Origin of the sequence: Ferruginibacter sp. HRS2-29 (genome assembly GCF_024343615.1) — a bacterium.
Lineage (GTDB): Bacteria > Bacteroidota > Bacteroidia > Chitinophagales > Chitinophagaceae > Ferruginibacter.
The window spans coordinates 115343-230685 of record NZ_RJUB01000162.1; the positions used below are offsets into that span (position 1 = coordinate 115343).

Annotated in this window: 71 protein-coding genes (2 of these 71 running past the window's edge); 24 read left to right on the forward strand and 47 right to left on the reverse strand. The window is 45.3% G+C overall.

Going from position 1 to position 115343, the window contains the following annotated elements:
- Positions 1-51 carry the 3' end of a LytR/AlgR family response regulator transcription factor gene (locus EGI32_RS21455; RefSeq protein WP_369681694.1) on the forward strand. 216 nt of this gene lie to the left of the window's left edge, so the window shows 51 of its 267 coding nt (coding positions 217-267); its start codon lies off the left edge, out of view; it ends in the stop codon at positions 49-51.
- A gap of 143 nt (positions 52-194) precedes the next feature.
- On the opposite strand, the gene EGI32_RS20620 is transcribed toward EGI32_RS21455, so the two are convergent.
- The 7 genes from EGI32_RS20620 to EGI32_RS20650 form a co-directional block, all read right to left on the reverse strand.
- Entirely contained in the window at positions 195-1505 is a 1311-nt protein-coding gene (locus EGI32_RS20620) for a gluconate:H+ symporter (RefSeq protein WP_255157557.1), read from the reverse strand.
- A 1-nt stretch (position 1506) separates the two neighbouring features.
- Entirely contained in the window at positions 1507-2682 is a 1176-nt protein-coding gene (locus EGI32_RS20625) for an endo-1,4-beta-xylanase (RefSeq protein WP_255157558.1), read from the reverse strand.
- Positions 2683-2694: 12 nt separating this feature from the next.
- The gene (locus EGI32_RS20630) at positions 2695-3522 is read right to left on the reverse strand and encodes a fumarylacetoacetate hydrolase family protein (protein WP_255157559.1); all 828 of its coding nucleotides are present in this window, start codon (positions 3520-3522) and stop codon (positions 2695-2697) included.
- Between the two features lie 60 nt (positions 3523-3582).
- On the reverse strand, positions 3583-5301 hold the full coding sequence (locus EGI32_RS20635; protein ID WP_255157560.1) for an IlvD/Edd family dehydratase: 1719 nt from the start codon (positions 5299-5301) through the stop codon (positions 3583-3585).
- Positions 5302-5344: 43 nt separating this feature from the next.
- Positions 5345-6931 carry an aldehyde dehydrogenase (NADP(+)) gene (locus tag EGI32_RS20640; protein ID WP_255157561.1) on the reverse strand — a complete coding sequence of 529 codons (1587 nt, stop codon included), beginning with the start codon at positions 6929-6931 and terminating at the stop codon, positions 5345-5347.
- Positions 6932-7032: 101 nt separating this feature from the next.
- Positions 7033-8628 (reverse strand): SusD/RagB family nutrient-binding outer membrane lipoprotein, encoded by a 1596-nt coding sequence (locus tag EGI32_RS20645; protein ID WP_255157562.1) that lies wholly within the window; start codon positions 8626-8628, stop codon positions 7033-7035.
- A gap of 4 nt (positions 8629-8632) precedes the next feature.
- On the reverse strand, positions 8633-11809 hold the full coding sequence (locus tag EGI32_RS20650; RefSeq protein WP_255157563.1) for a SusC/RagA family TonB-linked outer membrane protein: 3177 nt from the start codon (positions 11807-11809) through the stop codon (positions 8633-8635).
- Between the two features lie 169 nt (positions 11810-11978).
- Here EGI32_RS20650 and EGI32_RS20655 point away from each other — a divergent pair, with 169 nt between their 5' ends.
- The 3 genes from EGI32_RS20655 to EGI32_RS20665 all read left to right on the forward strand — a co-directional run bounded on the left by EGI32_RS20655 (position 11979) and on the right by EGI32_RS20665 (position 15592).
- Complete coding sequence (locus EGI32_RS20655; RefSeq protein WP_255157564.1) at positions 11979-12875, forward strand: AraC family transcriptional regulator; 897 nt, start codon at positions 11979-11981, stop codon at positions 12873-12875.
- Positions 12862-14409 (forward strand): gluconokinase, encoded by a 1548-nt coding sequence (locus EGI32_RS20660; RefSeq protein WP_255157565.1) that lies wholly within the window; start codon positions 12862-12864, stop codon positions 14407-14409. The genes EGI32_RS20655 and EGI32_RS20660 overlap by 14 nt, the downstream gene beginning before the upstream one ends.
- A 61-nt stretch (positions 14410-14470) precedes the next feature.
- A complete protein-coding gene (locus EGI32_RS20665; RefSeq protein WP_255157566.1) occupies positions 14471-15592 on the forward strand; it encodes a Gfo/Idh/MocA family protein in 1122 nt (373 codons plus the stop codon).
- Positions 15593-15634: 42 nt separating this feature from the next.
- On the opposite strand, the gene araA is transcribed toward EGI32_RS20665, so the two are convergent.
- From araA to EGI32_RS20710, 9 genes are all read right to left on the reverse strand, one after another.
- Positions 15635-17128 carry an L-arabinose isomerase gene (gene araA, locus EGI32_RS20670; RefSeq protein WP_255157567.1) on the reverse strand — a complete coding sequence of 498 codons (1494 nt, stop codon included), beginning with the start codon at positions 17126-17128 and terminating at the stop codon, positions 15635-15637.
- A gap of 30 nt (positions 17129-17158) precedes the next feature.
- The gene (locus EGI32_RS20675; RefSeq protein WP_255157568.1) at positions 17159-18277 is read right to left on the reverse strand and encodes an aldose epimerase family protein; all 1119 of its coding nucleotides are present in this window, start codon (positions 18275-18277) and stop codon (positions 17159-17161) included.
- 10 nt (positions 18278-18287) lie between these two features.
- On the reverse strand, positions 18288-18989 hold the full coding sequence (locus tag EGI32_RS20680) for an L-ribulose-5-phosphate 4-epimerase (protein WP_255157569.1): 702 nt from the start codon (positions 18987-18989) through the stop codon (positions 18288-18290).
- A complete protein-coding gene (locus EGI32_RS20685) occupies positions 18986-20626 on the reverse strand; it encodes a ribulokinase (protein ID WP_255157570.1) in 1641 nt (546 codons plus the stop codon). The genes EGI32_RS20680 and EGI32_RS20685 overlap by 4 nt, the downstream gene beginning before the upstream one ends.
- A complete protein-coding gene (locus tag EGI32_RS20690; RefSeq protein WP_255157571.1) occupies positions 20623-21279 on the reverse strand; it encodes an HAD family phosphatase in 657 nt (218 codons plus the stop codon). Before EGI32_RS20690 ends, EGI32_RS20685 begins: the two co-directional genes overlap by 4 nt.
- Before the next feature lie 40 nt (positions 21280-21319).
- Positions 21320-23950 (reverse strand): glycoside hydrolase family 3 C-terminal domain-containing protein, encoded by a 2631-nt coding sequence (locus EGI32_RS20695; protein ID WP_255157572.1) that lies wholly within the window; start codon positions 23948-23950, stop codon positions 21320-21322.
- 30 nt (positions 23951-23980) lie between these two features.
- Entirely contained in the window at positions 23981-26518 is a 2538-nt protein-coding gene (locus EGI32_RS20700; protein ID WP_255157573.1) for a glycosyl hydrolase 115 family protein, read from the reverse strand.
- Positions 26519-26573: 55 nt separating this feature from the next.
- Positions 26574-27344, reverse strand: a complete 771-nt coding sequence (locus EGI32_RS20705) for an SDR family NAD(P)-dependent oxidoreductase (protein WP_255157574.1) — start codon at positions 27342-27344, stop codon at positions 26574-26576.
- Between the two features lie 137 nt (positions 27345-27481).
- Entirely contained in the window at positions 27482-28525 is a 1044-nt protein-coding gene (locus EGI32_RS20710; protein WP_255157575.1) for a LacI family DNA-binding transcriptional regulator, read from the reverse strand.
- A 621-nt stretch (positions 28526-29146) separates the two neighbouring features.
- Here EGI32_RS20710 and EGI32_RS20715 point away from each other — a divergent pair.
- The 6 genes from EGI32_RS20715 (at position 29147) to uxuA (ending at position 37528) form a co-directional block, all read left to right on the forward strand.
- On the forward strand, positions 29147-30652 hold the full coding sequence (locus EGI32_RS20715) for a xylulokinase (RefSeq protein WP_255157576.1): 1506 nt from the start codon (positions 29147-29149) through the stop codon (positions 30650-30652).
- Positions 30653-30677: 25 nt separating this feature from the next.
- On the forward strand, positions 30678-32006 hold the full coding sequence (gene xylA, locus EGI32_RS20720; RefSeq protein ID WP_255157577.1) for a xylose isomerase: 1329 nt from the start codon (positions 30678-30680) through the stop codon (positions 32004-32006).
- 39 nt (positions 32007-32045) lie between these two features.
- Positions 32046-33719 carry a sodium/sugar symporter gene (locus tag EGI32_RS20725; RefSeq protein ID WP_255157578.1) on the forward strand — a complete coding sequence of 558 codons (1674 nt, stop codon included), beginning with the start codon at positions 32046-32048 and terminating at the stop codon, positions 33717-33719.
- Between the two features lie 125 nt (positions 33720-33844).
- Positions 33845-35266: an MFS transporter gene (locus EGI32_RS20730; RefSeq protein ID WP_255157579.1), complete on the forward strand. Its 1422-nt coding sequence runs from the start codon at positions 33845-33847 to the stop codon at positions 35264-35266.
- A gap of 18 nt (positions 35267-35284) precedes the next feature.
- Positions 35285-36325, forward strand: coding sequence for a glycoside hydrolase family 43 protein (locus EGI32_RS20735; protein ID WP_255157580.1), 1041 nt, complete (start codon positions 35285-35287; stop codon positions 36323-36325).
- Positions 36326-36364: 39 nt separating this feature from the next.
- The gene (gene uxuA / locus EGI32_RS20740; protein WP_255157581.1) at positions 36365-37528 is read left to right on the forward strand and encodes a mannonate dehydratase; all 1164 of its coding nucleotides are present in this window, start codon (positions 36365-36367) and stop codon (positions 37526-37528) included.
- 36 nt (positions 37529-37564) lie between these two features.
- Here uxuA and EGI32_RS20745 read toward each other — a convergent pair whose 3' ends face one another.
- The 27 genes from EGI32_RS20745 to EGI32_RS20875 all read right to left on the reverse strand — a co-directional run bounded on the left by EGI32_RS20745 (position 37565) and on the right by EGI32_RS20875 (position 86337).
- Complete coding sequence (locus EGI32_RS20745) at positions 37565-38554, reverse strand: Gfo/Idh/MocA family protein (protein WP_255157582.1); 990 nt, start codon at positions 38552-38554, stop codon at positions 37565-37567.
- Between the two features lie 36 nt (positions 38555-38590).
- Positions 38591-39700 carry an endo-1,4-beta-xylanase gene (locus EGI32_RS20750; RefSeq protein WP_255157583.1) on the reverse strand — a complete coding sequence of 370 codons (1110 nt, stop codon included), beginning with the start codon at positions 39698-39700 and terminating at the stop codon, positions 38591-38593.
- 67 nt (positions 39701-39767) lie between these two features.
- Positions 39768-41117 carry a family 43 glycosylhydrolase gene (locus EGI32_RS20755; protein WP_255157584.1) on the reverse strand — a complete coding sequence of 450 codons (1350 nt, stop codon included), beginning with the start codon at positions 41115-41117 and terminating at the stop codon, positions 39768-39770.
- 38 nt (positions 41118-41155) lie between these two features.
- Positions 41156-43279: an alpha-L-arabinofuranosidase C-terminal domain-containing protein gene (locus EGI32_RS20760; RefSeq protein ID WP_255157585.1), complete on the reverse strand. Its 2124-nt coding sequence runs from the start codon at positions 43277-43279 to the stop codon at positions 41156-41158.
- Between the two features lie 36 nt (positions 43280-43315).
- Positions 43316-45256, reverse strand: a complete 1941-nt coding sequence (locus EGI32_RS20765; RefSeq protein ID WP_255157586.1) for a glycoside hydrolase family 97 protein — start codon at positions 45254-45256, stop codon at positions 43316-43318.
- 17 nt (positions 45257-45273) lie between these two features.
- Positions 45274-46839, reverse strand: a complete 1566-nt coding sequence (locus EGI32_RS20770; RefSeq protein ID WP_255157587.1) for a glycoside hydrolase 43 family protein — start codon at positions 46837-46839, stop codon at positions 45274-45276.
- 33 nt (positions 46840-46872) lie between these two features.
- Positions 46873-48555 carry a glycoside hydrolase family 43 protein gene (locus EGI32_RS20775; protein WP_255157588.1) on the reverse strand — a complete coding sequence of 561 codons (1683 nt, stop codon included), beginning with the start codon at positions 48553-48555 and terminating at the stop codon, positions 46873-46875.
- Positions 48556-48920: 365 nt separating this feature from the next.
- Positions 48921-51314: a glycoside hydrolase family 127 protein gene (locus EGI32_RS20780; RefSeq protein WP_255157589.1), complete on the reverse strand. Its 2394-nt coding sequence runs from the start codon at positions 51312-51314 to the stop codon at positions 48921-48923.
- 34 nt (positions 51315-51348) lie between these two features.
- Positions 51349-53955, reverse strand: a complete 2607-nt coding sequence (locus EGI32_RS20785; protein ID WP_255157590.1) for a TIM-barrel domain-containing protein — start codon at positions 53953-53955, stop codon at positions 51349-51351.
- Between the two features lie 16 nt (positions 53956-53971).
- Positions 53972-55906 (reverse strand): glycoside hydrolase family 97 protein, encoded by a 1935-nt coding sequence (locus EGI32_RS20790; protein WP_255157591.1) that lies wholly within the window; start codon positions 55904-55906, stop codon positions 53972-53974.
- 22 nt (positions 55907-55928) lie between these two features.
- Positions 55929-58337 (reverse strand): TIM-barrel domain-containing protein, encoded by a 2409-nt coding sequence (locus tag EGI32_RS20795; protein ID WP_255157592.1) that lies wholly within the window; start codon positions 58335-58337, stop codon positions 55929-55931.
- A 41-nt stretch (positions 58338-58378) separates the two neighbouring features.
- Positions 58379-59722: a glycoside hydrolase family 43 protein gene (locus EGI32_RS20800; protein ID WP_255157593.1), complete on the reverse strand. Its 1344-nt coding sequence runs from the start codon at positions 59720-59722 to the stop codon at positions 58379-58381.
- Positions 59723-59803: 81 nt separating this feature from the next.
- Positions 59804-61840 carry an NPCBM/NEW2 domain-containing protein gene (locus EGI32_RS20805; protein WP_255157594.1) on the reverse strand — a complete coding sequence of 679 codons (2037 nt, stop codon included), beginning with the start codon at positions 61838-61840 and terminating at the stop codon, positions 59804-59806.
- Positions 61841-61879: 39 nt separating this feature from the next.
- Complete coding sequence (locus tag EGI32_RS20810) at positions 61880-63217, reverse strand: glycoside hydrolase family 43 protein (RefSeq protein ID WP_255157595.1); 1338 nt, start codon at positions 63215-63217, stop codon at positions 61880-61882.
- Between the two features lie 33 nt (positions 63218-63250).
- Complete coding sequence (locus tag EGI32_RS20815) at positions 63251-64105, reverse strand: sialate O-acetylesterase (protein WP_255157596.1); 855 nt, start codon at positions 64103-64105, stop codon at positions 63251-63253.
- A 47-nt stretch (positions 64106-64152) separates the two neighbouring features.
- Positions 64153-65307 (reverse strand): glycoside hydrolase family 43 protein, encoded by a 1155-nt coding sequence (locus EGI32_RS20820; RefSeq protein WP_255157597.1) that lies wholly within the window; start codon positions 65305-65307, stop codon positions 64153-64155.
- The gene (locus EGI32_RS20825) at positions 65307-67457 is read right to left on the reverse strand and encodes an alpha-glucuronidase (protein WP_255157598.1); all 2151 of its coding nucleotides are present in this window, start codon (positions 67455-67457) and stop codon (positions 65307-65309) included. Before EGI32_RS20825 ends, EGI32_RS20820 begins: the two co-directional genes overlap by 1 nt.
- 19 nt (positions 67458-67476) lie before the next feature.
- Entirely contained in the window at positions 67477-70083 is a 2607-nt protein-coding gene (xyl3A, locus tag EGI32_RS20830) for a xylan 1,4-beta-xylosidase (RefSeq protein WP_255157599.1), read from the reverse strand.
- A gap of 34 nt (positions 70084-70117) precedes the next feature.
- The gene (locus EGI32_RS20835) at positions 70118-73237 is read right to left on the reverse strand and encodes a glycoside hydrolase family 2 TIM barrel-domain containing protein (protein WP_255157600.1); all 3120 of its coding nucleotides are present in this window, start codon (positions 73235-73237) and stop codon (positions 70118-70120) included.
- A 15-nt stretch (positions 73238-73252) separates the two neighbouring features.
- Positions 73253-75184 (reverse strand): alpha/beta hydrolase-fold protein, encoded by a 1932-nt coding sequence (locus EGI32_RS20840; protein WP_255157601.1) that lies wholly within the window; start codon positions 75182-75184, stop codon positions 73253-73255.
- Between the two features lie 65 nt (positions 75185-75249).
- Entirely contained in the window at positions 75250-76524 is a 1275-nt protein-coding gene (locus tag EGI32_RS20845; RefSeq protein ID WP_255157602.1) for a glycosyl hydrolase family 8, read from the reverse strand.
- A 32-nt stretch (positions 76525-76556) separates the two neighbouring features.
- The gene (locus EGI32_RS20850; RefSeq protein WP_255157603.1) at positions 76557-77687 is read right to left on the reverse strand and encodes an alpha/beta hydrolase-fold protein; all 1131 of its coding nucleotides are present in this window, start codon (positions 77685-77687) and stop codon (positions 76557-76559) included.
- Positions 77688-77768: 81 nt separating this feature from the next.
- Entirely contained in the window at positions 77769-78884 is a 1116-nt protein-coding gene (locus EGI32_RS20855) for an alpha/beta hydrolase-fold protein (RefSeq protein WP_255157604.1), read from the reverse strand.
- A gap of 264 nt (positions 78885-79148) precedes the next feature.
- Positions 79149-81614, reverse strand: a complete 2466-nt coding sequence (locus tag EGI32_RS20860) for a glycoside hydrolase N-terminal domain-containing protein (protein ID WP_255157605.1) — start codon at positions 81612-81614, stop codon at positions 79149-79151.
- 27 nt (positions 81615-81641) lie between these two features.
- Positions 81642-83189 (reverse strand): alpha-N-arabinofuranosidase, encoded by a 1548-nt coding sequence (locus EGI32_RS20865; protein ID WP_255157606.1) that lies wholly within the window; start codon positions 83187-83189, stop codon positions 81642-81644.
- Between the two features lie 62 nt (positions 83190-83251).
- A complete protein-coding gene (locus tag EGI32_RS20870; protein WP_255157607.1) occupies positions 83252-85189 on the reverse strand; it encodes a sialate O-acetylesterase in 1938 nt (645 codons plus the stop codon).
- A 116-nt stretch (positions 85190-85305) separates the two neighbouring features.
- Entirely contained in the window at positions 85306-86337 is a 1032-nt protein-coding gene (locus EGI32_RS20875) for a LacI family DNA-binding transcriptional regulator (protein WP_255157608.1), read from the reverse strand.
- Positions 86338-86933: 596 nt separating this feature from the next.
- Between EGI32_RS20875 and EGI32_RS20880 the strand changes: the two genes are divergently transcribed.
- Together EGI32_RS20880 and EGI32_RS20885 are read left to right on the forward strand one after the other, a co-directional pair.
- Positions 86934-90038: a TonB-dependent receptor gene (locus EGI32_RS20880; RefSeq protein ID WP_255157609.1), complete on the forward strand. Its 3105-nt coding sequence runs from the start codon at positions 86934-86936 to the stop codon at positions 90036-90038.
- A gap of 18 nt (positions 90039-90056) precedes the next feature.
- Positions 90057-91838, forward strand: coding sequence for a RagB/SusD family nutrient uptake outer membrane protein (locus EGI32_RS20885; RefSeq protein WP_255157610.1), 1782 nt, complete (start codon positions 90057-90059; stop codon positions 91836-91838).
- Positions 91839-92156: 318 nt separating this feature from the next.
- Here the strand turns inward: EGI32_RS20885 and EGI32_RS20890 are convergent, their stop codons facing one another.
- Positions 92157-93116, reverse strand: a complete 960-nt coding sequence (locus EGI32_RS20890; protein ID WP_255157611.1) for an alpha/beta hydrolase — start codon at positions 93114-93116, stop codon at positions 92157-92159.
- A gap of 340 nt (positions 93117-93456) precedes the next feature.
- Between EGI32_RS20890 and EGI32_RS20895 the strand changes: the two genes are divergently transcribed.
- Positions 93457-93867 carry a hypothetical protein gene (locus tag EGI32_RS20895; protein WP_255157612.1) on the forward strand — a complete coding sequence of 137 codons (411 nt, stop codon included), beginning with the start codon at positions 93457-93459 and terminating at the stop codon, positions 93865-93867.
- Positions 93868-94252: 385 nt separating this feature from the next.
- On the opposite strand, the gene EGI32_RS20900 is transcribed toward EGI32_RS20895, so the two are convergent.
- Positions 94253-94906, reverse strand: a complete 654-nt coding sequence (locus EGI32_RS20900; protein WP_255157613.1) for a YceI family protein — start codon at positions 94904-94906, stop codon at positions 94253-94255.
- Positions 94907-95419: 513 nt separating this feature from the next.
- Positions 95420-96010, reverse strand: a complete 591-nt coding sequence (locus EGI32_RS20905) for a hypothetical protein (protein WP_255157614.1) — start codon at positions 96008-96010, stop codon at positions 95420-95422.
- Positions 96011-96319: 309 nt separating this feature from the next.
- On the opposite strand from EGI32_RS20905, the gene EGI32_RS20910 reads away from it, so the two are divergent.
- The 11 genes from EGI32_RS20910 to nhaD all read left to right on the forward strand — a co-directional run bounded on the left by EGI32_RS20910 (position 96320) and on the right by nhaD (position 113619).
- Positions 96320-97048 carry a GntR family transcriptional regulator gene (locus EGI32_RS20910; protein ID WP_255157615.1) on the forward strand — a complete coding sequence of 243 codons (729 nt, stop codon included), beginning with the start codon at positions 96320-96322 and terminating at the stop codon, positions 97046-97048.
- A gap of 106 nt (positions 97049-97154) precedes the next feature.
- On the forward strand, positions 97155-100274 hold the full coding sequence (locus EGI32_RS20915) for a TonB-dependent receptor (protein ID WP_255157616.1): 3120 nt from the start codon (positions 97155-97157) through the stop codon (positions 100272-100274).
- Between the two features lie 23 nt (positions 100275-100297).
- Positions 100298-101782 (forward strand): RagB/SusD family nutrient uptake outer membrane protein, encoded by a 1485-nt coding sequence (locus EGI32_RS20920; RefSeq protein WP_255157617.1) that lies wholly within the window; start codon positions 100298-100300, stop codon positions 101780-101782.
- A gap of 42 nt (positions 101783-101824) precedes the next feature.
- Positions 101825-103603 (forward strand): class I mannose-6-phosphate isomerase, encoded by a 1779-nt coding sequence (locus EGI32_RS20925; protein ID WP_255157618.1) that lies wholly within the window; start codon positions 101825-101827, stop codon positions 103601-103603.
- A gap of 4 nt (positions 103604-103607) precedes the next feature.
- A complete protein-coding gene (locus EGI32_RS20930; RefSeq protein ID WP_255157619.1) occupies positions 103608-104948 on the forward strand; it encodes a sugar porter family MFS transporter in 1341 nt (446 codons plus the stop codon).
- A 47-nt stretch (positions 104949-104995) separates the two neighbouring features.
- On the forward strand, positions 104996-105793 hold the full coding sequence (locus EGI32_RS20935; protein WP_255157620.1) for a hypothetical protein: 798 nt from the start codon (positions 104996-104998) through the stop codon (positions 105791-105793).
- A gap of 10 nt (positions 105794-105803) precedes the next feature.
- On the forward strand, positions 105804-107030 hold the full coding sequence (locus EGI32_RS20940; RefSeq protein ID WP_255157621.1) for a DUF4185 domain-containing protein: 1227 nt from the start codon (positions 105804-105806) through the stop codon (positions 107028-107030).
- A gap of 56 nt (positions 107031-107086) precedes the next feature.
- A complete protein-coding gene (locus EGI32_RS20945) occupies positions 107087-109801 on the forward strand; it encodes a GH92 family glycosyl hydrolase (RefSeq protein WP_255157622.1) in 2715 nt (904 codons plus the stop codon).
- A gap of 9 nt (positions 109802-109810) precedes the next feature.
- Positions 109811-110692, forward strand: a complete 882-nt coding sequence (locus tag EGI32_RS20950) for an ROK family protein (RefSeq protein ID WP_255157623.1) — start codon at positions 109811-109813, stop codon at positions 110690-110692.
- Positions 110693-111011: 319 nt separating this feature from the next.
- Entirely contained in the window at positions 111012-112316 is a 1305-nt protein-coding gene (locus EGI32_RS20955) for a TIGR00341 family protein (protein WP_255157624.1), read from the forward strand.
- 28 nt (positions 112317-112344) lie between these two features.
- The gene (nhaD, locus tag EGI32_RS20960; RefSeq protein ID WP_255157625.1) at positions 112345-113619 is read left to right on the forward strand and encodes a sodium:proton antiporter NhaD; all 1275 of its coding nucleotides are present in this window, start codon (positions 112345-112347) and stop codon (positions 113617-113619) included.
- A gap of 13 nt (positions 113620-113632) precedes the next feature.
- Here the strand turns inward: nhaD and EGI32_RS20965 are convergent, their stop codons facing one another.
- Positions 113633-115343: the 3' portion of an HAD-IIB family hydrolase gene (locus tag EGI32_RS20965; protein WP_255157626.1), read on the reverse strand. 479 nt of this gene lie beyond the right edge of the window; the window shows 1711 of its 2190 coding nt (coding positions 480-2190); its start codon lies beyond the right edge, outside the window — the gene reads right to left on this strand; the stop codon is at positions 113633-113635.

The window sequence follows — 115343 nt, forward strand, 5'->3', positions numbered from 1 at the left end:
ATCCGGAATCTTTATGAAACTGAATTTTTTAAAGCTTTTAAGATTAAGTAGTTATCAGGAACCAGGCAAAATTGTAATTACCATTTAAGGTAATTGTGGGTGGAAGAGGAAATATACTTTTCTCGGGGGATCAGGCTTTTAACAATAGTTGAAAATAACTCAGATGGTTCTTTTTTCTATACAGGCTTGTGTTTCTAAATAAATATATCGAGGACGAGGATGCCCAGCAATCCAAGAATGGAGATGATAGTTTCCATAATGGTCCAGGACAAAAAAGTTTGTTTCAGGGAAAGTTTAAAAAACTCTTTGAACATCCAAAACCCGGAGTCATTTATATGGGAACCAAATACACTTCCAGCTCCCACTGCCAATACCATCAGTTCGGGTGAAACAGCACTGGTGACTACCAGCGGAGTTACCACGGCTGCTGCTGTAATGCCGGCCACGGTGGCGGATCCAATGGCAACACGCAACAATGCGGCAATAGCCCAGGCAAAAATGAGTGGCGGCATTTGCCACTTACCGCTAAACGATGCGATGTATTTATCCGTACCGCTATCCTGCAACACCTGTTTGAAAATACCGCCTGCAGTAATGATCAGCAGAATAACGGCAATTCCTGAAATGGCTTGGTTGAGCCAACCCGTGGTGGTACTTACGGAGTGGCCGGCCCTGAGCCCGAAATACCACATCGCGACTATTACAGATATGAGGAGGGCTATAGTAGAGTCACCGATGAAGAGGATCACTTTTTTTAAAACCTGGTCGGGCAAAAAAATGTCAGCCACTACAGATAATGTTATCAAAATAACGGGTAACAAACCTATTAAAAAACTAGGCAATGCTGCCGGCAGTTTTTTCCCGGTATCGGTGTCATCAGACGTAAATAAAGATATTGGTGCTGTCTCCATACGTTTCAGCATTCTGCCCAAAACAGGCCCTGCCACTATTACTGCGGGTATGGTAATGATTAATCCGTATAAAAGTGTTTTTCCCATATTGGCGTTGAATGCGTTTACCAGAAATGCGGGACTGGGATGGGGTGGAAGAAAACAATGTGTAGTGGATAAGGATGCTGCCATTGGAATGGCCACATAGAGTAAAGGAAGTTTTGCTTTGCCGGCGATCGAAAAAACGAGCGGAACCAGTATCACAAAACCCGCATTATAATACAGCGGGATACCGATGAGGAAACCTGTAAGTAACACGGCCCACTGGATATTTTTCGGGCCGAAGCCATTGATCAGGGTAGTGGATATTTTTTCCGCCGCACCACCAACTTCGAGTATCCTGCCCAACACCGCACCGAGGCAAATGATCATGACAAGTCCGCCCAAAGTACTGCCCACGCCATTTTTAATAGATTCGAGGATGGCGGCGGGTGTCATGCCTAAAAAAAAACCGGTAATGATGGCAACGATCAGGAGGGATAAAAAAGGGCTTACCTTTTTATAGGTTAAAAAGATCTGCAGCACAATCGCTAAAACAATGATGACTAACTGCATATCACTTGATTTTTAAGGGGACTGATAATACTGCATTCAATGCAGGTTTAGGCGTCAGATCCCTGTTCCACAACAAAGGATAATCTGTACGGCCGGGTATGGGATAATCGTTTTTCCAGCTCATGCCGTCTTCTACGCCCCAAAGGGTTACCCTGCTGATCTTATCCCGCCTTTTGTAAAAAATAGTAAAAAGTTCCTGATAGCGGTTGGTCAATAAAGTCTGTACACTATCAGGCAACCCGTTGATATAAGGATCAAAAAATTTCTTAAATTCTTCCAGTTGAAATTGTTTGTCACTCATGGCCTGGCCGATGACCTGGCCTTCTTTGGTCAATGGCAACACATCAACATCCAGTTCCGTGATCATTACTTTAACACCGCAGGCTGCATATGCGTCAATAGCGGCTTCAATGTATTTTGTTTCAGGAAAATTGAGTCCCCAATGGCCTTGTATACCTACGCCATCGATCCTTATCCCTTCTTTTTGCAGTATTTTCACCATACGCACGATACCATCTCTTTTGGTGGGCCGCCAGGCATTGAAATCGTTGTAGTATAATTCTGTGTCGGGTGCAAATTCCTGTGCAAATTTAAAGGCATATTTTACCAGTGTATCACCGTTGCCTATGGCATTTACCCATGTAGTATGCCTGTAATTACCATCCTCGTCTATCACTTCATTCACCACATCCCATGCGTTTACGCTGCCTGCATAGCGGCCGGCAACGGTTTTGATATGTGTACGGAGCCGCTCGATCTGTTCTTCTTTTGTATTAGGTTTTCCGCTTGCATTGGTAAAGAACCATGCGGGCACCTGGTTGTGCCACACGAGCGTATGGCCGATGATGAACATCTTGTTTTTTTTACCAAACTCAACAAAAGCGTCTGCTGGCCCAAAGTTGAACACGCCGGGCTGAGGATTTATGAGCGCAGCCTTCATTACATTTTCCGGCGTAATGGTATTGAACTGCGCCAGTACAATATCCTGCAATGGTTTGTTACTGCCGGATACAATGCCGGCGTTTACGGCAGTACCTAACAAAAAAGCATCCTTGTAAGCTTCTTTTAACGTGGCAGGAAGGGGAGTGAGGGAAGCTGTTTTTTTTGTCTGCGCAAAACTTTGAAAACACAAAAGCATACAAAATCCTGCCAGCAATTTTACTGTTGTTTGTTTCACCTGTTGTGTTTTTTATGCTACATGATTTACCAGTTGGCCAATTCCTTCGATGGATATTTTTATCTCGTCTGCCTGTTGAAGTGTAAAATCATTTCCCGGAACGATGCCTGTTCCTGTCATGATCAAACAACCATGCGGAAAACTACATTCCCGGTATACATAGGAGGCAAGTTCTTTAACAGTTCTTTTCATCTGATGGATAGCAACATTTCCTTCGAAAACTTTTTCGTTATTTCTGTTGATCACCAGGCTGATCATAGTCTCCGGCGGTAAAGGTTCTTCTGTCAGATAAATGCAAGGGCCCAACGCTGCGCAGGCATCATAGGTTTTTGCCTGTGGCAGGTACAAAGGGTTTTCTCCTTCGATGCTGCGGCTGCTCATGTCGTTGCCGATGGTATAGCCGATAATTTTCCCGGAAGATGTTACCACTAACGTAAGTTCCGGTTCCGGTACATCCCAGGTAGAATCCTTGCGGATATTTACTTTTTCACCCGGGCCCACGATCCGGTGCGCCGTGGCTTTGAAGAATACTTCCGGTCTTTCGGCGTCATATACTTTTGCGTAAAAGTCAGCACCGCCTGATAGCTTTGATTCTTCCTGCCGGCCTACTTTGCTTCTCATATAAGTAACGCCGCACGCCCAGAGTTCCTGGTTGCCTACCGGGGCCATCACATCTTGTATTAATTCGCTGCCACCCGCGGTTAGCGAAGCAATAAGCGAAGAGGCCGTTTGCAAAATAGTATCGTCATTGATAAAGCTGTCCCAGTTTTGATCTTTTATCAAATAAAATTTTTCCTCTTTTTCAATTACTATACCGGCGGTGGTTTTAAAAATTTTCATCTTCTGTTGTTTAAGTGATAAGGTATTGCGGGGATGTGTATTTCCAGGCTTCCACTCACATCAGTGAGAATCCCTGGTAACCTCTGAGCCTGAACTTCCCTGCAGAAAGTCAAGATCTGCTCCCATGTCTGCGCCCATCACGTGTTTGATATACATGCTTACATAACCACGGGTAGCGGCAGGTTTGGGTACCTGCCACGCGGCCCTTCTTTTCTCCAGTTCTTCATTGGAAACGTGTAAATGTAATTTCCGCTGAGCCACATCCAGTTCGATCATATCGCCATTTTGCACCAATGCCAGGTTTCCGCCGATGGCAGATTCCGGAGATACATGCAGTACAGCCGTTCCGTAGGCGGTGCCGCTCATTCTTCCATCAGAAATACGGATCATATCTTTGATGCCTTTTTCCAATACTTTTTTCGGCAGCGCCATGTTACCTACTTCCGGCATCCCCGGATAACCAACAGGGCCAACATATTTTAAAACCATTACGCAGTTTTCGTCGATATCCAGGTCGGGCAGATCAATCCTTGCGTGATAATCTTCAATGCTTTCAAATACCACTGCCCGGCCTTTGTGTTTCATTAAAGCCGGAGTGGCTGCAGAGGGTTTGATCACCGCACCATTTTCGGCCAGGTTGCCTTTTACCACCACACAACCTGCTTCGGGTATCAATGGATCCTGATAAGTAGCAATTACATCGTTGTTATAACATTCGGTATGGCCGCTTATATTTTCATGGTGATTTTTACCGGTAACAGTGATGATATTTTTATGGAGTTTATCTTTTAATTCATTCAGGATAACCGGTAGCCCGCCTGCATAATAAAAATCTTCCATCAGGTATTTACCGGATGGCATCAGGTTAAGCAATAGCGGGATCTTACTTCCGAGGTTGTCAAAATCGTCGAGGTTCACTTTCACACCAATCCTTCCTGCAATAGCGGTAAGGTGAATGATGAAGTTGGAAGAGCCACCCACGGCGGCATTCACCATGATGGCATTTTCAAATGCTTCCCTGGTAAGTATTTTATCGATGGTAAGGTTTTCTCTCACCATTTCCACAATCCTCCTTCCGCTGAGCTGCGCCATTTGTTTTTTTCTGGAATCTGCCGCAGGGATAGCGGAGGCGCCTGACAGCGTAAGCCCCAGCGATTCCACCATGCAGGCCATGGTACTTGCTGTGCCCATGGTCATGCAATGGCCGATACTGCGGCTCATGCAACTTTCGGCCAGTTCACATTCCTCACCGGTCATTTTACCGGTTTTCATGTCTTCATCAAATTTCCACACATGCGTGCCGCTTCCAATGGTTTGTCCTTTATATCTTCCGTTGAGCATTGGCCCTCCGGGAACTACGATTGTTGGTAAGCCTACGCTTGCAGCCCCCATCACGGTAGATGGGGTGGTTTTATCGCAGCCGGTGAGCAGCACCACGCCATCGATAGGGTTGCCGCGGATGGATTCTTCCGCATCCATACTCGCCAGGTTCCTGAACAGCATGGCAGTAGGTTTAAGCAGTGTTTCGCCCAGGCTCATGATGGGGAATTCCAGCGGAAAACCACCGGCTTCCAGCACACCACGTTTCACCATTTCGGCATGTTCTCTGAAATGTGCATTGCACGGGGTAAGTTCGCTGAATGTATTACAGATACCGATCACCGGCCTGCCATCAAACATGTCGGTAGGCATGCCCTGGTTTTTCATCCAGCTGCGGTAAATAATTCCGTCTTTATCTTTTCTGCCAAACCAGTCGTGACTTCTTAAGCTTTTGCCCATCGTATACTATTTTATTAATTCTGTACTATCTTTTTCTTAGGGACTAATTTATGTCTTTATTCGTGTTCTCGCCATTTATAAGCCTGTAAATATGCAGGGTGTTTTTATCCTGTAATTCTACAGGCAGCATTTGCTGCGGCATGTTCTGGTAACAGACGGGCCGGGTAAACCTGTAAATGGCTGCGGTACCCACGGACGTTGTTTTACTGTCGGTGGTGGAAGGAAACGGCCCTCCGTGTACCATCGCACTGCACACTTCTACGCCGGTAGGGAAACCGTTGATGATTACCCTGCCCACTTTTTGCTCCAGGATATCCAGCAGATCCTTGTATTCATGCAATTCATCGGCAGTGCCATGAACGGTAGCCGTGAGGTGGCCCGAAAGATTGTTGGCAATATCGAGCATTGCTTCTTTCGAATCAACAGGAACCACCATCGCCGTTGGCCCAAAGACCTCTTCGCTCAGTGAAGGGTTGTTGCTGAATATGCTTTGATCAGTTTTGAGCAATACGGGGGTGGCCCAATTATCCGGTGAAGCATTTCCAGAAGGGGAGAGCGCAAATTTTTCCACTCCATCAATGGCAAGATGATGGGCAACCCCGCTGTTATAGGCATTTAAAATGCCGGGTGTAAGCATTACCCCGCCGGGCGTTTTTTCAAATTCGTTTTTGAGTAACTGCGGGAAATCATCTCCTGTATTTTGATGGATCAACATGCCGGGGTTTGTGCAAAATTGACCGACGCCCAATGTTACCGCTGCGGAATAACCTGCGGCTATTTGTGCGCCGCGTTCTTTCATCGCCTGCGGCAAAATAAATACAGGATTGGTGCTGCCCATTTCTGCATATACAGGAATAGGTACTGGCCTGCTTACCGCGGCATCGAACAAAGCCTTGCCCGCTTTATAAGAACCTGTGAAACCCACGGCTTTTATAAACGGATGTTTTACGAGTTGTATTCCGGAATCAATACCATTATCGAAGAGTAAAGAGAACACACCATCCGGCATGCCTGTTTTTTCAGCGGCGCTTTTTATGGCCTTTCCTACCAATGCCGACGTGGCGGGATGTGCAGGATGGGCTTTTACAACTACCGGGCATCCGGCGGCAAGGGCCGATGCTGTATCACCTCCGGCCACTGAAAAGGCGAGGGGAAAATTACTTGCGCCAAAAACTGCTACCGGGCCGATTGCGATATGCATAAACCGGATATCCGGTCTTGGTAAAGGCGCTCTTTCGGGCAGGGCCGTGTCGATCCGGGCATCCACCCACGAGCCTTCCTTCAATAACTCCGCAAACATTTTTAACTGGTTGACCGTTCTCATCCGTTCGCCTTCGATCCTGGCTTTTGGCAGGCCGGATTCTTCACAACAAACGGTGATCAGTTCATCTCCTGCGTTTAAGAGTTCTTCTGCAACAGCATATAAAAAATCCGCTTTTTCGGCCCCGCTTTTTTTTCTGTAAAACTGAAAAGCAGTGGCTGCTTTTTCTACAGCAGCATTCACTTCTTCAGGCGTCACTTTAAAAAAAACATATCCGTTGTTCTGTTGCGTTGTGGGATTATACGAATGAAAGGTCTCCGTTCCTGAAGCAGAATTTTCAAATCCGATAATATGCTGTCCTGTTGTCATTAAAAATGGGCTTATTGGTTATAGAGATAATGGATGTTGAATAAATACCTGATGTAGACACAAAAGGTCTTAACTATGAGAACGCTGATACTATTTATTTTTTAGGGCTTGTCCCAGAATACTCTTGTCGTTAAGTTGTCGGTGCCTCCGATAGCCTGAACGGCAGCAGTATAATTGGCCCTGTTGTTGGAAGACTCGTAATCCGGATAAGACAATCTTCTTATAAAGCCACCGCTGAGGTTATTATTGTACAGGTTTGGGCTGAGAACCGGGAAACCCGACCTTCTGAAGTTAGCCCATGCTTCTGTTCCATTGGCGATATTTACTATCCAGTATTGCGTGTTGATCAATCTCAGCGCATCAGCGGGATTGTATAAAACTGCCGGATCGGCAAGGTAGGCGGCTTTTGCCACGCCTGAAATTGTTCCACCATTTGGATATAATGCATAAGTATCCATATTGGCCGTTATGCCGGCTTCGTAGTAAGTTTTAGCTGCAGCATCACCTCCGGGGATCCAGCCCATTTTTGCCGCCTCTGCCAGGAGCAGTGATGTTTGTCCGTAAGTTACCCAAAACGTAGGGGCAGTCTGGGATGCTACCGTTTTTACATTTAGCTGCGAATAATTATATCCGCCGCCCCGTGTACCCCTGTAAGGGGGATTAGAAAGTGCATCGCTTATAACACCTACCGGAACCCCAAACTGGCTTGCTATAGTGAGATCCGGATTTGGATCGGCCAGGGGATTGGAAGGGTCTGCAAATTTTGCAACGATAAACGGGCTACGGGGGTCGTTGGTATTTTTAAGCTGGTTTACAAACGGCTCGGCCGCGTAGTAAAAACGTGGATTATTATTTACCAGGTTAACATTGGGGACATTGGTGGCGATCGTACCATCATACTTCACAAAAACATTGTCGGCATTAGACGTCATTACACCGCCTGCAAATGCTTCGGCCGCTAATGCCTGTGCCTTTGCCGGGTTGATCTTTGAGTAACGCATCCCTAATCTCAACAATATAGAGTAGCCTAATTTTTTCCATTTTGCCACCTGGTCGGTCGCGTTGGTGATAGGTATAACAGCATGCGACCCAAAGAACAGATCTGCAGATACATAATCACCTGCAGGACTCAAGGCAGCGGTAGCTTCTTTTAATTCCTTTTCAAGATCTGCATAGATGGCCGCATCATCGTCGTATTTAGGATAAGGGATATTTTCCGTATAAGCTTTTCCTGCATCGAAATACGGTACATCGCCATAAGTATCCGTCAACTCCATGAACCCGTATGCTTTCCAGATGCGGATCATACTTTTTAAATTGGTGAGCTTTGGATTATCACCAATAACATACAGCGCCTGGATCAGGCTTTTTACGCCGCCCGTGGTGGGGTTATTGAGCGGAGCGGTACCAACATAGGTATTCTCCCATCTTGCATTGTTGAAGTTGTCGATATCCGCATTAAAATTCGGGCCCTTCGTAGCTCCTGCGTCGAACGGGTTAACAAACTGCTGAACGATCGTGTTTTCTGTTTCCCAGCCAGCCCCAACGAATGAACGTTGCGCACCGGCAAAAAGCAATTGCGGCTCTACGCTGGTGATGGCGTAGGGATTGGTATTTACCTCTACAAAATCCTTATCGCATCCCGCAAAAAGGAAGATTGAGCTGATAAGGAAAATCTGATTGATTATTTTTTTCATACAATTAGAATTTTACGTTTAAACTTAAATTATAACTGCGTGTTGTAGGCAACGCAGCATTTTCATAACCTGCCCTTGTATCCCCTGAGGAAGGGAGTGCTTCGGGGTCAAGGCCCGGAAGATCTTTATACAAGATGGCCAGGTTGCGCACAGAGGCTGATAATGTAAGCCCTTTGAAGAATCTCAGGTAAGACACTTTATTTACAAGGCTGGTCAGGTTATAAGATAAAGAGACATTCCTCAACTTGATAAAATCTGATTTGAAAACGAATGGGTCACCGATCTGAAGATTCCTGTAATCTGCATAAAACCCTTGCAGGTCGGTAACAGCGACAGTATTTGGCTGCCCGGTGGCTTCATCGATACCGGGAAATACGATCCCGTTTTCACCATCGCGGCGCCCGGCCAGTGATGCTTTGGATAACCCCTGCCGCAACATATTCAATGCAGTAGCAGACATGATCTTGCCGCCGAATTTATAATCTACAAATATGGTGAGGTTAAGGTTTCTGTGGGTAAAACTGTTCGACCAGCCACCGGTGAATTTGGGAATGGAACTGCCCATCGGCACATAATTGGTTGTTGCCTGTAAACGGCCATTTTTAACGAGTATGTTGCCTGCGGCATCCCTCTTATAAGTCCTGGTGTACAATTGGTTGATGGCCATACCTTCGGTGTAATGCACCTGCCCGAGGAATTCATTGCCGGTGCCGTTGAAATAGATCAACAGAAAATCTTTTACACCCGGGGCAATGGATAGTACTTTAGTATCGAGGTAGGCATTGTTCCACGAACTCGTCCAGGTAAGATTGCGGTGTTTGATCGGTGTATACTCGATCAATGTTTCGATACCACTATTTCTCAAAGATGCAAGATTATCTTTCGAAGTAAGGTAACCTGACGCATTGGAAAGTGTTACGGGCAATACCTGGTCGGTAGTCACTTTTTTAAATGCAGAAATGTCGACCAGCAACTTGTTCTGGAACATCCTCATTTCCAGTCCCAGTTCCTGTTCTTTTACACTGTAGGGAACCAGTAAGGCATTGGGCGCAATACTTCCATCGACGGTTGCGGTTGGTTGGTTATTGAAATTATTCGGACTGATGGCGTAGTTCAGGATCCCTTCATAAGGGCTCACTCCATTGGCGCTGCCCGTTCTTGAAAAGGCCAGTCTCAGTTTACCAAAATTCAGCCACGTTTGTTTCTTCATCAATTCGGAGAAAACAAAACTGGTGGAAACGGAAGGGTAGAAGACATGGTTGTTCTTTGGGTTATAAACCGAGAACCAATCTTCCCGCCCGGTGAAATTAACGTAGATCAGCCTGTTGTAACCAAACTCTGCCAATCCATACAACGAATTGACGCGGCTTCGGCCATAAGTGTAGCTTTGTGTCTTAACATTACCGTTGGCAATTGAATAAAGATCCTTCACTAAAAAATTGGTCGTGGTCTGTAAAAGATTGTCTCCTTCAGAACGGTAAGTATTTCCGCCGAAACTTGCTTCCACAGAGAACTTCCCAAACTGGTGATCGCCACCCACAAGGAAGTCAGCATTTATTTCTGTTCCCTTGCCCTGTGATACGCTATAGTTTCCTTTATACGTTCCGTCAGCATTTGTAGGAATGCTCGTTCCGATGCCGTAGGGCGTGTGATTTTCATTTTTTGCGATCGTATAATTGTAATTATATCTTCCCTGGATGTATAACCAGTCTTTGATATCATATCTTAAAGTAGCCGTTCCCAGTATCCTGTCTCTTTTGGTTTCCCAATTTTGTCCGGCCTGGTTGGCATAATACGGATTGAGCACCGTACCCTGGAACCCGGAGGTTTGTGCTTCGGTGCCGGTGGTGGGGTTCACCGCACTGTTTTTGTATGCAGAAGAAGGAGTAGAAATAGCCAGCCTGGTGAAAAAATTCACTGATCCTGCTCCCTGTACACCCACCTGTGGCGGGTTGCTTTGTATTTCATTCGCCCAGTTGATGTTGACAAGTAATTTGAGCTTTTTAGTCACATTCTGGGTAAGGCCGATATTGAAAATTTTCTTTTTGTATTCGTCTCTCGGTTCAATACCTTTTGCATCAGATTTTGAAAAAGATGCCCGGTAACTTCCGTTGGCTCCACCCCCGGATAATGCCAGTGTATTGGTGAAGTTCATACCGTTTTGCAGGTAATCGAAAAGCCTGTCTTCATAGGCAGAGTAAGGTTGTAAAGAGCCATCGAAAATGGGGGTGGGAACACCATCTAACCTGGCTCCCCAGCCAAACTGGGCATTGCCTGCAGCAGCAGCGCCGGAAGCCGGCCTGAGGCCGCCCGTTCCTTGTCCGTATACCGTCTGGAACTGGTCCATATAATTCAAGGCAGTTTGAGTGGTAATGCTTGAGGTATATTCAATGCCCATCCCGGCATTTTTTGCACCCGATTTTGTGGTGATGATAATGGCACCTGCGGCCGCTCTCGAACCGTACAGGGCGGAAGCTGTAGAACCCTTCAGCACGGTCATGCTTTCGATGTCATCTGGGTTTACTACCTGGAGGTTGTCGCCCTGGTCGCGTAGGTTACCACCGCCTTCGGCGTTTCTTACACCCTGGTCCAAAGGAAGTCCGTTGATAACGATCAATGGAGAATTGGTGGATCCTGCAAACCCTACCTGGCCACGCAACCTGATCTGCGTACTGGCGCCGGCTCCGGCAGAAGGAGCAGAGATGTTGAGGCCTGCCACACGCCCTTCGAGCGATTCACCTACGTTGTTGGTTCGGTTGGTGACCAGGTCATCCGTTTTTACAGAAGTAGCTGCGTAGCCCAATTTCCGCTCCTGGCGTTTGATACCCAATGCGGTTACGATAACCGTTTCCATTTGTTTATCCGTAAGGGTCAACACAGCATCTACAGTGGTGCGGTTGGATATAGGTACTTCTATCACGGCATAACCGACAGAACTGAATACCAATGTGGCATTCGGTGAGGCATTGATGGTATACTGCCCCCTCACATCAGTGGACGTGCCGGCTTCCGAACCTTTTATTTTTACGGAAACATTGCCCAGCACCCTTCCCTGGGGATCTGTCACTCTTCCGCTTACGGCCTGTGCGAAAATTTTACCGGAAGCGAATGAAAAAAACAGGAAAAAGAAAAGCAATTTAGCATAGCCGGGCGAAAACGCCGGGTGTAGTTTTTTCTTCATGACAGCAATCGTTTTAATGAATAATTAAGTATGGCTGATAAACTGTAATTTATCAGTTTACAAAATAGGAGTAATAAAAATGGAAAAACTTCCAATAAAGCACGGCGTTGAATTTTACACAAATAATTTGCGCATAAGCCGTATTTTGGGGAATCATTAATGCTGCTACATGAAAGAGTTTTTACTTCAAAAAGGATATGACGAAGAACTGCAGCAGTTTGCGCATATCACCGAATTTGCTGTAAAAAAAAATAGCTCCGTTCAATTGAACTCCCTCAATGAAGATTGCACCAACAACATCCGGATATATTATATCATAGATGGAAAGTACGAATGGAACATACGGGATAAAGAGTACATCCTGTATCCCGGCGACTTGATCATCATTCAGCCCGGACATAAATTCGGAGGGCAAAAAGGCGTGATGGATCGCGGAACGCTTTGCTGGATATACGTTGAACTTGAAAAGGCCTCCATTCCGGAAAATATACTTTTTGGAAACTGGAGCTGCCTTCCAAAAAAGGAATTGTCGGCCATCGGCAAGATCCTTAAACTTTCATCGTCACCGGTCATTTCAAAAGTGAAGGAAGTGGAAAGAATATTGTTTGCTATCCGGCATGAATTATTTCACCAGCAGATCGCCTACATAACGAGGGTCAATCAATTGATCGATGAGATGTTCATCCTCATTGCCCGCAAACTTTCCCTGCAAAATAATACGCAAAGGGATTTTCCAAAATCTTTCCTTACCCTGGAAGAAGAACTCCGGAAAAACTTGTCCAACCAATGGACAGTGGAAGATATGGCAGCGCTCGTAGGGCTTGGTACTACTGCGTTTACCGAAAAAGTAAAGAACTATTCCGGGTTCAGTCCTTTGAATTACCTCATCACGATCAGGATCTCGGAAGCGATGAGGTTATTGCGCCGAAATGATCTGAACATAACAGACATTGCGCTGGACACCGGGTTTTATTCTTCACAGCATTTTTCAACCACCTTTAAAAAATTGACCGGTTACACACCGAGTAATTTCAGGAAAAAAAATATCTCCAATGAGAAAGACTAACCATAAAGGCAAAGATTGTATCATAACGATCGAGCTGGGAACAAATGCTGTGCGGATCTTTGCATTTGATCTGAAGGGAGCACTGATCGGGTTCAGCAAAGGAACGTACCCGACCTTTCATCCCCAGCCAGACTACAGTGAGCAGGATCCGGAGCAACTGTTCATCACGATGCTGTACGTGCTGAAAAATTTTTTAACGGAAAAAATACATTCGGAAAATTATACCGTTGTCACCATTTGTTTCAGTGCTTCCATGCACAGCGTGTTGCCCATAGATATAAATGGTGTGCCGTTTGGCAACGCCATCACCTGGGCCGATAACAGGGGGAAGAATGAAGCCAATGCGTTAAAGAATACGGCGTTGGGCAAGAAGATCTATAATGCAACGGGCACACCCATTCACCCGATGTCGCCGCTGATTAAAATTACCTGGCTGAAAAATAATGATAAGGTCAACTTCAAAAAAACGTTTAAGTTTCTTTCGATCAAAAGTTATATCATCCAGCAACTGACGGGCAAATATGTGATCGACCACAGCATTGCTTCTGCCACGGGCCTTTTTAATATTCACAATATGGACTGGGATCCGGATGCGCTTGCCTATGCAGGTATTACGGCAGACAAACTTCCGGATCTTGTTACGGTGTTTCACTCACCTGGTAAATTGAGAAAAGAATACCAGACCTCATTGGGCTTATCGGCACAGGTAAAGATACTGACCGGCTCGAGCGATGGTTGCCTGGCTGCGCTGGGAGCGGGGGTGTGGAGTGAAGGCAAGGCCACCATCACCATCGAAGACAGTGGGGCCATGCGGGTGGTGGGCAAAAAAGTGATGCAGGATGAAAAAGAACGTTTTTTTAATTATGTATTGACGGCAGACTATTTTGTTTCGGGCGGCCCCACCAATAACGGTGGCGTTATTTTTGAATGGCTTGCAAGGCAGTTCGGCGATTTTAAGAATGCTTATGATATCGAGACCTGCATGGAAGAACTCATCAACGATGCTACAAAAGTGGCTGCCGGTGCCGACGGTTTGTTGTTCCTGCCCTATCTTTTGGGCGAAAGGGCCCCTATATGGAACGCCAATGCAAGAGGATGTTTTTTCGGGATAAATATAAAACATGAACAAAAACATTTTGTGAGAGCTGCGATCGAAGGCATCCTTTATGAAATTTACAGCATTGGTAAAACCATTGAAGAGCACCGCCACATAAAAACACTTTCTGTAAACGGAAGTTTTGCTACGATACCTTTCTGCTCGCAATTAATAGCGGATATTTTCAACAAACCGGTGGGGGTAAGTAAGAATATCAACAGCGTGAGTTTGGGGGCGTTTTTGTTGAGTGCAACGGAAATGGGCATTTATAAAAACCTGGATGCCGCCGCAAAAAGCGTAGTGCTGGAAGAAACATTTACGCCCAATAAACTCAATCATGCTCTCTACAAAAAATATTTTGAAATATTCGAAAGGCTCAGCAGCAAATTTGCAGAAGAGTTTGAAGCCATTGCAAACCTGCAGCAGGAGAACCGATAAACGAGTTGTCAACTGCTATGAGTTGTCAACTCGTGGAAAAAATCATCCATAAAAAAACAGTATGAGATCACGCCGGGATTTTTTGCAAAAACTGACTGCCTCCTTCATTGCGATGCCAATTTTATCCAGGCAGAGCTACGCCGAGACAGAAAGAAAACTAACTGATATTTTCTATGACGGCCCCGTGTTGCGTGTAGCCATCATGGGGCTTGGAAGTTACGGTACCCGTGTGGCGGAAGCGATGCAGGCCTGCACCAAAGCGAAGCTGGTAGGGGTTATCAGCGGCACGCCTGCTAAAATAGCAGCGTGGCAGGCTAAATATAATATTCCCGAAAAAAATTGTTACAATTACGAAAATTTCGATGAGATTAAAAACAATCCCGACATTGATGCCGTGTATATCATCACACCTAATGCCTTACATAAACCACAGGCTATCCGCTTAGCCAAAGCAGGCAAGCATGTTATCTGTGAAAAACCGATGGCATTGAATGCAGCCGAAGGTAAGGAAATGATCACTGCCTGTAAAAGCGCCGGGGTGCATTTGCTGGTGGGTTACCGCATGCATTTTGAAGCAAAAACGCTGGAGGTTATCCGTATGCGGCAGGCCGGCGAATTTGGTAAAATATTATTCTTCCAGGGGCTCAGCGGCTTTCGTATTGGCGATCCTGCACAATGGAGAATAAACAAGGGCCTTTCGGGCGGCGGCTCTTTGATGGATATCGGCATCTATTCGTTAAACGCAGCCCGGTACATGATCGGCGAAGAACCGGTGTGGGTAACGGCGCAGGAAACAAAAAACGATCCCGTAAAATTCAAAGAAGGCGTGGACGAAACGATACAGTTCCAGTTGGGTTTCCCCGGGGGCGCTGTGGCTTCGTGCCTTTCTACGTATGCCATGAACAACCTCGACAGGTTTTTCTTGAATGGTGAAAAAGGTTTTGCGGAAATGCAGCCCGGGCATGGTTACGGGCCTATCAAAGCAAAAACAAATAAGGGGGATATCGAGTTGCCACACATCACCCACCAGACAGTTCAGATGAATGAAATGGCGGCGATCATCCTGGAAGGTAAACAACCTGTGTTACCGGTAGATGGAGAAGAAGGCCTTCGCGACCTGAAAATAATCGATGCTATTTATGCCGCCGTGAAGTCTGGTAAAAAAATACAACTGACGAGTTAGTTTCAAAGTTCAAAGTTCAACGTTGAACCTTGAACTTTGAACTTATTTATAGGAAATATCGTTCCACCTGAGTTCATTCTTGAGTTGGGAAATGGTTGTTTGCCCGTTGATCAACACACATTCTATCCCGGCCATTTCAGCAAAGTCCTGGAGTGTTTCTGCGCTTAAATTCTGACTGTAACAGGTGTGATGTGCACCGCCAGCCAATATCCAGCCGGAGCAACCGGTTTGCATATCGGGTAGGGGTTTCCATAATACTCTTGCTACGGGCAGTTTGGGCAATTTATTTTTCGGTTTCACGGCCACCACTTCGTTTACCAATAAACGGAACCGGTTGCCCATATCTACTATGGAAGCATTGAGCGCACTTCCGCCGGCAACATTAAACACCAGTCTCACCGGATCAGCTTTTCCGCCAATACCTAACGGATGTATTTCGCAGGAAGGTTTTCCTTCTGCTATACTTCCGCAGATCTCCAGCATGTGGGCGCCAAGTACCATTTCGTTCCCGGGTTCGAAATGGTAAGTATAATCTTCCATGAAAGAATTGCCGCCGGGAAGGCCCGTTGCCATTGCTTTCATGGCCCTTACCAAAGCGGCTGTTTTCCAGTCGCCCTCACCCGCAAAGCCATAACCTTCAGCCATCAGCCTTTGCACGGGCAGGCCGGGCAATTGCGACATGCCATGCAGGTCTTCAAAGGTATCTGTAAAGCCATTGTAATTTCCTTCCTTTAAAAATCTCTTCAACCCCAGTTCGATCTTCGCAGCTTCTCTTAACGATTGATGCTGCGCATTTCCTTTTTTTAATGAAGCTGCCAGTTGATATTGCGCCGTATATTCATCGCAGAGTTTACTGATGGAGGCTTCCTTTACATCGTTGATCACTTTTACGAGGTCGCCGATACCATGTGTATTTACACTGTAACCAAATTTAAATTCAGCCTCTACTTTGTCGCCATCTGTAACCGCTACATAGCGCATGTTGTCGCCAAAACGGACAAATTTTGCTCCCTGCCAATCTTTCCATCCAATGGCGGCACGGATCCATGCGGCTATCTGATCCACCACATTTTTATTTTGCCAATGTCCCGTTACCACTTTCCTCGTGAGGCGCATACGGCTCATGATAAAACCAAACTCCCGGTCGCCATGAGCGCTTTGGTTCAGGTTCATGAAATCCATATCGATCGTGTCCCAGGGAATATCGCGGTTGAATTGTGTATGCAGATGGAGTAGTGGTTTCTGAAGGATCTTTAAACCATTGATCCACATTTTCGCTGGCGAAAAGGTATGCATCCAGGTGATGATGCCGATGCAATTTTCTGCATGGTTCACTTCCTGGCATAGGTTGTATACTTCTTCTGTGGATTTTAAAACGGGCTTGAAAACTATTTTTACCGGGATTTCCGGCGCATCATGTAATGATTTGCTGACGATGATGGAATGTTTAGCCACCTGCCTGAGGGTTTCTTCACCATACAAATGCTGGCTGCCGGTGATGAACCAAACTTCTAATGATTTTAAATTAGTGAACATCTTTTTATTTTTATGAATGAAAGGTGGTTGCTATTTTACTGAAAATTTATAGAGACTTGTCTGATGATATTTTTCGCCCGGCTTTAAAATGGTGTTAGGAAACGATGGCTGGTTGGGCCCATCCGGGAAGTGTTGTGTTTCCAGGCACAAACCTGCGTGAACTACATATTTCTGACCGTTCTTCGTGTATTTCAAACTGCCATCCAGGAAGTTGCCGCTGTAGAACTGTATGCCGGGTTCTGTAGTGAATACTTCCATCAAACGGCCGCTGGCAGGGTGATAAAGTGATGCCACCTTCTCCAGTGTTGTTCCGTTTTTATTGATCACCCAGTTGTGGTCATAACCTCCTTTTACCGAATCTATATCTTTCCCGATACGTTTGGAGGAAGTAAAATCCATCGGCGTATTTTTTACATCGGGAAGTTTGCCGGTAGGGATCAGCACATCATTTACTTCAGTGAATTTACTGGCATTCAGTTCCAGCTCATGATCGAGAATGGTAGAATCGGCGCCGGCGGATAAATTGAAATAACAATGGTTGGTCAGGTTTACAGGCGTTGCCTTATCTGTGGTGGCGTCGTATTCTATTTTTAAAGCATTGTCTGTAGTTACCGTGTACACCACTTTTACCGAAAGGTTCCCTGGGTAACCTTCTTCTCCATCTTTGCTGGCGTAGGTCAATTCCAGGCTGGAATCTCCGGGAAGTTTTTTGGCATCCCACACCACTTTGTCGTATCCTTTATTGCCGCCGTGCAGCGACTGGCCGTTGTTGTTGGTGGCAAGTGAATACTCTTTGCCATCGAGGGTGAATTTTCCATTAGCGATCCTGTTGCCATAGCGGCCTATAAGGCTGCCCAGGTAAGGGTTCCCGGTTTGTAAATATCCGGACAATGTATCGTAACCGAGTACCACATCCCCCTTTTTGCCATTTTTATCCGGCGTGATGATCTTTGTTACGGTGCCGCCATAATTGATGATGCTTACTTCCATTCCGGCTGCATTGGAAATGGTATATTGTTTTATTTCTTTTCCGTCGAATGTTCCATAATTTGTTTCGCTGCTCATATTTTTATTCGTTTGTTCTTTGCTGTTGCTGTTGTTGCAAGAAACTACTGCAATAGCTAAAAAAATAATAAGGATTTGTTTCATGTTTAGTTTTTTATGATTGTCCGTAATAAGAATCTGGGCCGTGTTTTCTTTCGAAATGTTTTTTAATGAGTGCATCTTTTAACCTCGGCGCACCGGAATTTATTTGTTCAGTCAGGATGGCCATCCTGGCAACATATTCGAGTACTGCGCTGTTGTGTACAGCTTTTGCCGCCGTTTTGCCCCAGGTGAACGGCGCATGATTGCCGACCAATATCATTTCTACTTCTTCATAATTCATTTGCCTGGATGAAAAACAATTGATGATCTGGTGGCCGGTCTCGGACTCGTAATTGCCTTTGATCATTTCGTCGCTCATAGGCGGTGCGCAGGGAATATCGGCGGTGGTGTAATCGGCATGTGTGGTGCCAAATACAGGGATGTCCCTTTGCGCCTGGGCCCAGGCTGTGGCATACGTGCTGTGTGTATGCACGATACCCCCGATCTTATCCCAGTGTTTGAATAATACGGCATGCGTTAAAGTATCGGAAGAAGGGCGAAGGTTTCCTTCCACCGTTTTTCCCTCAAAGTCAACGATCACCATTTTATCGGGCGATAAATTCTCGTAGGCAACGCCGCTGGGTTTGATGGCAAAAACGCCCAGGCTCCTGTCTGCTGCACTGGCATTTCCGAAAGTAAATAACACCAGGTCTAGTTTTGGCAATTGCATATTGGCTTGGTATGCTTCCTCACGGATGTGTTGGTACTTGCTCATATTGTTTGTTCAATAAAATTTCCTAATGATTGATATTTCAAATAACGCTGCCGGTAAAAATCGAACGTGGACGGATCGGGCATCACCGTTTTTTCAAAACCCTGGCCCATTGCCAGCATAGCATCTTCCACGGTTGCATATATTCCGGCGGCAGTAGCGGCAAACATGGCAGCGCCTAATGCGCATGTTTGTTCCGATTTATGAATACCTATCGGTTGTTCTAAAATATTTGCCATCACCTGCATGATATAAGCAGATTTTTTTGCCACGCCGCCCAGGGCAATAATTCCTTTTACGGGAATACCTTCTTTTATAAAACGTTCAACGATTGCTTTGCTGCCGAAGCAGGTAGCTTCAACCAAAGCTTTGTATAACTGTGGGGCGTTGCTGCCGAGGTCCAGGTTACTGAAGGCACCTTTCAATTCCTGGCTGGCATCAGGTGTCCTTCTGCCGTTCAGCCAGTCTACGGCAATTACATCATCCATGTTTAATGGCAATGCTGCCGCCGCTTCATTTAATGAACCGAGTATTGAGCCGGAAATTTGCTCGCGGAGTAATTCATCTTTGATATTGTTCAGCGGCCATGATAAAAGGTTTTTAAACCAGGCATAAGCATCGCCGAAAGCGCTCTGGCCGGCTTCCATGCCGGTCATACCCGGAATAACGGAACCATCCACCTGTCCGCAAATTCCTTTGATGAGTTTTCCTTTCATTTCCGCCGTGGGCGCCACCATAATGTCGCAGGTGCTGGTGCCCACGATGCGGCTTAGGTAATACGGTTCGATCTGTCCGCCCACTGCCCCCATGTGGCAATCGAAAGCGCCTACACCGATGACCACATTTTGGGGCAACGAAAGTTTGTCAGCCCATTCCCTGGAAATCGTTCCGGCCGCTTTGTCAGAGGTAAAGGTTTCGGTGAATAATCTGTCTGTAAATCCGTCCAGCAGCGGATCAAGCGTTGCAAAAAAATTGTTGGGCGGAAGTCCGCCAAATTCGGCAGCCCATAAAGTTTTATGTCCTGCGCTGCATACGCCGCGACGGATCTTCATCGCTCTGTTACCGCCGGTCAGTACAAACGGTATCCAGTCGCAATGTTCAACAAATGAAAATGTTTTTTTTGCAACATCCTTATCCGTTCTGAGGATATGAAGCAGTTTTGCCCAAAACCATTCGCTGCTGTAGATACCGCCTACATATTTCAGGTAACCCTCCGGATATTTTTCTGCGTGTTTATTAATTTCTTCGGCTTCTGCGGTAGAAGTATGATCCTTCCACAAAACGAACATGGCATTGGGGTTGTCGGCAAATTCGGGCAACAAGGCGAGGGGAGTGCCCTGTTCATCTATCGCCACCGGCGACGATCCGGTAGTATCTACCGAAATGCCCACGATGTTTGCAGCTATATCTTGTCCCGCCTGTGTGATACAATCTTTGATGGTTGCTTCCAGGCCCTCCAGGTAATCAAGTGGATGCTGACGGAACTGGTTGCCGGCGGCATTGCAATACAGTCCTTCCTTCCAGCGGGGATAATAAAATACAGAGGAACATATATCTTCACCATTCGCTGCATTTACCAACACTGCACGTACGGAGTCTGTTCCGTAATCTACTCCTATCACATATTTGTCAGGCATCATTTATCATTTATTTGTTGTAACAATTCCGGTGTGTAAAAATCTATGAACCGGATAATATTGGCGTCGTTGAATTCTTCCCTGGTATGCATGGTAGTGATGGCAATGCATTTCATTCCTGCACGCAGGGCGGCTTCCGTGCCTTTAGGAGAATCTTCAAATACCAGGCAGTCGGCAGGACCAACGTTTAACTTCGCGGCGCATTTAATAAATGTTTCAGGATCGGGTTTGCTGTTCACCACATCTTCGGCGCCCACTACAGCATCTAAATAATGCCGGATGTTCAATCCGTCCAATACAAAATCGACGTTGTAGAGAATGGCCGCGGAACCGATCGCCATTTTGATCCCGGCCTCTTTACTCTCTTTTAAAAATTCTTCCAGTCCTTCTATCAGTTTTAAGTGCGGGCGGTAATTTTCCTGGTAGGCTGTTTCTTTTTCCAGGCTCATCCGGTTTTTATCTTCCTCATTATAATGACCAGGAAAAATACGTTCGAGCAGTTCGTTGTTTTTTCCGTAACACTGCATTTTTGTTTCGTGTTCTGTAATAGGAAATCCCAGGTCATTTAATATCCTGTGCCATGCCATGATGTGATACTGCATATCGTCGATCATGGTTCCATTGAGATCGAATAAAAAAGCTTTAAACTTGTTCATAGTTGATTTGAATATGGTCGTTGTTTTTTGGTTGATTATTTCACAGTGTTTGAAGCATTTTAGTTACTACATTACTGGTGGTACTATTTTTCACGCCGGGCTGCCCGCCGCCCACGCTGATGGCGATCTTTCCTTTCAATGGCTTCAGCAATCCGTTTACATCTACTACAGACAAGTCATCTGCCGTCAAACTGAAATCTACTTTTTTGCTTTCACCTGCTTTCAATGAAATCCTTTGGAATCCTTTCAGTGATCTGAGAGGAGAGCGGATGCCGGTATTTTGGTTGGCTACATATAGTTCTACCACTTCTTCACCATCTTTTTTGCCGGTGTTGGTAACCTGTACACTTACGGAAACGCTTTTGCCCGCTTTGATCGTTGCAGGAACCAGCAGGTTGTCATATTGGAAAGTGGTATAACTTAATCCATAACCAAAAGGATACAACGCATCGCCTTTAAAATAACGGTACGTGCGGTTGGCCATTGAATAATTGCTGAAGCCTGCGAGATCGTTATCCGATCTGTAAAAAGTTACCGGCAGTCGGCCGGCAGGGTTATAATCCCCGAACAATACATCGGCGAGAGCAGTACCTGCAGACTGTCCGCCGTACCATGCGTTTACGATGGCAGGTATGTTTTCTGCTTCCCATGGAGTGGCGATGGCGCTGCCTGTCATCATTACAAATACAACGGGTTTACCAGTTGTATTCAGCTTTTTCATCAGTTCCGTCTGAACGGCGGGTAACATGATCGATGTCCGGTCGCCACCGTTAAACCCCGGGAAATTGACCTGCATTTCTTCGCCTTCCAATTGCGGCGAAATGCCACCGATGAAGAGGTAGGCATCGGCATCATTGGTGCGTTCGAGCAATTTTTTGTAATCCGTTTGCTCAAAGTTCCCGGTACTCAACCGTACGTTCGATTTTCCTTCACCCTGGAAATATTCCAGCACAATTTTATACACGGCATCTTTTGCGGTGGGCATTTTATACGTTTTGGCGCCCCAGCGGTTGCGTTGCCAGGCATTCACTACTTCTTTATCATCTATCAACAAACGGTAGCCATCATCGGCTTCTATTTCAAAGGTCATGTCACCATCTTTTGCAGCGGTGAAATTGGTGGTATACCTCGCCGAAAAATTGGCGGCTTTGATGTCAGCAATTACGTTTTGCCCTTCCTGCCAGAAATGATCCACTTTGTTTTCTGTTCTTACTGCAGCCGGTTCGCCTTTCAGGTCTTTGTTGCTGAAATATTCGGCTTTAAAACCTGGTTTGCCGTCGTAGGAACACTGGTTGCCTATATCCGTGTAAGTAAGCAGAATATCGTTGGTATAGTTGACCGCCTGTTCGTACACCACTTCTGTATTGTTACCCAGTTTCTTTTTAATGCCTGCCAGTGCAGTCACAATTTCCGAAGGTGTTCCGTTATAATTTCCCAACACCGCAATAGCGTTATCTGCATTAGGGCCGAGTACAACGATTTTTTTAATGGTCTTGCTAAGGGGCAATGTGTTCTTATCATTTTTCAACAAGACAATCGACTGCTGTGCCATCTTCAACGAATGCGCTTTGTGTTCGGCGCTTTCTAAAACGGAAGCAGGCGTTTGCGCATATTTAACCATGGCTGACGGATCGAACATACCGAGCCGGTAGCGGATCATGAAGAGCCGCCTCAATGAAATATCGAGTTGCTGTTCTGTGATCAGTTTGTTTTTCACGGCGTTTACCAATGTGGTGTATACCGCTTGTCCGCATTCCACATCGGTTCCGTGCATTACGGCATCCACTGCCGACATGGTGGCATCGGGATGTGTTTTGTGATATCTGTAAAAATCATCGATCGCCCAGCAGTCGGATGTTACATAACCGGTAAATTTCCATTGTTTGCGAAGGATGTCGTTCATCAGCAGATCGTTGCCGCAACAAGGTTGTGTGTTGAGGGCATTGTAAGCGCACATTACCCCTGCAACTTTTGCATTTACAATTAATTCTTTGAATGCCGGCAGGTAAGTATCCCAGAGGTCGTAAGTGGATGGATCGAAATTATCTACGTGCCTGGATGGTTCCGGCCCGCTGTGCACGGCAAAATGTTTTGCGCAGGCAGCAGCTTTTAAATATTTAGGATCGTCTCCCTGCAAGCCGTGTACAAACGAACGCCCGAGCATGGCGGTAAGAAAAGGATCTTCACCGTACGTTTCCTGTCCCCGGCCCCAACGCGGATCACGAAAAATATTGATGTTAGGTGTCCAATAGGTCAGGCCGAGATAACGTTCATTCGTCCTGCCGGATTCTACCGCTTTGTTGTAAATAGCCCTGCCTTCCATTGCCGAATAATCGGCCATACGTGTCAGGGAATTGGTATCCCAGGTGGCAGCCATGCCAATAGCCTGAGGATAAACGGTCACTTTGTAAGGAGTTCTTGCAACACCGTGTAGTACTTCATTCCACCAGTCGTACGCCAGTATGCCAAGCCGTGGAATGGCTGGCGCGGAATTGAGCATCTGGACCACTTTTTCTTCCAGGGTAAGGCGGCTCACCAGGTCGTTCACCCGTTGTTCAAAAGAAAGTCTGGTGTTCCACATCGGGAATGTCCGGTAATCTGTCTGGGCATAATTATTTTTAGCAAACAATAAGGCAACAGCCAACAGGCATCCTTTAAAAATTTTATTCATGATCAATTATTTTATAATCAGTCAAAAAAATCATTTCACTATTGTTTCCGGCGGGCCGAGATAACTTTGTTTTACATCACCAAAATCGATCACCAGTTTTTGCAACACCACACCGGCATCCACCATCCAGTATTTTACCACGTGCCTGCCAGGTTGCAAAATTTTATGTGCGGTTGTTTTTATAATGATATTTTCTCCCACCCATTTGTTCCAGATACCGGCACCGGAGTTTTTACCTTCTTTGTTGATCCCCATTATTTGCGGAAGTTCATCATCTATCGAAACTGCATACTGTAAACCGGTTTCGCTGTTGTGAAAATTAAGGGTAGGGGAGAACCAGGCATGCAATTTCAGGCTGTCTTTGCTGTAACAATAAAATACATATTCCACGTTTGGCCCATTCGCGCCTGGTTTTTGGCTGGTGGCCGTTACCGGGAAAGTAGTTATTGCCGAACCTGTTCTGCCAAGGTCGGGCAACACGGCCCATGTAATCCCATTAGTATTATTTGCTTTGGAAAAATGGGATGCGTCTATTGAAACACCGTGATTTTCCCTTTCATAAAAAACATTTCCATTTACACCTGCGGGTACAACAGCCGATCTTTCATCGGGTGATACTTCGGGGGGCATGTTGACGATGGAATCCTGGGGTACATATTTCACTTCCGGCATTTTTTGCCTGTTGGGTTGTTGCCAGTAAGTGTACCCGATATGTGTCTGGTCCATCATGTGGTTCCATTTGCCATTGTTCAACTGGTTGTATTGCAGAGATATCAAAGAATCATTTTCATACAACTGTTTCACTTTATCCGCATAAGCATTGGCAACAGCATACTTGTTTTTGTAGGCTTTTTTATTAAGGGCAACATTATAATACAATTCATTCAGGTTGGCACATGCTTTTACAGGATGTAACACCAGCTGAAAAAAAGCATCCCGGTACTCAGCCGGCAACAGGGCGTTTATATTTTCTGCTTTCGACAATAGTTCGTTGTATTCTTTTACCACCGAGGCTGCTTCATTATAATTGTCAAGGCTGTAGGTATTGGCATCGAGCATCTCGGGTTTTCTTCTGCCGTTTATTTTGGAATAGGCCGAAATGATGGAGGCAATTTCTTTGGCATGTACGTTACCAAACTGTTTGGCAGCCCACTGTTCGGCATATTTTTTTATATCTGCTGCTGATATTTTATCGGGGTTCCAGGCATAATCCAGGAAGAAGGAGATCGGGAATTCCATAGGTTTTATATCACCCACATTTACGATCCAGATGTTTCGTACATTATGCTCATAAGCGAGGTGCATCTGTTCCCATACTCTCGGAATGGGGTTTGTATTGAGCCATTTGTAATTTCTGGGTCCGCCTACATAATCGAAATGGTAATAAATACCGTAGCCACCTTTGCGTACCTTTTCACCAGGCCGTGGAAGTTTGCGGATATTTCCCCAGTTGTCATCACATAACAGCAACGTTACATCATCCGGCACCCGCATACCTTTGTCGTAATAATCCTGCACTTCTTTGTATAATGCCCACAGCTGCGGTGTTTCAGCGGCAGGGCGCTGCGTTACCTCTTCCAGGATGCGGCGTTGGTCCTTCACGATCCTTTCGAGCAATGTTGTGGCGGTGCCTTCGGTCATCGGTTTATCTCCATCACCTCTCATACCAATGGTGATGATGCTTTCGTGATGGCCCATATTTTCTATTCCCTTTTTCCAGAATGATCTGAGTACAACTTCATTGCTGTCGTAATCCCATTTTCCCGTGCCATATCTTTTCCATTCCTGTTGTGAGCGCAACATGGGCTCATGGTGCGAAGTGCCCATTACAATTCCCCATTCATCGGCTTTTACAGGATTGAGTGTATCGTCATCGTTAAAAGCATTACCCCACATGGCGGGCCACAGGTAATTCCCTTTAAGCCTCAGTATGAGTTCAAAAACTTTTTCATATACCTGGTGGTTTACGCCACCGAATTTTTCTTTTGTCCAGCCCGAAAATGCGGGGGCCTCATCATTGATAAAAATGCCGCGGTACTTGACTTTTGGCGCATCGCTGATGATCGCTTTTGTATTGATATAAAGTGACGATTGTTTTTTTACAGGAACATCGGCCCACCAATACCACGGAGAAACGCCTATCTGCCTTGATAATTCAAATACACCGTAGGCCGTTCCGCGGCGGTCGCTGCCGGCGATGATGAGATTGTTTTCAACAGTCCTGATCTCGTAGGCTTCCCACTTGTTTTTTAATGATGTTCCAACCGGCTTATTCCTGGCTGCAAGCTTTTGCAGGATGCCGGAATTGTTGATGGAACCGATGATAATATTATTTTTCGTTGATGGGGACAGGGAATAAAGGATCTGGATTTTTTTTCCGGTTACGGCCTGAATGTCCTGCTGTAATAATTCAGCTGATTTTTTAACCAGGGGAAGATCATTTTTATCAATGACGATAGAGGCAGTGGACAGATCAAAATTTGTTTTACCCACCGATATCAGTTGCGCTACACTTTTGGTAGTATTCAGCGCAAGCAGCAACGCAAGAACAATCAGATTTTTTATCATAATAAAATAAAGGCATTTCAAAAAAGTAAGTGGTTAAACCTGCTTTTGTTGGTGATCAGAAGCCGATGCTATTTCCTCCGTCTACCGGCATTACAACGCCTGTAATATAAGCAGCCGCGTCACTTGCCAGGAAGAAGGCGGCGTTGCCGATATCTTCCGGCTGACCCATTATTCCCATTGGTGTCCTGCCAAACACTTTTGCTTTTCTTTCCGGGTCACTGTTCAATGCTTTTTCCGTCATGGCAGAATATATGAAGCCGGGCGCTATGGCATTCACTCTTATACCGTTGGGCGAAAGCTCAACAGCCATCGCACGGGTCATACCGTCGATAGCTGTCTTACTTGCACTGTAGGCGATAACTTTAGGCAGACCGTATTGCGCCGCCATGGAACTGATGTTGATGATGCTGCCGGATCTTGTTTTGAGCATGTGTTTCACTACCTCGCGGCTCATGCTGAAAACTGCAGTCACATTGGTGGTAATTATATTTTGAAATTCTTCGTCGGACACTTCGGTAAATTCTTTTTTCAAATTGATACCGGCATTGTTCACCAGTATATCGATCTTCCCGAATGTTGTGATCACATTTTCTACAAAAGCCGGGATACTTTTCAGGTCGCTCACATCTAAGTGCATGGCAACACATAGATCGCCTAACTGCTCCTTGGCGGCATTCAGTTTTTCAATATTTCTACCGGCGATGATGGTGGTGATGTTATTGCTGACAAATTTTTGGGCAATGGCAAAACCCAACCCTGACCCGCCGCCCGTAACGATGGCTACTTTGTAAGATTGCCGGGGGGAGGAACTGTCTGTAGATTCCATAAGCTTTTGATGATTTTTTTTTATAAATTAAGAGGGGTTAGCGGCTCGTTTAGAAGGTTAGTTAACTTCGGTTGGTTCAATTGGCGGATTTTTTCCAAGCATCATTTTCTTTACCTAAACCTCTAAACTCCTAAACTCTACTCCCTAATCTCTACTCCCTTCTTCAGCGACGATTTTCTCACAATAAGTTCCGACCGCACAACAATCGTATTGGTCTGTTTGATATCGGATACACCTTTTAAATGATTGATCAGGCTTCGGGCAGCTATTTCTCCCATATCCTTGCCCGGGTAGCGGATGGTGGTAAGCTGCGGATCTATTAATTTGCAAATAGAGTCGTTGTTGAAACCTACGATGGCTATATCCTGCGGGATCCTTACGCCATGCTCCTTCAGCTCCTGCATACATACCGCTGCAGAAAAATCGTTGGTGATGAAAGCCCCGTCGGGTAACGGTTTCATTTTAAGGATCTCATGCGCCGCTTCGATACTCGACTGTTCACTCAGATCTTTTACGATCACCAATTTATCATCCAGCTTGATATTGTGTTCACGCAATGCATCCATATACCCTTTGTAACGTTGGGCATACACATTCCTTTTCAGACTGGCCGTCATGATCACGATACGTTTGCAGCCCTGTTCTATTAAGTGTTTCGTGGCAAGGTAGCCGCATTTGTGGTTATCGATGATCACTTTGGTGCTTTCTATATTTTCTTCCACGCGATCAAAAAAGATCACAGGAATGCCTTTTTCTTCAAAATGCCGGAAGTGATCCAGGTTGGCGGTATCAAACGCAAGAGAGGCCAGCAGGCCATCTACTCTTTTATGAAAAAGGTTGACGGAGTTGGCCGCTTCTTTTTCAAAACTTTCAGAGGAGTGAGCAATCAGGAGGTCGTAGCCGTTTTCCGCCGTTATCTTTTCAATACCGGATAATACGGATGTGATGAAGTTACTGTTCAACTCGTGCAGGATCACACCAATGGTATTTGTTTGCTGCTTGCGTAAACTGCTGGCAAAATTATTATGCCGGTACCCCAGTTCTTTTGCCGTATCATGTATTTTTTTGCGGGTATTTTTATTGATGGCGGCATTGTTGTTCAACGCACGGCTTACGGTAGTGGAGGAGAGTTCCAGCTTTTGCGCAATGTCGTATATGGTAACATCTTTTTTAGGCTTCATGTGCAATCGGTTGCGTAAAAATCAAAAGATAAAGATCCGGTTTACCTTGTAAATTATAAAATTAGTTTAATTATTTGATATAATTTATTCTCTGCTGTTCCTGGCTGTATTATTATTTCCTTTAAAATGTATTGAAATTGTCGCGCCAGGATGCCTGGTAATGCTTCGTTGGCTGATTTCGGGTACACCGACAATATTTTTTTTCAAAATAATTACAATCGGTTGTATTTTCAAAAAAAAGTACCTACATTCGTTTTTATAAAAACAAATTAAGCTTGTAATCACGTATTTGCTAATTGCTGTATGAAAGTAATCCGGTTTGTCCCCAGGCCGTTTTTACAGGTAGAAAGATCATCTGTTCCTTGGGTCTTCTATTTTTTACAGGCATATTTTCAAATATCAATCTTAGCTCTTTAAGTATAAGTACATCAGTCTTTATGACTTTATAACGTCGTATCGCATGTACATATAATCTTAAAGAGGAGTTTTGAGTGAAATTCCACAGGTTCAACATTGAATTACTTTTTTTCATATGGCAATCGTTAATGTCGGGGAGGATGATTGGTGCATCCTCCCTTTTTTTATTTCAACACCAAATTATTAATCTACCGCTAACAAATCATGTTATTATTAGGAATTGATCTGGGAACTTCTTCTGTAAAAGTTACTGTATTGGATGCAGCTACACAGAAATGCATCGCATCCGTTCATTATCCTGAATCCGAAGTGGACATCATCTCGCTTCAACCGGGCTGGGCCGAACAAAGTCCCGACCTATGGTGGGAAAATGTGAAACAGGCTATTCTGAAATGTAATGCCACCAATATATATGATCCAAAAGATATAGCCGCCATCGGCATTGCCTACCAGATGCACGGCCTGGTGCTGGTGGATAAGGATCAGCATATTTTAAAAAACTCGATCATCTGGTGCGACAGCCGTGCCGTTGAGATAGGCGATAACGCTTTCAATAATATCGGGAATGAAAAATGTCTGCACCGGTTATTAAATTCTCCCGGAAATTTTACCGCATCCAAACTGGCATGGGTAAAGGAAAATGAACCTGCCGTTTATGAAAAGATCGATAAAGTGATGCTGCCAGGAGATTTTATTTCGATGAAATTTACCGGTGACATCACCACTACTATTTCTGCCTTGTCGGAAGGCATATTCTGGGACTACCGTAGCAATACGATCTCTTCCGATATCACTGAATATTTTGGATTTGACCATTCGTTGTTTCCGCAGGTGCAGACCTTATTTGCGCCACACGGATTTTTAAAAGAATCGGTAGCCACAAGGCTTTCTTTAAAAACCGGTATCCCGGTTTCCTATAAATCCGGCGACCAGCCCAATAATGCGCTTTCGCTGAATGTGCTGCAACCGGGCGAGGTAGCTGCCACTGCTGGTACCAGCGGCGTAATTTATGGAGTAAGCAACCAACTGGAATACGACCAGCAATCCCGTATCAATAGTTTTGCACACGTCAATCACAGCGAACAGGAGAACAGGATCGGCATATTATTATGTATCAACGGATCGGGAATATTCAACCGATGGGTTAAAAACCTGGTGGGTGCCAATAGGACCTATGCCGAATTAAACCAGGCTGCAGCGGAGATAAAGCCGGGTGCCAACGGATTACTGGCGCTGCCATTCGGCAACGGGGCCGAACGTATGCTCAACAATCAGCAGGTAGGTGCACATTTTCAACAGCTGGATTTTAATATTCATACCTACGCACACATGGTAAGGGCCGCCCAGGAAGGTGTGGCATTTGCGTTCCGGTATGGTTTGGATATCATGCGGGAAAACGGCATGCATCCGACTATTATCCGTGCGGGCAAAGCCAATCTTTTTTTAAGCGAAGTGTTTACCCGATCATTTGTAAACGCCACCAATGTGGCCGTAGAGTTTTACGATGGCGATGGAAGTTATGGTGCAGCATTGGGCGCAGGTATTGGTGCGGGCATTTACAGCAATGCGTCAGATGCTTTTGGAAACAGGAAACCAAGCGGCTGCATCGAACCGGAAGCAAAAAATAACAGTGAGGAATTATATCAGCAATGGAAATATTTCTTACAGGAAAAATCAGCGAACGTAAATGAGGAAATACAACACATATAATAATCTAACATAAAATTTAATACTGATGAAAATTGTAACTGGAGAAAATGAATTTTTCAAAAACATTCCGCAAATAAAATTTGAAGGAACAGGAACAGATAATCCATTGGCATACCGCTGGTATGATGAAAATAAAATAGTGGCGGGAAAATCCATGAAAGAATACCTGCGCTTTGCGGTTGCTTACTGGCATTCTTTTGTAGGAAGCGGCGCCGACCCTTTTGGCGAAGCCACGCATATTTTTCCATGGGATAAAAAAAGTGATGCAGTAGAAAGGGCAAAAGACAAAGCAGATGCGGCTTTTGAATTTATCACAAAGATGGGATTGCCTTATTATTGTTTTCACGATGTGGATGTGGTGGATTATACCAATGATATCGCAGATAATGAAAAGCGCCTGGCAGCAATAACCGCTTACCTCAAACAAAAGCAGGATGCCAGCGGCGTAAAATTATTATGGGGAACTGCCAACCTGTTTTCTCACAAACGTTACATGAACGGCGCTTCTACCAATCCTGATTTTCATGTGCTGGCGCATGGCGGGGCACAGGTGAAAGCTGCACTGGACGCCACCATTGCACTGGGTGGAGAAAATTATGTTTTTTGGGGTGGGAGAGAAGGTTATATGAGCCTGCTGAACACCAACATGAAAAGGGAAAAAGAACACCTGGCTAAATTTCTACACACTGCAAAAGATTATGCAAGGAAAAACGGGTTCAAAGGCCAGTTCTTCATCGAGCCAAAACCATGTGAACCTTCCAAGCATCAATACGATTACGACAGCGAAACCGTGATCGGTTTTCTTCGCCAGTACGATCTGCTGGAGGATTTCAGTCTGAATATTGAAGTCAATCATGCCACACTCGCGGGCCATACCATGCAACACGAATTGCAGGTAGCAGCGGACGCAGGCCTGCTGGGCAGTATGGATGCCAACCGCGGCGATTATCAAAACGGATGGGATACGGACCAATTTCCAAATAACCTGAATGAATTGACGGAAATGATGCTGGTGCTATTAGAAACCGGTGGCTTCAAAGGTGGAGGAATAAACTTTGATGCAAAGATCCGCCGTAATTCTACAGATGCCGCAGACCTGTTTCATGCACACATCGGTGGAATCGATACATTCGCCAGGGCGCTCATTACTGCCGACAACATTTTACAAAAATCCGACTACAAAAAAATAAGGACAGATCGTTATGCTTCTTTCGATTCCGGGAAAGGAAAAGAATTTGAAGAAGGAAAACTGTCACTGGAAGACCTGAGAGATTATGCCGTGCAAAATGGTGAACCTGCTGTAACCAGCGGCAAACAGGAGTACATGGAGAATATTATTAATCGTTATATTTAAAATAATACCTTCGATTGCTAACTAACAAATAACTGCTATATGAACGGCTTGCACATTTATGATTACCTGGTATTTCTGTTCTATTTTATTGTCGTAGCAGGCTACGGCTTTTATGTATATCGAAAAAAGAAAAGTGCTGCGACTTCTGCTTCGCATGATTATTTCCTGGCAGAGGGGTCGCTCACCTGGTGGGCCATCGGTACATCGCTGATCGCCTCTAATATTTCTGCGGAACAATTCATCGGTATGAGTGGCAACGGCTTTAAAATGGGCCTTGCTATTTCCACTTACGAATGGATGGCTGCGCTGACGTTGATCATTGTAGCAGTATTTTTTATACCCGTGTATCTTAAAAATAAGATATACACCATGCCGCAGTTCCTCAGCCAACGCTACAACGGAACCGTGGCGATGATCATGGCCGTATTCTGGTTGCTGTTGTATGTAGTGGTAAACCTGACGTCCATCCTCTATCTCGGTGCGCTGGCTATCAGCAGCCTGTCGGGACTTGATCTTACCTTATGTATGTATTGCCTGGCGCTCTTTGCCATCATCATCGCGTTGGGCGGCATGAAGGTGATCGGGTATACCGATGTCATCCAGGTGTTGTTTTTGATACTGGGTGGCCTCGTAACTACCTATCTTGCGTTAAACAAAGTAGCGGAGCTCAACGGGCAAACCGGTATGCTGCATGGATTTAACTATATGATGAATGGTGCCGACGATCATTTTCATATGATACTCAAAAAAGACAACGCCAACTATCCGAGTTTACCCGGCCTCACGGTACTGGTCGGCGGTATGTGGATCGTTAACCTGAATTACTGGGGCTGCAATCAATACATTACACAAAGGGCGCTGGGCGCAGATCTTAAAACTGCCCGCAACGGTATCTTATTCGCAGCATTCTTAAAATTGCTGATGCCGGTAATTGTGGTGCTGCCGGGTATTGCTGCATACGTGTTGCATCAGAAAGGAATGTTGCAACAGGAAATGCTGCAGGGCGGAGAAACCAATCCCGACAGGGCTTACCCGGTGCTGCTCAACCTGCTTCCCTCCGGTTTGAAAGGCTTGTCGATAGCGGCACTAACTGCTGCCATCGTAGCATCGCTGGCCGGGAAAGTAAACAGTATCGCTACTATTTTTACCCTGGATATTTATAAAAAACATCTCAACAAACTGGCCAGTGAAGCCAAACTGGTGTCCACGGGAAAGATAGTAGTAGTGGTGGCCATGTTGATCGGTGTCTTCATTGCACCGCTTTTAGGGATCGATAAAAAAGGCGGCTTTGAATTCATCCAGGAATATACCGGCTTCTTTTCGCCGGGTATTTTTGCCATGTTCATCCTAGGGTTCTTCTGGAAAAAAACGACCTCCAATGCAGCTTTGTTTGCAACAGTGGGCGGGTTCGGACTTTCCATACTTCTTAAATTCTTACCGAGGATGATGAACCTTGAGTTCCTGGCAGCTTCCGGGTTTTCGTCGAAGAACAGCGATGGCATTTACGAGATCCCGTTTTTAGACAGGATGGGTTTTGTATTCATCATCTGCATCCTGGTGATGTTTTTGATCAGCCTGCTTGAAATGGGAAATAAACCCAATCCTAAAGGACTCGAAGTGGATAGCAGCATGTTTAAAGTCAGCAAACCATTTGCCGTTGGCTCATTGATCGTTTGCGGAATACTGATAGCATTGTATACATTTTTCTGGTAAGATTAATGGATAATTGAATAATGGATAATGGATAATGTTCAGGCAGAACAGATCGATATCCATTATTCAATTATCCATTAATCTATTATATTATCCATTATACCATTATCAATTATCCATTATATATGAACGGGATCTCACAAAAATTATCGGTAGGGGAAAAGATCGGCTACAGCCTCGGGGATCTCGCTGCCAACCTGGTTTTTCAAACCCTGGTCACCTACCTGGCGTATTTTTATACCGATATTTACGGCCTTGATACAAAACATGCATCCGCGGTTATTCTGAGTGTGGGCCTTGTGGCTGCATTCGGATTTAACCCGCTCATAGGCGCGCTTGCCGATCGTACAAGATCGAAGTGGGGAAAATTCAGGCCATGGATATTGTGGACCGCTGTACCGCTGGGTGTTGTGGCCATCCTGGCATTTACTACACCGGGCGGTTCCGACCAATGGAAACTTATTTATGCCATCATTACTTATTCGCTCCTCCTGCTTTTATACGCTGCCAATAATTTACCTTATTCTGCATTGAGCGGTGTTATCACCGGCGATATGAAAGAGCGGAACAGCATGTCTTCGTACAGGTTTGTGGCGGTGATGTTCTCCCAGTTTTTTGTGCAGGTTTTCATGTACAATTTTATAATCAAGGCTGGTGGCGGCGACAAGGCCGTGGGTATGTCAAAAGTGATGACGGTGCTAGCCATCATCGGGACCATCATGCTGCTGATCTGTTTTTTTACCACCAAAGAAAGGGTAGTTCCAAAGGCAGAACAAAAATCAACTTTAAAAGAAGACCTGTCTGACCTGGTAAAAAATAAACCCTGGATCATCATGCTGGTTACCACCACGCTGGTGTTTATCACGCTCGCCATGAAAGGAGGTTCTTATGTTTATTATTTTGAGAACTACGTAGATAAAGCCGAACTTACCGCGTTCCTCGATCCGTTCAAAAAATTCCTTCCCACATTTGAGAATGATACTTCACTGAGTTTGGGTGTCTTTAACGGCGGAGGAATCCTGGCAGGTTTAGTTGGTATCATGATCTCTCAAAAATTTGCCAACAAATTCGGTAAGCGCAATGCTTTTATGGCATCGCTCTTTATTTCAACCTTGTTCATCATTTGCTTTTATTTTCTTTCAGCCCAATCCATAGGGTTGATATTTGTGATACAGATCTTACACGGTTTTTTCTACGGCATCAGCACGCCGATATTATGGACGATGATCGCCGATGTAGCGGATTTCAGCGAATGGAAAACCAACCGCAGGGCCACTGCCATTATTTTTTCTGCCATGATGGTGGGGTTGAAAGCCGGGCTGAGTATCGGAAGCGCTTTGGTATCGTGGATATTGGGCAGTTATGGTTATGTACCTAAAAGCAGCATCGGGCAAACGGAAAGTGCCATCAATGGTACTAAAATGCTGGTGAGTGTTTATCCTGCCATACCTTTTCTGTTGGCTGTTGCGCTACTTTTTTTATATGAAATAAATAAATCAAAAGAACTGCAGATTGAAAGCGACCTTAAAGCCCGTCGCATTTCATAACAACCAGAATTTTTACCTATGCCTGAAGATAGCATCGAACACATAGATTTTAACGACCTGAATAACCGGGCGATTTCGCAACCGCTCGTTAAGCATCTTTATACCGCAGATCCTTCTGCACATGTATTTAACGGAAAAATTTATATCTATCCGTCGCACGATATAGATGCAGGGGATGCTTTCGACGACCTGGGAAGCCATTTTGCTATGGAAGATTATCATGTGCTCTCGATGGATGAACCCGGGGCGATGGCAACGGTACACGGACTGGCTTTACATGTAAAGGATGTTCCGTGGGCAGCACAGCAGATGTGGGCGCCCGATGCCAACGAAAAAGACGGGATATATTACCTGTTCTTTCCAGCAAAAGACCACGAGGGAATTTTTCGGATCGGGGTAGCAACCAGTGATTCACCCACGGGCCCTTTTACGCCACAACCCGAAGCGATCAAAAACAGTTTCTCGATCGATCCGGCGGTTTTTAAAGATGAGGATAACAGTTACTACATGTATTTCGGTGGAATATGGGGCGGACAGCTACAACGGTGGACCGGCGGTAGTTTCAATGCCGCAGAAGCCAATAGCCCGGTGGCACATCTTCCTGCAGCCGATCAACCTGCACTCTGCGGAAAAGTGGCAAAACTTACGGATGATCTGTTACAGTTTGCTGAAGAACCACACGATGTTGTCATCCTGGATGAAAAGGGCAATGTATTGTTGCAGGGCGATAACGACAGAAGGTTTTTTGAAGCATCCTGGATGCATAAATACAATGGGAAATATTATTTCTCTTATTCAACAGGCGATACCCATTACATCTGTTATGCCATTGGCGATTCGCCTTACGGCCCCTTCACTTACGCAGGACGTATCCTGGAACCGGTAGTGGGCTGGACATCCCACCATTCCATTTGTGAATTCAACAACAAGTGGTATTTGTTTTATCATGATTCCAGTTTGAGCAAAGGAGTAACGCATCTGCGTTCCGTTAAAGTAACCGAATTGACATACGATGCGGATGGCAAAATAAATACCATCCATCCTTACAGGTCAAAATAAGATCGCCCCAATAATTTACATTCAAAAAAATCACATAATATGTTGCTGGAGCAAACCATGAGATGGTACGGACCAAATGATATTGTTAGTCTGGCGTACATACGCCAGGCGGGTTGCACGGGTGTGGTAACAGCTTTGCACCAGGTGGCTGTCGGGGAAATATGGACGGTTGAGGAGATCAATACCAGGAAACAACTGGTAGAAAATGCCGGCCTTACGTGGACGGTGGTGGAGAGTTTACCCGTGCACGAGGACATTAAAAAACAAACCGGCGATTATCTGTTATACATTGAAAATTACAAGGTCAGTTTACAGAACCTTTCCGCTTGCGGTATAAAAGTGATCACTTATAATTTCATGCCCATACTCGATTGGCTGCGCACAGACATTGCGTACACCATGCCAGATGGAAGCAAAGCGTTGTATTTTGAACGGGCAGCGTTCATCGCGTTCGATCTCTTTTTGTTGAAAAGGCCCGGTGCCGAAAAAGATTATTCACAGGAAGAAATTCAAAAAGCAACCGCCAGGTTTGAAGCGATGACCGAAACAGAGACGTCGACGATCTTTCATAATATGATGCTGGGATTGCCGGGCAGTGATGATGCGTTCACCCCGGAACAGGTGCTTCGTGCGCTTAAAAATTACGAGGGTATTGATGCAAAAAAATTGCAACAGCATTTATTTTACTTTTTACAACAGGTAGTGCCTGTAGCAGAAAAGAACGGGCTGAAAATGGCGATCCATCCGGATGACCCTCCTTACCCGGTTCTCGGGCTGCCGCGGGTGGTGAGCACCGAACAGGATGCTCTGGACATCATCAATGCTGTGCCGTTGGAAGCGAACGGCCTTTGTTTTTGCACCGGCTCATTCGGCGCCCGGGCCGATAATGACCTGGTAACTATGATCAGGCGTTTTCAAAACCGTATACATTTTCTGCATCTGCGAAATACAAAAAGGGACGATGAAGGCAATTTTTATGAAGCCGATCACCTGGCAGGGGATACCGACATGTACGCGGTGATGAAAGAAGTGGTATTGATGATGAGGCGAAGGAACGTGTCGATACCGATGCGGCCCGATCATGGGCACCAGATGCTGGACGATCTCAATAAAGTGACCTATCCGGGATACAGCGCCATCGGGCGCCTTCGTGGACTGGCAGAGTTACGCGGATTGGAAATGGGCGTAAACAGATCGATATAAAATGCCTTTAATTTTCATTACATAAGAACTCATACTTCACAGGTTTTGCCACGCACCGTTTTCAGCGCTGAGAAAAATTGCTTCGATCACTTTCATGTTGTTGACTGCATCGGTTAGCGGGGTAGGCACGGGCAGGTTGTTTAAAATAGAAAGCGAAAACTGGTCACCCTGTAATGTATATTGATCTGCGCCATCCACACTCATGCGCTCGTTCCCATCTTTGGTATTCAGGATTATAATTGCCGGGCTATCTGGCGGTGGCGTAAAAGGCAGTTCCAATGTGATGGTTCCTTCAGTACCCAGAATAGTGGCGTATTGAAATGGCATGGCCTGCGTGGAACAGGTGAACATGGAAGTGGCGGATGAAAAATCCATGATGCCAGTTGCCAGTTTATCTGTTTTAAATACTGTATCCATTTCCAGGCTTCCAAACACTCTCACCGGTTCCTTCTCAAAAATAAAGCGGGCAATTGAAATGGAATAACAGCCGATGTCCATCAATCCTCCACCGCCAATATCTTTTTGGTTGCGCACATTTGCCGGGTCCGTATTAAAATAGGAGAAAGCAGACTGGATGCTTTTGATCTCGCCGATCCTGCCTTGCTGTAACAATTTTTTTACTGCATGCCACTGCGGATGAAAGCGGTACATAAATGCTTCCATTACTTTCAACTGCGGATGTTTTAACGACTCGTTCAATAATTCTGTTGCTTCCGCAGCTGAAAGCGCAATGGGCTTTTCGCACAAAACATGTTTGCCTGCCTGTAATGCTTTGATGGCCCAGGGCACGTGCAGGTGGTTGGGCAGGGGAATATACACCGCATCGATTTCCGGATCTGCCAACAAGGCTTCATAAGAATCATACACAGTGGCAATATTATTTTTAGCAGCTATGTCCTGCGCAACTGTTGTGTTCGAAGAAGCAATGGCTGTAACCTGCGTATGTATTCCTGATTGCATGGCCGGAATTACTTTATTCCTGGCAATTTTTGCCGTACTTAAAACGCCCCAGCGGATCTTTGACATAAAATAGGTTGTTTTTATTCCTAAAAGAAGGATCATTTATTTCTTCAAACTCATCACTGCATAAAAAGCAGGTTTGGGTTGAAAGTTGCGGTCAAACAGCAACGGGTAGTTTGTTCTTCCCGGCACGGGCCATCCGTTCAGCCAGCTCTGGCCATCGTTCACACCCCAGAAGGTAACACGTGTAATGTCTTTTTTGTACTTTAAAAAAAGTTTGAAGAGGTCTTTGTAATCACTCGCCAGTTGTTGCTGTAGACTGTCCGGCAACCCATTTTTATAAGGATTGGTAGTAGAGTCGGCACGCATGCGCTGGCCTACATCAGCGCCCTGGAAATCCCGTTTCAATACTTCAATGTCAAGTTCGGTAAACATCACTTTTAAACCGAGTGCCGAATATTGAATGATGCTTTCTTCAATATCTTTCAAAGGGATCTTTCCGAGATGCCAGTGTCCCTGTATGCCCACACCATCGATGCGGACTCCGGCAGCCTGTATTTTTTTTATGAGTGCAATGCAACCGGCCCGTTTGGCAGGTTGTTCATTATTATAATCATTGTAGTACAAAAGTGTATTGGGTGCAGCGGCCTGTGCTATACTGAAAGCCTCGGTAACAAAATCATCGCCCAGCCTTTGCAGAAAAACAGACTTACGCATGCTGCCATCTTCATTGAGCGCTTCGTTGACCACATCCCAGGAATATACTTTTCCGTCGTAGCGGCCGGCCACTGTTTTGATGTGGTTGGTAAAAAATGTTTTGAATGAATCCACATTTTGTATCCTTCTTGCAAAGACTGGCAACTGGCTGTGCCAGATAAGCGTATGTGCATTCACTTTTATATTATTTTTTTTGCAGTAGGCCACCATTTTATCTGCCATGTCAAAATTATATTGATCCCATTGCGGATGTATGATCTCGGCTTTCATGATATTTTCCGGTGTGGCCACATTAAATTGTTGCGGAATAAGTACTGCGGCAAGTGGATCCCGTTCCTCTATCTGGGCGTTGTTGAGCGCAGTACCGATGGCGAAATCATTTTTAAAAGCATCTTTTAAAGAAGGGATGGATGTGGCTGAACTATTTTTTTTGCTGGGTGAGCAACCGGCAATAATCAGGCTGGCCGAGCAGGCGAGGATAAATATTTTTTTCATTGTTTATATTTTAATGGTCATTGGTTGTTGTGGCGTTGAGTTTGTCGTTTGAAAATTATAAGGTTGTTTATTCAAAACGTATCCAATCCACCGCTACGGGTTTATCATTTTTTAATACTACAAAAAGATTCTGAATGCCTTTTGGCCATTTGGCCAAAAGGGCTTTTATAGGTTTAAATTCATTGCTTGCAGGAATGTTCACTTCTGCCACTACCGGCCCATCAGCGCTGCCGGTGCGTATCTGCAATGTAGCGCCGCTTTCGGCTGCCGCATTTACCACAACTGTTTTCAAATTTTTCCTTCCAAAATCAACGGTGTTATATTGTATCCATGCTGCAGGTTTATCCAGCATGGATTTCCAGCCGAGGAACCTGTTGGTTGTATCTATAAAATCAACCTTGGCGCCTTCGGTGCTGAGGGCGCTGAAACGATCGATCTGTATTTCTTTTGTGGCAGGTGATACACCGATCCCTCTCAATGTTGGGATCACTTTTTTGATACTACCATCGGCATTGAAGGATAAGCTGTCCGCCCTTATTGCACGGGCTTTATCAAAACGCGGAGAATAATCTTTATCGTGGTAAAAAAGATACCATTGGTTTTTAAATTGTATAACCGAATGATGGTTTGTCCAGCAACCGGATGCGGATTCATCCATGATAACACCGCTCACTTTAAACGGGCCGAGGGGATTATCGCCAATGGCATACTCCAGCCGCTCCGTTTTATTTTCTACGTGGGGATAGGTGAGGTAATAAATGCCGTTGCGTTCAAACATGTACGGGCCTTCTTTTAATCCTTTTGCCGGGAGATCGCCAAGCGTTTTTACTTCCGAATCCAGCTCGAGCATGTTGGGTTTTAATTTTGCCGCATAAATATTTCCCGCCGACCAATACAGATAAGCCTGCCCGTCTTTATCGATAAATACATTCGGGTCGATGCCATGCACACCTTTGATAGGCGTGGCTTCTGCACTATAAGGCCCTCCGGGTTTATCTGCGGTAGCAACACCTATGGCAAAGCCTTTTCCATACAGGGTTGTGTCTTTTGGTGAGGTAGGATAATAAAAATAATATTTGCCGTTGCGCCCGATACAATCCGGCGCCCACATACTATAACTATCGGGGCGCACCCAGGGGATCTTATTCTGTGTTACCACCACACCATGATCTGTCCAGTCTGTAAGGTTGGTGGAAGAAAAAACATGGTAATCTTCCATGCTGAACCAGCCCACGCGGCCTTTTCCTTCGGTTGCAATTATATCATGCGAAGGAAACAGGTATACTTTATCGCCGAACACCCGTGCTGACGGGTCGGCAGAATACATGTTCCGCACCAGCGGATTCTGGCCATACGAACCTGCTGCTGTTAACAGCAATACGCCTATACCGGCAATTTTTTTAAGGATTGATTTCATGCCCTGGTCTTTAATATGTTGAAGATCTTATTCATTTATTATTTTGTCTGCAACTGAAGTACACTCACAGAGTACGGCGCCAGCTTCGTTTCAAATTTTTTCTTTATTCCTTTAATAACGCCACTTCCGGGAACGATCTTCACCGGATCGGTAATGCTGTTGGTATCGGTTGGTTTATCGCCTTTGATCACAGTCATGGTGGCCGTGGGAGCTACGTTATTTATTCCGGTTAAATTTATTTTTACCGGCTGCGTTTTACCGGTAGTATTTACCAGTTTTACATACACAGCTCCCGTATTGTCATCTTTTGTGGCCGAATAAAAAACGGTAGGTACCGGCTTGGGTGTTATTTTTTGTGCACTGTCCCTTCTTGTCATGGGCCTGTTCTGCATAGGAATATTTTCGGCAGTTACCGGCACGATCGTGTTTCCGAGATATTCACTGAAGATCTTTTGAACGTAGTAGGCAGGTGAGCCGTAACTGTTCAACGCATCGTAACCGATGAGGTCGGAATCCCATTGCCATGCTTTTGGCGCAGTAGCTGTGGCTGTGTTCACGTTCACAAACAGGGGCGCATAGCAGGACATGATTACATGGTCAGAATTGCGTTCCATGCCGGTCATCCACGCTGCGTCACCCAGTGCAGCATTTAAGTTGGTGGTGGGAATTCCTTCTCTTGTGGCCCATTCACCAACAAATATTTTCGGGCCGTTGCGGTCGTAACTGTCATACTGGGATACGTTGGCCCACATTTCCCACGAATCGCGATAGTAATGCTCATCCAGCACAGCAGGGCTTTTGCCGGTGACTTTCAGGTTTGGGTATTGAGCATCAGCAATGGTGGAAATGCAGATCAGTTGCGGATACTTTTTTTCAATGGCTTCCCTGAATTGGCGGAACCTTCCATCGTAACTGCCGGACCTGTCGAACCAATCTTCGTTGCCGATCTCTACGTATTTCAGTTTAAAAGGAGCAGGGTGGCCATTTGCTGCACGTTTTGAACCCCAATAAGTATTTACATCACCTATCACGTATTCTATTTCGTCGAGGGCATCATCCACATAAGGTTTCAGCAATGGTCCTGCATCTACATGATCGCCGTTGAGTGAATAGCCTGCATATACGCCCAGCAAGGGCTCTGCACCGGTGTCTTCGCACCACAATAAAAATTCAAGCAGCCCCATACCGTCTGTCGGGCGATAGCCCCATGAACCATTGTGCCCCGGCCTTTGCTCCAGCGGCCCCAGTGTTTCTTTCCAGGGAAAGGCATCGGTAATGGCCGGGCCTTCCAAAAAATTCCCCCCGGGGAAACGTAAAAATTTCGGTTTCATATCCACCATCATTTTCATAAGATCAGGGCGGTTTCCATTGGGGCGATCGTTGAACGTTGGCGGAAACAACGAAACAAGATTGAAATAATACACGCCAACACGATCTGTTGAAATAACAAAACGGGCATCTTTTGTTGGCTTCACATTGGCGGCAGTGGTTAAAGTCAGTTCATATTTTTTCCAGAATGCACTTTTAATAAGATTGATACTGCCGGTGGCGTATATTGTTTTACCATCGTTGCTTTCAATGGAAACGGTGATCGCACCGGGTGTATTATTTTCAATTACAGGAAGCGGGGGAGTAGTTGGTTTTGGTTCCCATGGCCAGCGTGGGGGCTCACTTCGGTCTGTTCCTTTTATATAAAAAGAGGCATTGTAAGTGGTGGCAGGTTTAACCGGAATGCCCCAGTAACCTTCATTGGCGATCCCAACTTTTCCATCGGCTTTTTCTACGGTCAGTCTCAGGCAGGCAGAAAGCGCCCCGTTGATCGCATTCCGGCGCTCATCATTGGGCACATGTTCCCCGGCGCCTATCAACCTGATGGCGGCTTCCGAGGATGGATTAGTTTTTACAAGGCTCCATCCTTCGGGAGAAGTTTTGTTGTCCTTAAAGATGCGGTTGCGGATCAGTTCCGCATACAGACCACCATCGTAAGAATGATTGATCTCTTCCGTCATCATCCCGTACAACATAGGACTGACGGGAGTTTTAGCGTTTGCAAAATCCAGGGTGAGTGAGGGCGTTTGTGCCTGCACGCTGAAGGTCAGGAAGGTAGCAGCAAGTAAACCGGCGGCCGACGCGGCTACATTTTTTGTAATATTTTTTATCATATCATATCGGTTTTGAGTGTGATAATATTTTTTGACTTATTGAAAGACGGCAACTAACCCATCGTTGCCTTTTACAGTGATGCTGATTTTTCCATTGGCAGGCACCGCTATTTTATTTGTTTTAAACGATACTTCATTTTTTTCTCCGCTACCGGTGGTGATGAACGTTGCCTGTTTGTTTTTCAAAAAAGATAGATCGAGTGAAAGTTGCTTTTCAACATCTTCGCCATTTAATGCGGCTACATACCATCTGCTGCCGGTTCTTCTTGCCACTATGTACAACTTGCCGGGAACCGCTTCTATCAACTTTGTATCATCCCAATTGTCGGGAAGGGTTTTTAAAAAATCTTTCACATACCCGGGAACTTTCAGCATTCCTTCCGGTGTTTCGGCAAAATGCTGGATGCCTGAAATAAATGCCACGGAGGTAGCCAGCTCAAATGCGGAAGTGGTGGTTTTTTTTATCCGCGGAATTTTATACAAACACATCGGCGTAAAATCCATCGGGTCGAATGCATTGCGTACCATTGCCACCATGATGGCGTGCTGGGGATAAAGATCTGCATCACGCTGATTGAAGGTGATCATCTCGTATCCCTGCACCGCTTCCACCGTCATCAGGTTTGGGTAGGTTCTCTGCAGTCCCCTGGGCAAAGTGGCCCCGTGAAAATTGACGAGCAGTTTATAAGTGGCGGCATCTTCCAGGATATCCTGGTAATAACTGATCATCGATTGGCCGTCACCTGCAAAAAAATCGACCTTGATGCCTTTGATGCCCATCTGTTGCAATTTTGAAAATTCCGATACACGGCTTTCATGGGTAAGCAATTTATCCTTCGGAGTCATTTTTACGGTGTTCCAGCTGCCGGCCGAATTATACCATAGGAGGATACCAACATTTTTTTTCTTGGCATGATCCGCTAACAGTTTGATAGAATCGTAGCCTATCCGTTTGTCCCATTCCGCATCGATGAGGCAGTATTTCCATTTCATATCTGCAGCGTAATCGATAAATTTCTTTTGAGCGCTGTAAACAGTGGAATCGTCTTTTTGCAAAACCCAGCTCCAGGAAGCTTTCCCGGGTTGTATGAAAGATGCATCCATTTTTTTTGCCGGGAACGCAAGGTCAGTGCCGAGGGTAGATTCCATGATGGTTTTCATACTGCCGATAGCGATGATCCTCCATGGGGTTGTCCACGGCAATGCCGATTCGGGATTTAAGACCGGGTTGCCATTGGTGAATACTTCCGGTGCCTGCGGAAAATTGATCTTGTATTCATTATCCGGGGAGTTTTGCCGGAGCGACGTGCCGCAATACGTTCTTCCCAAAGCAGCTTCTGTGATCAATATCCACGCATCGTTGTATTTAAAAAGGGCAGGGTAGACCCATCCATTTGGTCCCGGCGATGGAGTGCCGGTGGGAATATCAATTTTGTAATGCGCTTCGTAAGAAGGATTGGTGTGTTCAAAACCAGTCTGCGCCTCCGTTTTCGGCTGCAGCCACGCCCTCGTACCTTCGTTGAAATGAAAGCTGGTGGCTTCTGCAGTGATCTTTTTTATGTCCGTTGATCTTTCCGGGAATTGGTATTGAAACGCGACGCCGTCATCAGAAACGCGAAACACAATATTCATTTTTTTTCCGGAGGGTGTGCTTGTTTCAAATATCCGCTGGGTGGCTATATAACGGATGTTTTTCTTTTTTGCATTCAGCATCGTGTAACTATCTTTCACAATAACCGGCGCAGAAACTTTTACTAATTTTAAGTTTGCCGAAAAGTCTTCATCTGCTCTTATCACACCCAGTTTTGATTCCTGTAAAACAGGTACGCCTTTATAAGAGACTGCGTAGACCGCTTTTGCAACATCGCAGGTAACTATAATAGTCTTGTCTGGACTGCTGATGATATTGACGGGCAGCTGCGCAAAAGATATCCTGGCGAAGCAGCACATTATAAACAGGAATTGTAATCGTTTCATAATCTTAAAATTTATTATTACCTGTCGATCGTGTCGGAGATATGGAAATAATCGAAATCCGCATATCCACCGGTTTCTTTGGTGGCGTAGTTGAACAGGCCAAAACGGTAACCCATAAAATGTGGTAATGTATAGGCCATTTTTAACTGTGTGCCAATGGGTAGCCAGTTTTTGCCATCGATGCTGTAATAGAAACCGGCCACATCTTTCCTGTCGGTAAAGTCACATATAGCTTTAAAATAAACGGTTTCCTGGGTGAGCGGAACAGTAGCTGCTTCTACAGCTGTGCCACCGGAAGCGTTGATCATCACGATCGTTTTATTATTGCCCGTCATTCGTACGCCAACCAGTCCATAATTTTTTTGTAACAAACAGAGACCCGCAAAATCACCATCTTTTAATCCAGATACATCGAGTGAAGTGATGCCGGTGCATACCGGGCCGATGGTGCGCTGCGTGAGCATATTTCTTGCGGATAGGATCGAGGTGTCGATCCTGCCGGTTTTGAGGCGCAAAAATCCTTTCCGTTCGCTCAGCGACCATAAGGTGTTTTCAGGGTTGTGGTTCCATTGCCAAACGAGTGGTAACGACAGGTCTTTTTTCCTGCGGGTAAATTCATCGGAGTGTACGATGCCGGGGATGAGGCTTTTGTTGGCGGGCAAATTTAATGTCATCGGCACTTTACCTTCCACACCTAATACCGGCCAGCCGTTTTCCCATTTCACCGGCACGAGGTACGGCACACGCCCGACAGCGCCGTTGTCCCTGAATAAATACGAATACCAGGTGCCGTCGGGCATATCGATCAACCCGCCTTGTGCAACGCCCAGGTCCTGTAAGGCAACTTTGCCTTCCCATGGCCCATTGATGTTGTCTGCCCGGTGGATGAGTACGGTACGCATTCCGCCGCGTGGCCACACAATGTTGAACAGGTAATATTTTCCTTTTACTTTAAAGAGCTGCGAGCCCTCCGCTTTGAGCATGATATTTTCACCGGCAGGTGTATTGGCATTTTCAATCAGCACCCGTTCGGTTCCCGGTTTTATCCCCGATAGATCGTCTTTTAATTCGAATATTGTTAATTTACCGGCACCGGTGATCAGGTACGTCTTTCCATCATCAAAAAAGATGGTATGGTCGTGGTAAGACGGAGAAAATGTAATCCTTTTCCATGGGCCTTTTTCAATATTTTTTGTTGCGTAGATAAATGTCTTGTTGGGCGTTTGCGAAAAGGTTGAAACATAGAACATCCCGTTGTGGTAGCGAAGGCAACTGGCCCAGGAACCTCGGCCATACACGTTCTTACCGTTGTTGAGATTTAGTTCATCGATGTTGGCAAGCGTATCATATGCATAATTAACGAGCTTCCAGTTTACCAGGTCTTCCGATCTCATGATGGGTACGCCAGGACTCATGTGCATGGTGGTGCTACTCATGTAATAAGTTTTACCTATGCGGATGATGGACATATCCGGTACATCCGCAAATATGACCGGGTTGGTGGCCTGTTGTACTTGCGCTGTAATGTTGTTGCCGGCAAGGCAGAGCAATAACAATGTGAGGGCTACATATTTTCTTTTCATATTTTTTGCATTCGGCTTTAATAAATGATCGGGTTACCGGTACACAGGGTCGTTGCCGGTGTAGGTTAAAAATTTAAAAGAAGCAATATTCGAAGATGGCAGGCCTGATGATGTAGCATACATGCCATAGATACATCCTACAAAACCACCGGCGGTTTTGGTGCTTACAAATTTTGCATCCACTTTATCTTTCAACAGGATCCAGTCTTTTCCATTCGGGGAGTAATAAAAACTATAGGTGCTTCCTTCGGCATTTATTTTTAAATAAAGTTTTGAAGATGTTGTTGCCAACGGAATTTCGGTGATCCTCTCCATTTCTTTTTGTTTGGGCTTGCCTTTAAAGAGTTGCATTACTTCTTTACCATTTGAAACTGATCTCGCCATAAAATAAAAATGGGACTCACTTTGGAAAACAGCCAGTCCTGCTTTTTCATTTTCGGCCGTTGGTTTGAAAGTGATCTTTGTTTCGATGCTGTTGTATAAATGCTGCTGACGCTTGCCTACAAAAGAAGGGCTACCCATATCCATCACTGTTTCCGGCTTTAATTTTAAAGTAAGCCCGGCTTTTTTCGACAGGCTGAATGCAGTGCTGTCGGGCTTGCGCATAAAGATCAAAGACGGGTCAAGTTCTTTTTTAAAGGTTAATTTGTAAGAGAAATTGCCCGATTGAGGAAGTGTGCTTTTTTGTTTTACTTCTTTAATATTTACGGGGTAGCTATATTGTACCTCTTTGCTGTTGGGATTGATCACCGGCCATTCGTCTTTCCATTCTACCGGTGCTATAAATGTTTCCCTGCCGGTATTGTAATAATCGCCTTCATACGGCCTTACGGCCAAAAATATGGCGTAGGTTTTTCCGTCCGGCCCATCTACAAATTGTGCATGGCCGGTAGAAGTAATGGGATTCTTTCTGTCTTCCGGGAGATCTCTTTGTGTGAGTATAGGATTTTTTTCATAGGGAATATATGGCCCCATTACAGACCTGCTGCGGAACACCACTTCGGAGTGATTGACAGAAGTTCCACCTTCCGCAGCATATAAATAATACCAACTGTTTCTTTTCATGATGTGTGGGCCTTCGATCCATACGGGTTGTTTGGAGATGTCCACGCCACCATTTACCAGTTGTTTTTCTTCACCGGTCACTTTTAACGATACCGGGTCAAATTCATACGACCTGATCGTGCGGTGCCCGGAATACAAAGGTTTGTTATCCGGAGCATCGCTGTTGTAAACGATGTATGCTTTGCCATTGTCATCAAAAAACAAAGAAGGGTCGATGCCCCTTACCTGCGGAATGCGAACGGGATCGCTCCAAGGGCCGGCAGGCTCTTTTGCTGTTACCACAAAATTTCCTTCATGATCGATATCGGTGCAGGTAACATAATAGGTTCCGTTGTAATAACTGATCGCGGGCGCAAACAAACCTCTGGTCATGCGTTCGCCCATGAAATCCAGCTGCGAAGTGCGGTCTATCACATTGCCGATCTGCTTCCAGTTCTTCAGATCTTTACTGTGGAAAACCGGTATGCCCGGGAAGTAGGAGAAAGTGGAATTGACCAGGTAATAATCCTTTTCCACCTGTACAATACTAGGGTCGGGATAAAAACCCATGAGGATCGGGTTTACAAGGGTAGTGGTTTGCGCAAAGGGCTTTATTGCCGAAAGGAGCAAACAAAATAATATGGAAGTGGTAAGTTTTGCTGATATATTCATGTGGCTTAATTTTTTATTTTTTAATGGATCCTTCCTTTATCATCAGCCATTACATGCTTCAGCATGCTGTTGTAACTGAGGATGTATCGAAAGAACGGATAAATCAAATTGCAATCGGTTGCAATAAAAAGGCAAAAAAAAATGTTCTTTAATGAAAGCGATTATCGGGTGCCGCGGCCTATGACGTCGTTCAGGCGTACCGATAAGTTTGCAATAGACTGTGTTTCTTCTTTATGAAAATAGTATCATGAAAAACAGGTCGCAGGCAATCACTTTTGAACGCAATAAATATATGTATTTTCTCCGGTTTAACTCCCGGGTTTGTCCGTTTTTTTCACAAGCTGACAAACCCGCGATTGTCCTTTTTATTTTATCAGCCTGATATAATAGACAGCACCGGCCGTGTTACCTGCCACTGCCTGAAATTTCACCCTTACTTTTTCTTTTCCTTTGATCATTGAATCCGGGATCGCATACGTCACATTCTGAAATTTCGACTGGTTCCATTTATTGCTGTTGTCTTCTGTAACCAGTTTCTGGTCATCTATGTAAATATCAAATTTTCGTCCGCCCCATTCCGCTCCCCAATAACGAACAAAAAGCGATAAGCCGGTTTCGTTATTTGTAGAAAGCTGGTAGCTGAAGTAACCGTCTTCACCGTGTGCATCCCGCCAGAATTCGTCATTTTGATTGCCTTTGTTGGAACGTTGCTGCTGCATGAAATGGTCGGCTTCGGGCTGTTGCTCGCCGGGCGCCACAAAATCAATGGTCCGTTTCTCGAGCTCCAGTTTTTGTTTTTCGATGATGGCGATCGAATCCAGGTAAGATCGGTAACCTGTATTGCTCAGGGCCATCCAATACATCATATATCTTGCATCATGTATCTTGTAAAAAGGTTCAAATACCACTTTGATGGGGTTGATGAGCTGTACTGTCGGGGCGGTAAAATGGAGGGGTTGCCCGGCAACCGGTTCTAATTTTGCAGTAAGCGAAGTGATGTTGTCTTCGATGATGATCGGCGCTTTGTCTACGGGCAATTTTTTTCCACCGGCGATGTGCGACCATCTGCCATCATCGGCCACCAGTCCTTTCAGGTCTTCCGTACCCGTTTTTGCAGCCAATAATACCGGGCCGTGCATTACGGCTACATAGTTGGGCACATTGGGCATGTGTTCGATCGTGTTGTGCATAGGTAGCGAAACGATGACCACATCGCCTTTTTTCCACCGGCGTTTCAGCGGCACGTAAGAAGACGGGTGATTGGAGATATTCACCGCTTTGCCATTTATGCTGATCTTTAATGCAGCATCGCTCACCCATGACGGATAGCGGATCATCATGGTGAAATCTGCAGCGCCGTCCGTAATGGTTATTTTCGACTGTTCTTCATTGGGAAAAACCGTTTGCTGCCTGATCTTTATTTTTTTATTTTTCCAGTTTAATTCGGAAGCCATAAATAGATTTACATACAGGTCATTCTTTTGATGCGTATAAATAAACTGGCCATACTTACCGTGATTTTCCATGCCGCTTCCAACGCAGCACCACATGCCTTCATTGGGCGATGAATATACCCTGTAATGACGTGGCCTGGCGGGCGTGAAATATACATAGCTACCGGTTTCCGGGTGCTGGGTAGATAAAATATGATTGTACAATGTTCTTTCATAATAATCTGCATACTTTGCCAAAGGATTCATGCGGAACAGGTCTTCTGTCAACTTCAGCATATTGTAGGAGTTACAGGATTCAGGGCCTTCCACATCGTTTATAAAGTCCGTGGATGCGGTAGCGCTGGGAAAGAACTCCCTTCTGCTGTTGCCGCCAAAAGCCAGGCTGCGGTTTTCGGTTACAGTTGCCCAGAAAAAGTTACCCGCTGTTTTGTAGGCTGCATCGTTGGTGAGTTCGCCGATGCGTTCAAATCCTACCACTTTTGGCACCTGCGTATTGGCATGTCTATTATCCAGGTTATCTTTTTTGGCCGCCATGGCATCCAACAATATTTTATGCGAAAATCTTTTGGCTGCAACGAGGTATTTTTCGTTGCGGGTCATCTCATAAGCATCGGCAAATGTCTCGTTCATACCGCCTTGCTCGACATCCAGTACGGTCTGCATTTGTGCATCTGTAAGTGCCGCGGTAACGGCTATTCCCCAATCGCAGAATTTTAAGAACATGATTTTTGCTTTTGTATTTCCGGTATATAACCAAACATCCCTCAAACCGGCATACATTTTATGAATGTTGTAAAAGGGTACCCATGCACTCCGAAAGGCCGCAAAATCTCCCTGTTGAAAACCATTCCATACATTTTTACTGTTCGGCACGGCGCCCACATATCCTTTTCCCCATCCGGGATTATTTTTTTCGTTGGCATCCTGGCAGGCGCTTAATTCCGACAACATGTAATCCATTCTTTTTTTGCATTCAGCATTTCCGGTAGCCGCATAATTCATAGCAAGTGCCGACAGGTAGTGCCCGCCCACATGCCCGTCGAGGCCATCCCAGTTTTTAAATGATCTTGCTTTCTCCGGTAATCCCGCTTCTTTCCGGTAACCAGCCAGTAAACGGTCCACATCATATTCCAATAACACTTTGATGTTGAGGTCACGGGCATGTTGAAACGGGCCTTCCAGTAATCTTACATCACTCAAGGGAAACTCATTGGCGTACAATTTATCCTGTGCGTTGGCATGATCACTAATGAGGGTCATGCCTATGATCAGGCACGCAACTGAATTAATTTTTTTTAATAGCATATCATTTTTTTATCCGGCGTTATTTCAAACCACCTTATTTTTTCACTGTTATTTTATTCCGGGAGTAGAGCACTGTTGTTGCAGTATGCGCATTTTCAATACCGCTGCCATTGCCATCCTTTACAAAAACGATATTGAAAACTCTTTTCTGTACCAGACCTGCGTAAGTGCCTGCTGTATTTCCAATGGTGAGCACCTGTAACTTTTCATTCCAGTAAAAAGGTATCACACTGTATTTTCCTTTTTCATAATTATAATTGTCGCCCTCATCTTCGTATAGATCAAATGCAGCGTCAGCGCCTGTATAAATGCGGACTTCGAGGGTGTCATTTATTTTTTCACCGGTGTACTGCATTAATTTTCCCATGGGAATGATCGCACCCGCTTTGACGTATAGGGGAATTTTGTCTTGCGGTGCATCGGCCGTGATGCTTTGTCCGCCATCATATTTTTTGCCCGTCCAGAAGTTGTACCATCCATTCGATTTTGGAAGATAAACTTCCCAGGTTGATGCCGGTGCTGTGACTGGCGCTACCAGCATGGCTTTGCCAAACATATATTCGTACGGCTGTGCAACCGCTTTCGCATCATTGCTGAAATCCATTACCAATGGCCGCATCATGGTTGAGCCATTTTTGGACACCTGCCACGCTTCCGAATAAATGTACGGCATCAGTCGATAACGCAGGTTCATCATACTGCGCATGTTATTTTCAACTTTATCGCCATATTTCCATGGTTCGGTCTCAGTCTGATACCCATGGATGCGGAAGATGGTATTAAATGCTCCCCATTGAAACCAACGGGTGAGGATATCATGGTAAAGGGTATCGGTGTATTGGCCGTTGCCGGGACGGAAAAATCCGCCGATATCTGTTGTCCAGTACGGCATACCGGTCAGGTTATAATTAAGACCGGCAACGATCTGCCTTTTATAGGCATCCCAGTTCCAGCCGATATCGCCCGACCAGTTGATGGTGCCGTAGCGCTGCTGGCCGGCGAATGCAGAGCGGGTGAGAATGGCGACCCGTTTACCCGGATCGGTTGCCCGCTGGCCATCATAGATAGCTTTGCTTACGAACAAAGGGTAGGTGAGCCGGTAAAAATCGCCCGGCCCGAAATAAGTTTGCTTTCCTTTCAGCGCGTCATTTTCCGGCTCTGTTGCATCCATCCACCAGGAATCTACACCAAGGCTGAACAGGTTTTTATTCAACGCATTCCAATGTGTTTTTTGTGTTTCGGGATTGTAAATGTCGATCCACGGACTGTTGGGTATATACAGGTCTTTGGTTATGTAATCCTTAGCCACGTTGGATTTTTTATCTAAATTTTCCCACACAGAAATCGAAAAACGTGCATGCAGGCCATGCAACGTTTTAATGAACCCTGCGGGGTCGGGATAATGCGTGGTATCAAATTGGGGAACGCCCCAGCCGTGTTTTCCCCAATATTGCCAGTCCTGTACGATCACATCCAGCGGCAGCTTTCTCTCCCTGAATTTCTGCACCGTAGAAACCAGGTGTTCGCCGGAAGTGTAGCGTTCGCGGCATTGCCAGAAACCATAAGCCCATAGTGGCAGCATGGGTACGCTGCCCGAAAGGTGCCGATATCCGGCGATTATTTCATCTGCATTTTTACCAAAAAACACTACATAATCCAGGGACTTTGCATTGATGGAACGAAAGGTGGTTTCATTCGCTGAAATTTTCCAGCTAAGATGGGGTGTGTTGGCTGATTTGCAAACAACCTGTACGCTGTGTTCTCCTTTTTTTAGATTTACCAAAGCACTTGCTGCGGGCGGCAACCATAGGTTACTCTGGTCGATACAAGGCGTGCCGTCAATAATAAGCAGGTGGCGGCTTTCCATGTTACCGAGGTCGAGCATCATGGAATATTCACCGTCTTTTTCAACAGAAAATTTTCCGGTGTATAAGGATTCACGTTGCGAAACTTTTTTGGTGCCTTCTGTGGTGCTCACTTCCACCGCTGTTTTTGCACCGGAAACCGAATCTTTTTTTACAAGTGTAATACTATTATCGGCCGGGTTGAATTCAGTTAATCCATACTGGTGCCACAAAATACCATAACCTTTGCTTGAATACAAAAACGGGATGGCGATCTGGGTATTCACCTGCGTTAACTTCCGGGTCACGTTACGAAGATTGTAATGCCCATCCTGAAATTGTCCCAATCCGAATAATGATTCATCTCCGGGAGAATCAAAAGTTTGTTCTGCGATATAACATGACTGGCCGTCTAACGTATTTGCAGTCAACTTTCTGCTGGCGCCTTTTTCACTTAAAAATATTTTGCCTGTTTTATCACTATACTCAATAACGCCTGTTTGTTTATTGTACAGCACGGTTATGGCCGTGGTGCTGAGTTTCAGCAATTCGGCTTTTTCGGAAAAGGTAAAGTTAGGAACCGGTTGTTTGTTGATCAATACGAATTCTCTTTCCTCTTCAGGCAACTCTTTTTGCCATTGTATCCTGACGGTTTTATCCGTAAGCGGAATGATGTTTAACACACCTTCTGAAAGTTGTATGCTGAGTTTGTCTTTTTGCAGCGTGTGTTTTTGATACACCTGGGCAAAAAGTACGAGAGGACAAAACCCGGTGATCACTAAAATAAATTTTTTCATTTTTTATAAAGTAAAACTATTGTAATGGTATTAATGATGCTGCAAATCCGCCACGACGAAGCAGTTTAATATTTAAGGAAGTGTTTTTATCAACTACTGAATATTGTACGAGAAAGTCCTTATCGTGTTTACCGTCGGATATTAACGTGAGTTTGTATTTTATTCCTTCCTGCAAAAAATCAAACTTTAAAGATCTTGTTTTTTCCTTTCGTTGGGTGGCGGTAATGCCGGCTACATACCACGCAGTTTCCTTGCGCCGTGCAATAGTAACTTCTTCGCCAACAATGCCATCCAGCAGTTTGGTATCATCCCAGGCATTGGGAACATTTTTTAAAAATGTCTTTATTGCATCCGGCAGTTCATGATACCCTTCGGGGCGGTCAGCAAAATGTTGCAATCCTGATTCAAACAACACACTCAGTGCCAGCTCATGACCATAGGATGTTGTATGCGGAAACTGCGAGTTGGTAAATGTTACCGGCGTGTAATCCATGGCTCCCACTACATTGCGGGTGAATGGAAGTGTGGCATTATGCTCAGGTGCTGTGACGGTAAATTCGGGGCCATTGTTGTACCATTCAGCTCCCCGTACCGCCTCATAGGTCATCAGGTTGGGATAGGTTCTTGCCCATCCTCTTGGCACCATACAACCGTGAAAGTAAACCATCATTTCAAATTGTGCCGCGTCCTGCAGGATGTCGAGATAATATTTTATCATGTCCTGTTTCTCACTTTCAAAGAAATCGATCTTCACACCGGCGAACCCCATCTTTTTTAATTTGGTAAATTCCTCCACCCGGTTTTCATGTGTCAGCATCCTGTCTTTTGGAGTGGCAGAAACCCAGGTATGGTTGCCGCCTGAGTTGTACCATATCAATGGTTTTACCCCTTTTGATAATATGTATTTCGCAGCATCTTCAACATTGCCACCGTTTGTCATGCTATCCCATTCCCAGTCAAGCAGTGTATAAGTCCAGTTCATTTCTGCCGCCAGGTCTGCAAATGCTGTTACCGTTCTGTAATCCTTTGTGCCATGATTGTCTGACCAATAATTCCATGACACCACGCCGGGTTTTATCCAGCTGGTGTTTTTTATTACAGATGGAGTGGCTACATCATCCACCAGCGTTGAAGCAACAATATCCGAAAGGCTGCCCATGATAATCACACGCCACGGCGATTTCCAGGGAAGCGTGATCATTGGCATCGATTCACCGGTGCCTCTTCCGTCTTTTGGATTGGGGAAACTAAGCTTGTAGCCTGTGCTGTCGGTTAAGTTGCTGAGCTTTGTACCGCAGTAGGAACTGTTTAGATCAGATTCGTGCAGCAAAAAATAGCACGAACTGTCTTTTAACTTAAATAAAGCCGGGTAACACCATTCCTGCATTTGTATTTTATCCCCGCTCATGGCTGTGTAAAGCCCTTCATTGGCGGGGTTCCATTTTTCCATCCATCTTGTTGTTTCTTTAGGAATGGAATAGGAGGTCAATTCATCTTTTATCCTGAAGGAGCCTTCCTTTTCAGGAAATTCATAACGGAAAGTGACCCCGTCATTATATGCCCTGATGATGATATTCAACTTTGCTTTAGAAGGATTCTCAAACGAAACAATTACTTCATTGGCCGAATTACTACGCGACGATTTTTTTCCATGAATTGCCGAATACAGTTCATTAATTAAAACCGGCCTGGACACTTTCAGACATTTAAGTTGCGTGGAAAAATCCTGGTCGCTTCTTGACAGCCCCAAAGCAATCCGTGGAATTGCTTGTGAAAATATTCCATTGGTGCTGTAAGAAGCTGTTAAATACCATTCGCCGGACTCCATATTTTGCTCATTGAATAATGTGATCATTATCTTTTGATTGGGCGACAATACTGTTGGTTTCTGCGACCTGGCAGAAACTATACAGCATACAGCGGCAAGAAATAATACAATCTTTAATCTCATCCCTTTATTTTATTGCGGGTATTTAAAATTTAAGCATCACTTTTTTTCCGGTATAAGTGATCGATTTGTCTGACGGGGTAAATGAATTTTCGCTTCCAGCTTTATTATTGCTTACTATGACGATATTAAATTTCCTGCTTTGCAGCATTCCGGGGAACATGCCTTTTCTATCTTCAATAGTTAATAATTTCTTTTTATCATTCCAGTCAAAACTGATGGTAGAATACATTCCTTTTTCGTAATTGTAATTGTCATTTTCATCTTCATACAAAACAAATTTTCCGTCGGCGCCGGGATAGATGCGCATGTCCAGGCTCTCCCATTTTTTTTCTGTTGCGAACTGAACCTGTGGACCGATGGGTAAAATGCTGCCGGCTTTTATATAGAGCGGAATAATGTCGAGTGGTGTTTCTTTCATTACTTTTTTACCACCTGCAAATTTTTCCCCGGTCCAGAAGTCATACCAGACGGCACCGGCTGGTAAATAAGTTTCCTTCGTTTTTACGCTGCTGAAATCTTCCGCCATGCTGGTGTCTCTGCCATTGGCCACAGGTTTTACATACATTGCATTGGTGACCGGACTGACCATAACAGATTTTCCAAACATAAACTGGTCGTTTATATCCAGGGCATTTTTATCATGTGCAAAATCCATCACCAGCGCCCGCATCATACTGGAATTATTGGCGGTCACATCCCACGAAGCGGAATAGATGTAAGGCAATAAACTATACCGGAGCCGGATGTATTTTTCAATGGCATCATAAGACCTGTCTCCCTTTTTACCGAACTGATAAATTTCCCTTGGTGCATCGGCTCCATGCGAGCGCATCATAGGGCAGAAGGTGCCGAACTCGAGCCATCTCACATAGAGTTCACGGTATTCCGGGTCGTCGAGTTTTTTGCGAAAATTGTTGAGGAAAAAACCACCGATATCACTGTTCCAGTAGGGGATGCCGGTGAGCGAAAAATTGAGCCCTGCTGATACCTGGTTGCGCAAGGTATTCCAGGAAGCGGTCACATCACCCGACCATGTATTGGCGCCGTATCGCTGTTGGCCGGCAAATGCGGAACGTGTAAGGATGAACACCCGTTTGCTTGAATCAACAGCCCGTTGATGTGTATACACACCACCCACCGTCATTAAAGGAAATGCGTTGCGTACTTTCCGAAAGGAACCCAGGTACGTTTTGTTATCCATGTCGGAAGGTTTGAAATCGAGGTGATCCGGTTCCGATGAATCCATCCACCAGCCATCGATTCCCAACCCGTGCATTTTGCTCAGGTATTTCCAGTAAACATCTCGGGCCACGGGGTTGAAGGGATCGTACACCCGTACACCGGAAGGGTAATCGCGTTTTGGTGGCCATAATGTAGAACCGGATTGCGGCCAGGTGTTGAAATTCATCAGGGCTTTTATGCTGTCCAGCTCCCGGTATTGTTTTGTTTGCGGCCCGAAGGAATTCCAGATGGATATAGTCACATGGGCATTCAGATCATGAATATCGTTGACCATTTTTTTTGAATCCGGAAATTCTTCATTTAAAAAATCCATGGCGTTCCATAAATAATTACTGCCCCAGTATTGCCAGTCCTGTATGATGCCATCGAGCGGAACCTGCAACTGCCGGTATTTTTTTACCACGCCCACCAATTCATCCTGGCTTTTGTACCGTTCTTTGCTCTGAAAAAAACCGTAGGTCCATAAGGGGAACATCGGTGCTTTGCCGGTAAGGTTTCTCATGCAGCTGATCACGCCATCTGCATTGCTGCCTGTCATAAAATAATAGTCGATGCAGTCGCCTACCTCGGATCTGAAAGAAGTGCCCTGTGCATTATCGGTAAAAACGGTAGGGGAGTAGTTGTCCCAAAATAACCCATAACCTTTTGCGGATAAAAAAAACGGAACATAATCGTCGGTGTTTCCCTGCACCATGTTGAGGGTGAGGTTTCGTTGTATCATTTTGCCGCGTTGCTGTTGCCCCAAGCCATAAATGGCTTCGTCTTTATCCAGCACATACGCCTGTTCCACGGTAAATGTATTGCTGCCTGCATCGTTAAATGGTTTGAAGGATGCACTATTTTCTTTTTCGTTTAAAATGACTGTTCCCGCTTTATTGTAAAAACTGATGACACCGGATACAAGATTACACTTTACCACCATATCCTCACTTTTTACAGTAAGTATATTGTTAAGTTGTGTGGAAACTAATTTTATCTTTTGCGCTGTGGCAATCACCGAAAGGCTTTTTTGGGTGAAAGAACTGTCCGACGGTGATTTGATTATCCTTACAGTTGATGGATTGAAAAATGCTATTTCAATGGCTATATTATCAACGGTTACTTTTGCACCTTCATTTGTTTTTTGCCATGATTGTGCCTGCGTATTGATGGCTATAAGAAGGAACAATAAAATAAGATGTAGACGCATTATGTTGTAGTTGAGTGATCAAAAATTTTATTAATAAATGTTTACTTGTTGAATTGCCACCAATCAAAATAAAAGAGGTCTTTGTTTCCTTTAAAAACGAAGTACACATCATGAATGCCTTTGATGGCGGTTACTCTGGCGGATACTGTCTTCCAGATATCGCCTTCTCCCGATGCGTTAACCACGATGGTGGCTATCACCGGCCCGTCAACTTTATCTTTGCGAACCTCGATCTTTCCGCCGTAAATGGCGGCCACACTGGCCTGTACCGATGTTGCCCCGGTAGAAAAATCAATGCCCTTTACTTTGATATAGTCGCCGTTGTTGATCGAGCTTACCACTATTCTGTCGGCAATTTTTTTACCCCTGTTGTAAGGCTGGTCCCTTTCCCATTCTGTTTGCTGCATCGTTTTCATGCCTTCACTATTGGCAATGGTTTCGGCTTCCACTTTTTTGTAAGGATCGAGTGTTCCCACCTGCGGTACGCCTGCGGTTGACCAGAATGGTAATTTTTGAATGGTGCCATCGGCATTGTAAATTAATTTCTCGATACAGACCGAACGCCTTTCGCTGTGTTTAGAGAAGGTGCGTTTCATGATCTCGTAATTAAAACCAAACACATAGGGTTGTCCTTTAAAATCGATGATGCCAGGATGATTACCACTTGATCTCTTGTCGCCATCCATGATCATGCCCTTGTATACCCATGGCCCTTTCGGCGAATCGCTCATGGCATAACCGATACCTTCAGGGCAACAGGTGGATGCATACGCCATGTAATAATGCCCATTGCGCTTGTAAGCCCAGGGGCCTTCCTGGTAGTGGTATGGATCCGGTTTGCCTTTTATTTTTGCCATCGAACTATCCTTCACCACTTCACCGGAATAAGATATCATGTCTTCATTGAGCTTTACATAATAGAGGTTAGGATTGCCCCAATAGAGATAAGCTTGCCCGTCATCGTCAATCATCACGGTAGGGTCGATATCGTCGCTACTGTTTTTTATCAATGGCTTGCCGATCGGATCTTTAAAGGGGCCGTAAGGGCTGTCGCCCACCAGTACGCCGATGCCCAGGCCATTCGGCACAGGGCAATACAGGTAAAACTTTCCGTTGCGTTCGATACATTGTGGCGCCCATGCGCCGTTGTCCGTATTTACCCATTTAAAATTTTGCAGCGATGCCACCGTTCCGTGATCCGTCCAGTTGACCATATCGGTGGAAGTGTATAGCAACCAGTCTTTCATTTTAAACCCGAAGGCATCGTCTTCATCATGGCTGGTATAAAGGAACACTGTATCATGATATACCATCGGCGCCGGATCGGCGGTGAATTTTGTCTGTATGATGGGGTTTTGTGCGGTACACCAAAAGAAGTCCATCATCACTGCCATTATTGATATCAGTTTTTTCAAATGATCTGCGTTTTAATTTTTTATAAATCGATCCTGTTGTTTCAATTCTTTTTATTTAGTGAAGGTGTACAGCAAAACGCCGTGTGCCGGTACTTTCACCGGGAGCTGGCCGGTTTTTGTTTCGATCGTTGCAATATCTTTCTGGCGCCAGAGGTCTCTCACTTTTTGTTTGCCACTGATGCCTAACTGGCCAAAATCTTTATAATTCATGTCTACAGGCTCCTGTCCGAAATTGCAAAAGCCCACGGCTTTGCTGCCATCTTCGAGTTCTTTTACATAAATGTGGAGTTCGCCGATGGTTTGCAGGCATACAGCCTGTTTACCCAACGCATCCTGGTTGACAGCGATCACTTCGTCATTGGTTAACAGATTGAGTGTAAAAGGATCCAGTTTTTCCATATCACAACCGATGAGCAGTGGTGCGGAAAAAAGGCTCCAGAGGCTGAAATGGAGGTATTGCTCATCGGGCCTTAATTTGCTGGGATGCGGGTTGCCCCATCCTACAGTGCCCAGTACCAGCATGTCGGGATCGTTGAAGTTGCCGGGCGTGGCCCATGGTGCAGCTTTGTCCTGTGCAAGGGCAATGTTTTTTACACTTGCCCAGGTATCTGTGATGTCGTTGGTGGTGCGCCATGACTGGCCTTTGGCAGAGTCGCCCCATTTCCAAACATCCGACATTCCATACTGGCAGAGGCTGAAAACGATGTCGCGGTTTTGTTGTTGCAGGTAAGTTCCCATCAGCATGAATGGTTTAACGGCGGTATTGATGTTATCACCCCCCTGGAAAGATAATGAGCGGACTTTATAAGGATCGTTATCTGGCAGGCCGTTGAGCACGCCGCCGTAACTGCACCAGTCGTATTTAAGATAATCAAATCCCCATTTGGCATAACTCTCAGCATCTTGTTTTTCGTACCCGTAACTGCCTGCGCAGCCGCCACAGGTCCAGGGGCCGGGACTGGAATATAGCCCGATCTTTAAGCCGAGGCCGTGTACATAACCGGCCAACGCAGCCATATTGCCAAACCTGGCATTGGGGTTAATATTGCCGGCGGCATCACGCAATGGGCCACGTAAGGTAGAGTCTTTGGAATCGCGGTGGTTTTGCCAGAAATCATCTATGTTGATGTAGTTCCATCCATGATTGATGAGGCCGCTTTTTACCATCGCATCCGCGGCACGTTTTACTTTATCTGCCGACACTTCGCCTGCAAAACAATTCCAGCTGTTCCATCCCATTACGGGCGTGAGAGCGATGCGGTCGCCACAGGCAATCCGCAATTTTTTTTCTGCGTTACCTTTGGCATTTGTTGCGCCAAGGGTAACGATGTAGGTTCCTGCTTTTTCCAGCCTGCCGGTAATGAGCCCGGTCGCAGGATCGATGCTAAGGCCGGTTGGCAACGCGTTGGCATAAAAGGTCATAGGCCTGCTGCCGGTGGCCGGCACAAGGAATCGAAATGGTGAGCCGGGCCGGACTCCAAAAACTCCGGCGCTGTTGATCCTCGGCGTAGCAGGTGCTTCCGGCGTGAGGATGTAAGGCTCTTTGGCGATGGGATTGGTGGTGACTAATATTGCCCCGGCAAGCGTTTCAAATTTAGCATCTGCCCAATCGGCATGATCGTAATAGTTTCCGTTGCCACCATCGGTTACCACGAGTTCTATTTTTTGTACACCCGTAAGTGGTACGGAGCAAAACTTCGGCGCATCACCCAGTTTCATGATGCCGCTTGACCAGAGTTTTTTACCATCGCCGTTTATAATGAATTCTACCGCAGGTTGCTGGTCTTTTATTTCATCGTCGATGCCGACCTGCGCAGAGAATAATGTTGCTTTGCCATCCAGTTTGATGGCCAGGAAGCTTTCGGCATGTGTTCCAAACCCGCGGTCGAAGGTTTTGCCGCCGATGCTTAAACGTTTGCCATCAATGGATTTGTTTTTACCCGGTGTGCCATAACCCTGCGTTGCAGCGGAGAGGTCCAGCTGGTCGAGCCAGACGGTTTGAGCAGATAATGATGTTGTAGCCGCAATGTTCAGTAACAGGATCGTTACTGTCGCATGGAGTATGTTGTTTTTTATTTTCTTCATCATTGCCTGAAAACTTTTAAAAAAATGCATTGGTAAATTTGATCACTTAAACTGCCACCAATCAAAGTTGAACATATTGTGATTGCTGCCTTTGAAAACGAAATAAATGTCGTGCACGCCTTTTATCTTTTTCAATGAACATGATTGCATACTACCACCGGCGGGCGTTACAGAGAGTGTTCCCAGCAGCATTCCATCTTTGCTATCCGCATGAATTTCTATGGTACCCCCTTTGATATCAGAAACGGAGACACTGAATTTTTTTGCCCCTTTCCTAAAATCTGCACTGCGCACTTTTATGTAGTCGTTGTTGCTGATATCTGTTACAAAAATGCCGCTGGCGCCGACACTGTCTTTAGCGGTTTCAATACCTTCTTCCCAGGCAATGGTTTCGGCTTCCTGCCGGATGAACGGATTTAAAAAACTGACAGGCCTGACGCCTTCTGTTGTGTTGGTTATCCGCGGGATGCTGCCATCTGCATGGTAAGTAAATTCCTCTACGCAAACAGAGCGGTTAAACCCGCCACCACCGGGCAATGCGCCATTGTGGTAAAAAAGGTAAGACCTTCCTTTGTAATCTATGATGCCCGGATGATTGGTGAATGCGCCGCCCTTTTTTATTACGGGCATAATGGTATCGCGGTAGGTCCATGGGCCGGTCGCAGTGGGGCCGGTAGAATAGGCGAGGTGCTCGGGCACGCCACCGGCAGGGTAGGCGAGGTAATACAGTTTTTTACGTTTGTATATCCACGGGCCTTCTTCATATTCGCTGGGCCTCTTGTCTGCATCCTTCATTCGTTTACTAAAACCTGTTTCATTCAAAGGCACGCTGATCACATCACCTGAATAAGATATCATGTCTTCATTTAGTTTTACATATTTTAAATACGGATTGCCCCAATATAAATAAGCCTGGCTGTCATCATCTATAAACACACCCGGATCTATATCGCCGTTGCCGCTGTGCACGAGGGGTTTACCCAAAGCATCTGTAAAAGGGCCGTAGGGACTGGTAGAAATGGCCACACCAATGGACATGCCCATCGTTGAATGGTTCATCGGTACATACCAGTAAAATTTATCATTGCGGTAAATGGCCTGTCCGGCCCACGCATCTTTTTTTGCCCAGCTAAAATCTTTGAGAGAAAGAACCGCACCGCGGTCCGTCCAGTTTACCATATCGGTGGTGGTGTAACAATGCCAGTCTTTCATGGTAAACCAGGTGGAGGCATCTTCATCGTGGCCGGTATATAAATAAACGGTGTCGTTGTGCACCAGGGGTGCGGGATCTGCCGTGTAAATGGTTTGTATGATTGGGTTTTGGGCAATGCACAAAAAATATCCCATGGTGGCAATCGCTGTCAGTATTTTTTTTCTCATTTCATAACTTTAAAATCTCTTTTGATAATATTGCTATTTTGTTTCATTCATTTTTACTCCCAGTAATGCAAGCATTTGTGCTGCATATCTTTTTCCCAGAATCCTGTATCCTTCGGCGGAAAAATGTAATCCATCAGGAACAGCGGGACAATCTGCAGAGGAGATCACATGTGCAGTCGGGATCGTTTTTGGCAATGTTGCAATGATGGCATTCATGCTGGCACATTTACCGCCCTGGGGGGCGCCTACCATTTCGCCGGCGAGCAGCGGAACGTTGCCGGCTTTCAGGTGGAGGTCATTCAAGAGGTTGTTGTAGACTTTATTCAGTTTCGATGGCCAGGTACTATCTCCTGTATTTGATTCCCCCTGGTGCAATAAAATTCCTTTTATCACGCCATCTTTCTGGGCAATTTTTGCCATTTCTACCAGCCTCGCATAAGGATTTCCGTCGTAGGCGTTTATCATACCAATCATCCAATTGGGGGCAGTGGCTACGTAAGATTGATAATTGTCTTTGTCGAACAATTCAATTTTACAGCCACCCACGGCTACATTGATCACACCTACTCTTACATCGGCAGGCAGATTTTCTATCAGTGTCCTGCCGAAATAATCGGCAGGTGTGAGGCCGGTTTTACACCTGCTCAGTGGCGGAACGGCGGTGTACCATTTGCCTTTGGTCCTTTGCAGATCGGGACAATCTACCGCTTCCAATACCCGGAAGCGGGGATCTACATTGACGGTATCCTGTGCTTCAATTTTTGCACTGCCTTCCATATTGGACTGGCCGAAGCAGAGAAAAATGTAAAATTTTTTATCCTGTGCAACGGATGTATAACCTGTAAGGACCAGCACGAAAAATATCATGCATTTAAATACTTTTTTCATAACGCTGTTTTAAAAATGTTTGTTTTAATGATCGTTGAAATATGTTTTTAGTAGGTGATGATCTGTTCCGTCCAGCTGGCTGGCTTTATGTAAAAACGGCCGTCTTTAAAATAGACCGGTTCATACCCCATCTGTGGCGTGAGTTCCCAGGGCTGAAAGGTCTGGCTGTACGGGTACGGCCTTTTTTCATACATAAAATAATGACAGGAGCTCCAGAGTTGCCCGTCGGGGCCTGTGAATAGCGCATTGTGTCCTGTTTCCTGGTAGGGATCCTCCGTGTCCTGGAATTTTAAATGGCTGTAACCCCCGCCTGCAGCAAGTTCCGGGCGATAGCCTTTTTTTCTGGTGCCAAAGATGGGTTCGGGAGAAACAAGTTCCCATGGGCCCATGGGATTTTTGGATTTTAATAAACCAACTTCGTATCCTCTTGTCCAGGTGGAGAAGAACATGAAATATGTTCCTTCTTTTTTTATCACAAAAGGCCCTTCGATACCGCCGGCCATCCATTCGGGCCAGCCGGGTTGTTTTTTATCTAAAAATTTCAGGATCGGTGTGGTTAATTTTCCTGTTGCCAGATCGATCTTCGCCTGGAACAGCCCATTGCCACTGCAATAGAGATAGGTTTGCCCGTCTTCATCTTCAAACAAAGTGGCATCGTTGTTATATTGCGGGGTAAGCGGGCCGTTGACCAGCTGGTATGGCCCCGTCACTTTATCTGAAGAAAACAACCACACACTGTGCGTGCTCATGCCCTTGGGATCAGCTTCGGTTACTTTGCCGCTATTGACGGTGAGGTAATATTTATTTTTGATGAAATGGATCTCGGGTGCCCAAAAGCGCCCGTTGTATGGGCAATCGGGTGGGAGCTTGCTGGCATCGATGAGCCAGTCGATCTGTTTCCAGTGGATCAGGTCATCCGATTCAAGCATGCGTACACCCGGGTTGTGGCCTGTCCATACCGGATTGGAGGTGCCGGTGCAATACCATTTGTTGCCTACTTTGATAATAAAATGATCCCGCATAGAAATAGCGGTATCCCTGGTGATGGGATTAGTGTAGCGGAATTCGTGGGTTGTTGCTGTGTCTTTTTTTACAGGTGTTTTGTAAACAGCCTGCGCCGTTGTCTGGGTGAAACCCTTCATAACAACGAGCGATAACAGTGCCACAAAAATTTTCGTTTGATATTTTATCGTATAATTCATTATCTCATTTTATTCCTCACAGGTAGGAGAGGTTGGTTGTCGTTCACCCTCAGCATATCCGAAGCCTGTAAAAATTTAAGGTCGTATACCGGCCTTTCCAATTCTGCCGGAATGGGCATCTTACTGAATGTTTGAAAATATAAAAGGCAACCGTCTTTCCATACCTGTGCATCTTTTTCCTGCCTTTTCAACCTGCGTTGTACTTCTGTGAACATATCCTGATCCACATACCCTTCTGCCGCATCCCAGGTTTTTTGGAATTGCCTAACCTGCATCACGCCATCGTTGTAATGATAGCATAACTCGTCCCAGAATGTTTTCCCGCTTTTCATCTTATGATCCCAGCTTACATGATGGAACCACAACAGGTATATTTCAGGGCAGGTGTTGATGTCGTTAAATGTAGAAGCAAGTGGTTCATGGTATTGTTCAACTGCATCGGTACCTGTTTTTGTCCTGTTGAAACCAATGCCATCCGCTGCTGCCTGGTGATAGTAAGGCGGTGTCCAGTCTGCCCGCACTCTTTTTGGCGCATCCCATGGGCCGGGGCCAAAATGATGATTGCCCGCAAAAATATGGTGCAGCCCCAATGGCATCGAATAGTTCACTGCGGCCTCGCGGCTTTCCATCATTATCTGTTTTACCGGTAGTAAAAAGTTGCGTTCCCATTCGCTTACCGCCAGCGGATTGTCTTTGTTAGAAATTGAATTTGAAAACGACAACTGTATCCATTCGTTGGCTATCTGCCCGCTGGTGAGTGTATTGTTCCAGGCAAGCCTGCCAAACGCATACCAGTTGGATTGTGCAAACGGATGGCCGCACCAGTTGGTATCCAGTCCCACATTGGCCACACCTGCTATGGCCGTGTTGGCCTGGTTAAAAATGCTTCCATCGGTACAACGGCCCACGGTGCTTCCTTTTCCTTCCTGGTAGGTATCGCTTTTTAAAAATTCTTCCCATAAAGTGGAAAGGAAAACGAGATGTTCGGAATGGCCGAGATACTCCTGCGTTATCTGCACTTCGGGCATCACGGTTGTTTTTTTCATCGCGCCAAAAAGTGCGCTGAAAGGTTCCCTTGGCTGAAAATCCACCGGGCCATTTTTAACCTGTATAATTACATTGTCACGGAATTTACCATCCAGCGGCATGAACTCGTTGTAGGCTTGTTTGGCCCTGTCTTTATCGGTCGGACTGTACACAAATGCACGCCACATAATGATACCTTTATAAGGTTTCACAATGTCGGCCAGCATGTTTGCCCCGTTCGCATGGGTGCGGCCGAAATCCTGCGGACCGGGTTGTCCTTCGCTGTTGGCCTTTACTAAAAAGCCGCCGAAGTCGGGAACAACTGTGTATATCTCTTTCACTTTGTCTTTCCACCATTGTATCACTGCAGGATCCAGCGGATCAGAATTTTTGAGGCCACCAAGCCTGGCAGGGGAGGAGAAGTTGATGGACAGATAAGACCGGATACCATAAGTGCGCAACACATCTGCAATGGCTTTGAGGCGCTGAAGATTTTCTGCATTCAATATTTGCGGAGATGCGTTCACATTGTTCAATACACTTCCATTGATGCCGATAGATGCATTGGCCCTTGCATATTCCATCCACAATTTTTTATCCGCATCGGTAACGGTGGTATTTTTATCTCCTTTCCAGAAAATAGATAAACCGGAATACCCCCTTTCAATACTTCCATCAAGATTGTCCCAGTGGTTTAAAATGCGTTGCTGGTAAGAAGGGTTAACTACTTCACCATTTTGAACCGGCTGGCCTGTTTGCTGCCTCCTTAAAATTTCATATACGCCGTATAATACGCCCCATTCATCGCCGGCCTGCACGCCATTTTCAGAGAGGATGAACCCACCGGTTTTCAGCGCTTTATCTTTTTTCAACGTTAAGGTAAAACTGGCGCCGGATCTTCCCGTCCATCCGCGGTTGAGTTCCTGGATGGCCAGGTTGATGGCTGCGGTCTTTTTTCCCGCAATGATATTTACAGGAAGCGCCTTTACATTTTTCAGCCAGAGATCATGGCCGTTATCTGCGTGTGAGGCAGCGGGCAGGTAAAATAGGATGCACAGCAAAAAAAGCTTTTTCACGCTGCTGAAGTTTATGGCTTTCAAAATATTTATACGCTTATTTTTCATGGTAGATATTTTACCGGTTTTATTGAATAGTTAATTTTATCATTTTCAGATTTTTGGCGGCAGAGCTGTTGCCGTACCACAATTCGTATTCGCCAGGCGTTACGGCCATCTTCATTTGTGCGGCATCGTAAAACTCAAAAGAAGAGGGTTGTAATGTTATCACTGCATCCGTTGTTTTGCCGGCCGCGATGGCTGTCCTCTTAAAACCTTTTAATGTTTTTACCGGGCCGCCTGCATCATTTACTTTTTTTACATACACCTGTACTATTTCGGTTCCGTTTCTTTTGCCGGTATTGGTAACCGGGATGGTAATGCTGATGCCTTCCTCTTTTTTTATGGCTGTTTTGTTTAACCGGGCATTTCCGATTGTAAAACTGGTATAACTCAATCCATACCCGAAAGGAAACAAGGGCTCAGCGGTCATGTACCTATAAGTCCTTCCTTTCATGGAATACTCTTCAAAATCGGGAAGCTGCGTAGTATCCCTGTAAAATGTAACCGGTAATTTCCCGGAAGGATTGTAATCGCCGAACAATACATCGGCCACTGCCTGTCCGCCCGATTCGCCGCCGTACCATGCCTGCAAAATGGCGTCGCAGGTTTCGGTTTCGGGCACCATCCCGATCGCAGACCCGGAGCAGTTTACAAAAGTTACTTTTTTACCTGCGGCTCTCAATGCCTTCAAACAATTGCGTTGCACCAATGGCAATTCAATATCGGTGCGGTCGCCGCCCTTAAAGCCCGGATAATTTACCGGCATTTCTTCACCTTCCAACAGGGTAGAAAGCCCGCCAACAAATATCACTTCATCAATACCTTTTAGTTTGTTGATGAGTGCGGTAAAATCGATGTCCAGTTCTTTGCCAAAATCAAATTCGAGATTGGCCTGCCAGTTGTTTAGTTGTGCGTAACGAATTTCAATTTTATACGTCTTTCCTTTTTCTACATTGTACGTGACCCTTCCCGGAAGCGTGCGCCAGTTGTTGTAGCGGGCCAGCGATTTGCCATTTACAAATAATTCGAAATAACCGGTGGCGCCTGTTTTAAAAACGATCTCTTCGGTTTCAGGAGCTATGAAGTCTGTTTCATACGTAGCCGAGAAGCCGGTCAATTTTACCCCCGATGCAAATTCATGATCGCCGGCGGTAGTGATCTTAAATGGATCGCTGATCTGCGTGGTGGTCACAATGGCGCCTTTGCGTTCGGGATCGTTCCAATAGGTGGCTTTAAAACCTTTTTTGCCATCGGCTGCTGTTTTTGAAAAATAACTCTGTGTCACTTTATTTTCCACTGCATCGCAGGCTTTGTCATATACCACATTGTTTGCACCAACCTTGGAAGTAATGCCTTTCAGGATGCTGATGGTTCTTACAGGTTTGCCATTGTAATTTCCCCACAACATGGGTTCATTGTCGGCGTTGGGTCCAATGACGGCAATTTTTTTTGCAGAACTTTTCAGTGGAAGTAAATTGTTTTTATTCTGAAGTAAGGTCATCGATTCAAGGGCCATATCCAGCGCAAGTCTGCGATGTTCTGCATTGTTCACCACCGACATGGGTATATTGGCCCACGGCACCAGTTTGTTATCATCAAAATCACCCAGGTCAAAACGCCCGGCTAATACTTTGAGTAAATGACTGTCCACTTCCGTTTCTTTGATCAGCCCTTTGGCCACTGCTTCCGGTAATTTTTCGTAGGCGTAACCCTGCCATACACATTCTACATCCGTACCTGCCAGCACCGCTTTGGCGGAAGCATGAACGGCATCCGATGATGTTTTGTGACTGGTAAAAAAATCGGTGACGGCGCCACAGTCGGATACCACTATGTATTTAAAGCCCCAGTCTTCCCGGAGGATCGTTTGCAGCAGGCGGGTATTGCCGCAGCAAGGCTCATCATCCAGACGCTGGTAGGCACACATCACTTCTCTTACATCGGCTTCCTGCACCAGGGATTTGAATGCGGGTAAATATGTTTCCCAGAGATCGCGTGGGTTCACATTGTTCAGATTCAGTACATGGCGGCTCCATTCGGGCCCGGAGTGTACGGCATAGTGTTTGGCACAGGCCAGGAGTTTTCGATACTTCGAGTCGGCCGGGCCCTGCAATCCTTTCACCACTGAAATGCCCATGCGGGAAGTGAGATAAGGATCTTCACCATAGGTTTCCTGGCCGCGGCCCCAGCGGGGATCGCGAAAAATATTTACGTTGGGCGTCCATACAGACAAACTCAAAAACCGCCTGTTTTCTTTTCCGCTTCTCAGCGCATCATGGTATTTGGCCCGGACTTCATCGGAGGTAGCATCAAATATCTTAAACAGCAGCGAATCGTCAAAAGATGCAGCCATCCCAACCGGTTCGGGAAAAACAGTTACATTATCGCTGCTGGCAAGCCCATGCAGCGCTTCGCTCCACCAGTTGAATTTTTTAATGCCCAACCGTGGGATGGCCGGCGACTGATCGAACATCAACGAGGCTTTTTCTTCCAGGGTCAATCTCGACAACAGGTCTTTCGCCCGCTCTTCAGAAGTCAACGCAGCATTTTGATAAGGAAGCTGTGCGTTTACCTGTATGGCAGCAAACAGCCCGATAACAAACGGTATGATCTTAATGGCCAGTTTTTTCATTGAGTAGTATTATGGTTTAAATTCTGTCGTGGTATTATTTTTTGTCGATCAGTGAAATGGTATAACTGTAAGAGTATTGTTTATCCAGCAGCCTGTATTCGTTGTGTGGCAATGCACCCCAACTGTCATCGCCGCCAACGCCTCTTTGTTTGTGATCGATATGAAGCGTAATGTTTCCTCTTTTTTTGATATCCGTAGGATGTTGTTGTTTTTTGGTAAGTCCCGGATCGAGATCTTCGTCGGTCATTTTAAATGCGCTGAAACAAATGGGCTGGTCACCTTCGATATGCAATCCTTCTCCCTGTTGATTGGTTAGTTCAAACCAGCGAACATCAGTTTTGTAGCCACTTTCCTGCGGACGGATGTAATTCCATTGAAACATACTGTCTGCGTTGGTAGTGTAGGCACCTAAGAAAGAAGAAAAATTCCTGTCGCTGTAATTTTCCCACGGCCCCCTGCCGTAATAGTTGATAGCCTGATATTGTTCCGGTAAATTCATCCGCATACCAAACCTTGGCAATTCGGGTAAAGTTTTTCCGGCCATGTTGATGGTTGCTGAAACTTTTATCGAACCATCTTTTTGAATGCTGTAGTTTACCTGGTATGGAGCAGCAATATCATTCAACATATAATCCACCAGGATATCGATCTGGTCCTTTGCGGAATCATTCACCGTTACAGATCTTACAGTACGATTCAGATGTGCGCTGCGCCAGATGCCTAAAGCAGACGGCATCCTGTTGCCAAAATCATTATCGGTAGGAGCCCGCCAGAAATAGGGCTCGGGAAAACTTCCGATGATGCGATTTCCGTTGGAAGTGTAAGACATGAACTGGCCGCGTTGTATGTCAAACTCGCCTTTTATTTTTCCGGCAGTAAAAGTTATTTTCTTTTCTGTACGATTCATCTGAAGGTTGCTGTTGGCAATGGCGGGTTTGGCAAAATAATCACCCGCGTATTTAAATTGCTCCGAAGCTACTTCATGTCCTGCTTCAACAAGCGCCGTTGCTTTGCCGGTGTAAGCATAGACATTTAAAAAGAATTCACTTCCTTCTACGGCTTTAAATTTTGGAATCGACAGTTGCACATTTTTTGATTGATGCGGTGCCAGGTCGACTGAAAAAACATCCTCCGCTACGAGGTTGCCATTCCTGTACAGCTTCCATTTAAATTTATATTCAATGAGGTTGGTAAAATCAAACCAATTGGAAACATTGATCGATCCGTTTTGCGCATCTGTATTTTTAAACAAAATATTCTGGTAAGATTTTTTCACTTCGTAAATTCCCGGATGTACCGATCGGTCCGCTGCAATTAAACCATTGGCGCAAAAGTTTTCATCGTTCCACAGATGGTAACTGCCAAGGTCACCACCATAAGCGTAAAACGGTCGTCCGTCCTGTGTTTTGGTGAGGTAGCCCTGGTCCACCCAATCCCATATGAAGCCACCCTGCATGTTCCTGCTGCCCATCATGATATCCCAGTATTGCTGAAAATTCCCACTGCTGTTGCCCATGGCATGAGCATATTCGCACATAATGTAAGGCCGTTTCTTTGTGCTGTCCTTTGCATAACGCATCATGCTTTCCACCCTTGGATACATGGGGCACACAATATCCGTGTTCCAGTCTTCGCCTGATTGTTCAAACTGCACCGGCCTGCTTTTATCCCTGTTTTTCATCCATACATAAGCATCATGAAACACTTTGCCATTCCCGCATTCATTGCCCAATGACCAGATGATAACGGACGCATGATTTTTATCCCGCTCCAGCATTCTTTTTTCACGATCCATGATGGCGGCTTCCCATTGTGGCAGATACGCCGGGTGAACAGAGGTGTCGAAACCTCCCTGGTTAGAAGCGCCCATGCCGTGTATCTCCACATTGGTCTCATCTACGAGGTACAACCCATATTCGTCGCAAAGCTTGTACCAGAGCGGATCGTTGGGGTAGTGCGATGTTCGTACCGCATTGATGTTAAACTGTTTCATCAGCTGAATATCTTTCAGCATCAATTCTTTTGACGGCACATGGCCCTTGATGGGATCGTGTTCGTGACGGTTTACTCCATGTACATATACAGCCATTCCATTTACCAGCAACTGTGCATTTTTTATTTCGACTTTTCTAAAACCGATCCTGTGGCTGGTGTAAATTGTTTTGCCATTGGCAGTAAGTGCAATGATACAATTGTACAGGTAAGGTTTTTCCGCGTTCCATTGTTGAGGGGCCGCGATAGTGCCGGACACGGCGATTTTTTGCATACTATCGTTGCCAACCGTTATTTGTTTTTGTTGTGAGAAAACTGTTTTGCCATTTTTATCTGTTATTTCAACAGAAAGTTTTGCATCGGTTGCTGTTTTATTTAAATGGCGGATGTCAATGTCGGCGGAGAAAATACCGTTCTTATAATTGTCATCCAGGTCAGCATGTAAGAAAAAATCCCAGATATTAACTTTAGGCAGTGCTGTTAAGAACACATCCCGTTCTATGCCACTGATGCGCCAGAAATCCTGGTCCTCGAGATAACTCCCGTCGTGCCAGCGAAAAACTTCTACCGCGAGCAGGTTTTTTCCTTTATTAAGAAAAGGAGTGATATTAAATTCTGCGGGCGACTTGGAATTTTTGGTCATACCCACCTTTTTACCATTGATGTATACAACGGCATAACCGGTGATGGAACCGAAGTGTATCGATACATCATGGCCGCTCCAATGGTCAGGCACGGAGAAATACCGCCTGTAACTTCCTACAGGATTATCGTTTCCAATGAACGGCGGATTTTTAGGAAAAGGGTATACCAAATTTGTATAAATGGGAATGCCGAATCCCTTTAATTCCCAGTTAGAGGGAACAGGGATATTGTTCCAGCCCGCATCGTTAAATGTGGCCTGGTAAAAGGTTCGCGGCCGTTTTTTTACATCTTCAGAAAAATTAAATTTCCAGATACCGTTTAGAGAAAGATAGTATGTTGATGCGCTGTAATCATCCTTAATGGCGGCAGCCTTATTATCATATAACATAAAACCTGCACGGGAAGCTTCTTTTCGCTCATCCAACTGGGTGGGATCTTCCCAGGCATTGACCGGTTGCTGCGCAACGGAGATGTTGGCGACAAAGAATAACAGGAAAGGCAAACAATATTTCTTCATAAAACGTTTTGTAATTTATTTAAAGAGTACCTGCGCAAAATTGTATAGGTTGTTTCGCCAAACCGGCCAGCTATGCCCGCCCGGGTATTCGCTGTAAGTATTTTTTATATTGAGCTCATTGAGCCTGGAAACCATTATTTGCCCGTTCTTCCAGGCAATGTCTTCCTTGCCGCCTTCGGAGATCCAGAATGATTTCAGGTTGGTATTGACCAACGAAACGTTGTCTTTCAAAAAGCTATATTGTTTGTCGCTGATGTTGTTCATCATCGGCACGATCCAGCCGGAGCTGAATACACCGAGGTAAGCAAATTTGTCGGTGTTGTTGATGCCGGTGTACAAGGTATGCATCCCGCCCAGCGATAATCCGGCCATGGCACGGTTACCTGCATCGGTTAGTGTACGGTAATTTTTTTCTACAAAAGGAATGATGGCTTCTTTCATTTCCCTTTCAAATAATTTCAACGAGTTTTCAATACCGCCTGCATTGAAGCCTCCTGCACCGATGTTCGCATCGGGCATTACAATGATCATTTTTTTTGCTTTGCCCGCGGCGATGAGGTTATCCAGTATCAGGTCTGTTTTTCCCTGTGTTGCCCAGCCGGTTTCATCTTCGCCGCCGCCATGTAAAATGTAGAGTGCGGGATATTTGTCATTTACCGCAGAGTCGTACATGGGCGGTGTATAAATGTATAACTGTCGCCAGGAGCGGGTTACAGGAGAGTAATATTTTTTGATCCTTATGTCGCCGTGCGGCACGTTGCGCATGGCATAATAGGCGTCGCCGCTGAAAGGGATTTCTATCCCGCTTGCCATGCGGCCCATGCCATAAAAAGATCTGCTTGCCGGGTCTGCTACAGCTACGCCGTCGATGAGTAAAGAATAATAATGAAAACCTTCACTGATAGAATCGGTCGTTATTTTCCAAAAACCATCTGCATCTTTTACCAGGTCATATTTTTTCCCGAGGTCAATTTGTACTTTTTTAGCATCCGGTGCTTTCAGGTTGAAGATCACGCGGCTGTCGGTGGTTATTTGCGGGTAAGGCGCATTGCGGATGTTGGAAGGGGCAGGGGCGCCGGCTACCGGGTATTTTGAAAAAGTGGATGGGTCAACAGGTTTAAAGATCAATTGGGAAAACATGAACAATCCATTTTTCCATACTTTAAAATCATGAACTCCCGGTTCGATAAAATAGATGTGTGGTATATTATTTTGTTTCAGAAAATCATGTGTTCTTTTGCTGAAAGAAATAAGTCCATCGCTGGCACCACAGGAAATAAACAGGAGTTTTATTTTTTCTTTGGCTGCATTTACATCTGGTACAAGTTCCTGCGGAGTTTTTGTATTGGGTGCAGAGGAAAATCCGCCGATCCATGCAAACTTATCCAGATTGCCCAAACCGAAATTCAACGACTGGCCGCCCCCCATCGATAAACCCGCAATGGCCCGGTGTTCCCGGTCGGAAAGAACCGAATATTTTTTTTCGATGAATGGAATGAGGTCATTCAACAGATCTTTTTCAAAAGTTGCAAATGCCGCTACTTTATCCGGTGCCATGATGTTGCCGGTAGAACGGTCGTCTTTCATGGCCCTTCCGTTGGGCAATACCACGATCATTGGTTCTATTTTTCCATCAGCATATAAGTTATCCAGTATCACTTGTGGTTGACCGCCGTTCAGCCATTCTTTTTCATCGCCGCCAATACCATGCAGCAAATAAAGAACAGGATATTTTTTCTTTTTGGAATAACCGGGCGGCATATATACTAATGCCCGTCTCTTACTATCCACTGTTTTTGATGTGTAAACAATGGTATCGATGTTTCCATGCGCTATGGATGTGCGAATGGTATCGAAACCGGTGCTGGCTGGCTTTACAGCTTCCTGGGCATGCGCAGCAGCCTGTAATAAAAATGCGGCAGCGAAGGCGAAAAATAATTTCTTCATATGTTGTTTTTTATAAATTCATTTCTTTTTTGAAGTCTTGCTAAGCCACTTCCTTATTTCTTTTTTTATTTAGTCTGCGGTTTTATCAATTGATATTTACCACCCAGGTGCATCAGGCTGAACAGGTACAGCAATCCATCGTAATAAGGATCGAAGTATCCATCAGCGTATGGTTCCAGTTTTGCCTTCCATAATTCGTGTACAAAATCGTAGTTGCCTTTGTTGATCATAGTAGTAGTGGCAAGTGTAGAAACAAGGCCGAGTGAATGTCTTAGTTTTTTAAAACCACCAGCGGCTAAAATTGAATCCGGCGTTGTACCGTTCATATTGAACTGGTCGCCAAAACGATCAATGCCTTGTGTACGAAAAAATTGCTGAATACGTTTTGCATAATCCTGTTGCCAGGCAGCATCGTTGCCGAACCACGCATAATCCATGGCTATGTTCATCGGCACTCGCCAGGAGTCGTAGCGGAAGGCAACCAGTATCCACCTGGTATTGTGTGGCGCACCACTGAACTCGCTGTAGTCGGGGTTCAGGCCCGTAACAGGATCGCAGGCCCTGTGCAAATAAACCCTTGAAGTATCTGCACAATCTTTATAAAATTGTTCATGCCCGTCTTTTGCATACATGGCCCACACTTCCATAAAGGCGGGAAGATGGTAGGAGGGGTCTGTCCAGGTATAACCATTTCCTTCGGGTACAAAACTTATTTGTTTGTGTTCGGTATTGATCACATGGAATATCTTTCCCGTTCCATCTTTTTTCCACATGGCATCTAAAATTCTCCTGGCCTCACCATAGTAATTTATGCCTGTGTTATTTCCCCACCGGTTGGCGGCAAAAAGCAGGCTGGTAACAAAATACAATTCACCATCGGATGCCGAGCCTTCAGAATTTTTTTTCATCGTGGCCGGATTGATGCTCCATGCAAAGTATCCTTCCCGCGGACCTTGCTGGTGTTGGGTATATTTTTTTGTCCAGCGCCAGATATTGTCAAACACTTCCTTTTTATCCAGTTGTACGGCTACCATCATTCCGTAAGAAAGGCCCTCGCTTCGGGCATCGTGATTTTTTATATCAGATACGTACGCCATCGAATCGTTCACCGGGAAATAAATTCCGGAAGGACTTTCAAACAGGTCTTTGTAGGCTTTGGTGATCTTTGCATCAATGTCATTTTGTTTATACCCGGCCTCTTTAAAAATATTTTTATAGTTGCCGGTTTTACCTGCCGCCGCAGTTTGGGCATGAAGCACGGGCATACAGCAGGTGAATGCTGCCACCTGCGTTACGGTAATACAACTTTTTTTAATAAATTTTTTAAAAGAAAGGCCCATTCGATTGGTATTGACGATAAATAGTGATGTTGTTATTTAAAAAGCAAAGCGGCATATTGAAACAGGCTTCTTCTCCATGTCAGCCACTCGTGCGCCGTTCCGGGAGATTCGTAATAAATATATTTAATGCCCTGTTTGTCAAGCATGGCACGAAATGCGCCTACTGAAGCTGGAAAGGGATTCGGTTCCTTTGTGCCCAGTCCAAGCCAGATGAGTTTGAATTGTTTGTTGATGGCTGCCGCGTCTTTGTATTTTCCGTCCAGGAAGGTTGCGGGATCCAGTACATCTCCGGCAGGATAATTGGCCGTGCCGCTGAATGCGCCAATGCTGGAAAACTTATCCTGGTTGTTCATGATGATCCGCATCGTTTGATTGGCACCCATCGAAAGGCCGGCGATGGCACGGTTTTGCCGGTTGGCTTTCGTGCGGAATTTTGCATCGATCATGGGAATGATCTCCCTGATCATCACATCTTCAAACACCGATAAGGGGCGGGTTTTGTTACCGGTATCCGCCTTGTCAGTTGGTTTATTGGCATAACCGTTGTCCATCACGATGATCATTGGTACAGCCTTTTTTTCTGCGACCAGGTTATCCAGGATGAGATTGGCTTTCCCCTGTGTGGGCCACCCGGTTTCATCTTCAAAACTTCCATGTTGCAGGTACAGCACAGGGTATCGTTTCTTTGTATCAGTATTGTATTCGGCCGGGGTGTACACAAAGCAACGCCTCCAGGCATTGGTTAATGTAGAGAAATAAATGTTTTCGCTTATAAGGCCGTGCGGTACATTTTTCAATGCATAAAAATCCCTGTCTGCGGCCGGAATTTCGATACCGCTTCCCCAACGGCCGGCGCCATAAAAATAAAGGCTGCCGGGATCGGGTACGGGCACTCCATCAATGTTCAGCTGGTAATAATGAAAGCCTTCATCCTGCGGCAGCGATTCACCTGTCCATACACCTTTTTCATCTTTTATCATGTCATACTTTTTTCCACCGATATCCAGCAGCACTTTCATCGCTTGAGGAGCGTTGATACTGGCACGAACCCGGCCCTCGCCATTTACCTGCGGAAATTGTTTGCCTGGCTGATTGGTAACCGCCGGTTTAAAATCGGCTGAAGCGTTTTGCTGTGCCAGGCTGATCCCGCATAACAAGAGCATTGATGTTAGTAAAAAAATATGTTTGTATTTCATGTAAGGGTCTTATTTAACTGAAATCAATTTTGTCTGAATCTTATTTTGCTAATTAAATAAAAGCGGCGCCAGTTCCCGCAAACTTCTGCGCCAGGTAAGAAATTCGTGCGCCGTATTTTCAGACACATAAGACACAGCATTGATGCCGGCTCCTTTTAAAGCGATCGCAGCATTTTTTACACCGTCGGGTCTTTCTTTACTGCCGCAACTCAAAAAGATCAATTTGGGCTTTGATGGAGACTTGCTGATCTCTTCTACAGAATATACACCACCGCTCAGCAAAGCGTAGTAAGAAAAAATGTCGGGTTTGTTCAACGTGATGGTATGCGTTTCCATACCGCCCATGGAAAGGCCTGCCATGGCCCGTTTCGCAGATTTTGCCACCGTTTGAAAGTTGGCATCTATGTAAGGGATGAGTTCATCTGTGAGCACCGTTTGAAAAGCGTCTATTTTAAAATTTCTCATGCCGCCGAATTTTACTTCGTTGGTCATGCCGTAAGTCATCACAATAATGAAGGGTTTGATCTTTCCTTCCGCGATCATGTTGTCCATTATTAAATTGGCGTGGCCCTGGTTGCTCCAGGCGGTTTCGTCTTCGCCCCAGCCGTGTTGCAGGTACAATACGGGATAACGGGTTTTCGGGTTTTTGCCATAGCCCGGTGGTGTGTATACAAATGCCCTGCGGGAAGTTGCGGTGCTTGGTGAAGGAAACAATACCTGCTGTACCATACCATGCGGTACATTTTTAAGCGCATAAAAATCCTGGTCGTGGGCCGGTATTTCAATGCCGCTTTCCCACCGGGTAGAGCCATAAAAATTCAATGCACCGGGGTCGTTAAATTTACCGCCATCAATTCTTACGTTGTAATAATGAAATCCTTCATCCATCGGGCCTTCGGTGGTGCCCATCCAGGAAGTATCCGGCATCTGCATTAGTTTGGTGCCGCCTCTCCCTCCGAGGCCCAGGCTTACCCGAACACTATCTGCAGTGGGAGCAATTATTCTAAAACGGGCATATCCCTGTGAGTTTACTTTCGGGTATTCCTGCCCGGGCTGATTGCAGGTAGAAGGTATAAAGTCTTCAATGATGGCAGTCGGTGTATTTTGCGCAAAGCAAAAGATGTTTGCTGCCAGAATGGCCAGGAAGATCGATAGAGATTTCATGTTCATTTTTTTATTTTTATAAAATGGGAGACATTCATACAATAGTTGCCGGAGTACCGGCGATGGTAGTTATAAGACGGTCAAGCAATTCTTGTTCAGATCAACTGAAGCATGTAAGATCATTACAAGTTAAACCGGCTTGCCATCCCAAACTACCAAATAAAGCCAGTGAACGATTTTGTACAAATACAAAAGATGCCCGCTGACAGTGTCTGAATATTGTCCCTCATTTTTTATTCATCCTGAAATGTGTTATCAAATTTTTTATTGCAGATACACCAGTGTTACGATCTGTCCCTTTACTGTTGGTATATCATACAAAAAAGTTTTTCTCTCCATGAGCTTTGTGATCACAGCCTTTGGCGAAATAACCGGTTCTTTTATTACAGCTGTTTCATAAAACGGGTTAGTATTTTCGCCCACTGCAGCCTTTAATGATCTGCCATTGGCCAACTTCATTTTATTGGGAACCCTCAGTCTCAGATTACCTCCGAGCGTTGACCGGATAACCGTTTTGACAATCCCGCCATTCTTCCATTCCATACCCTGTATTTCAAAGCCGCCGATGGCACGAAATCCCTTTAAACTTCCATGTTTTTTCCAGACCTCCGGCAAAGCAGGCAGTAGGTTCAGATGGCCGTCGGTGCTTTGCATCAGCATTTCGGTGATGCCGGATGTGCAACCAAAATTTCCATCGATCTGGAAAGGAGGGTGGGCATCAAAAAGATTGTTATAGGTTCCGCCACCACCCGGTATTGTGCCCACCGGTGTAAGCTGATTTTGTATGAGTTTATAGGCATGATCACCATCCAGCATTTTTGCCCACCAGTTTACTTTCCAGCCCATGCTCCAGCCGGTGGATACATCACCGCGTTGAATGAGCGTGTTTTTTGCTGCGCTGTATAGTTCAGGTGTGCGGTAAGGCGATATCTGGCTGGACGGGAACAGGCCATAGAGGTGAGAGATGTGACGATGGTTATCTGCCGGATCATCCACATCATCGAGCCACTCCTGAAGCTGCCCGTATTGCCCGATCTGCATGGGTGCCAGCCGGGCACGTTTTTGTTTTAACGTATCGATAAAGGTGGCATCCTTGTGTAGGATCTCTGCTGCTTTGATGGCTGTGCTGAACACATCAAATATGATCTGGTTGGTCATCGTTACGCCAACATCGATAGAAGAATTATCATGGGCCTTTGGTGCATTTTCCGGCGATTCGTCCGGAGAAATAACGAGCCAGTGATAGGCAGGATGTTCGATTAAATAATCGACGTAAAATAATGCCGCATCTTTTAGTACGGGGTAAACAGAAGCTAAATACTTTTCATCACCGTTGTATAAATAATGCTCCCACAAATGCTGGCTCGTCCAGCCGCCGCCGTTGCTCCATGCGCCCCAGAAGGCACCGTCGATGGCGCCGGTTGCCCGCCAGATATCGGTATTGTGGTGTGCCACCCAACCCCGGGCATTGTACATGTCGCGGGCTGTCTGTTTGCCGGTAACCGCAAGTTCCTTCACCATTTGTAAAAACGGTTCATGCAATTCTGAAAGATTTGTTTTTTCAGCGGGCCAGTAGTTCATTTCAGCATTGATGTTGATGGTGTATTTGCTGTCCCATGGTGGCCTTGATTTATTGTTCCATATTCCCTGCAGGTTGGCAGGCTGGCCGCCAGGTTGTGAGGAGGAGATCAACAGGTAACGCCCATATTGGTAATAGAGTGTTACCAGGTTTGGATCGTTGGTAGAATTAAAATTCTTCAGCCGTTCGTTCGTGGGAAGTTTGGCGGCGTCGGTGGAACCAAGGTCGAGTTGAACGCGGTTAAAATATTTTTGATAAGCACTTACATGATCTTTTAAAATGACTGCAAATGTTTTTGCTGATGCTTTGTTGATATAAACCGCAGCGCTGTCATTTTCGTTGCCACTCAGCTCATGATAATTAATAAAGTTGGTAGCGATGGAAATGTAAATGGTAACGGCATCTGCGCTGGTAATTGTTACAGATGTATCAGTGGATGTACAGGTACCGCCTTCGTTTTTAAACCGGCTGATGCCTTTGTATTTTACCTTTCCCTGCACGCCTTCGTGATCCACGCCGGTGCCGGAAATAGTGAGTTGTTTATTGGCGCTTGTTTTTACAATAGCGTTAGGTTGTGGGGTGGTGTAAAAGGCAGTAAAAGAAATGCTTTTGGGTTTACTTGCGGTTAAGCGAACGACGATGACACGATCGGGAAATGAAGCCAGCACCTGTCTTGTGTAGACTACATCGCCTGCACGGTAAGTGGTGGTGGCTACTGCTTTTTCGATATCCAGTTCACGGTAATATCCTGAATAATTTTCACTGTTGCTGAATGAAAGATTCAGTTCGCCGGCGGGTTGAAACATCTGCCCCTGCGATCCTTTGCTGATGATCGTTTTGTTCGCCAGCTTTTCTGCATCTTTTTGTTTTCCTTCAAAGATCAGCGTTCGTATTTTTTCAAGAGAATCGAGCGCCATCGGATTATCGTTGCGGTTGGGACTTCCGCTCCACAACGTGTGTTCGTTCAGCTGAATTATTTCTTTATCTACATTGCCATACACCATTGCGCCCAACCTGCCGTTGCCAACGGGCAGTGCGTTTTCCCAGGTTTTTCCCGATGGCGTATCGTACCACAGTTTTAACCCATTGTTTTTTTGAGCAAAACAATGTGCCGATAGAAGCAGGTTTATGATCAAAATGATTTTTTTCATTGACGGGAACTTATCCATTTAAAATTGTTAACCAAAGGCAAGCACAACAACACTGAACGGAGGAAGTGTTACTTCCATTTCGTTGCCGTTTAATTTCACTTTATTAAAAGCTTTTGGTGTGATGTTTTCCGGCTTTTCAAATGTATTGTGGTCCTGGATCTTTGGTGAACTTAATATCCGGCCGTTCATGTTGCTGGTTTTTATATCGCCGAGATTGACGGTTATTTTCTGTTCTTTATTCGCATCGATGTTTACCAGCGACAGGTGTACGACTCCATTTTTGTCTTTGGAAGCGGATGCAGAAACAGCCGGTAATTTTTTATCACCGAGTATATAATCAGTACTGCTGACGGTCAGTGGCAGCATCAGCGCATTCTGGTGCACGTTGTACATTTCCATCACGTGATAAGTGGGCGTGAGCACCATTTTTTCTTCATCGGTCAATATCACGGCCTGCAGTACGTTGATGATCTGTGCAAGGTTAGCCATTTTCACCCTGTCGCAATGATTGTTGAACGTGTTAAGGGTAGTGCCTGCGATCATCGCATCACGCATCGTGTTTTGCTGAAAAAGGAACGCTTCATTGGTGCCTTGTGCCACATCATACCAACCGCCCCATTCGTCCACTGCCAGCGCTTTTGTTTTTTGCGGATCATATTTATCCATGATGGCGCTGTGTTTGGTGACGAGTTCTTCCATCTGCAATGCTCTTTGCATGGTGGTGAAATATTCGGTTTCGGTAAAAGCCTCAGATGATCCTTTTTTGGCCCAGTCGATTACAGAGTAATGATGGAGACCAAGTGCATCAAACATTTTTGGCGGCAGTTGTTTCATCAACACTTCTGTCCAGTGATAATCATCATCAGAAGCACCGGAAGCGATCCTGTAAAGTTTATCACTGTTGTTCCAGTCTGTCATGAAGGTCGCATACTGGCGGTAAACATTTGCGTAATATTCCACGGTCATGTTGCCACCACAGCCCCAGGCTTCATTTCCGAGACCCCAGAAGCGTACGTTCCATGGATTTTGCCTGCCGGATTTTTCCCTTAGTTCGGGCATGGGACTGCTGCCGGCGGGATGGGTAGTGTATTTTACCCAATCGGCCAGTTCCTGCGGCGTGCCGCTTCCTACGTTGCCACTCAGGTACGGTTCGGCGCCAAGGACCTCGCACATGTTTAAAAACTCGTTGGTCCCAAAACTGTTGTCTTCCTTTACATTTCCCCACCATACATTCAGCATCGAAGGGCGTTGGTCTTTTGGTCCCACACCGTCTTTCCAGTGATACGTATCGGCAAAACAACCACCGGGCCAGCGAAGCACCGGCACTTTTAATTTTTTGAGTGCCGCAATCACATCGAGCCTTATCCCGTCTTTATTCGGAATTTTTTTATTGTTATCACCCACGTAAAGACCGCCGTAAATGCAATGCCCGAGATGCTCTGCAAAATGTCCGTAGATATTTTTATTGATCGTGTCTTTTGCCTGTCCGGCATGCAGCACCACTTTATTTTGTGCAGTTGCGGTTACACTTAAAAAAATGGAGATCGCCAGGATCGGTTGTTTGATTAAATTCATTTTTCCGTTTTATTTGGTTAAAACAATTTCATTATCGATAACAATACATTTATTTTTTGTCCTTATTTTTCATCAGTCCTGAAAGGTGATGCCGGCAATCCTTCTTTGTTATACAAATCAGGGTTTACGGGATTGTCGGCCCAGGCATATCTTACGTACATGGGATTGGTTACCTGGTCGGCGGAAACGATGATCTTATTTCCTTCAATCGTTGCTTTTGCCCACACAAATTTTTTATCAGCACCTGCAATGGCAAATTCGGCGGGCGCTTCGCCATCGTTTGTGATCAGCCCGCTTCCGGTATTGGTAAAGGAAACAATGATCTTATTGCCTTCCACGGTGGCCGACTGAAACAGCGGTCCGGAGTACACGATGTCTTCATGGTACGCGATCTTTTTTGCTGCCAGCGCAAGTCGTTTGCCCACATCTTTTTTATTATCCGGGTGAATATCGTTCCACTCGCCCAGGTCGATAGCCACTGCCATGGCGGTGTTGGCAACCGATAACGATTGTAACTGCGCCTCTCTCAATTGGGCCCACTGGCTTTCCGAGGGCAGGTAATTATAATCCATGAACCCCGGAAGTTGTACATATAAAAAAGGAAGGTCTCCTTGTTTCCATTTATTGCGCCAGTCGGCGATCTGGGCGGGCTGTAATTTTTTATAGGCTTCTGCTCGCCCGGTATTCGCTTCACCCTGGTACCATACAAATCCTTTGATGGTATAATTTATTTCCGGAGCCACCATGGCGTTGTACAAAGCTGCAGGTTGATTTTGCGCAGCAATACCGCCGCCAAACCCGCCACTGGCGGGCATGTACACTTCCCCGGTTTTATATTCCCAGGTTCCTTTAAGGTCTACGGTATCTTTTCCCGCGAATATGCAATAAGGTTTATCCGGCACAAAACCACCTTTGCCATTGTTGTTGGTGACCCTTACGACAAAAATATTTTTGCCGGCTTTCAACACGTCCGGTGCGATGTCATATCTTCTTTGCGGATACATGTAAGTTGTACTACCCACCTGTTTTCCGTTTATGTACAATACATCCGCATCTACGATTCTTCCTAAAAAAACTCTTGCCCGTTTACCTGTCATGGAGGCGGGGATATCGATTTCTTTCCTGTACCATACCACGCCGTTGAGGTCTTTTACGCCCTGGTCTTCCCAATAGCCGGGTACATTGATGCTATGCCAGCCTTTTGGAACGTAGGCCGTTTCAAACCATTTGGGAGAAGCTAGTAAACCTTTATCCTGCTGCCGGAAGCCGGTTCTGTTGCCTGCAAAAGTTTTGCTGTTGGTACTGTTTACATAAGCGGTATCCTTATTTTTTTGCAGGGTAGTTTGTAAAGATGAAAAATCTTTGAGCCCTTCTTCGCTGATCCAGGCTTCAATGGGAGTGCCGCCAACACTGGCGTTGATGATACCTACAGGAACATGATATGTTTCAAAAAGGTCTTTTGCGAAAAAATACGCTACGGCTGAAAAGGGCCTCACATCCTGACCTACGGCAGCTTTCCAGTTGCCGGAAGGAAGGTCGGCCTGAGGGCCGGTAAGGCTGGTGAGGGTAGGGATCCAGAACTGCCTGATCTGGGGATAGTTTGCGGTAGCAATCTCACCGGCATACGTCACATCGTGGATATTGAGCTGGTGCACCATATTGGATTGGCCGGAGCAAAACCAGACATCACCGATCAGGATTTCTTTCAGGCTGATCTTATTTTTACCTGTAATGTCCATCGTGTATGGGCCACCGGCTTTCATGGGAGGCAGTATTACCAGCCATTTCCCGTCAGTGCCGGTAGTGGTTTTGTAATTTTTCTGCTGGAAGCGGATCGTTATTTTTTCTTTTGGCGAGGCCCATCCCCAGATGTTTACTTTATGATCGCGTTGTAAGATCATAAAGTCTTTTACCAGGGCGGGAAGCCGTACCTGCGCAGATAGCGGCATGTAAGCCAATAGCAGTATATATAAAAGTAATGGGGTTAATGTTTTTTTCATATGACTACTTTTTGGCGATGATCAAGTTTAATGGCGGCATCCTGAAATAGTATTGCAATCCTTTTCTATTGAAATAGTTTATAAGCTTAACGGGTTATAAAGTACTTCCTTTTTATTTATTTTTTCTGCCTGTTTTTCACGGATGATTCCCTGACGATCAGTTCAGATCTTATAATTATCCTGTTAGTGCTCGCTATATTTCCGCGCCCGTTCAAATGGTTCACGATATTCCTTGCGGTGACCTCACCCATTTCTTTACCGGGATAATCGATGGTGGTAAGTTGGGGATCAACGATCTTACTAATGGCATCGTTGTTAAACCCCACAACGGCGATGTCATCAGGAACCTGCATTCCATGCCGTTTTAATTCCTGCATGCAGACTGCCGCTTCAAAATCGTTGCTCACGAAAAGCCCGTCGGGCCGGGGTTCCATTTGTAAGATCTCGTGGGCAGCTTCGAGGGCGCTTTCTTCGCTGATATCTTTTACCAGTACCAGGTCTTTATTATATGGTATGCCGGCATCAAACAATGCATCGGTGTAACCGCGGTGCCGTTGATGATATACGTTCCGTTTAAGGCTCGAAGTAAAGTGCACTATCCTGCTGCATCCCTGTTGCAGCAGGTGCTGGGTAGCTATGTAGCCACTTTTATAATTATCGATTATCACGTGGGTCTTGTTGCTGCTTTCTTCCACTCGATCGAAGAATATGACCGGAATATTTTTTTCGAAAAAAGGCTGAAAGTGATCAATGTTTTTGGACGAAAAGGATAGGGAAGCGATCACTCCATCTACCCGGTTATGAAAAAGGTTCATGGCATTTTCCACTTCCTGCTCATAATTTTCCCGCGAGTGCACGATGATGATATTATAACCAGCCTCTGCAGTGATCTTTTCTATCCCTGCCAGCACTGAGGCTATAAAGTTGCTGTTCAATGTGTGAAGAAGTATACCTATGGTGTAAGATTTCTGTTTGCGGAGGTTACTGGCGAAAGTATTATGGCGGTATCCCATTTCTCCCGCCTTTTCCAATATTTTTTTGATAGTAGGCTTGCTTACTGCCGAACTATTCTTCAAGCCGCGACTGACTGTGGCGGCAGAGATATTCAATTCCCTGGCAATATCGTAAATGGTAATTTCTTTTCCCATAAAAAGCAAGCATTTCAGGATACAATAAATGGTGAGAATGCATCCGGATGCTAAAAATAAGAAATTTTAAGAAAAAAAATGCAATCGGTTGCAAATTGTAATTTATTTGTTTTACATTGTGTCGTATTAACAAATTATTACGTTAATAGATTGCTTGTGAAATAGGCGCCCCATCCTAAAAAGGGCGGAATCGATTGGATATTGCTGAATAACAAAAATTTTTTTTAGAGTCTGGAATGCGTTAGCTGTTAAAGTCATGTTTGCTGTTAAAAGCGCATATTTTTAATATTTAATGCAATCCATTGTAATAAATAATTGGAAAATTATTTTAAAAGATTAATTGCTGTATGAAAGTCAATTTGCCACCATTTTGTAGTATCTCCGGCTACCTTTTAGTAAAACCCACCTGGTTTACCTTATCAGGATTTATCCGCCCGGATAGAGATCCCGGTTGGAAAGCGGAGCCATATTTTTCTTCGGGATAAAGAGGATATCACCAAAGCCACTAAAAACTTACATATATATAGAAAGTATACAACGCTGATACGTTTTACTATTTACCAAACCAAATGCATAATAAAAAAACAAAATTAACTATGAGTAAAAATTCAAAAGCAAAAGTTCTCTGCCTTACGCTAGTGCTGCAGCTTTTTGCAGTGGTAGCTTTTGCGCAGAACCTGACTGTAAAAGGCCGTGTTACTGATGACAAAGGGGCTCCCGTTGTTGGCGCCTCCGTTACAGTCAAAGGCACCGCAGACGGTACTTCCACGGATGGGGCAGGTGATTACACCATTTCGGCAGCCAGGGGCGCTACCCTTGTGGTAAGTTCCGTAAACTTTGAATCGATAGAAGTGAAAGTAAGGTCTGCAGTAGAAAACGTTACTTTAACTTCTTCTGATAAAGCATTGGGAGAAGTTGTTGTGATCGGTTACGGATCACAGAAGAAAAAAGATGTAACCGGGTCAACGGTTACTGTTAAGGGCGAAACCCTGAACGAAATTAAAGCGCCTAATATTTATAACCAGTTGCAGGGTAGAGTAGCAGGTGTGGATATCGTGAGCAATAGTTCTAATATCGGGTCAACCGGCCAGATACTTATCCGCGGCAGCCGCTCTCTGAGTGGTAATAACAGCCCTTTGATAGTTGTAGATGGTATGGCCTATGGCGGTAGTTTGAATGACCTCGATCCTGAGAACATCGCTAATGTGGATGTGTTGAAGGATGCCTCTGCCACAGCTATTTACGGGTCACGTGGTTCCAACGGGGTGATCATCGTTACTACAAAAAGAGGAACTCCGGGAAGAGCTACGGTAAGTTACAACGGGTATGTAGGTAAGGTGAATGTCATTGACACCTACAGGTTGTTCAACGGTGCTGAGTATGCCCAGTTCAAAGCGGATGCAGCTGCGGGCAACTCCAATACACCTGGACAGAATTTGTATGCACTTACAGCAGATGAAACTGCAAACCTGGCAAAGGGGGTAAGTACAGACTGGCAAGATTTATTGCTGACCAGCGGTTTAAGGACAAGCCATGATGTGAATGTGAGGGGTGGTAATGACAAGACACAGTATTTCTTTGGCCTGGGTTATTATAAAGAAACCGGCGTAATACACAACCAGATCCTGGAGCGTTACTCATTTAATGTAAATATCGATCATAAGGTTTCCGACAGGGTGAAGGTTGGTTTTACCAGTTTTAATACTATGACCAGGTCTAACAGGACCGGAACAAATGCTTATGGGGCTGCCACCAGGTTATCGCCATTATTTGCGCCTTATAATGCAGATGGTTCACTTAATTTCAAGCCGGCCATTCAGCAGGGGGCAGATCAACAACAAATAAATCCGCTTACATCCATAGGGAATAACGATCTCATCAGGGCTTTCCAGAGGAGATATCAGTTCCAACACAATGTTTATGGCGAAGTAAAGATCCTGAAAGACCTCAAATTCAGATCTACATTTGGTTATGGCTGGTCTCAGACGCTGAACGAAAACTACACCGGCCCGAATACAGTCTTTAATACCAATACTACCACTGCCGGATCAACCCTTAGCCAGGTAAATGCAGAAGGGTGGCAGTACACCATCAACAACTCGTTGGAATATAATAAAACCTTTGCGCAAAAGCACAAACTCCAGGTATTAGCTTTGCAGGAAATTCAAAAAAATCACTTCCAGTCACAAGGATTTGATGGCGTAGGGGTTCCGGCCAATTTTATCCAGACATTCAACTGGCAATTGGTAACTACCATTAACTCACAGGCTGGAAATTTCAATGAAAGTGGCCTGATCGGATATATGGGCAGGGCACTCTATTCTTATGATGATAAATATTTAGCAACCGCTACTATAAGGTCAGATGAATCTTCGGTTCTTGCACCAGGCCATCAGAGGACAACGTATCCTGCGGTTTCTGTGGGTTGGAATATCGATAAAGAACGATTCATGCAAAATGTAAAATTTGTTTCCGGCTTAAAACTCAGGGCAGGTTGGGGTATCAGTTCCAATGCCGGTATCGGAGCTTACACTACATTGGGAAGCCTGACATCCAATTTCTATAATTTCGGTACCAACAACCAGAATGGATATCTTATCAATACAGCACCAAACCCGGAACTGGGTTGGGAAAAAACAAAAGGAACAAATATCGGGCTTGATTTCGGCTTGTTCAATAACCGCCTGACAGGGTCTATTGATTTCTACAAAAACAAGACGTATGACATTTTGTTGGTTAAAAACCTTCCACGTAGCCTGGGTATAAATTCGCAGACTACCAACGTTGGCGAAACTTCTTCTCGTGGTATGGAGTTTACGTTGAGCAGCATAAATGTTAAAAGCAACAAGAGGGATGGATTTGTTTGGCGTACTGATTTCAATGCCGCTTTCAATAGGGAAAAGATCACCGCTTTACAGAACAATCTTCAACAGGATATCGGAAACGGATGGTTCGTAGGCCAGCCGCTGTCTGTAATATTTGACTACAAAAAGATCGGTATCTGGCAAACCAGCGAAGCTGCAGAAGCCGCAGTATACGGTGTTTTTCCTGGTGATATAAAAATACAGGACCTTAACAATGACAAAGCCATTACAGCAGCAGACAGGCAGGTGATCGGGACGTTCCAGCCAGACCTGGTAGCTGGTTTGACCAACCATTTTGAATACAAAAATTTCGATCTGAATGTGGTGATGTATGGCCGTTTTGGACAAACTGCAGTGGTAACTTATTTATCAGCCGATGGTAGCGGAGCAGGTTACCCTTTCTTTGGTAACAGCAGGGTTTCGCAGCTAAAAGTAAACTACTGGACACCTACCAACCCAACCAACGATTTCCCTCAGCCGGATGCAGGCAGGGATGGTCAGAACTTTACATCCACCCTTACTTACCGCGATGGTTCTTTCATCAAAATAAGGACCATAGATTTAGGGTACAACGTGTCAGGGAAATTGCTCAGCAAAGCAAAAATTCAATCACTCAGGATATATGCATCTGCTCAAAATCCCTTCATTTTATGGGCTCCGCTTAAGAGAGATGGCTTGGGTATTGATCCTGAAGGAAATGGCAATAACTTCGGAAACGCGATCGGTTCACAGGGTGGACAGGCCGCAGTAAGGGCCAATACCGGCAGTATTACCGTAGTAGGAATGGGTGTCCCTCCAACTCGCCAACTGATCCTTGGAGTAAACGTAAAATTTTAATACAATAAACTTATTAATATGAAACATAAATATTTCAGCTACAGCCTCATCCTTGTGCTACTGTTGGCAACTTCCGGGTGTAAAAAGATCCTGGAGGAACAGCCAAGAACATCCTTTACACCAAGTTTTTTCACTACCACTGATGGCCTCCAGGGGGGGATTGCCGGTATCTATTCCAGCTTCAGGGGTTTTTGGGGCACCCAGATATTCACTCAACTGTTTAACACAGGAACCGATGAAAGCAAACGCGGTTCCGCAGCGGATGTAACGCATTGGTTCACGTATAATAATCCTTCCATAAAAAGTAATACCGACGATTACCTTGGTTTCTGGAATACCATGTACATCGATATCAATACAGCAAACGGTATCTTACAATATGGCGCTGATGCAGATATACCGGCAGCTACAAAAACCCAATTGCTTGCACAGGCGAAATTTCTACGTGGGTTCTGTTACTTTTACCTTGTAACTACCTTTGGACAAGTGCCATTGCATACTACTTTCAATACATCTGCTTCGGCAGCAGATGCACCGGCTCCTTTGGCTGATGTATATGCGCAGATCATTAAAGACTTCACAGAAGCGGCTGCTGATCTGTCACCTACACCGGCGGCCAACAATGGCAAGATCGCGACTAAGGCAACCGCTTTATACTTACTGGCCAAAACACACCTCTGGCGCGGATGGTCTTCTGTTGCTCAACCTACAGATTTTACCGTTGCTTACACAACGGCAAAAGACCTGATAGATAACAAAGCCACTTATGGGCTGAACTTACTGCCTTTTTTCCCTTCTGTATTTAAAGAAGGCAATGAATACAGCAGTGAGGTGTTGATGGTGGTGGATCATACCAGGGATCTGAAATATGGCCAGAACAATTCACCTGGTTCAGGTGGTGGCGGAGCCGGGGCAAACCAGTCTAATTTCTTCTGGCGTCCTACTTATACAAATATCAATGCCAACTATCCTGCAACGGGTGGTTCAAATATGACCGTAAGGGATCCTGCAAACGGCCGGCCTTACCAACGTATCAGGCCGAATACACGATATGTACTCGATCAGGCGTTTGCCAACAGGGCCACAGATTCCAGGTATGATGGAACATTCCAAACAGTATGGTTGTCTAATAGTGTAGCCAATTCTGTACGAGGCACTACCGGCGTAACAACCCCACGGGGTACTTTGATCAATCAGGTGGATACTTCTATCTGGATGAGAGACAGGCTTGTAACGCCTGCGGAAAGAGCAGCCTTTAAAGGGGTTATGTTTGAGCCGGAACATCTTACCGGCGCAACTGTTCCATATACAACTGCTTTTTACCCCAGCATGAGAAAATGGGATGATTCAACCAGGGTTGATATGAACGATTATTCGGACAGGCCTTACATCCTGTTTCGCTTTGCAGATCTTTACCTCATAGCAGCTGAAGCCGCATTCAAAGGCGGAGGAACTCCTCAGCAGGCGGCAGATATGATCAATGTGCTTAGGACAAGGGCAGCTTTAAAAGCAAACCAAACCCCTGCGGAATATGCAGCAGCGGTTCTTGCTCAGCAGGTGACTCCGGCACAAATCACGCTTGATTTTATTTTGGATGAAAGGAGCCGTGAGTTCTTCGCTGAAGATACCCGTTGGTGGGATCTTGCACGCACCAAGAAACTGGTGGATCGTGTACAGGCATGGAATTCTGAAGGCGCGGCAGGTGTACAACCTTTTAACATGTTGAGGCCTATTCCTCAGACACAGATCAATCTGGTGACAGAAGGGCCGACATTCCCGCAAAACCCGGGCTATCAATAGAGTTTTTTTCAATATGTAGTTTATAACACCGGGGGACAGTTTTCTGTCCCCCTTTTTTTACCCTAACAGGAAGACCGGCAATAATAATGGGGGCTGGGGATATTAGTACTAGGGCTAAACCAGGAGTTGATATGTCGAAATAAACTGGTTTGAATCAGAATGACCGGTCAGAGTTTTCGTCTACGCTTAAGTAAACAACAAAATGTAAAGAAATAAAAATATCTCCCAAAGGAAATGTTTTCCATGGCTCAGTTTTTTTACAGCAGTTCGCGGAGATCTTTTTGACAGGCATTGTTTATAATGTAAAATCCCGGGCGTTTACAGCTCATCCAAACGCAGCCTGCCCCAAAGGAAAGGCTGCAGGTCCTGCCAGTATTCTCCACCCAGCGATAGGTTAACGGTATGTGTCATATCAGGCTGAGCTACAAGAATACAGGAATTTCCGGAAGCGTTTATGGCCTGTTGTGTAGGTACGGCGTTTTGTGTCCAGGTATAGTTGTTGTTATTTGAATCATATTCCTTTGCATGGAACATCAGTACAGGAGAATCCCAGGCGTCGTACTGAAAGCTTCCTGGCTGGTTTGCGGGGTCATCGTTTACCAGAGATGCGCCCGTAGAAATGGATCCATTTGTTCTGCTTGAAAACCCCGGCCAATCACTCGTACCCGAACCTGCATCGTATTCTATCGCATTTAACAATGACAAAGCCCCACCGGCAGACCCACCGAATACAATGATCCTCGAAGTATCGATAAAGTAGGTGTCCGCATTTTTTTTGAGAAATCGTATTGCATTTTGTGCGTCTTCGAGGGCAGTTGTCACAGCATACATTCTTAGTTCAGGCGACTGATTGCCTCCTTGTCTGGTTAAGCGATAATTGATGGTAGCGCAGATATAGCCTGCTGTGGCATAGGTAAAAGCCTCCGGCTTCCATGCATTTTTATCCCCGCCTACAAAGCCGCCGCCATGGATCATAACCAGCAGTGGTTGTTTTTTGATAGGGGTGGCATTGGGGGGCATATAAACATCCATTTTCATCCTGAGTGTATCCTTGGTCAGTTCAACAGATTTTGTAAGCTCCGAAGTGTATTGAAGTTGTTGAAAATTCGCCCGCCTGGAATATTCAACTTGCAAAACATTTATTTCAGCATCCTCAAACTGTTTGCTGGCGTACATTCCATCACCGGGCAATGCGGGATTGTCTTTTTTGCTACAGCTCCCGAGTATGCATATAAGTAGTAGTGATAATAGGGTGGGTGTATTAGTTCCTGCTTTCATAGTTAGCTTTTGTTACTCATAAATAAGTACTGTTATTGTTTACCAGATGTTCGTTATTAGCCCATATCGCATGCACTCAATAAAGCATCTTGGCCGTAAAGACTTTTATTTCTGCAGAAAGTTTAACGAAACTTTTTTATATGTGGCAACTGGTGCATTAAGTAATGACTTTTTCAATGTATGAAACACCGGATGAACTATTGAATAAGACGAGGGAAGTGTGATTGACGAAATGTTTCGTACTTTAGCCCTGTTCAGGTGTTTTTATAGCAATTTTGCTTTTCAAATTTTTTTTGCAGACCATCAGACGGCCATAGATTTTACAATTCAATTTACCAGGATGAAATTATGCTCCTTTTTATTTTTATACCTTATCGCTTACGGATCCGGAGCCCAGGTACAGACGCAACGAGGCTTTCTCCAGCGGGTGGTTACTTTTAATAAAGTATTACACCCGCAACTTTCCAAAACCCCGCTAACCCTTACAGATGGGAAACCTATTGATGATTTCTTTTCCTTATTGGAAAAAAACTGGGCGGATGCTTCCATAGATTCTTTAAAAAAATATCCTTCTTCTTTCACAAATGAGGAGTATAAGCGACTGGATGCTTACACTTATCTGTGGGCACTCGCCAGTGTAAAACAGGATATGAATGCCGCCTCCACTCACACCAATCAATTGGTAAGGTTATATATGGCGCCGGCATTGCTGCGGGACCTTACGATGCTGGAGCGGCTTCGCAATCGCTGACTTAGATTTTTTTGCTACGTTAGACAATAAACTTTCATCATTTAATAAAAATATGGTACAACTTATCGATAAGAACAGCGAGTAAAGCCCTTTCATCTCTCATGTCAGAAAAAGCGTTAAGGGATATTGAAAGGATTGCAATCAGGATGCTGAAATATTTATTTCGGACAAGATTTATGAAGGATAATGCAGAAATGCAGAAGAAAAGTCTGAACCCGCTGTTCGGGATGAGATTAATAAGTATAACAATAATAAAGCTGCATATTGTAAACAAACCTTTAAGGCAGAAATTGAGCATCACCGGCCCAAACTTCCCCATACCTTGCTAATCAGCTGGTCACAGTGTTTGCAATTCATTTTTACTAAGATGATATTATGTTGCTTTCTATTTTTTTGCTAAGAGCTTAACATCGAATTCTATATCATCTGACATGGTCTGATCGGCTAACAGCGCATAAAACTTTCCTGATTTGTAGTGGACACCCCATTTCGTCCTGTCTATTGTAAGTTTACCACTTGCTTCAATAAAAGTATTACTGATAGTGACTTTGGCGGGGAAAGCAACAGGGTGGGTAATGCCTTTGATGGTAAGATTGGCCGTAATTTCTTTTTCCAGCTCATTTATGGACGCTACTTTGATGATGCTAACGGTGGTAAAGGGGAATTTTTCAACATCAAAAAAATCGGCGTTTTTTAAATGGTTAACCAGGTTATTATTACGCCCATGCCTTTCATCTTCAATCGTACTCATATCAACTTCTACGGTACCCCCGATCAGCTGTCCATTTTCAACCATCAGTTCCCCTCTTTTTATGTACACGAACCCTGTATGGCTGTTTGAACCAATTAGCATGGCCCCCTTCCATTTTACCAGGCTTTCACTGGTATCTATTGCCACGTAATTTTCATCACCTGCATGCAGGGACAGGGGGCTTGCCTGGGCACCGGTTTTATCATGCTCTTTTTTAGATCCACCGCAACCAAAGAAGCACGGAGCAATAAGCAACATTAAAAATGTAATTGAGCGTTTGTTGTTCATACTTGAAAATTTATAAGATGATAAATAATTGACAAATGGATCTTCAAATCCTGTAGCTATACGTGCAGCCTGTTTCTTTAATTCTTATGGAACCACCAGCGCACTATTTGCTTTTAATACCCTTTGGTACCAGGTTTAGCGAAACTAGCCTGATATTTCTAGCACCATAAATTTGTAGTGTAAATAAAAATGTAACTTTTGTAAAAAAACTTTTTACATATGGTTCAGCACCGAAATTTCCGGTGGGGAAAGTTGAAGGGTTGATAGTTGGCGCAACCTGGATATGTTTATATCAAAACTTAGAAAAAAACCGGAAGCTGATTCCACGATCAAAATAGTGATTATCCGTGGAAAAGGGTTTAAGCTGGAAATTAACGTATGATAAAAATAAAAACCGCATAACGGATCCAGGGAAGCATGGACCCGGCGAAGTAAAATGATTTGCCAGCAGCCACTTATAGTTGGGGCGATGGTTTAAAGTATTCTGGAGTTCACGGGCCAGGGCCCGATATTTTATATGTACTTCAATATGGTAAGTACGTAATTGTCTCCATTCATGATGTAGTAATTTGTCAAAACTAAGATTTCCTTTACGTTATCATCATCAATGTCTTTTAAAATGATACCGATAATATGGTCTCCGTTGAAATCCAGTGTTTTTAAATCCTTTTTATTTTCATTGGTTACTGCCAGGTCAATTTTAGACATAGTTAATGAGTCATAATTACAGGTAATTTCAATTTTCCTGTTATTGTCCAGGTACTGGGTGCCTAATTTTTTGTCTTTAAATCCTGATAGCACAAGGTCAAAAGAGGTTAAGATATTTAGTTGATTTAGTTTTTTGAAAATTTTGGTACTGCTGTCAAATGTTTCCAAAGCAGGATTTGATGTATGTAATTTTTCTAATGCTTTACCAGATAAATTTTCATGGCCCGCATAACTTCTTCTGAAACTCAATCTTTCAATTTCCTGAAGTCCGCTTTTAATTTTTACTTCATTTTTGTATGTTTTGTCTTTTGGAGTTTGCTCAAATATTTTGTCTTTTTTTTGTTCGTTACACGCAAATAGTAGTAGCGACGCAAAAAAAACGATGATAATTCTCATTGAAATAAAGTTATGCTGGTTTTAAAAATTCACCGGGGATGCCTGTTGATTGATGTGTGCTGCAAATGTAACGGAAAGCTAGAAAGTGAAAGCCCTTTTTCACCAGAGTCTATCAGTCTTTTTCGAAACATGGCAGAAGGTTCAGACGAAATTGGTTAGCCGTGAAGACGGAAGCAGTAGGGTAGGGTTTTAGCTGATCTCTTCCCGTCATCCCCGCAAACGATCTTCCCGTCTTCACAGAAAAAAATAATTTTTTTTGGAAATTAAAAAAACATCCTACATTTGGTATGTACGAACATACATACAATCATGGATTTTGAAATTGACCACCGCAGTTCACTCCCTTTGCACATGCAGGTAGAATCTATGTTGCGTAAGCTGATAGAAAAACCTGAATATAAGAATGGGAAGCTCTTGCCCAATGAGATCAACATAGCTAAGCGGCTGGGGATCTCCAGGAGTACGGTACGGCAGGCCACCAATAAACTGGTGTTCGAGAGCCTGCTCGTACGGAAGAAAGGAGTGGGTACACGTGTGGCCAAAAACAGTATTACTACCCAATTGAACAACTGGACGAGTTTCACCCACGAGATGGATGAAAAGGGACTGCCGTTCAAAAACTACAGCATCAAGGTGCACATGGTAGTACCGGATAAAGAAATTCAGCAATTGTTCGGGATCGGGGCCGATGAAAAGATCCTGAAGATGGAACGTTTGAAAGGGCCTGATTCTGGCCCGCTGGTATTTTTCATTTCGTATTTTCACCCGCGTACAGGACTGAGCATACAGGACGATTTTTCAAAACCATTGTACGAAACCCTGGAACGCGATCATCATATAGTGGCCGCATTATCCAAAGAGGGGATCAGCGCCATTGTAGCAGATGCAAAACTCAGCAAGGTGCTGAATGTAAAAACAGGTGCGCCGATATTATTCCGGAAACGGGTAGTATGTGATCCGGGCGACAGGCCTTTTGAATATAACCTGGGCTATTACAGGGCCGACAGGTTTACTTACACGATTGATATAGCACGATAATTTTTTTTAATACACGACCGCCCTACGATACTTTGCCATTGATCTATATGTACGAACATGTATACATACATAGGATCACGATTATTCAAACTTAACTGATTAAACGATGAAATTCTTATCGATTAAAACACCTGGTGTGTTTTTACTTGCCTTCTGCTTACAGCTCTTGTGCGCAAGTTCCTTTGCGCAGGGATCCAGGACGGTTAATGGCCTGGTGACCACTTCGTCCGGCCAACCGCTCAGCGGCGCCAATGTAGTAATGAAAGACAATGCCGGCGCCGGTACTGTGACTGGCCCCGACGGAAAGTTTACCCTCAATGTTCCCGCAGGGAAGGTCATACTGACCATTTCTTATTCCGGGTATATTTCCAGGGATGTGAACGCCGACAACGCAGCCAGCCTCAATATCCGGTTGACCGAAAATCCCTCGGAATTGTCAAACGTAGTGGTGATTGGGTATGGCTCTGCAAGGAAGAGCGACCTTACCGGTTCTGTAACCTCCATAAAATCGGATGAGTTGAAAGCCGTGCCGGTTACTTCTATCGACCAGGCCATGCAGGGGCGTGCAGCCGGTGTGCAGGTAACGCAGATATCCGGCAAGCCGGGGGCCGAAACTTCCATCCGCATTCGCGGAACAAGTTCGATCAATGCAGGCAATGAACCTTTATACGTGATCGACGGGTTGCTGATCAACAGCGATGGCGGCGATATCAGCGTTGGGGGAACCCGTGGCCCGCGTATCAGCCCGTTATCTTCTATCAGTCCGGGCGACATTGAATCCATCGAAATATTAAAGGATGCGTCTGCTACTTCCATCTATGGGTCACGCGGGGCAAACGGGGTAGTGCTTATCACCACTAAAAGAGGGCGTACGGGTAAAGGAACACTCAGTTTTGAAACTTACTACGGTTCACAAACCATTGCCAATAAAGTAAAAGTTTTAAATGCGGCCCAATTCGCCGACCTGGTAAATGAAGCGAAAATAAATGCTAACCAGACGCCTGTTTATGTAAACCCGCCGAATTTAGGAAAGGGTACCGACTGGCAGAATGAATTGTTCCGCACAGCACCGATGACGAGTTACCAGTTGTCATTTTCGGGCGGCGACGATAAAACAAAATACGCGATCTCCGGCGGTTATTTCGACCAGGACGGCATCATCTATAATTCTGATTTCAAACGTTATTCTTTCCGGACCAATCTCGAAAGAAAATTATCCGGCAAACTCACCGTGGGAAATACACTTTCTTATTCCAGGATCTCGAGCAAAGGAGTATTGACCAACGGCGGCGACATAGTTCCCGGTGTAGTGACTTCGGCGCTGCTTTTTAACCCTGTGCTGCCGGTATACGACACTACTGTAAACGGCGGTTATACATTTGAAAACGACCGCGGAAAAGTATTGGGTAACCCTATCGCTGAAGCTCGGGAATACAGTTCGCTGACCGTGCTTTCGAGAATACTCGGGAATTTTTTCGTACGGTATAATATCACTCCTTCGCTGGAATTTAAAACCAGTTTTGGCATCGATGGCTTCAGTAACGACGAAAGCAGTTTCGGCCCCAATTTTTTGAAGCGTACACAAGCCAGCAATGGTGAAGCTTCGCTCGGTAAAACCACCGGCATTACCTGGCTGAATGAGAATACCCTTAATTTTAATAAGACCTTCAATCAAAAACACGCGGTGAACGCGGTTGCAGGATATACCTTACAACATTTCAACAACGAAAAGTTATTTGTATATGCCTTCGACTTCCCGGATAACAGGACGGGTTACCACAATATAGCCGCTGCACTAAAGCCGCAGAAACCTTATAACCTCGAATCCGAGTGGAGCATGGTATCTTACCTCGGCCGTGTGAATTACACATTTGACAATAAATATTTATTTACCGCAACAGGGCGTGTGGATGGCTCGTCTAAATTTGCGGATTCAAAAAAATACGGGTTTTTTCCTTCAGGCGCATTTGCATGGCGGGTGTCTAAAGAAAGTTTCATGCAGGACGTAAAAGCGGTGAGTGACCTTAAGATAAGGACGAGTTATGGTGTGATCGGCAACCAGGCCATTCCTCCATACCAGTCACTGGCGCTGGTGGGGCCTTATGGCGAAGGTACTTTCAATACCGGCAGCGGTACGGAAGTGTACACCGGGCAGGAACCTTTATCTTATGTAAATAAAGACCTGAAATGGGAAACAACCCGCCAGTTCGATCTTGGTTTCGATCTGTCATTATTCAACAACCGCGTTACATTCACCGCGGATTATTATCAGAAAAAAACGTTCGACCTTTTATTGTCGAGCCCGATACCGTTAACCTCCGGCTTTTCCAGCACTTTGCTGAATATAGGCAATATAGAAAACAAAGGGTTTGACCTGGATCTCCGCACGATCAATACTACAGGCAAACTGGGCTGGACAACCTCCATTAATTTTTCGTCGAACAAAAATAAGATCACCCAGTTAAACAGTTCTACGGATATCATGTTGCAGAATGCGATCCTGCTGCGCAATGGTGTATCCATCGGAACTTTTTATGGATACAAATTCCTGGGCATATTCCAGTCGGATGCCGAAGCTGCCAGCAGCCCTGTACTGGTAGGCCAGGAACCAACTTCCGCTAATCCTGCCGCTATTGCCAAAGCAGGCGACAGGAAATATGCAGATATCAACAATGATGGAAAGATAGATGCCTCCGACCGCACGATCCTGGGTACGGCACAGCCGAAATTCACGTTCGGTTTCAACAATGCTTTTTCGTATAAGAATATTGACCTCTCTTTCTTTTTCCAGGGAGCGTATGGCGGTAAACTTGCCAACTTCAACAACTACGACCTGTTGAACTTTACAGGCCAGAACAATGTGCTGGCAGAAGCCGCATTGAACCGTTGGACTCCAACAAATCCCAGCAACAAATATCCGCGGGCACTGGCTGCAGGCGGCCTGGACCAGGGGATCTTTTCTGACGCGATTGTGGAAAATGCCTCTTACCTGCGCCTGAAAAATGTAACCCTGAGTTACAATCTGCCGGCAGCGGTGATTTCCAGGCTTAAGATGAGTAACCTGAAAGTATATGTAAGCGGATCAAATTTATTTACGATCACCAAATATTCAGGTTCGGATCCGGAAGCCAACACGTTCGGTCAAAGCACTACATTGGTAGGGATCGATCTGGGTGGTTACCCGCAAACACGGATCATACAGATCGGGTTAAGCGCATCTTTCTAAAAATTATTAAAGCTTTTATTATTATGAAATATCAGAGCACAATACGGACCATTGCTGTCGCAATAATGATCATGGGGGCTTTTAGTTCCTGTAAAAAATTCCTGGAAGAAGATCCCAAAGGCCAGGTAACGGAAGTAAATTATTATAAAACGGAGAGTGATGCCGTATCGGCCGTAAACTCCATCTACTCTTACCTCAATTCCATCAGCACCGGTAGTACCGCGGGCGTGTACCATAGTTCGTTCTGGGTTACCGCAGGTTTGTCGTCCGACGAATTACTGAATAACCAGGTAGGTGCGCCGCAGCTTGATCAGCTGGCAACTTTTACGCAGACTTCTCAGAACAGTACGCTGGAAGAGATATGGGCGATGCATTACAAAACTATCTTTGTTGCCAATGTTGCTATCAGCCGTATCCCGGCCATACCCATGAATTCGGCATTGAAGGCGAGGCTGCTGGGGGAAGCAAAATTTTTACGCGGCCTCATGTATTTTAACCTCGTGCGTATGTTTGGAAAAGTTCCGTTGTTAGTAGATGAGAATGCCCCGCTGTTACCATCGCCTGCTACTACGGATGCTATCTACACTCAGATCATCACCGACCTTGGGGATGCGGCGGCAGTGCTGCCCTTATCTTACACCGCCGGAAGCGGCCGTGGCCGGGCTACGCAGGGTGCAGCTAATGCCATTCTGGCCAAAGTATACCTTACCCTGAAACAATGGGATAAAGCTTCCATTGCGGCTAAGAAAGTGATCGACTCCAACCAGTATGAACTGTGGGAAGATTTTGCAGATGTATTTAAATTATCCAGCCGCAATGGTAAAGAAGCTATTTTTTCTGTAGGATTTGGCGATGCCGGTGGCGCCATCATTTTCTGGGAAGCCGGCCAGTTCCTGGTGCGTTTGCTGCCCCCGGCGCTCAGTGTAGAAGGGGTGCAGAATGCACAAGGCTGGCAGATACCTACGCAGTACCTCTACAACCGGTATGATGCCGACGACAGGAGAAGGGCAGTGACGTTCATCACCGAAATTCACGACCCGTCGGGTCCGGTCACTACCATCAGGCCTTATATTCAAAAGTATTGGGACAGGGTAGCGGAACCTACCGGTAATGCCAGTTCCAACGATTTCCCGGTGATACGCTACGCAGATGTATTACTGATGTATGCCGAAGCCAACAACGAATTGAATAATACTGAGCTTGCAGAAGATTATATCAACATGGTACGCAAGCGCGCCCGCTTTAACGGTACTACCTACCTCAATACCGTACCCGATTACAACAATCTTTCGCAGGCGCAGATGAGGGAAGCGATCCTTAATGAAAGGATGATGGAATTCGTAGCGGAAGGGCAACGCTGGTTCGACCTGGCCCGTACCGGGCAGCTGGAAACAAAAGTACCACTTGCTAAACCAGGCATTACACCGGCGGCAAAAAATTACCTGTTCCCTTTGCCACAAAGAGAACTTGACCTGAACAAAAACCTTTCACAAAATACCGGCTATTGATCGCTTTGCCTGGCTTTGTGATTCACCTTAAAATAAATAGTATTGAATCCATCAAATTTTGAAAAATTCCCGGTTGCGGCTTATTCGGAGGAAAAGGCATACCGTGGATGGAAAGAAATCGCGGCCAGTATCGGGACCGCAGTGGGCAGACTGGATGCTGCAAAAAGAATTATAGTAATAGAATGTTACCATGGAGCAGATGTTTCCTTGCTGGTGAAAGAACTCATGACGGCAAAACCGGGTGCGCTTTTTATCAATGCAGCGGATACGCTCCTGCCGCAGGATAAGATCGATCCGATGATATTTCCTTTTGTGACCAATGACCCGGTATTTGGCTACATCACTTCATTGGAGTTGAATGATTTTTTTAACCAGATAAAGATCGCGGAGCTCCGGAATAAACTGGCTGCCGCTTTACAGGATGAAGTATACATATTCGGGACAGGTGCCTCATTGATTGCTGCTACCCCTGATCTGCTGATATATGCTGATATGCCCCGTTGGGAAATACAGTTAAGGTTCAGGAGAAACGAGCTGAGCAACCTGGGCGCTTCAAATGCCGATGCTGAATTTGCCTACCAATACAAAAGGGCCTTTTTTGTAGACTGGCGTGTGATGGATGAGCTCAAAAAAAGGCTGATCCACAAATGGGATTTCCTCTTGGATACTACGCAGCCCGCAGATCCCAAAATGGTAAGTGGTACGGCATTGAGGGATGCATTGTCGGAAGTGGTTAAAAAGCCCTTCCGCGTAGTGCCGTTTTTCGACCCCGGCCCATGGGGCGGGCAATGGCTGAAAGAAGTGTGCGACCTCGATCGCAGTGAAAAGAATTTTGCCTGGGGCTTCGACTGCGTGCCTGAAGAAAACAGCCTCATGATCGGGTTCGGCGATACAGTAATAGAAATCCCTTCGATCGACCTGGTATTCTTTCAACCGAAGAAATTGCTGGGAAAGCTGGTGTATGATTCTTTCGGTGCGGAATTCCCGATAAGGTTTGATTTTTTAGATACCATGGAAGGCGGTAACCTCAGCTTGCAGGTACACCCGCTCAAATCGTATATCCGTGAGCATTTCGGCATGGGCTACACACAGGATGAGAGTTATTATTTTATCGATGCACAGGAGGATGCATTTGTATACCTGGGGTTAAAAGATAACATCGTTCCCGATAAGATGGTCGGTGCTTTACAGGATGCACAGGAACAGGGAGGTTTTTTTGAGGCAGATGATTTTGTAGAAAAATGGCCGGTAAAAAAACACGATCATGTGCTGATCCCGGCCGGAACAGTCCACTGTTCGGGTGCCAACAGCATGGTGCTGGAAATAAGCGCTACCCCTTATATATTCACGTTTAAATTATGGGATTGGGGACGTATGGGCCTTGATGGCAAACCCAGGCCGATCTCCCTGGAGCATGGCGCAAGATCTATCCAATGGGATCGTACGCCTTCCTGGACAGCAAAAAATATCATGAACCATTTTGAAAAAATCGGGGAAGGGGACGGCTGGATCGAAGAACGGACAGGCCTGTACGAAGATTCTTTCATTGAAACACGCCGCCACAGCTTTACCGGTAAGGTAACGCATCACACAGGGGGAGTGGTGAACGTGATCAACCTGGTGGAGGGAAGTGAAGTAGTGATAGAAAGCCCGACAGGCGCTTTCGAACCTTACATCATCCATTATGTAGAAACATTTATTGTACCGGCTGAAGTGGGAGCATTCACCATTACGCCTCACGGTGATTCAGCAGGTAAATTGTGCATGACGTTGAAAGCATATGTGCGCAAGCAAAATCTTTTTAATAACCGAATCAATTAAGCTCATGTCTACGCAAAAATTTGTTTATCAATATACCCTGGTGGCCGCGGTGGGCGGGCTATTATTCGGTTATGATACGGCTGTGATCGCCGGGGCCATCGGTTTTATCGAAAAGAAATACCAGTTGTCGCCCGCTATGACAGGGTGGCTGGCATCCTGCGCCCTCGTAGGTTGCATGATCGGGGCGATGGTGGCCGGGTGGATGAGCGATCGGTTTGGCAGGAAAAAAATACTGATGTTATCTGCCATAGCATTCGCTGTATCCTCACTGGGTATCATGTTTGCCCCGGGAATGTCTTATTTCGTTTTCTTCCGGATCGTGGGTGGCATCGGTATTGGTATCGCCTCTATTTTGTCGCCGATGTATATTTCCGAAATTGCACCGCCCAATATCCGGGGACGGCTGATATCGATCTACCAGTTGGGGATCGTAGCGGGTATATTGCTGATCTATTTTGTAAATGCATTGATCGCAGGATTGTATGATGAGGCCTGGAACATAGAAACAGGCTGGCGATGGATGTTTGGATCTGGGTTGATCCCATCCGTTATTTTCATGATCTTTTTATTCATCGTGCCGGAAAGCCCCCGCTGGCTGGCGCAGCAAAACCGGTGGAAAGAAGCGGGAGACATCCTGCAAAAAGTAAATGGCGACAGAGCCGCGGAAGAAACACAGGCCATACGTGAATCGCTTTCCGCAAAACAAGGTTCGCTCCGCGATCTTATAAAACCAGGCTTGCGCACCGCATTGATCATCGGGGTATTGTTGTCGATCCTCTCGCAGGTTACCGGCATCAACGTGATCATGTATTATGCACCGGAAATATTTAAAGCCACCGGTGATGGCGCTTCCTCGGCATTGCTGCAAACGATATTGGTAGGCGGGATCAACCTGCTCATGACAGTGATCGCCATAAAATATGTAGATAAACTGGGCCGCAAAAAATTGCTGCTGATAGGTGCGGCAGGAATGTCCATTTGCCTGGCGGCGATCGGTTTCGCGTTTCATCAGCAGCACACCACCGGCTATTGGATACTCGCCGGCATATTATTGTATATTTCGTTTTTTGCCATCTCTTTAGGGCCGCTCACATTTGTGGTGGTGTCGGAAATATTTCCGACCAATATCCGTGGCAGGGCCATGTCTGTCGCTATCTTTTTTTTATGGCTCTCGGTTTACATCGTATCACAAACTTTTCCTATGCTGCTCAACGCCATCGGTACGGCCTACACTTTCTGGATATACATGATCTTTTCCATACTGGCCTTTGTTTTTGTATGGCGGAGCGTGCCTGAAACGAAAGGGAAAACGCTGGAAGAAATAGAAAATATGTGGCGGGTATAAAACAATCAATCATTCAAATTACTTCAATCATTTATAAAAATTCGATTATGCTTTCCTTCAAATCTTTTCCGATCGTTCTATTCGCACTGATCATTGGATTGGCTGGCTGTAAAAAAGACAATGTTGATACCAGCGCCCCCGTGCTGCGCCTTACACCCGACAATGTGCTCGGTAAATCCGGCAGGGTGGTGGAGGCCACCTTGTATATTACAGCCCCCAACACCGCCAAAGACGTGGTGATATATAAAACCATCAACCTGCAGAAAGACCCTGCATACGGAAATGGCGGCACTGTCACTGCTGTACCAACTTCTACAGGCAACGGGCAGTACGAATATCATTTTACCTACCAGCTTAAAGACGCGGAAGTAGATAAACTGGTGGGGTTCAATTTCCGTTTTACAGATGCAAAAGGCCTCGCGGCTGAAAAAGACCTGACCGTGAATACCACTACATCGGGCCAGCAGATCATCTACAGCAGAAGATGGAAGCTAACATCCCGCTTGTGGACATCCGTATCGCCGGTGGTGGAAGATAAGAAGCCTTGCGAAGACGATAATATTTTTGTGTGGAATGCCGACAGTACGTACAATGTACAGTTTGGCGGAAGCGCCTGTACCTACGATGGCTTCAATGTATTCGACAAATGGAAGCTCAGCGATGATGAAAAAACATTTACGCAAATCTATCACTCTGTATTCGACCCGGCAAACATTACCACCGAAACATACACCGTTAAAACACTCAACAGGGATAAGATGGTGTTGGTGCAACTGATCGATCTTACCATTTTCGGCCTGAGCGATAAAGAAGCATTTGAATCAACTTATGTACCCGCTCCTTAAACTATTTATCATGCGTATAAAAAAATGCCCTCTTGCTGTACTGCTTTCTTCAGCACTCCTTTTTGCCTGCAATGGCAATAAAACATCTGCGGATACAGCGGTATTGTCTGATAGTGCAAAGCTAAATTCATTTGAATTTACCGTAGAAAAAGCGCCCGAATGGAACCAGCTCCTGTACCGCAACAAAGGATGGTTTGGAGGGGATGGAATATTTGCCGTTACAAAAAATGGTGATGAAAGTGAAGGCGCGGCGGCCAAAGCCGAAACAATGATCTGGTTCAGCGATACCATGTTTGGCGATATTGACAATGATTCGCTTAAACCGGGATACGGAATGATCAATAATTCTATCGCCCTGTTGAATGGCGGAAAACCCGACTCCCTGGCCATCCGTTTTTATTGGGATAGCGCTAAAGGAAAACCGGCCTCCCTCTTCATTCCCCAAACACCGGCTACAGGGCCTCATGATTATTACTGGCTGGGCGATGGTTTTGTAAACCAGGAAAAAAACAATGACCTCTATATTTTTGGTTATCGTATCCGCAATCTTCCGGACGTAAAGATGTTTGGGTTCAGGGAAGAAGGCAATACCCTCATCGTGGTGCCTGCGGGAAGCAAACCGCCGTTTGCAGAAAAGCGGCAGTTGGATATCCCTTTCCTCCTGCATAAAAGTGTGGATACAGTCGGTTCATTCGGTGCAGGCGTCCTGGTAAATACCAAAGAAGCCGGCGCAGTTTCACCAGATGGTTATGTATATGTTTATGGCGTAAGGGGTAAAACCAAGCAGGTAATGGTATCGAGGGTTAAACCAAAAGATATAGAAAACTTTGAAGCCTGGCGTTTCTGGAATGGAAAAGACTGGACTCCGGATATAAATGCAATTGAACCGATCGCAGACAAGGCTTCCAATGAACTCAGCGTTTCTCCTTTGCCCGATGGCCGCTACATCATGGTATTTCAACACGAGGGGTTGGGGAAATTTGTGGGGATCCGCATAGGCCTTACACCTTACGGCCCTTTCGGCCCGGTAAAAGAAGTGTACGATGTGAGCGACGACCTAAAAGATAGTCCGAATTTTTTCCCATACAATGCCAAGGCACATCCTGTGTTGTCTCAACCCGGTGAATTGCTGATCAGTTACAATATCAATTCTTTTAAGTTCGATGAGGATGTAAAGAAATTTCCGCATTTGTACCGGCCGCGTTTTATTAAACTGAAATACAAAACCGCTAAATAATTCACCTTACCCGATTGCCAATAATGATTGATCATCCATAACCAACGCTTATTAAAATGAAATTTGTTTCGCTGTTCATCCTTGTATTTTTATCGGGCTTTATGGTAGCTCATGCCGGTCCTGGAAATATAGCTCCGTACGCCAAAGTATCAGTGTCTACTTCTTTAAATTCCGCCTATGGCGGGGATAAAGCCGTGGATGGGATCATAGGAATTGATGGAATGGGGGAATGGGCCTGCCTGGGCGATACCACCGACTGGGGCTATATCCGTTTTCCGTGGATCCAACTGAACTGGCAACAGCCGCAGGAGATCAACAGGATCGTATTATTCGACAGGGCTTCTTTAAGGCAAAATATTGCGGGAGGTAAATTGCTGTTCAGCGATGGCAGTGTGGTATGGGTTAACCAATTGCCCGCCGACGGCGCAGGAAAATCCATACAGTTTTCTTCACGCAGGGTAAGCTGGGTAAAATTTATCGTGACAGACGGCACCGGTACCGACCTCGGTTTTTCGGAGATCGAAGTGTACCCATCGGCTACCCAGGCTGCTAATTATACAGAGCAGGTAGACCCGTACATAGAGACCAACCGTGGCCGCGATTTCTTTTTCATTACCGGCAGTGTTCCTTTTGGCCTGGCCAGCAGCGCCCCGCTTACGAGAAATAAAAATCAGAATGGCGGGGGATATAATTACAATGAAACGGAGATCTTAGGTTTTGAACAGATACATGCGTGGATGGTGGAAGGGCTGGAAATAATGCCTGCCACCGAAAATGAAGATCCTTCGTTGGGGCACCATAGCTGGAAATCAAAATTTAGCCATGACGATGAGATCGTGCAACCGGGTTATCACAGGGTGTTGCTGCAGAATAATAAAATATGGGTGGAGCAAACGGCTACGGAACGCGTGAATTTTTACCGGTTCCGGTACACCAAAGATCAAAAAGCAAGGATCATCGTCAACCTGGGTGGATATGTTTCCAACAGCACGATGGCGGATGCAGTAGTAACGAAGATCAGCAACACAGAAATACAGGGCTCTTTCAGTTCGGTAAAGCGGTACTGGGGCGGGCCAAAGGATGTAAAAATATTTTTCGTGATCCGTTTTGATAAGCCTTTTCAATCGCTGGATGCCTGGCAGGGCAAAAAAAGCAGCCAGGATATCGTTACCATTTCAGGCGATAGCTTAACCGTGGCTGCCGCATACGATCTTAAAAAGGGAGAAACGGTCAATATGAAAATAGGCTTGTCGTACACTACCATCGACAATGCCCGCAACAACCTGGAAAAGGAATGCACCACCTGGAATTTCGACGAGGTAAAAAATAATACACAAAAATTGTGGAACGAATGGCTGGGCCGGATAGCCGTAAAAGGGGGTACAGAAGCACAGCGTATAAAGTTTTACACCGACCTGTGGCATGTACTGCTGGGCCGCCAGAAAATAAACGATGTTTCCGGCGATTACCCGGACAGGACAACCGGTAAACGAGACGGCAACTTTACCGATGCCATTTTTAAAATAAAGACAGCGCCTAAAGACGCTTCCGGTAAACCAGCTTTCAATATGTATAGTTCCGATGCCTTTTGGCTATCGCAATGGAACCTGAATATCTTATGGGGCCTTGCATGGCCCGAAGTGATGGACGATATGTCGGCATCCATGATAGAATATGCGAACAACGGTTACTTGCTGCCCCGTGGCCCTTCGGGTGGTGGCTATTCTTATATCATGACGAGTTGCCCGGCATCCAATCTCATCATCAGCACTTACATGAAGGGGTTATTGAGAAAAGTGGATACGGAACATGCGTATGCGATCGTAAAACAAAACCATTTGCCCGGCGGTATGCTGGGATCAAAAGAAGATATCGAGTTTTACACAAAGAATGGCTGGTGGCCCGACAATGTGGGCATCGGCATAGAAGCCAGCTTCCAGGATTGGGGCATATCTCAGTGGGCATGGAAATTGAAAAAAACAGCAGATCATGATTTCTTTTTAAATCGCTCAAAAGGATGGGTGAACAATTTTGATAAAGAACAGAAATTGCTTTTTCCTAAAGACCGCAATGGTCAGTTCACGCATAAAGATCCACTCAGCGGGGCCGGATGGGTAGAAGCCAATGCATGGCAGGGCACCTGGGGATTATCGCAGGCTATTCCCGATCTCATCCGTATGATGGGGGGAAAAGATAGTTTTTGCAACAAGCTCAATTATGCATTTGAACAATCCAGGGCCAATGATTTTGTATTCGGTTATACCGATGGGTATGTGAGTTATGCCAATCAGCCCGGGTGTTCCAATGCGCATGTTTTCAGTTATGGCGGCAAGCCCTGGCTCACCCAGTATTGGGTAAGGCGGGTAAAAGACCAGGCTTATGGCGGCATCACGCCTGACCTTGGTTATGGTGGCCACGATGAAGACCAGGGGCAGATGGGCGGCGTGAGCGCTTTGATGGCAATAGGATTGTTCAATATTGCCGGTAATGAATCGGTGACACCGGTGTATGAAATTACTTCCCCGATCTTTGATGAAATATCTATCCGGCTGGATAAAAAATATTATAGCGGAAGCAACTTTACCATCCGCACACACAACAATGGCCCTTCGAATGACTATATACAACGTAGCAATCTTAATGGAAAACCGCTCAATAATTTTTGGTTTACCCACGAAGCTTTTTCAAAAGGAGGCATGCTGGAACTCTGGCTGGGTGATAAGCCCAATAAGAACTGGGGCATTAAAGAATTGCCACCCGTGCAACAATAAATTTTTTCTATGGCAAATTTAGTAACAGGGGTAGATATCGGCGGTACGCACATATCAGTAGGTTTGGTGGATATCGATAAAGGGGAAGTGTTGGGGGATACTTCGGTACGTGGCCATATCGATACATCTGATAATGCGGATAATATCATCGCGGCCTGGGCGGAAGTGATCAGGAAATGTCATGACAAAGCCGGGATATCTCCGGGCAATATCGGTATTGCTATGCCGGGCCCGTTGGATTACGAAAACGGTGTGAGCCTTATAACCGGCCTGCATAAATACGAAAGCCTGTATGGCCTTCATATAAAAGGGATGCTGGCAGAAAACCTTGGAATAGATACCGGCAGGATAAAATTCATGAATGATGCGTCGGCATTTCTCGCCGGCGAAATGTTTTGCGGTTGTGCGAGGGGTTATAAGAACCTGGTGGGGATCACGTTGGGAACAGGCCTGGGATCGGCAGCTTTTTATAATAATATACCCGAAGAAGGCGACCTGTACCTGATGGATTACAAGGAGGGAAAAACAGAAGATTATCTTTCTACCCGCTGGTTTGTACAACAGTACCAGGTAGCTACCGGGCAGCCCGTGCAGGGTGTAAAAGAACTGGCCGCCATGGCAGAAAAGGATGCGGTAGCCATGCAATTATTTGAAGCGTTTGGAGCCTCGCTGGCTTCGGTATTAATAAGCAGGTATGGCGCACAGCAGCCTGAAATAATTGTGATCGGCGGTAATATTTCCCACGCGTGGGAAATATTTATGCCTTCGATGCAGAAAGTAATGCGTGAAAATAATTTTAACCCGCTGGTGAAAAAAGCTGTCATGGGCGAAGATGCTGCATTGGCAGGAGCCGCCTGTCTTTTTAAAGAGCTGGAGGATCTTACTGTATGATCTCCGGGAAATAATTACAAAACATATTTTACTGAGGATATCTTCCTAAAGCGTTTTGTCGTTTTTAAAGCGAACGCACGGCACCTTCTTACCGGATTGACACACCCCGATGATGCAACATTGTCGGGCACTTCTGAGAACCCATCGATCAGCTCTTGTTGCCGTTATTCTTTTTCCTGGCAAGGAAATATCAGCATTGCCATAAGTTATACACCTCCATTCCGTGATTGCTGTAAGCCTATGCAGTGAAGGATAGCTACATCACACCGTGAAAATTAAAATCATACCTTTATCAGCATTGTTCACTAAATAAAAAGATTTGAATAATATTTTCAGCAAATTTAGCCTGAGTAAAGAAAGGGAAGACCATGAAAGCATCATTGCTTCCATTGATAAGGGGGTAGTGTTCCGTGGTACAAATCTCTGGGTGCTGATATTTGCCATTTTTGTAGCTTCACTTGGGTTGAATGTGAATTCCACTTCAGTGATCATCGGCGCCATGTTGATTTCTCCGTTGATGGGCCCCATTATGGGGATAGGCCTGGGGATGGGTATCAACGATGTGGTGCTGTTGAAAAAGGCATTGAAAAATTATCTTGTTGCCACAATCGCCGCACTGATCACAAGTACCATCTTTTTCCTGCTATCACCGCTGGATGATGCTCATTCGGAGATACTGGCCAGGACATCACCCACCATCTACGATGTGCTCATTGCCTTATTCGGTGGTTTTGCCGGCATCATTGCTACCTCAAGCAAACAAAAAGGAAATGTGATCCCCGGCGTGGCGATCGCTACTGCATTGATGCCGCCCTTGTGCACAGCGGGGTATGGGCTTGCCACTTTCCAGTTCAGCTTTTTCTTCGGGGCATTTTACCTGTTTATCATCAACACCGTGTTTATAGCATTGGCTACATTTATTATTTCACGCCTGCTTAAATTTCCCTACAAACATTTCCCGGATGAAAAAACAGACAAGCGTTCCAAGCGTATCGTGTGGTTTGTTGTGATCATCACATTGGTGCCCAGTCTATACCTTGGGTATGATCTCGTGCAGCAGGACCGCTTTAATAAAAATGCCAATAATTTTATAACCAATGAGGCGCATTTTCCCAATGATTATTTGCTGAATAAAAAAATAGATGCAGAAAATAAAACGATCACGTTGATCTTTGGCGGTAAAGAAATTGACTCCACCGAGATAGCACAGGTAAAGGGGCAGTTAAAAAAATACAATCTTGCCAATGCCAACCTTGAAATTAAACAGGGGTTTGCCTACCTGTCTGAAAATAAAGATGCGCCACAAAACGATCAGTTGTCGCAACTGACGCTTGCATTGGAACAAAAAGAAAAGGAAGGGAGGATCGTACAACAACAACTGGATAGCCTGAAAAATGTGACTGCTACAGCCAACCAGTTATATGCAGAGATAAAAGCACAATACCCGGCCGTAAAAAATGCCATCATTCAACCCGTTTCGTTATTGACGGATAGCAGCCGTATTCAAACATTATATGTGTTGCTGACCATGCAGAAGATCCCGCAGGCCGAGCGGAACAGGATGGAGAACTGGTTGAAAGTGCGGCTAAAAACAGATAAGGTTTTGTTGAACATTCAACCATAACGTTTCCAAATTTTACCAATATTTCAATATGATCGCTTTCATTATTACCGCTATTTTTATCCTGGGATATGTTTGTATCGCTTTTGAGCACCCGCTGCGGATCAATAAGGCCGCTTCGGCATTGATCACCGGCGTGCTTTGCTGGACGGTTTATATCCTGCAGGGAGACGCCGAAACCGTTACCGGTGAATTGTTGCATCATCTCGGTGAAACGGCTTCCATCCTGTTTTTCCTGCTGGGCGCTATGACGATCGTAGAACTGATCGATTCACACAATGGATTTGACATCATTACACGCAAGATCAGTACAAAAAGTAAAAGCAAATTATTACTACTGGTGGCGCTGATCACCTTTTTTCTTTCGGCCCTGCTCGATAACCTTACAACGGCCATTGTAATGACCTCACTTTGCTCAAAGATATTATCTGACAAGGAAGATAAGTTATGGTTTGCGGGCATGATCGTGATCGCCGCTAATGCAGGCGGCGCCTGGTCTCCATTGGGCGACGTAACTACCACGATGCTTTGGATAGGAGGACAGATCTCGGCCCTGAATATCATAAAACAACTTCTGCTGCCAAGCATAGCTGTTTGTATTTTGCCGGCACTGATAATTTCACGCAGGTTCAGGGGGAAAACGATAGCGGGCATACCTGCACCGGAATCCAGCCCGAAAGAAAAAAGAGATGGAAAGGTTATCCTTATTTTCGGGATCGGTTTCCTGGTATTTGTACCGGTATTTAAAACCCTTACGCACCTTCCGCCATTTATGGGAATGCTCCTGGCGTTGGGGCTGATGTGGATCATCACTACGGTCATTCACAAAACGAAAGAGCCGGAAATCGCCGAACGTTATACGGTTTCCAAAGCATTGCAAAAAGTGGATACACCCAGTATCTTATTTTTCCTGGGGATCCTGCTGGCCGTGGCCGCATTACAATCTTTCGGCCTGCTGAAAGAACTGGCCACTTTTCTCACCGCAACTTTAAAGAATGATTACCTGATAGGCGCTTCTCTCGGATTGTTATCGGCACTTGTAGACAATGTACCGCTGGTGGCTGCTTCACAAGGCATGTATGATCTTACTACCTATCCGATGGACCATCCTTTCTGGGAATTTCTGGCGCTCACCACGGGCACAGGCGGCAGCGCTATCATCATCGGCTCCGCAGCAGGTGTGGCAGTGATGGGCATCGAGCAGATAGATTTTATGTGGTACCTGAAAAAGATCAGCTGGCTGGCCATCCTGGGGTTTGTAGCCGGTATAGCCGTTTTCCTTTTGCAGCATGCCATCACATCGTAAATTAAAGCCCTTTTCAATTGCCCGGATCCTTCATTGCCGCTAAATGAAAATGTATGCCATCCATCACGCCTAATGCAATGGGATGGGTTGAAAAATACACTGCTTTATTTTTACGTAGCTCTTCCAGTTCCGGGCTGTAGTTGGATACCACGATCGACCTGGTTTTGCCATTCAGCATATCCTTGTCGTTACCGCCATTTCCCGCGGTAATGATCTGATCGATCGGGTGGTTCCATTTATAAGCCAGGTAGCGTACCGCACTTCCTTTGCTCGCCCGAAAAGGAAGCAGGTCAAGAAATTTGTTATCCGTGAGGAGTACTTTAGCCCTTAATTTATGATCATCTAAAAATTTATAGAGGTTGGCCATATCATCTTCATCAAAATGATCCTCCACATAGTAGCTGAGTTTGAACGGCCATTGAGCATCCTGTTCCTGCAACCTGATGCCGGGAAATTTTTTCAGGGCCGCCTGCAGTTCCGCCCGCTTCCATTGATAATCGATATGGCTGTCCCAGCCTTTATCCGCAATGAATTTATCGGTGTAATAGATCTCAGCGCCGGCGGAGCAGATCACCACGTCCGGCTGCGGCAGTGCGTATTTTTTGATGGCGTCCTGCGTGATCGCGAGGTTTCGTCCGCTGGCAATGCCGAATGCCACCGTTCCGGAATTTTTTTTGATCCAATCCGTAAATTCTTTCAGGCCCCTCACATCATTGCCTTCTGCTAAAGTGCCGTCCAGGTCTGTGATCACAAACCACCGGGCGCCTGCCAGTTTTTTACCATACGCGGGTTTGTTCACAAAGTTGAGTGCCGTATTGTTTTTTTGCTGCAGCAAACTATCTACTACACCAATATATTTATTGGCAAACGATGTCCATGAATACAATTGAGTCGAAGCGAGGATACCGTTGGCAGAATACTTGTCCCACAACACCTGATCGGAGATGATCTTTTTTAACGCGGTAGCAATGGCCGCAGGATCTTCCACGTCAACAAGCAACCCGTTCTCATTTTGTTCAAGTATTTCTTTTGGGCCGCCGGTAGGAGAGGCTATCACAGGAAGCCCGCAGGCCGCGGCTTCCACGATGGTGAGCCCGAAATTCTCTCCGGGTGTGGCATTCACGAAGACGCCTTTTTTACGGGCGGCAAGCCTATATATTTCCGGCACATCCAGCTTGGGATCATTTTTTTTCGGGATCGCCATCTTGCCATAGAGATCGTATTTGTCCATCAGCAACAAAAGATTGGTGAGGATATCTTTTTCATCTTCCGGCATCTTGCTGATATCTTTTCTTACACCGGCAAAAATGGCGAGGTTGGCCATTGCCTGCAACTCTTTATCCTGCCCGTAACTCTGGATAATCGACTCGAAATTTTTTCGCTTATCGGCCCTGCCAATGGATAAGATCAACGGCTTGGCTGGATGGAACAAAAACCGTTCAATATCGGAATTGACCCGGTACAATGCCTGCTCCTGTTCTACCGACATTTTAAAAGCCGGCATGTCGAGCCTGTAAAAAGGGTAAAACATTTCCGGCGTTACGCCTGGCGGGATCACTTCAAACCTGCCCTGGGTAAAATTTTTATATTGGCTATACTGGCTGTCGATGATATGTTGGGTACTTACCACGATCATATCCGCCGTTTTCAATACACTTTCTTCTGTATCGATCCGGAGTTTCATGTTGAATTTCTCCTCGATCTTTTCTTCACTCATTCCTTCC

Coding starts and splice junctions, on each gene's coding strand:
- EGI32_RS20620 (WP_255157557.1), bottom strand. CDS start 1,505: ATGCAGTTAGTCATCATTGTTTTAGCGATTGTGCTGCAGATCTTTTTA.
- EGI32_RS20630 (WP_255157559.1), bottom strand. CDS start 3,522: ATGAAAATTTTTAAAACCACCGCCGGTATAGTAATTGAAAAAGAGGAA.
- EGI32_RS20635 (WP_255157560.1), bottom strand. CDS start 5,301: ATGGGCAAAAGCTTAAGAAGTCACGACTGGTTTGGCAGAAAAGATAAA.
- EGI32_RS20640 (WP_255157561.1), bottom strand. CDS start 6,931: ATGACAACAGGACAGCATATTATCGGATTTGAAAATTCTGCTTCAGGA.
- EGI32_RS20645 (WP_255157562.1), bottom strand. CDS start 8,628: ATGAAAAAAATAATCAATCAGATTTTCCTTATCAGCTCAATCTTCCTT.
- EGI32_RS20650 (WP_255157563.1), bottom strand. CDS start 11,809: ATGAAGAAAAAACTACACCCGGCGTTTTCGCCCGGCTATGCTAAATTG.
- EGI32_RS20655 (WP_255157564.1), top strand. CDS start 11,979: ATGAAAGAGTTTTTACTTCAAAAAGGATATGACGAAGAACTGCAGCAG.
- EGI32_RS20660 (WP_255157565.1), top strand. CDS start 12,862: ATGAGAAAGACTAACCATAAAGGCAAAGATTGTATCATAACGATCGAG.
- EGI32_RS20665 (WP_255157566.1), top strand. CDS start 14,471: ATGAGATCACGCCGGGATTTTTTGCAAAAACTGACTGCCTCCTTCATT.
- araA (WP_255157567.1), bottom strand. CDS start 17,128: ATGTTCACTAATTTAAAATCATTAGAAGTTTGGTTCATCACCGGCAGC.
- EGI32_RS20675 (WP_255157568.1), bottom strand. CDS start 18,277: ATGAAACAAATCCTTATTATTTTTTTAGCTATTGCAGTAGTTTCTTGC.
- EGI32_RS20680 (WP_255157569.1), bottom strand. CDS start 18,989: ATGAGCAAGTACCAACACATCCGTGAGGAAGCATACCAAGCCAATATG.
- EGI32_RS20685 (WP_255157570.1), bottom strand. CDS start 20,626: ATGATGCCTGACAAATATGTGATAGGAGTAGATTACGGAACAGACTCC.
- EGI32_RS20690 (WP_255157571.1), bottom strand. CDS start 21,279: ATGAACAAGTTTAAAGCTTTTTTATTCGATCTCAATGGAACCATGATC.
- EGI32_RS20695 (WP_255157572.1), bottom strand. CDS start 23,950: ATGAATAAAATTTTTAAAGGATGCCTGTTGGCTGTTGCCTTATTGTTT.
- EGI32_RS20700 (WP_255157573.1), bottom strand. CDS start 26,518: ATGATAAAAAATCTGATTGTTCTTGCGTTGCTGCTTGCGCTGAATACT.
- EGI32_RS20705 (WP_255157574.1), bottom strand. CDS start 27,344: ATGGAATCTACAGACAGTTCCTCCCCCCGGCAATCTTACAAAGTAGCC.
- EGI32_RS20710 (WP_255157575.1), bottom strand. CDS start 28,525: ATGAAGCCTAAAAAAGATGTTACCATATACGACATTGCGCAAAAGCTG.
- EGI32_RS20715 (WP_255157576.1), top strand. CDS start 29,147: ATGTTATTATTAGGAATTGATCTGGGAACTTCTTCTGTAAAAGTTACT.
- xylA (WP_255157577.1), top strand. CDS start 30,678: ATGAAAATTGTAACTGGAGAAAATGAATTTTTCAAAAACATTCCGCAA.
- EGI32_RS20725 (WP_255157578.1), top strand. CDS start 32,046: ATGAACGGCTTGCACATTTATGATTACCTGGTATTTCTGTTCTATTTT.
- EGI32_RS20730 (WP_255157579.1), top strand. CDS start 33,845: ATGAACGGGATCTCACAAAAATTATCGGTAGGGGAAAAGATCGGCTAC.
- EGI32_RS20735 (WP_255157580.1), top strand. CDS start 35,285: ATGCCTGAAGATAGCATCGAACACATAGATTTTAACGACCTGAATAAC.
- uxuA (WP_255157581.1), top strand. CDS start 36,365: ATGTTGCTGGAGCAAACCATGAGATGGTACGGACCAAATGATATTGTT.
- EGI32_RS20745 (WP_255157582.1), bottom strand. CDS start 38,554: ATGTCAAAGATCCGCTGGGGCGTTTTAAGTACGGCAAAAATTGCCAGG.
- EGI32_RS20750 (WP_255157583.1), bottom strand. CDS start 39,700: ATGAAAAAAATATTTATCCTCGCCTGCTCGGCCAGCCTGATTATTGCC.
- EGI32_RS20755 (WP_255157584.1), bottom strand. CDS start 41,117: ATGAAATCAATCCTTAAAAAAATTGCCGGTATAGGCGTATTGCTGTTA.
- EGI32_RS20760 (WP_255157585.1), bottom strand. CDS start 43,279: ATGATAAAAAATATTACAAAAAATGTAGCCGCGTCGGCCGCCGGTTTA.
- EGI32_RS20765 (WP_255157586.1), bottom strand. CDS start 45,256: ATGAAACGATTACAATTCCTGTTTATAATGTGCTGCTTCGCCAGGATA.
- EGI32_RS20770 (WP_255157587.1), bottom strand. CDS start 46,839: ATGAAAAGAAAATATGTAGCCCTCACATTGTTATTGCTCTGCCTTGCC.
- EGI32_RS20775 (WP_255157588.1), bottom strand. CDS start 48,555: ATGAATATATCAGCAAAACTTACCACTTCCATATTATTTTGTTTGCTC.
- EGI32_RS20780 (WP_255157589.1), bottom strand. CDS start 51,314: ATGCTATTAAAAAAAATTAATTCAGTTGCGTGCCTGATCATAGGCATG.
- EGI32_RS20785 (WP_255157590.1), bottom strand. CDS start 53,955: ATGAAAAAATTTATTTTAGTGATCACCGGGTTTTGTCCTCTCGTACTT.
- EGI32_RS20790 (WP_255157591.1), bottom strand. CDS start 55,906: ATGAGATTAAAGATTGTATTATTTCTTGCCGCTGTATGCTGTATAGTT.
- EGI32_RS20795 (WP_255157592.1), bottom strand. CDS start 58,337: ATGCGTCTACATCTTATTTTATTGTTCCTTCTTATAGCCATCAATACG.
- EGI32_RS20800 (WP_255157593.1), bottom strand. CDS start 59,722: ATGATGGACTTCTTTTGGTGTACCGCACAAAACCCCATCATACAGACA.
- EGI32_RS20805 (WP_255157594.1), bottom strand. CDS start 61,840: ATGATGAAGAAAATAAAAAACAACATACTCCATGCGACAGTAACGATC.
- EGI32_RS20810 (WP_255157595.1), bottom strand. CDS start 63,217: ATGAGAAAAAAAATACTGACAGCGATTGCCACCATGGGATATTTTTTG.
- EGI32_RS20815 (WP_255157596.1), bottom strand. CDS start 64,105: ATGAAAAAAGTATTTAAATGCATGATATTTTTCGTGCTGGTCCTTACA.
- EGI32_RS20820 (WP_255157597.1), bottom strand. CDS start 65,307: ATGAATTATACGATAAAATATCAAACGAAAATTTTTGTGGCACTGTTA.
- EGI32_RS20825 (WP_255157598.1), bottom strand. CDS start 67,457: ATGAAAAATAAGCGTATAAATATTTTGAAAGCCATAAACTTCAGCAGC.
- xyl3A (WP_255157599.1), bottom strand. CDS start 70,083: ATGAAAAAACTGGCCATTAAGATCATACCGTTTGTTATCGGGCTGTTT.
- EGI32_RS20835 (WP_255157600.1), bottom strand. CDS start 73,237: ATGAAGAAATATTGTTTGCCTTTCCTGTTATTCTTTGTCGCCAACATC.
- EGI32_RS20840 (WP_255157601.1), bottom strand. CDS start 75,184: ATGAAGAAATTATTTTTCGCCTTCGCTGCCGCATTTTTATTACAGGCT.
- EGI32_RS20845 (WP_255157602.1), bottom strand. CDS start 76,524: ATGGGCCTTTCTTTTAAAAAATTTATTAAAAAAAGTTGTATTACCGTA.
- EGI32_RS20850 (WP_255157603.1), bottom strand. CDS start 77,687: ATGCTCTTGTTATGCGGGATCAGCCTGGCACAGCAAAACGCTTCAGCC.
- EGI32_RS20855 (WP_255157604.1), bottom strand. CDS start 78,884: ATGAAATCTCTATCGATCTTCCTGGCCATTCTGGCAGCAAACATCTTT.
- EGI32_RS20860 (WP_255157605.1), bottom strand. CDS start 81,614: ATGAAAAAAATCATTTTGATCATAAACCTGCTTCTATCGGCACATTGT.
- EGI32_RS20865 (WP_255157606.1), bottom strand. CDS start 83,189: ATGAATTTAATCAAACAACCGATCCTGGCGATCTCCATTTTTTTAAGT.
- EGI32_RS20870 (WP_255157607.1), bottom strand. CDS start 85,189: ATGAAAAAAACATTAACCCCATTACTTTTATATATACTGCTATTGGCT.
- EGI32_RS20875 (WP_255157608.1), bottom strand. CDS start 86,337: ATGGGAAAAGAAATTACCATTTACGATATTGCCAGGGAATTGAATATC.
- EGI32_RS20880 (WP_255157609.1), top strand. CDS start 86,934: ATGAGTAAAAATTCAAAAGCAAAAGTTCTCTGCCTTACGCTAGTGCTG.
- EGI32_RS20885 (WP_255157610.1), top strand. CDS start 90,057: ATGAAACATAAATATTTCAGCTACAGCCTCATCCTTGTGCTACTGTTG.
- EGI32_RS20890 (WP_255157611.1), bottom strand. CDS start 93,116: ATGAAAGCAGGAACTAATACACCCACCCTATTATCACTACTACTTATA.
- EGI32_RS20895 (WP_255157612.1), top strand. CDS start 93,457: ATGAAATTATGCTCCTTTTTATTTTTATACCTTATCGCTTACGGATCC.
- EGI32_RS20900 (WP_255157613.1), bottom strand. CDS start 94,906: ATGAACAACAAACGCTCAATTACATTTTTAATGTTGCTTATTGCTCCG.
- EGI32_RS20905 (WP_255157614.1), bottom strand. CDS start 96,010: ATGAGAATTATCATCGTTTTTTTTGCGTCGCTACTACTATTTGCGTGT.
- EGI32_RS20910 (WP_255157615.1), top strand. CDS start 96,320: ATGGATTTTGAAATTGACCACCGCAGTTCACTCCCTTTGCACATGCAG.
- EGI32_RS20915 (WP_255157616.1), top strand. CDS start 97,155: ATGAAATTCTTATCGATTAAAACACCTGGTGTGTTTTTACTTGCCTTC.
- EGI32_RS20920 (WP_255157617.1), top strand. CDS start 100,298: ATGAAATATCAGAGCACAATACGGACCATTGCTGTCGCAATAATGATC.
- EGI32_RS20930 (WP_255157619.1), top strand. CDS start 103,608: ATGTCTACGCAAAAATTTGTTTATCAATATACCCTGGTGGCCGCGGTG.
- EGI32_RS20935 (WP_255157620.1), top strand. CDS start 104,996: ATGCTTTCCTTCAAATCTTTTCCGATCGTTCTATTCGCACTGATCATT.
- EGI32_RS20940 (WP_255157621.1), top strand. CDS start 105,804: ATGCGTATAAAAAAATGCCCTCTTGCTGTACTGCTTTCTTCAGCACTC.
- EGI32_RS20945 (WP_255157622.1), top strand. CDS start 107,087: ATGAAATTTGTTTCGCTGTTCATCCTTGTATTTTTATCGGGCTTTATG.
- EGI32_RS20950 (WP_255157623.1), top strand. CDS start 109,811: ATGGCAAATTTAGTAACAGGGGTAGATATCGGCGGTACGCACATATCA.
- nhaD (WP_255157625.1), top strand. CDS start 112,345: ATGATCGCTTTCATTATTACCGCTATTTTTATCCTGGGATATGTTTGT.